This window comes from Pedobacter nyackensis, from assembly GCF_032678475.1.
Lineage (GTDB): Bacteria > Bacteroidota > Bacteroidia > Sphingobacteriales > Sphingobacteriaceae > Pedobacter > Pedobacter nyackensis_A.
Map to the genome: position 1 here is coordinate 115,344 of NZ_JAVTSF010000002.1, position 115,343 is coordinate 230,686.

Sequence of the window (115,343 nt, forward strand, 5' to 3'; positions counted from 1 at the left end):
ATTTAAATCAGTCATTTTATCTTCAGCAATTGACTTAACCTGATCCCAAGTCACCGAACCAACTTTCTTACGGTTGGGCTCAGCAGAACCACTCGTTAATTTAGTAGCATCCTTTAACTGGATAGCAACCGGAGGGGTTTTGATGATAAATTCGAAAGACTTGTCAGCATAAACAGTAATTACAACTGGTAGTACTTTACCGGGCTTATCTTGGGTACGAGCATTGAATTGCTTGCAAAATTCCATTATATTCACCCCCTTAGCACCTAACGCAGGTCCTACTGGTGGCGATGGATTTGCAGCTCCACCCTTGATCTGTAACTTAACAAGTGCACTGACTTCTTTTGCCATTTTCTGTTTTTGTTAATTTGTAATACTCAATGTTATAATGTTGGAAGCAAGTAACATTTAAGATCTTTATATAGTTCGAAGTTGCAAGTTTTGAGTTACAGCTCTGGACTGGTAACTCAAAACTCGTAACACTTAACTTTTTTATTCTTTTTCAACCTGCATATAGTTAAGCTCCAATGGAGTTTTTCTTCCGAAAATCTTAACCATAACTTTTAGTTTCTTTTTCTCTTCGTTAACCTCTTCAATAACGCCGGTGAAACCATTAAATGGTCCATCCATAACTTTAACGTTCTCGCCTACATAATAAGCTACGTTCATGGTTTCGCCTTGCTGGCTCATCTCATCAACTTTACCTAAAATACGATTAACCTCTGCCTGACGCATAGGTACTGGATTTCCGCCTTTATCTCCTAAAAAACCAATCACACTATTAATATTCTTAATAATGTGCTCTAATTCTCCATCTAAAGTCGCTTCGATCAAAACATAACCAGGATAATAATTGCGTTCTTTTGCAATCTTCTTACCATCCTTCATCTGATAGTATTTCTCCATTGGTATCAATACCTGAGGTACCAGATGAGAAAAACCTAAACGACTAATTTCTGAATCGATATACTGTTTTACCTTCTTTTCTTTACCGCTAACAGCTCTAACTACATACCATTTCAACTGACCGTCCATCTAGCTCTATTAATTAGAAAGTGATTTATAAAAAGTATCCAACACAAAAGTAGATCCCTTATCCATAGCAAATATTACACATGCAATGATTAATGAAGCTATCAAAACCAACACTGCCGAGTTTTGCAACTCGCCCCATGTAGGCCAGGTAACCTTATGGGTCATTTCCTCGTATGATTCTTTAATAAATTGAACTACTTTAGCCATAATTATCTTTTTGCACGGGAACAAGGATTCGAACCCTGATCAAAGGTTTTGGAGACCTCTATTCTACCGTTGAACTATTCCCGTGTATTTTTAATTCTTATCTAAGAATTGGCATCTTTTAGAACAAAGTACTCAGGCGGATAAAGCCTAAGTACTTTGCTTTATTTATCTATATTTCCCTAAGGAGATATTGACTATTTTACAATTTCAGTTACCTGACCAGCACCTACTGTTCTACCACCTTCACGGATAGCGAAACGTAGACCTTTTTCCATTGCGATTGCGTTGATCAATTTAACAGAGATCGTCACGTTATCACCTGGCATAACCATTTCAGTTCCTTCAGCTAGTGAGATCTCACCAGTTACGTCTGTGGTACGGAAATAGAATTGTGGACGGTATTTGTTAAAGAATGGAGTGTGACGTCCACCTTCAGCTTTTGACAATACATAGATCTCAGCTTTGAAATCAGTGTGAGGAGTTACAGAACCTGGTTTACAGATAACCATACCACGACGGATATCAGTTTTCTCAATACCACGTAACAATAAACCTACGTTATCACCAGCTTCACCATAATCAAGGATCTTACGGAACATCTCAACACCTGTTACAGTTGATTTAAGATTTTCTGCACCCATACCCAAGATCTCAACAGGATCACCTGAGTTGATTACACCACGCTCGATACGACCAGTTGCAACAGTACCACGACCAGTGATCGAGAATACGTCCTCAACAGGCATCAAGAATGGAAGGTCAGTTAAACGTGGAGGGATTGGTACGTAGTTATCTACAGCATCCATTAATTCCATGATTTTACCTACCCATTTCGGATCTCCGTTCAAACCACCAAGAGCTGAACCTTGAATAACAGGGATATCATCACCAGGGAATTCATAGAATGATAACAATTCACGAACTTCCATCTCTACTAATTCTAATAACTCAGGATCATCAACCATATCCACTTTATTCATGAATACAACCAATGAAGGTACACCTACCTGACGAGCCAATAGAATGTGCTCGCGAGTTTGTGGCATCGGACCATCTGTAGCAGCTACAACGATGATAGCTCCATCCATTTGTGCAGCACCAGTAACCATGTTCTTCACATAATCCGCGTGACCTGGACAGTCAACGTGTGCATAGTGACGGTTAGCTGTTGAATATTCAACGTGTGATGTATTGATAGTGATACCTCTTTCTTTTTCCTCTGGAGCAGAGTCAATAGAATCAAATGAACGCGCCTCAGATAAACCAGCATCAGATAACACTTTAGTGATAGCTGCTGTTAAGGTTGTTTTACCGTGGTCAACGTGACCGATTGTGCCGATGTTTAAGTGCGGCTTGCTGCGGTCAAACTTTTCTTTTGCCATGTTTTTATACTTATTAGTAGGTTAACTTTTTTATTTATTATTTGTTTTGATACTATTTCAACACGAAAAACCTTGCTCAACTGCTTTCTATCACAGATTCACAAAGCATCTCTTTTTTGAGCCAAAGATGGGACTTGAACCCACGACCTCTTCCTTACCAAGGAAGTGCTCTACCGCTGAGCTACTTCGGCTTTTAATCTTAGCCTGCTTTCTGTCTAACCAGTTACCTGGTTAATCTTAACTGCCTGCAGACTGCCCAGCTTCTTTTTTTTTCCAATTGAGCGGAAGACGAGGTTCGAACTCGCGACCTATAGCTTGGAAGGCTATCGCTCTACCAACTGAGCTACTTCCGCTTTTTTTTATTGTGGGGAGAGAAGGATTCGAACCTTCGAAGTCTTGCGACAACAGAGTTACAGTCTGTCCCATTTGGCCACTCTGGTATCTCCCCGCTTTTAATCAAGCATATCACTACACCATCTTAAAAGAGCCTCCTATCGGAATCGAACCAATGACCTACTGATTACAAGTCAGTTGCTCTACCAGCTGAGCTAAGGAGGCTTATATATCCCATTGCTTATATTTAAGCAATGTTTTCTACAATATTAATCTTTCACAGAACTTTCCTTTTTCTTACCGGGCCTACGCCCTCTCTGAATGGGAATGCAAATCTACAAGAATTTCTATACGAAGCAAAATTATTTTCAAAAAAAAATTGGCAGAAGTAAATCTGCCAATTTCATATTAAAAAGCTAAGAAATATATATCTAATAATCAGACACTTCATTCGCATTCAGTAAAACCTTGTGCTCACTTAACTTTGTTCTCGTCTTATCTTTATGTTTAGTAATTTGCTTTCTTAAGGATTCTATCGCCAAATCTGTCGCCTCTTCAAAGGATTTACATTGTTCTTTTGCAAACATTGTACCCCCGGGTACGATCAGTTTAACTTCACTGATCTTATTTGCCTCATCATCTACGTTTTCTAATTTAAGGTATACCTCGCCACTAATGATCTGATCAAAAAACTGATCCAGTTTATCCACTTTCCTCTGAATAAAATCTAACAACTTCTGGTCTGCATTGAAATGGATCGATTGAACTGTAATTTTCATATTTTCCTCCTTTTTTACGCCTTTGGATGGGCCTGTTTATATATTGTTTTTAATCTTTCAACTGAATTATGCGTGTAAACCTGGGTAGCAGCCAAACTTGCATGCCCCAATAACTCTTTAATAGCATTCAGATCTGCTCCCCTGTTCAACAAACTAGTAGCATATGAATGACGCAACACATGCGGACTCTTTTTATCTTGTGTTGAGATATATGTCAAATAATGTTGTACTATTCGTCTAATAAATTCCGGATAGGCTTCCGCTCCTTTATTAGTAACGATTAAGCCCTGCGTTTTGTTATCAAAATTTTGTAATGTTTTTAATGCAATATAAGCTTTCAGCTGATCACTTAATATTTTACCTATCGGAATAATGCGTTCTTTATTTCTTTTCCCCAATACACGTATTGTCGAATCATAGAAATTGACATCTGTATCTTTCAATGCTAACAATTCAGCTAAACGGATTCCAGTCCCGAACAAAGTCTCAATAATCAACCTATCCCGTACCGAAGGGAAACTACTGTCAAAAATCTCTTCAGAATCGAGTAAAAGATCAAGTTTGGCATCATCTACAAAAACAGGAAGTTTTTTAGGAACCCTGGGCGCTTTCACCAAACGCATAGGATTTACAAGCAACACATTTTCACGTAGCAGGAACTTATAAAAGCTACGCAAGGTAGATAACTTCCTTCCAACTGAACTCGCAGAAACTTCCTGGTCCATCAAATACACCATGAAATCTCTCACATGCACATACTTTACTTCCGTCAGGGGCAATTCAAATGTTTTTAACATAAAATCACCAAATTGAAGCAGATCTGTTCCGTAAGACTGAATGGTATGTGAAGAATATCTCTTCTCGTGTTGTAAATAGGTTAAAAATTGCTCAACCATCATAGGAATTAGTTGTATTGCTCGTTAAAGTGAATATACAAAACATTCCCGGCAATATTGTCTTTTTTAAGACAAAAAAAAACGCCACCGAATAATCGATGACGTTTTAATTTTATATTAAACTTTAAGAACTAGATTGTTCCTTCAAGTTGCATGTTCTGCTTATAAATAGCGTGTTTAACTTGTGTACGACGAGCTACAGATTTTTTCTCATAAGCTTGGCGGCTACGCAATTCTCTTAACACTCCAGTTTTTTCAAATTTCTTTTTGAAACGTTTTAACGCCTTATCTAATGATTCGCCGTCTTTAATATTAATGATAATCATAACGTAAAATACCTCCTCTCGTTGTTTTTAGGACTGCAAAGATAGGGCTTTCATTTGATAATCAAAAGAATATATTAAATTTAATTATTGGCCTACAATGCCTCCACATATTTAGCTATATTTAATGATCAATACCTTAACTATGAAATCTAAAAAAACACTTTTCATCAGCCTTGGAATCGTTATGCTTATTCTTGGGGGCTTTTTTTATTACCGTTATTATTTTGTATTTGGTGAGGGTGTTAAAGCAGGGCAACTTAACTATGTAGTTAAAAAAGGCTACCTGTTTAAAACCTATGAAGGCAAACTGATTCAGACAGGCTTCCGCACCGGACAGCCCGGAGCTATACAATCTAATGAATTTGAGTTCTCCGTAAGCGACAAAGACATTGCTGAGAAAATGATGGTTAATAGCGGAAAAACCTTTGAACTACATTATAAAGAGTATGTAAACAGCCTACCATGGCGGGGCTATAGTGCATTTGTTGTAGACAGCATTATATCTATAAAATAAGTCCGCCTTTACATAAAATAAATCCGGGTATTGCTCAATACGCCGGATTTACTAGTTTTAATATAGATATTTGGTTAGAATATTCGTCTTAACAAGAAGCACTAAGCTTTAAGCACTTCTCTTGCTATTACTATTTTTTGTATTTCTGATGTCCCCTCTCCTATTGTACACAATTTACTGTCGCGATAGAATTTCTCCACCGGAAAATCTTTGGTGTAGCCATAGCCACCAAAAATCTGTACAGCCTCAGTAGCACACTTTACAGAAACTTCTGAAGCAAAATACTTAGCCATGGCCGATTCTTTAGTCATAGGTAAGCCGCGGTTCTTCAAATCAGCCGCTTGTCTGATCAACAGTTCAGCCGCTTCAATCTCTGTGGCCATATCCGCTAGTTTAAAACTAATACCCTGAAAACTTGCGATAGGCTGTCCAAACTGATGGCGTTCTTTGGCGTAAGCTACAGACGCTTCGTAAGCACCTTTAGCAATTCCAAGCGCCAAAGCAGCAATTGAAATCCGTCCGCCATCCAGTACTTTCATTGCCTGTTTAAATCCTTCCCCCACTTTCCCTAAAAGGTTGGCTGCAGGAACACGACAATTGTCGAAGATCATTTCCGTTGTTTCCGAAGCCCTCATACCTAGTTTATTCTCTTTTTTACCTGCCGAAAAACCTGGAGTACCGCGTTCTACAACAATTGCAGAAATACCTTTTGCGTCACCTTTTTCGCCTGTACGAACCATCACAACGGCCACATCACCTGTTTTACCATGGGTAATCCAGTTTTTTGCTCCATTAATCACATATTCGTCTCCATCAAGAACAGCAGTTGTCATCATTCTTAAAGCATCTGATCCGGTATTGGCTTCAGTTAACCCCCAGGCACCTATCCATTCAGCTGTAGCTAACTTAGGCAACCATTTTTGCTTTTGCTCCTCATTACCAAAAGCAAGGATATGTCCTGTACACAAAGAATTATGTGCAGCTAATGATAAACCAATAGAACCACAAACTTTTGCTACCTCTACAATCACATCTACATATTCCTGGTAACCAAAACCGGAACCGCCATAGACTTCAGGAACCAATACGCCCATTAAGCCCAGTTCGCCCAATTGTTTAAAAACTTCAATCGGAAAATATTGTGCCTCGTCCCATTCCATCAAATTCGGCTTTATATTTTTCTCGGCAAAATCTTTTACCATTCTCCTGATCATCTCCTGATTTTCTGAAATACTAAAATTGTATCCTACAGAATTATCCATCGTTTCTAACATATTTTATTGTTTGAATTTGGGCAATGATAATCAAATAAAATCACAGCGCCCCAAGTTAAAAACCAGCAAAAAGATAGAACGAAACGGTATTTAGTTCATTAACCCTACCCTTTCATTTTAGGGAAAATAAAACAGGCTTAAAAGTTTTTTTATTTTTTTTCAAAAAAAATGGTGGAACGAGTTCAAAAACTAAAAAATAAGCGAACTGGACACGATTTAATAAGATGCCAGAGAAAATATTTTATTGCTATATGGTGCCAATCTTAACCGGCCGTTTAAAAAATCAAGACCAATAATGAAAGAATATCCTGCCACTTTTGCACCCAATTGCATAACCAGTTCAGAGGCCGCAACAACGGTCCCTCCGGTAGCTAATAAATCATCATGAATCAAAACCCTTTGTCCCGGACTCAGTGCATCCTCATGTACTTCTATCGTTGCTGATCCGTATTCGAGATCGTATGATTGTTTTACCGTTTTATAAGGCAGTTTCCCAGCTTTTCTAATCGGTACAAATGGAACATTCAACAACTCTGCTAACTGCGGGCCGAACAAAAATCCACGACTTTCAATTCCTGCTACTACATCAATATCCACCCCAATCAACTGTTCGGCAAGTGCTTTGGTTATTTGCACGCATAATGCAGGATCTTTTAATATCGGGGTAATGTCTTTAAAAACAATCCCCGGCTTCGGGAAATCATGTACGTCGCGTACAGTTAATTTTATTTTTGATTCAATCATGGTTAAAATTCAAGATAAGCCGCCAAACGGTTAATCGTTTCCTGGTCTAAAATAGCTACTTTATTTAAGTCTGCAATATTACCATAATTTCCATGCTGTTTTCTATAAGCGATCAATGCATTTACTTGTTTATATCTAATATAAGGATGATTTTTAAAGTCTTCAAAACGGGCTGTATTGACATTTATCCTTTTAAGCCTTGAGGCATCCACCAAAATCTGATCTTTAATTTCATTATACTTTACCGAATCAAGCCCAAATACTTCCATCAACTGTTCTTTTTTATAAAACCCTCCGATGCGGTCTCTGTATTTTACGATCCTGTTTGCGAAGGTCATTCCGATCCCCTTTATTTTATCCAGTTCTGTTGTATCTGCATTGTTAATTTCTATTTTAACTACTACCCTACTTTCATATTGTTGTTTGATATATACCTTTGGCTGAGACTCAGCGGTATTTATAGGTGCAATCTTAACATAAGGAACCAATCTGCGATATGTTGCTTCGCTTATAGTATACATTTTCTTCAAATCCTCTACTTTATTAAACCTACCGCCTCTGGCAGTATAGTTTAATATGGCCGATGCCTGTTTTACTGATAATCCAAGTTTTTCCCAATCCTCCTGGCGATTCGTATTCGGATCAAACATAAAAAGTTGCGTATTACGCTTATCACGATGTTTAAAATGTAGCTTATCCCTTCCTTTTAACAAAATTTTCTGCTGTTCCAATAACGCCAGCTTCAAAACAGCCTGTTGTTCGGCTTCGGTAACCGGTTCTTCTTCCTTAATTAAACTATATACATAAGGTAAGAGCATTGTCAGTCCAATGAGGGCAACTAAAGTCATCAAACCATTAAATTCCCTCTGGCTAAAGCCAAAATAGGTATCCAACCACTTCTTCATCAGCTAATTTAATCAGCAACTTTCAAATCATCCACAAAACATGGGGATTAACGCAGCGGTCAAGTAATATCTCGACAAGACACACAAGACACACACTTTGGAATATTTTATACAAGTTACTCATAAACGACTAATAAAATACAGGGTTGATCTACCGTTGACATACCCTTGACTTACCATTGCTTTACCCCTGGGGTAAAGCAATGGTAAGTCAACCCTAAGGGAAGGGTAAGGAAAAGCTATAGTTATCCAGTCTTTTATCCGTCATTTATCACAAGTTTTATAGTATTTATTCGACAGGGTGTCCTAAGCTGTTATAATATGAATGCTTACAGTGTCAGGTAAAAGTATGTTATATTTTAAGCATGTAACTAAATTAAAATAATAAGTCTTATTTTTGAAATTGCTTTACAATTCATAAAACAGATTTTAAATGAAGATCATAACTACCAAAGAGTTCGCGAAGGCTACTAAGATAGATAAGTTAGGTGTACCGGGGTTGGCAGCTTTGCTCATGGAGATGATGAAATTAAATGATATCAACAAAGTCTTTTCCCAGAATGAACATTTTAATGGATTAGAATTTGTTGACAAAATATTGGAAACTATAGGTGTAAGCATTGACTTTGACGAGGACGATCTTAAAAGTATCCCTAAAACCGGCGGCTTTATTGCCATAGCCAACCATCCATACGGAGGGGTTGAAGGTCTGGCACTGGTAAAACTACTATGTACAGTACGACCTGAAGCTAAAGTGATGGTAAATTTCATCCTTAAAAAGATTCCAAATCTCAGCGAATTCTTTGTAGCGGTAAACCCATTCGAAAATGTTCAGCATACCTCCAGTATCAGTGGTTTAAAAGCTACATTCGATCTTTTACAAAGTGGAACTCCTATTGGCATATTCCCTGCAGGTGAGGTTTCAACATTCAGCCTGGATAAACAGGAAATTACAGATAGGCTATGGCACCCGGTAGTAGGGAAGTTAATAGCCAGAGCCAAGCTTCCGGTTGTGCCTATATATTTCCATGGCAATAATGGTGTATTGTTTAATATTCTAAGTTTTATACATCCTACATTAAGAACAGCTAAGCTTCCTTCAGAGTTTTTAAATAAACAGGGACTTAAAATAAAAGTGAGAATTGGTAAACCGATCAATATTGAAGATATATCTTACCGGAATAACACCAATAAGTTGCTCGACTTTTTACGGGCACGTACTTACGCCCTGGGCACCGGACTTGAAGTTGAGAAAAAGATGTTTAACCCCATCAATCTTTTCAAGATTAAGAAAACACCGGAACCTGTTATTGAAGAGACCAGTCGCAATTTAATTGTGGATGAGATCGAAGAACTCGAAGGCTTCAGGGTATGGCAGGAAAAAAATTATGAGGTATATATTGCGCCAACGGTAGCAATTCCAAATATACTAAGAGAAATTGGCCGATTAAGGGAAATCACGTTCAGGGAAGTTGGCGAAGGAACCAATAAAAAGATTGACCTGGATAATTATGACATCTATTACAATCACTTATTTATATGGGACAAAGACCTTCAGAATATTGTAGGTGCATACCGCATAGGTAAAGGTGATGAGATTTTAAATACCATGGGGCGTAGAGGCTTTTATCTTTCTGAACTTTTCAAAATTAAAGAGCCGTTTTATCCTTTGCTTAGAAAAGGTATTGAGCTTGGCCGTTCATGGATACGCAAGGAATATCAGCAAAAACCACTGCCTTTATTTCTGCTATGGAAAGGCATTTTAAAATACCTGCTGGACAATCCACAATACAGATATATGTTTGGGCCGGTAAGTATTAGCAATAACTTCTCGAAATTCTCGAAATCGCTGATTGTAGACTATATTACTAAAAACCATTTCGACTATGAACTGGCGCACTATGTAAAGCCAAAGAACAAGTTTAAAGCAGATCTCTCGGCCATTGATAAAAATCTATTGATTGAAAGCAGTGAATCGTTAAAAGATCTTGACAGCCTGATCTCTGATATCGAAAATTCGCATATTAAAATTCCTGTTTTGCTTAGACAATACATGAACCTGAATGCTAAAATCATTTGCTTCAATATAGACCCTAAGTTTTCTGATTGTCTGGATGGATTTTTAGTAGTCGATATGCAGAATATCCCTTCGGAAATGCTCGAAAAGATTGGAAAGAATTTTTAAACCAAAAAGCCACGACATCCATCGTGGCTTTTTGTTATCAACTAAACCTAAACTTTATAAATACTAACCAAATATTTATGTCACAAAAGTAAGGTCATGATGTTAAGGGGTTGTTAATTATCGATTACTATAAAAGTTTTAAGACTGAAAACTTAATATACACCGTATGTTAATTATATGTATATTTAATATGAACATAACATTAACTAATCATGAACCGTTTGCTCAAAATATTCGGTACGTTTTGCCTTCTGCTGACCATAACTCAATCCTATGGCCAGGGCAAAGGATATAATGTCAGTTTTGAATTTTACAATGATACCTTCAATCTTGAAGTAGATTCCTCAATTATTGTAAATAACGACACCACTTTATCCAAGCAGCTTGTTATTGCTCACTATGACCGGGTAAATCAGGGTAAATACCAGATAATTCTGGACAAACTTTTAGCATATAAAAAAGAACAGCATCTAAATGACTGGTTGTATTATCAGCTGATCCGAAAAACTGCTCAGGCTATCAGTCCAAAAAAAGCAAACTATGAACGTTATACTTTCTATAAATGGTTTCTGTTAGGTAAATCGGGCTATGATGCAAGACTAACTATTGCCGACAACAGAATTATTTTTTATGTGTACAATGACGAAGACATTTCAGATATACCGTTCACAATATTCCAGCATAAAAAATACATGTGTTTAAACCGACATGACTATGCCTATGCCGACTTAAATAAAGTCCCTCCCTATGATATGATCAGTATGCCTGAAGCAAAAGGTGCATTTTCCTATAAGGTTACCAGAATGCCTGATTTCAAGCCAGAAGACTATTATGAAAAACAAGTTCAATTCAACTACAAGCACAAGACCTATCATTTTAACATCAAGCTCAATTCTGATGTAGAAACAATCTTTGCGAATTACCCGGTGGTTGATTTCGAATCTTATTTCAATATTCCGCTAAGCAAAGAAACTTACGGTTCTCTGATTCCTATACTTAGAAAGAATCTGGAGGGAATGAATCAAAAGAAAGGTATAGACTACCTGATGCGCTTTACCAGGTATGCTTTCTTGTATGAAGAAGATGATAAGAACTTTGGAAAAGAAAAACGGTTGTCGCCTGAAGAGACACTCTTTTCTAAATACAGTGATTGCGATGATAGAGCGGCCTTATTCTTTTACCTGGTTAAAGAGTTGTACGATTTACCGATGATTGCAATGTTGTATCCAACACACATTACCATGGCTGTACAGTTTGATAAACCTATTGGCCAGCCGATTGTTTACAAGGGGAAAACCTATTCTGTATGTGAACCTACCCCGCAAAAAGAAAACTTAAATATAGGCCAGATTTCTTCAAATCTTAAAAATGTGGCTTTTAAGATTGTTTATGCCTATGAACCTGGCAACAGATAACGTTCTATTTGGCTAAATTCTGACCTCAGTACTATGCCATGGCACAATCTTTAATCCGTTGCTAAGTCTATATGTAATTTAAGTATGTTTAATAATTATTGGCGGTATCTTTAATTCGACAAATTAACTTATGGTTGACCGTTGATTAATATTGCGGAAGTATTTTTAATCATGAAACTACTAAATTCCTATGCTCTCAAAATTGCAAAAGTTGCATTTTTAGGAGCTGCAACTTTTCTTTATAGTTGTAAAAAAGAAACTAGCCCTGTCTTAAAGCCTGTCAATCTAAAAATCCCTAATAAGATGGCAAGTATTACAACCCCCGTTTTTGACTGGGAAACTGCTGATTACATGCCGAGTCCTCCGGGTACAACTCCTATTTTGGTACCATGGGCGTCTGGAAGTAACCAGTTGTTTCCTGAAGAAATTGCTTTTGATTTCAAAAAGGTTGATGGTTGGAATATGGTGTACAATACTTTTAGTTCGGCACAATTAACTTCACCTAATTTTTTCGCACTGTACAATAAGTATAGGGGAATAATTCGCTTTTATTTATATATATCTCCAGGAAACCTCAATGCATCTTCATACTTCAGTGATGGACTAGGAATATCCGGACAATTTCCATCTTCGATAATGAATTTTTCCAAAGAAATTATCGATGTTGATAATGTTCAAAGATCCGTAACAAAGGTTCAAAGTTATCAGATACTCTCAACGGGTGCTTGGTACGCTTGTCAATATGAACTGGCATACGATCCCTATATAATATACGCAAATCATGAGAATTTAAACTTCGTTTGGAATGTGTCATCGACTAATCTATCACAAATCACATTAAATGGAGTATCCAATGGGACATTAACCGGAACTGTTGGAACAGCAAATTCAGGCGGTTTCAATCTTCCTAGTCTATTAGGGAATTTAAAGAATACGGCCTTGCATGTTGCCGGCTATAAAACAATAGGTGCAATAGGCCTGGGTAATTCAAAGGTATTTGGAAAAAATATCGAAGAATCTATAAAAGCTGGCGTTAAAGGAGGATTGACTGGTGCAGTCAAAGGCTTTTTCAGTGCGATATTGGGGGGAACTGCAACTAGCCCTCAAGTAGTAGATCTAAAGTTAAAAGTGGAAACCAATTTAACTGGTTCGATAACAAATAACAGTGGTATCGTAAGTACCACTTTAGCAATGCCCGGATCCGTGAATTCGAATTCAGTGGGGTATATCCCCAGTTACAACAAAATTCTGGGTGTTGTGACATTTCCAGCGTCTCCAACACTATACGTTGCAAATCAATGGGTATTGACTAATGAGTATGGATCTTCTCCAACAAACCCAAAATATATATACGATTATAGTGTAGCTTACCATCACGGTCAACTTAACGGATTTGCATTTCACATGACTAATCCAGAGGTTACAAGTGATGGTACAACAGTTAAAGTTACCAGGATTGATGTGCTTGTTCCCTACAAGCAAAGATATGAAAGCAACGGTCCTCCCTCTGAAAAAACAACAATAGAGAAATATTTGGATAGGAATGATCCGGATTATGCATTACCGGCAAGTTATGGCAAAGAAATCATAGGAGACGAAATCTATGCTTATGGCAGTAATACAAATGCAGGGACTAACAGTGTTATCCGTTTTAAGGTTCAGCATCGTCAGGATTATACCATGGGAACTGCCTACTATAATGCCACCGATCTTGATGGTATACGTATTCGTTATACAATTTTAGTAACGCCTAGTAATGGATCTCAACCAATTACCATCATAAAAACAGTTAAGCCGACATTGGAATTTATTTAACAGAAAAGCCCAATCCTAATGAATTGGGCTTTTCGCGTTTGGGTAGATGAAGACAGCGTGTCTGCTATATACCCCAGTTTTAAAGCAGCTCTGAAAAGGGCTGTTTTTTTTATGTCCTTTTTAGTGGGGCATTTCTGCCCAAGTTGGCGTTGATACTTGTTATTGGTTTAATTGGTTTGGGCTTGAATCTTGCATTCCACCCGTAGTTCTGTTGTAGGATAATTATCGTGTAACTGCATTTACCAACAACTCATATGGAACACTGTGTAGTGAGCCATGCATATTAACATAAGCCTGATTTAATTTGGATAGAGTGACAAGGTTGAATGTGTGTTGGGGCAGCAAACACCAACACGACATAAATCTATTTAAATCAGCAGTTCAATATTCCGCTAAGCAAAGAAACTTACGGTTCTCTGATTCCTATACTTAGAAAAAATCTGGAGGGGATGAATCAAAAGAAAGGTATAGACTACCTGATGCGCTTTACCAGGTATGCTTTCTTGTATGAAGAAGATGATAAGAACTTTGGAAAAGAAAAATGGTTGTCGCCTGAAGAGACACTCTTTTCTAAATACAGTGATTGCGATGATAGAGAGGCCTTATTCTTTTACCTGGTTAAAGAGTTGTACGATTTACCGATGATTGCAATGTTGTATCCAACACACATTACCATGGCTGTACAGTTTGATAAACCTATTGGCCAACCAATTGTTTATAAGGGGAAAACCTATTCTGTATGTGAACCTACCGCGCAAAAAGAGAACTTAAATATAGGCCAGATTTCTTCAAATCTTAAAAACGTAGCTTTTAAGGTTGCGTATGCTTATGAGCCGGGTTTAAAATAAAAAATCCGGCCATCCATTAAGGATAGCCGGATTCATAGTTGATTTCTAAAACTAGAAATCTTAATTTCTATAAGTTAGCTAATAAATTTACACCATCAACCGTAGCCCATTTACCAGCAGTAAGATTTGCACCTGTTGCGGTATTAGTTGGTCCCCAGTTTGTTCCTGGAAGGAAACTAGCTGCTGATAATACAAAACCCGCATTTCCTGAAACAAAAGTATTTGAAGAATTTGTGATTTTAATATTAGAAAATTTAATTTTACCGCCAGCGATCTGGTTGTTATAAGTATTTACATCTAAGACCTGAACAGCGCCGCCTGGAAAAGCATTAACAGTTACACCACCAATAGTACCTGCCACTTGACTTTTATAGCCATCGACAACAACATTGCTAAATTCACCGTTACCATTTGATTTAAACTGGAAAGCATCTAACTGAATTTCACCAGCCGGTGTTTCAGCGACAGCATCAGCAGCTCTTTTCAAAGTAATGTTACTCACTTTAGGCCAGAATGCATTATCATTACCTTTGGCTTCAACTTCCATACCATAGTTTGCTTTACCTGTCTGATAAGCGAACCAATTTGAGTTAAGTTCACCACTCCAGCTGTCTTGCCAGTCAAATGAATCATCAGAATTTCCATAAGAAATCAGGTTTTTAGCACTCACACTTCCACCATAGAATTCGAAACCATCATCACTACCTTTGTAAGATACCAGGTTTTCCAGAACTGTTCCAGCCCCTACCGAGTAAAATGAGAAGCCATTATGCTCCTTATTATTTGTAGTAATAACGAGTCCCGCATATTCAACACGTACATATTTTAATGAACCACTGCTGTGGTTTACTTTTGCACCACCGTAATTTAATTTTAAACCATCTTCAGATGTTGCACTTGTAACACCACCATTACCTTTGATTGGTGCATCTCCATACATAATGATACCAGCCCATGATCCTGCTACTTTTGATTGCTCCGTGAACACAATTGGTTCATCAGCCGTTCCATTAGCGATCAATATTCCGTCTTTCAACACAACAAGACCTGCTTCTCCATCACGTTTGTCAGCTGTAAATGTCGAGCCTTTTTCTATAGTTAAAGTAACTCCTGCATTGATTTTCACCATTCCTTTCAACTTATAATTTCCGTAAGGAAGGGTTTTATTTGCAGTGATTTCACCACTTAATTCTCCTTCAACAGGATTTTTTATTACTGGCTCATCGTCATCACTTGAACAACCTGTGAAGATTGTAGCTGCAATCGCAATTGCGTAAAATACTTTTTTCATCTTAAATAGATTTATTTATCCCTTTTATTTATTGTTTCAAATTTACCAGGCTAATATTGCCTGAACATTAATTTAGCTTTACCTTTACGTTACTGCCTTATTAACAAAATGTTAACGAAATCAGATTAAAAGGTGTATCCTAAGCCTAGAGATACTCCAACTCCACGCTTGTAATCCTTCACAGTTAAGTCGTCCTCAAGGATGTTCATTTTACTCTTACCACCCAATTCGATTTCATAAGTTGGATTTAAGATATTTTCAACACCCAATTTAACATCCCATTTATCAGAAATTTTATTGTTCCAAATCAGATCTAATTTTCCAAATGGTTTTTCATAGTAATTATCTAATCCATTTGTACCCACTGCAAAGATCCGCTCGCCATAGACATTATAAGCCAGCGTAAATGTATTTTTCCATTTCTTACCAAAATCAGTATCATACTTGATATCAGCATTGATCAGCCATGGTGATGCACCCTGAAGTCTTCTAGTGCTCTTATCGCCTAGCGTTGCCAATTCCGAACTATTCTTAACCCTATCTATAGTCGCTTCGGTAATCATTAATGAGGTATTGAATCCAATTGAGAATTTAGATAGTGATTCATCTATTCGACTCAGCTGCATTAATAATTCTAACTCAGCTCCGTAAAGGATGGCTTTTTTTGAGTTATCATAAGTAATCGTCTGACCACCACTACCAGCAGATTGTTCAAATAATCTTTCAATTGGGTTTTGTAAATACTTAGCAAAACCAGTAATTGAGATCATCTCTTTACTTGAAGGAAACCATTCGTATTTAACATCCAAGTTGTAATTTCTACTATTAACAACATTTGCGTTACCATTTTCTATTGTTCCGTCGGGGTTAACGAACTCCAAAGGAAACGCCTCCATTACAACAGGTTTAGTCAAAGTTTTTGACGCCGATACCCTAAAATTAGCTTGATCTGTTACTGCATACTTTAGGTTTGCTGCTGGTAATATATCAAAATTGTCTTTTGTTACTTTTAAAAAAGGGTTGCTGAAACTGCCGGATTCCCTGTACCGTGTAATCCTTTGCGATTGTTCAAACCTCGTGCCTACATTAAGGTTCAACTTATCGTTAAATCTTAAAGCCAAATCCAAATAGCCGGCATTCACACCTTCCTGCATTTTTGATTTGTAAGTTGAATTTGTTCCTTCGTGGTACTCGAAGTTACCTGATTTCAGTCCCTCATCTAAAACCCCATCAGGTTGGTTTGTCGGAAAGCTTACACCATTACTATTAAGAGCACGTGAGGTAATAAACCTAAAGTCAGATTCTATTTTGGAAAACGAAGCATTGTATCCTACCGAAAGCTTATGTGCTTTTGACAAATCCTCATTTCCAAACTTCCAGTTATACTCTAGCAGACCCGATGCGAAAAAGTCTCCATTGAAATCCATATACTGTCTGACAATTGTATTACCACTGTAACTAACTGAAGTAGTCTCTTCATCAATTTTTGTCCCTTTGTAAGATTTTCTATCCGGCAACTCATATTTAGTTTTTGAATAAGATACACCTGCTCTTACACTATGTGCATCATCAGCTGTTATTTTATAGTTCGCAAATAATTGACCAGTAAATAAATCTGTTTTTTGCAATTGATTCAGTCTGATAATTGTATTGTTATTAGTCGTCTGACTATTTACATATCCCAATTGATCCTGAATGGTATTTTCTGTCCCTTTAAGATAAAATGCATTGAAGTTCAAATTGAGACGGTTACTTACATAGTTTAGTGCACCTAGCACAGATGAGTTAGTAGAAAATCTGTAAGTGGTAGTGTATAAGTTATTGTCATAAATCCCTTGAGCTGTACTGAAGAAACGATCCACCCCTTCTCTAACCTGGAATCCATTATCGGTATTGATCGAAACCAAGTATTGAATAAAGCGATTGTCTTTTAATTCAATTTTATCGGCATGTAAAATCCCTATGTTACTATTCAGTGGAGCCTTGCCATTGTCAACATCAAAACCTGAACCAAATTGTGTTCTGGCTTCTTCTGCCGACAGCGTATAATTGGAAGGAACTTTACCCAATACTTTAGGCATTTCCCTACCATTACCAGTAAAACCAAAGTAGCTGCCAAACCCTGTTCCGTCTTCAGGTCTTAAAAACTTTTTGAATGTACTGTTTGATATGTAACTCGTACCGATATTAATTTTAGTGATACTTTTATCTGCTCTCGCAGTAACGATATTGAACGTTCCTCCAGCAAAATCACCGTATAAACTTGAATTAAAAGTTTTATAAGTTTCTAATGCACTTACAATGTCAGTTGGAAACAAATCTAAAGGAATAATCTTCTTAAAAGGGTTATTTGAAGGAACCGCAAGACCATTGATCAACAAGTTATTGTATCTGTCTTCCAGACCTCGTACAAATAGGCCCCGTCCGTCTACTTTTGTGATACCAGTGATTTTAGTTAATCCTTCTTCTACATCACTTACACCTTTCCTTGACAATTCCTGGATTCCAATACCCTGTTTAATTTCAGTTGCATTTTTTTGGCTCATCAGAATTGCAGTCTGGCTTTCCTTGCCTGCTACCCCCGTTACCACAACTTCATTAAGTTTTTGTGAATTGGACTCTTCCAGAATAAAATCTAAAGAAGTAGAACTTCCTTCTTTAACTTCTATATCCGCTATGCTTTTAGTTGTATAACCAATGTAAGAAGCCTCAATGGTATACTTACCGGCAGACAATGTGCCTAGCAAATATTTACCGTCTGCATCTGATGAAGCGCCTTTTGTTGTACCCTTAATCTTTACCGTTACACCGATCAGTGTTTCACCGGTTTTTTTATCAGATACTTTACCAGAAATTTTTCCCGTTTGCGCAAAAACTGTTGCGCCGATAATTACAAATAAGACCGTAATTAATGCTTTCTTGAGATTTAGTTGTGATTTCAATTTGCTGTATATTAATTTCCAGCAAAGCTATTACCACAATGTTAGCTATATGTTAGCGTCAAATTACCATTCGTTTATCTCCGTGTTAAGAAATCGTTAAATGGCTTTCAGGTCAATATTTTAGCCCTACTTTTTTGCAAATAAAGTGTAATAACCAAATCGGACCGATTAACAGAAACTTAACATCTTGTAAAAATGACGGCTTTTTTCCTTCAATTTTATGGCCTATAAACTGCCCTATCCAGGATACGACAAAAATCACTATACAAACCAACCAGAATGCAGGACCACCAGCTGCCTGCCAATATTCCAGCTGTACAATGAAGTAGCTCATCAAACTGATTACCCATAACATCAAAAACGACAAAACCGGTGACAACGTAAAATAATAGTATAAAGAAAAGGCAATAAGAAAGGATGCCCAGTTTAAGAAGCCATTAAACTTCCCTAAGAACTCAAGATGAGGAAACGGAATCGCCCATACCAATCCCAATAAGCTAAAAACAATTAATGGCACACAGATCCAATGAATAAGTTCATTCGTATGGTTTTGGTGACTTTCTGCATATTTATCAAAAAGTACATCAACCTCCTTTTTAGGCTCTGCCTTAATTACTTTACTTTGCTCCTTCTTCATGTCTTTATGGGTTATTATGTAATGTAAAAATAAAAAAAGCGATAGAATATTCTACCGCTTTCCATTTAATTATTTAACGTCTTTTAACGCGCTGGTGTTATTTTGCAAAAGCTACCGATCTTGTTTCTCTGATTACTGTAACTTTAATCTGACCAGGGTAGGTCATTTCTGTTTGTATCCTGTTAGATATGTCTGCAGCAAGTAATTCAGCCTGCTGGTCTGTTACTCTTTCACTTTCAACAACCACGCGTAATTCTCTACCTGCCTGTATCGCGAATGTTTTCTCTACACCAGGGTAAGACAATGCCAGTTCTTCCAGTTCTTTTAAACGCTTAATATAACTTTCAACAACCTCACGACGGGCACCTGGACGGGCACCTGAAATAGCATCACAAGCCTGGATAATTGGTGAAATCATTGAAGTCATCTCGATTTCATCATGGTGAGCACCAATAGCATTACAAATCTCAGGATGCTCCTTATATTTTTCCGCCAGCTGCATACCTAATATTGCGTGTGGCAATTCAGGGTTATCATCAGGCACTTTACCTATATCGTGTAATAATCCCGCACGTTTTGCCATTTTAGCATTTAAGCCTAACTCAGCAGCCATAGTCGCACAGAAATTAGCTACCTCACGAGAGTGATGTAATAAATTCTGTCCATAAGACGAACGGTAACGCATACGACCAACCATTCTGATCAACTCAGGGTGTAAACCATGAATCCCCAGATCAATTACGGTACGTTCACCTATTTCAACAATCTCGTCTTCAATTTGCTTCTTGGTTTTAGCAACGACCTCTTCAATACGTGCCGGGTGGATCCTGCCATCTGTTACCAAACGGTGTAAAGCTAAACGCGCAATTTCTCTTCTTACCGGATCAAAGCCTGATAAAATGATGGCTTCAGGCGTATCATCAACGATGATCTCAATACCAGTAGCTGCTTCCAGCGCACGGATATTACGTCCCTCTCTACCAATTACACGCCCTTTTATCTCATCACTTTCAATATGGAAAATTGAAACTGTATTCTCAATCGCCGCCTCTACTGCTGTACGCTGTATGGTTTGGATTACTACCTTTTTTGCTTCTTTAGTAGCAGTAAGTTTAGCTTCGTCTACTATATCCTTAACCTGGATCATCGCCTGTGTACGCGCTTCCTGCTTCATGCTTTCAACCAATTGGTTTTTTGCTTCATCAGCACTTAAGCCCGCAATAGTCTCCAATTGTTTAACATGCTGGTTCTTTAAAACATCAACTTCTTCCTGCTTTTTTACAGCCAGTTCAGTTTGTTTTTCCAGGTTCTTTCTATGGTTATCAAGTTCCTGTTCTTTCTTGTTGTAGTTCTCCAAACGCTGATTGATGCTCTGCTCTTTTTGCTTGATCGCATTTTCACGCTGGTTAATCTGGTTATTTTTGTTGTTTACTTCCTGCTCGTGTTCCGATTTCAGTTGTAAAAACTTTTCTTTTGCTTCCAGCAATCTGTCTTTCTTTAAGATCTCAGCTTTACTCTCTGCATCTTTAAGCATCTTTTTCACTTTAGTCTGGGCCGCAATCTCCTGCGTTTTCAGTAGGTTCCGCAGCAGGTATCTGCCCACCAGAACCCCGACAACGAGGCCGGCCAGTACATATCCTATTATTCCTAATATTTCCATTCTCTATTTGTATTTATTGTTTAATCAGATACAATTTTGATGATCTTATTCATCGAAAAGCGGTGCAAATCCTATCTGACTATTTATTTCTTCGTTTGTTTGTATATGGTTATTTCTGGTCAAAAAAAAACCGCAACTAATTTAATGAGCCTCAAGTTTTAAAAACCTCAACTAATTATAATTAGGATTTAAGTCATTTTCAGGTACATAAATGCAGATGAAATACACCCTCTTAATCCTATAAATATTGAAGTGTTAAGTTTTAAAAATAGTGAAACCCAAAAAAGTAGCTGCGGCTATATCTTTGTGCTAATCTTAACTTATATAAAGAACGTACTTATTTTGTAAAAAACCCGTTTAATAAACTATCCAATTCCTCCACCTTCTCGGCTACAGCACTATCTTCGTTCTGCACTTTGTTCTCTACCCTCAATACTGCTGTAGCATAATGCAGTACTGCCATAGAAAGCAAATCCTGTTTATCTCTAACCGCATAATTTTCCTGATAATCTTTTATGCGCTCATTAATAATCTTGGCTGCCCGCCTTACAATTTCTTCCTCTTCAGTATTTACCTTTAACGGGTAGATACGATCGGAAATAGTTATTTTTATCGAGATTTCTCCCATTTCTTAGCTTTGTTTCACTTTTCAGGTATTCCTTATTTCTTAAGCAATACAACACACTTATCTATTTCACGCACAAAATCGTTAATTTTTTGCTTTATATCAAGTGTCTTTTCATTTGTTCCCTCAATACTTTTCGCCAATTTTAAAACCCTTAGTTTTTCTTCAAGGTCGGAATTCTTGGTTTTTGACGTATCCAGTGCAACTTTTACTGATTCATTTTCCAGCTTAAGCAGCTCATTCTCTTCTTGTAATGCACTACAAAGCTCTATTAATCGAGCAGTTTTCTGCAATACGGAGGTTAATTGATCTGCAACTGATGACATGAATAAATATTTTTATTTTTTTACTTTCTAATTTCTGCTTTTACTGTTTGTGCTAAGTTATGAATAATCTTTTGCATAACGGCATCAATTTGCTTATCAGTTAGCGTTTGTTCTTCGTCCTGAATGGTAAAGTTCAGTGCGTATGACTTTTTACCCTCAGGCAATCTATCACCTACATACACATCAAATACCTGTACATTCTTAACCAACTTCTTATCTGTCTTAAATACAACTGCTTTTAAAGCATCAAAAGTCACATCTGTATCCACCAACATTGATAAATCCCTTCTTACAGCAGGATATTTAGGAACTTCCTTGTTTACAATTTTGTTCTTCCTCACCATGTCAAGCAACAATGCCCAATCAAAGTCAGCATAATAAACATCCTTATCCACATCGGCTTTTTTTCTGTCTGCCGCTGTTGCCGCACCAAAACTTACAATAACCTTATCTCCTCTAAAATACTTCAGTCCAAATGCAAAATTTTCATCTTGTAGTTCTTCCGACTGATAACTGCTAATTCCCAAACGTCCAACAATCGCATCAACTGCAGCTTTCAAATGGTAAAAACTAACAGCTGCGGGCTTTTGATTCCATTGTTCAGTCTGGCTATTTCCCGAAAGTAAGACCAGTAAACGCGGACGCTCCACATATTTATCATTGATTAAGTGATATGTTTTACCAAATTCATAAAACTTAATATCGGCAGTTTTTCTATTCTGATTGTAAGCAACACTTTCCAAAGCAGGCATTAACAACTGCTGACGCATAACATTAAGGTCAGAGCTTAATGGATTTAAAATTTGAACTGCTTCTTCCGGATTTTTTGAATAAACACCTTTTGTTAAAGAGTTACACCAGATCTCCAAAAAGCCATTAGCTGTTAGCATATCAGCAATTACATGCTGTGTTTGTTCCTTATCCGGCTTCGAAGTATAAGATAAAGAAGCATTGATTTTACTAGGGATTTCGATATTATTATAACCATAAATCCTCAATACCTCTTCCGTAATGTCACACTCACGCGTTACATCTACTTTAAAAGCAGGCACCTTCAAGCTTAATCCTTCAGCTGTTTCTGCAGATACAGTAATTCCTAAAGCAACGATAATCGCTTTAATCTCTTCTGCAGCAATATCAGCTCCAATTAGTTTAACAATATTTTGATAGTTCACCTCTACATCAAAAGGCTGCACAGGAGCAGGGTAAAGATCTGATACCAAAGAAGCTATTTGACCTCCTCCTAATTCCGCGATCAACAAAGCTGCACGCTTTAAAGCAACTACAGTCATTTCAGGATCTGTACCGCGTTCAAACCTGAACGAAGCATCAGTCTTCAAACCATGACGTTTCGAGGTCTTACGTACCGATACAGCATTAAAATAGGCACTCTCTAAGAATATATTGGTTGTACTTTCAGAAACTCCGGAGTTCTTACCACCAAAAACACCTGCGATACACATTGGACCTTCTGCATTGCAGATCATCAGGTCCTCTGATGAAAGTTTGCGTTCTACACCATCTAGCGTTACAAACGGTGTCCCTTCTGCACATTTCTTAACCCTTACTTTTCCACCTTTGATCTGATCCGCGTCAAAAGCATGCAAGGGAACGCCCAAATCATGCAATACATAATTGGTAATATCTACTATATTATTAATTGGCCTGATGCCAATCACTTTCAACTTATCTTGCAACCATTCTGGTGAAGCCTGAACTGTAATCCCACTGATTGTTACACTGCTATATCTTGGACAAGCAACTGCATCTTCCACAGCTACATCAATCAACAAGCTTTCGTTATCAGTTTTAAAACCAGAAATATCAGGCATTTGTATTGTAGTACGGAAATAAGCGGCCAAATCCCTGGCTACACCTAAATGCGATGCTGCATCTGCCCTATTTGGTGTAAGCCCGATTTCAAAAAGATAATCGTCTTCTAACTTAAAATAAGCTTTTGCGGTTGTACCCACTACAGTATCTTCAGGCAACACCATAATCCCGTCATGAGACACTCCTAAACCGATCTCATCTTCCGCACAGATCATCCCTTCAGATGCCTCTCCGCGTATTTTAGACGATTTGATTTTAAAGGGCTCACCTTCATTCGGATATACAGTAGTACCTACCGTCGCCACCACAACTTTTTGTCCCTGTGCTACATTAGGAGCTCCACAAACAATTTGTAAAGCTTCTGCTCCGCCAACATCTACTGTAGTTACACGTAAGCGATCTGCATTAGGGTGTTGAACACAACTCAATACATGACCAATGACTAAACCTTCCAGTCCGCCCACAACAGGCTGTACTGTTTCCAGGCTTTCCACCTCCAAACCAATATCGGTTAAGATCAATGATAACTCCTGTGGTGTTTTATCTGTTTGAATAAATTGTTTTAGCCAGTTGTATGATATCTTCATGTTGCGTATTCAAAATAAAACGCAAAGATATTATTTAATGCTGAAAGCAGAAAGGCAAGAAACAGGCTATATGGTTAATTTTATAAAATATCTGACTAAAAAAACAGCCTTGCTATAATCGGCAAGTGGTCAGAGGGATACTTTAAATCCTTACTATCTGTAAGCACACCGAATTTCTGGACTTTAAACCCTTTATTTACAAATATGTAATCTATCCTCCCCTTAAGCGGAGCATTAAATTTAAAAGCATTAAATGTTCCTTCAGGGCCATAAGCCGGCTCAATAGTAGCTTCTTTAGTATCAGCCAAAAACGACTTTATGGTAGCTATCGCTTCAGTTTCAGGTGTAACATTCAAATCTCCCGTCAAAATAACAGGCAAAGCAGGCGCAATTTCCTGAATCTTCTTTTTAATCAGTTTTGCAGATTCGATTCTGGCCTGAACACCTATGTGATCATAATGCGTGTTAAATACAACAAAGTCCTTTTTATTCCATTTATCATGAAGCTTTACCCAGGTACAAACCCTTACGATTGCAGCATCCCAACCTATGGAAGGCTTTTCCGGAGTTTCAGACAACCAAAATGTTCCCCCGTCTTTTTTAACAAACCTTGATTTATCAAAATATACCGCAGCAAATTCACCGTCACGTTTTCCATCTGTTCGTCCCACCCCAACCATTTCGAAATTTGTATTTTCTAACAACTGATCAACCTGCAAAGCCAAAGCCTCCTGTACGCATAAAATATCAGCATCGTGAAATCTCACTAAGGCTTTTACATTATCTTTCCTGTTCGGCCAGGCGTTCTCGCCATCCTGAGCATTGTTATAACGAATGTTATAACTCATTACATTCACATAATTTGCAGGTTTTCTTTGGGCATTTGCTGTTACGTTTAGCAACAACAATGCTGCGAATAACTTAATCATTGTTTTCATAGCACCAAGTTACAGCTTCATTGTTAAATTAAGCCCTCATCTCCAAAACTATAGAATAATTTATTCGTTACAATTAAGTGATCGAGCACATGTAAGTCAAGGATCCTTCCTGCTTCGACAAGTTTTTTGGTAATATATACGTCCTGCTGACTAGGTTTTAAATTCCCCGACGGGTGATTATGTGCCAGGATTACATAAGTCGCATTATGTTCAAGTGCGGTTTTGAAAATGATTTTGGGGTCCGCCATAGTACCCGACATCCCGCCACTACTTATTGCCTGTTTGCCAATCACATAATTGGCCTGATTGAGCATTAATATCCAAAACTCTTCATGATTCAGATCAGCAAACACAGGAAGCAACACATCAAATGCATCTTTTGCTGTTATTACTTTTACCACGTCGCTTCCAGCAGTATCTTTTCTTCTCCTGCCAATTTCTAAAGCAGCAACAATAGCAATAGCTTTGGCTTCACCAATCCCCTTAAATTTAGATAGATCTTTTACCGACACTTTACCAAGCGCATCCAGATCATTGTCATAAAAAGCCAATATCCGCCTGCTCAGATCTACTGCTGTTTCGTCTTTATTCCCTGAACCAATTAAAATAGCTATCAGTTCGGCATCCGTAAGATGACGTCTGCCATTTAGCAATAATTTTTCTCGTGGCCGGTCGGCTTCCGCCCAAAGTTTTATTCCTAGTTTTTCCTGATACGACTTCATAACTAAATTTCTTTGAACAAAAAAAAGGGATACACAGTGTGTATCCCTTTTCAATATTATTGTAAAGCTATGCTTATTTTAAAGCATTAACAAATTTAGTCAACTTAGATTTGTTGTTTGCTGCTTTGTTCTTATGGATAACATTCTTTTTGGCTAAGCGATCCAGCATAGAAACTACTTTAGGAAGTAATTCTAATCCTGTTTTTTTATCTTCTGCAGCACGCAATCTTTTGATAAACGTACGAGTTGTTTTTGCTTGATACCTGTTACGTAAACGTTTAGTTGCGTTTGCTCTAATTCTTTTTAATGAAGATTTATGATTTGCCATTTTTTGTTATTAATATTTTATTTTGGAGCTCACGCTCTTTATTATTCTATTTTTCGGACTGCAAATATAGAATTAATGTTTTTAAAATACAAAGGCATTATGCAAATATTTTTTTTTTCATATCCTATCACCTTCCTTAAACAAAAAATCACCTTCTCAGATTGAGCCTCAGCGTTCTTCGCTTCTTCAGCGGAGTAATGCAGCTCGTGAAGAGAATGGCTATTTTTTATATCTTGCAGCCACCACATCCCAGTCCACAACATTCCACCAACTGGAAATATAATCAGCCCGTTTATTCTGATATTTTAAATAGTAAGCATGCTCCCATACATCCAATCCTAACAAAGGCACTCCTTTTACCTCCGCATTATCAAACAAAGGGTTATCCTGATTTGGCGTTGAAGTAATTTTTAAAGTTCCTTTGTCATTCACCAGCCATGCCCATCCCGAACCAAAACGAGCAGCCGCAGCGGCAGAGAATTGCTCTTTAAATTTATCAAACGAACCAAATGTCTTAACAATGGCATCATTTAAACGACCCTGCGGACCGGCTGAAGTCCCCGCTTTTAAAGTATCAAAAAAGAAATTATGGTTCCATGCACCACCGCCATTATTACGGGCCTTAGCCGAAAGCTTTGACGCATTAGCAAAGAATGCTGCTTCAGTTTTATAAGGGATATGCTCTGCAGCAATGGCATCATTCACATTTTTAATGTAAGCCATATGATGTTTGGTATAATGAATCTCCATCGTTAGTGCATCGATATTCGGCTCAAGTGCATCATATGCATATTTTAAAGGGTGCTGACTGAACTTCAATGCAGCAGCACTATTATTCGTTTCATCAGTTAAACCGGCGGCCATTACAGCTCCCCCATCCAACAAAACAGGAGTTCCTATGGCAACAGCCAATGAAGCAGTTAAAGTATTTTTAATAAAATTTCTTCTGGTGTTTGTTTCCATGATTATTGATTTCTTATGGGTTTTAACAATTAATAATGGGAAAGTACGTATACCTTCGCATTAAATTAACCCATTTAACAGAAAATTGTTCTCTGACCATACTATTTTTACAAAGCATGAACAATTTCCATTGTATTGAAGTTTATTTTATCTTTGGTCACCGATAAAAGCCTCTATTTTTGCTTTATTGATAACAAACATCACCTTAATGACAACCTCATGAAGAAGCGCATTGCCATATTTGCCTCAGGATCAGGATCAAACGCTCAAAAAATAATGGAGCATTTTAAAAGAAGTACAGAAGTTGAAATTGCTTTGGTACTGACCAATAATCCTGATGCTTATGTATTACAACGGGCAGACAACTTTGAAATCCCTTCTCATGTGTTTGACAGGAACGAATTTTACCACACAGAAAACATCATAGACTTGTTAAAAAATCTGGAAATAGACCTGATTGTACTTGCAGGATTTTTATGGTTAATTCCCAAAAGACTAATAACTGAATACCCTGGTCGCATCATCAATATTCATCCGGCAATTTTACCAAAATTTGGGGGCAAAGGAATGTACGGCGATCATGTGCACAATGCAGTGTTAGCAGCAGGAGAACCTGAAGGTGGTATCACCATCCATTATGTAAACGAACATTACGATGAGGGTGAATATATTTACCAGGCTAAATACCGCATTGATAAAGGTGATAATTTAGAGATGGTTAAATTTAAGGGGCAGCAACTGGAACATCAGCACTACCCCCGTATTGTAGAAAGCATTATTAAGAAGATAAAGAAGTAAGTTACTTCGGCATATTGTTTATCCATTTACGAATTAACTCGACCCCCTCTTTGTGTGTTACTGTACGTGCAAGCTCAGGCATAGCTGTTCCCGGCTCTGTACTGTTCATTCTATAAAATAGGATAGAATGTATGGCATCCCCAGGTATGATGTCATAATCCAGTCCACCGGCCCCGCCACCAGCAGAAACCGGTGCCTTGTTTATGCCTAAATGACTCGGATTAGTTTGTTCATATTCTAAAAACAAACCTGTATTAAACGCATCTCCTCCTTTAGTATGGCAATGTGCGCAGTTCACATCAAGATAAGCTCTTGCACGTTGATTCAGACTAAAATGTTTTGGGTCTGCCCAGTTTGGCAATTGCGCCACAACACCAGTATCCGGTAATCCTTTTAACACACCTTTTGCTGCCCAAACTTTAAGCTGATTCTCTTTCTGACCAGCAACTGTAATGTTAAGGTTCCTGGCTTTTGGTCCTATTGGAATTAACGCTCCATCTTTAATATGACACCGCTTACAATCGTTCGTATTCGGCACCTGATAATTAGTCAGCAGCTTGTTACCATCATCATCCAATAGTGTTATAGGAATTTTAGCTCCTGTAATATGCCTAATAGCATCCGTTTGCTCTTTGTTCCATAAATAGTTCATCACTTTCCAGTCCTTATCACCAGGGTCCTTTACCAACAACCTTGTTTCAATCATTACCTTTTGATGATTTTCATTGGTATAAGCGAAATTCTTAACGATAATCGTTGAATCCGGAAAATCCAGGGCACCTTCAGTTGTATACTTCATAGCAGCGCCTTTTGGCAACACAATAAACCGATCTTTTATAGCATAGTCGGTAAACAATGCTGTACTGATATCATAGTGTAAAACGCCCTCATTGGGAACCAGATCAATTAATTTGCCTTTAAAAAATCCGTAATCGGATAATTTTTCTTTAAAAACAAAGCCATTATCCTGAACTGTTTGGCTGCCTTTGTTTTTACAACCTTGCCCGCTTAATAAAGATAAGGAACTGCTAAAAAGAAGGATAAATCCTAAAAAATAAGTCTTACGCATGGATACTAATTTTACTTGCAAATAAAAGGGCTCATATCTGTATTTGGTTTCCAGTTTTTCGGGTTACTGATGTTTAAAAAGTCGGCATTCACAAACAGGTTATCACCCGTCTGTTTGATACAAATATTATCAGGATTCACAGCAGTACCTTTTGTTAGTATATTACTCGAAATACCATCATACATAATTTGAGGAATACGTTTATTTTTCCGGTTAGGGTCGCTCGCATTCAATTGTTGCTCCACAGCAATCAATATCTTACCTATGCGATGTTCATAGGCTGGTTCCGGAAATGCCGCCCCCATCTCAATTTGATTATCATGAATGCTCACATTTTTTGAAATTGGAGAATAGTTGGCATTTATTTTCTCTGCCGCCTTATCATCAACAGCAAAGCCCGAAGCAATGGTTATCGACGAAGTATTATTATTGATGATTCTATTGTTATAAATTTCAATATCTGAGGCAGCGAGAATAATGATACCGCTTCCAGGTGAGGCGTTTCCTACACCCCATGAAGTACCGAAACTTCCAGCTTTGGCAAAATTCCTGAAATTATTATCATGGATGTAATTGTTATACACTTTAACATGTCCGCCTTTCTTAGAAAGATCCGGCAAATCAAATATCAGGAAGCCCGCCGTATTGTTATAAAACTCATTGTCATACACTTCGGCATTTGAGGTATTCTCAATCTCACACCCTGCCACATTTTTTGCGGCTTTACATTTCCTGACAATAGCACTATCTGTCTGACCTACATAGATACCTGCATCTGAAGAACCTTCCGTATAACAATTTTCTATCAGAACGTTCTGGCACATTACTGGATAAATGGCATAACCGCCACTTGTAGAATCAGCTTGACTCCATACGGCATGCAAGTTGGTAACTACCACATCACGACTTTTATTGATTTTCAGTAAATCTCCTTTTGAGTCTTTTATGGTCATCCCATCAATTGAAAAACCTTTTACATCAGTTACCCTGATGCCCTCTCCTCCGGAACTTTGTGTTTTAAAATCAAGTATGGTTTTATCAAAACCTTCCCCCCTGATTAAAATATGTTTTACCTGGGCAATACTTAGATTGTCGAACTGATAATTTCCCTTTGTCAGTACAATTTCGGTACTGTCTTTCAATGATAAAAAAGCTTCAGCAATTTTTTGTTCTTCACCAGGGTTAAAGGTTAAAGTTGTTTTATAATTTCCTGATTTCGCAGACGGATTACTGCAGGAAAACAAGCCTGCAACCAGTCCGATCGCAATGACAAATAAGTAGGTAGATTTCATGTTAAAAAATGTTATATGCATAAGTTACGTAGTATACGGCTCCAATATTTGGATTGGCAACTCCTGTTGAATAATATTTGTTGGTGATGTTTGTTGCACCAAGTCTGATACCTGAGCGTGCCTTAATCAGTTTATAACTCACTTGCGCATCAATCACCATAGAACTAGGCACTTGTCCCGACGCCAATCCCCCAGACACCACATAATGGTAACCTGGCTTATAACGCATCGATGTCCCGAACGACCATTCTTGTTTTTTACCAAATCCACTATTACCAAAATCGAAATTGATGTGGTAATTTGGCGTATTAAAGTTGTCGATCTGCTTGCTGTTTTTATTATCGATGTGATCAGAGAAGTAATTAACTTTGGCCATAAAATTATGCGTTAAATCTACACTAACACTTGCTGCATAACCATAAGTATTCACTGTTTGTCCACCATTAAAAGCAATATTATATTGATTATAGCCTGCATGATTCGGTTCCAGAAATTTATTAACATCATTCGAACCAGGTGTGTTGGCCACATTAGCATACCCAATAAAGTTCTTCCAGGTTGAGTAATACCCCAAAACATCAAACATCACTCTTTTAGCGATTAACGCAGCATAGCCCAACTCAAAAGCATTGACAGATTGCGGTTTTATGTCATTGTATTCAAAACGTTTTAAATCATCAGGGTTCTGGGATTCCTGAAATTTATGCACGCTTTCCAACTCATAAGGCGGATATTTATCGAACTCGTAAGTACCATTCAACAATAAAGAAGAACCTCCCGAAGAATAGCTATTGGTACCATTAAGGGTACTCTGCAAAGCCTGAATATTTGAAGGGAAGCTATAAGCATTCTGATAAGAGAACCTGATGAAATTTTCTTTTACTGGCTCATATACTGCAGAGGCTCTTGATGTCACTTTAGGCGAAGAAAACAAAGTGTTCTTATCGTACCTAAAAGATGTACTTAAGTTTAATCTATCCGCGGCCACCTTTTTTGCCATTTGAACATAAGCACTATATTCCTTTACATTAATAGGTTTCCCCTTATCAGGAAACAAAGTATTTTTACTATTTAGGTTATACAAACGCCAGTTTGCTCCAGCAATTACATTCATGAACTTGACGTGTTTCGTAAAATTGTATTGCGCTTCCGCATTATACAACTTACTTCTGTCCAGGAATAATGTTCCACCTTCAGAAATTGGGGTATTGCTAATTTTGTCTTTAAGTGCATTAAATTGCGGCGTGCCCAACTCAGGTCTTCCTTGATCTGCAAAAGCCCGTGCAGCTAAATGAGCGTCGTTAAGTGGAGTACCGCCAGCAAGCGCTTCTATTAATGCACTTGTATACTCTGGATACCAACCTCCCGTACCTCCATCATAACTCACTTTCCAACCTTCGTTGATCAATTGAGCCGTTGGGCCTGCAATAATTGTTCTTCCAGAATTTTCGGATGTAGTATAAGCCCTTACAAACCAGTTGTCGCTTCTCAGTTCAGCCCGGTATTGTCCAACTTTAAAATCCTTTAATTGGTAACGAGTATCGTTGGTATACACGATATTTCCAGTTCCATAAGTACCTGATACAATTGCTTCTAAATTAGAATTAATCTTATACTTCAATTCTGCATTCACTTTAAGCAATTGCGCTCTGTTATCCAAATATCCGTATTCAGGATACCCTGTTCTAGCTACATAATTAGGTTTTTGCAATAAAGGTCCAATAATCGGTTCTAATTCAGGCATCCCCCCCAAAGCTGCCTCTAGAAAAGGGTTGATATTTTCGCGGGTAGCACCTCCATAATAATTTACACCGACATAACCAGGGTCTGTTAACGCTGTACCTGGCCCGTATTTATTAGTAGCATCACTTGCCACCCAATCATTTGCACGGGTATATTGTCCATTTACTTTGAAAGCTAACTTCTCATTGATTTTCTTGGCATAACGTATGGTCCAGTCGTAATATGGCGACGGGCCAACAGGATCATAATCTTTACCATTTTTAATGTGATTTACGCCTTGTGTAACCAAAACACTTAAACCTTGATATTTAAAAGGATCTTTCCCCGTCATCACCATTGTTCCGTTCAGTCCCCTGGAACCATACAGCGCTGATGATGCCCCAGAAAGCATTTCAATGTTATCTACATCCAATTGTGTTAAACTGATGGCTGATCCGAGGGGAAAGTTTAATCCCGGAGCCTGATTATCCATCCCATCTACAATCTGTGTAAAATTGGTATTTCCGCTGGTGTTAAATCCTCTGGTTGATATACTGGTAAAACCAAGGCTCGAAACCGTAACATCAACACCTCTTAGCCCCTGGATCATATCCATATAATTCAACTGCGGGGCATTGGTGATGTCCTTACTACTAATCTGCTCAATGGTAACTGGAGAGGCCAATTTCTTCTGTGCCATACGGCTTGCTGAAACCACCACTTCCTGTCCTAATATGGAAGTTGGATTAAGGCTAATATCAAGTCCTGTAGTGCTACTTTCTACACTAACCTCCTTTGTCTCAAATCCAATAGAAGACAGGATTAATACAATAGGAAATTTCTTTTTAACCGTCAGTTGAAACCTTCCCCGATCATCTGAATACGTTCCTTCCGATGAATTTTTCACATGAATGGATACCGCTCCCACACCCTCCTGTGTGGCGCTGTTCTTAATTGTTCCTTTTATCACCTGGGCACTTAAACTGCCTAGGGATATCACAAAGGAAATCAACAAAAATAGTAGTTTTACTTTCATAGCGTTTTGGTTATAGATTTATAATTGGTTAATGCAATATAAATCACTAAACCCTGGTTACGCAATGATGAGCCGCTGTTTGGGGCGAAATCCGACTATAATGGGGTGAGTGGGATAGTGGTATTTGTTAAGGTTTGAGGAACATTTGCAAAGTATTGCTCAAATTGCTTTTGATGCGAAGCTGATACCGGGATCTGCATATCCGGCAGGGAATCAAAATGAAGTGCATACCCTTTAGCTGTTCTTTTTGAAGAAGAAACAGTTTTTATATTAATTGTGTAAGACCTATGGACCCTAACCAGGCCTGAGTAGCTGCAAGTAGACTCAATCTTCTTTAACGTAGTACGGATCAATTCCGTTTTCAGCACTCCTCCCAAAAGGTAATAGACATCAACGTAATTGTCTTCCGATTTAAAGAACAAGACGTTACTTGGGTGCAGAGTCAAAATTACCTTTCCATTCTCATCACAAATCAGCAGATTATCTGAAAGAGGCTTAGGCTCTGTTACCAGAATAGATAGGTTATGGGCAAGCTTATATTGTTCTGCGCCAAATAAAATCAGCAATGAAATCACATAAGGAGGAATGGCAGTCAGCAATGCGTAGCTAAAAGTATCCAGATAATTACTAAGGGAAAAAGATGGGTGATTGTCAATGATCCAATCACAAACCATAATACCGATTGTTAAAATCATTATTTCTCCAATAAAAAAGAAGAAATACTGTCCATAATTCAGGTACTTTAACCGAAGCCATTTCCGCAACCCGAATTGGGTAAACAAAAGCGTTAATGTTCCTGCAAATGAAAAGAGGCTGAAAAACTTTAACAGGGTAAAATTGCTAACATCAAACCACCTATTGATATTAAAAGGAACAAAAGTATACATGAAAAGCAGGCTTAAAATAGTAACCAGGCTAATAAATATAATTTTATTAACAGAAGTATTCAGTAAGGAAAAGCGGCTTTCCAGCACCGTTTTAAAGATAGAATTCGCCTTATAAGAAGTAGTTCCCGACATAGAGCATGATTAAATACTTTATTGAATTTAATCATTTTTTTAGATTATAGTGAAACAAAAATAATTTCAGGCAGTATGGTAAACAAGAATTAGTATTAATCCTTTTATACTGTACAGCCTGAAACCAGCTCTTTTAAATTATTGTTACAAAACACTCAGTTGTGTCCTGGCACCCTGATGATCTGCTTCCAACAACAATACCTTAGAAAATGCTTCTTGTGCTTCCTTTATTCTGTTTAATCCCTGTTTACCCAATCCTTCAATAAAATAACAGTGAACCATATTTCTGGTCTTCAATTCATCATCAAAAATGAGCAGATTTGGTAAGGATACAGCAAAATAGTCCATTTTAACTTCATCGTTTACATGGCTATTCGCATAATTAACCAAGCCATTAAAAACCTTTTCGGCATTTTCATTTTGCCCTAATTTCTTCCAGGCCAGACCTTGATAATATATCTGATCAGGCTGCTGGTCGTTATAGAACATGGCTGCCGATGGTTCAGCCAAACCAAGAGTGGCCTTTTTAAAATATCCGGTTGCAGTTTCATGGTCATTCAGTCCTTCGTATGCACAACCCAGCCAATAGAAAATATCGTTTTCCTGTGCTCCAAACAGTTTACCCTCTCCAAGGTGGTGCGGGTACGTTTGTGCGCTTTCCAATAAGACGATAGTTTGTTCAAAAGCTCCATGCGCCAAATGGCTTTTTGCAATTTGAATTAAGCTATATACATATTGCCCGGAAGCTTTTCCTTCTCCTCCCTCCCAGGGGTGAAATTTCCTGTTCATGATCAGATCATATGCTTTCTCAAATTCACCGTTAAAATTCAATATAGCAATCCACTCCAGATAAAGGTCATCTCTTTCGGCTACCACATCAATATGCTGTTCTAAAAATGCGGCCCGTTCCTGCGGGCTCCTGTTCAGGCGTTTGTACAGTTGATCCAATTCCATCAGTATCCTTGCATCGGTTTTATCCAGTTCAAAGGCCCTTTCAAAATACTTCAGTGCTTTAGCAGGATCTTTTACCTTGTTATAATAAGCAATACCAAGGTTCCTCAAAACCGTTGGAAATTTAGCATCCAGTTGCTCAGAAAGTTCCCAGTTATTAATTGCTTCTGTATATTGTCTCTTATCATAATACAGATTCCCGAGGTAATAAGGCGCCTTTGCGTCAACAGGATTAAGGCGAATGGCTAGTTTCAGAATATTAATATCTTCCAGGCGATTAGGAAAACACAGATAGGAGTCTGCAACAGCCGCTTTATTAAGCCAGACTTTTACCTCCTCTTCATTTCCTAAATAATAGCTAAATGAAGCCAGGGCATAAAATACCATCGGATTAGCCTTTGAAAAGGTCAGTGCATTTTTCAAAAAATTATATGCTTCCAGATACATACCTGCGGCAGCATAATCTAACGCATACTCAATAAAGTTCTGGCTCTCTCCCCTTGACAATTGCAAAAGTTGATTTAATACATGTTCTTCTCTATCCAATCGCTTTAGTATACTAAAACAAAGACATTGTTCGTACATCGCCCCCAGGTTAAAAGGGTCTTTTTGCAAAGCTAAGGCCGTCACTGATAAAGCCAGCTCGTATTGCCCGGTTTCTCTATAGGCTGCAGCCTGTAGCACATAAGCTTTACTATTGTTTGCATTATTTTCGATAGCGAGCTCTGTATGCTGCAACACCAGATCAAAGTGCTTATTGGCCATATCTATTTGCGCCACTGCAAAAAAACCACTGTCTTTCCATGCCTTCGACCATGTAGATTTATAGAAGGCCTTATAAGCATCAACCGGACGATCCAGAAATTTAAGGCACATACCAAGGTTATAGTAGGCTTCCGTATCATATGGATTTGGATTTCTTTGCGAAATTGTTGCAATCGCCTTATTAAAATAAGGTTCCGCTTTTTCAAACTGCCCCCTGCGTAAATACCATAAACCTAATGCATTGTTACACCTGGAATCGTGAGGATCGCGCTCCAGTGCCTTTTCATAATAAGGAACAGGGCTATAAGTTGCATGACGATACTGTTCAAGATGCTGACCTGTAAGAAATAATTGTTCATTGCTTTCCACCTCATCTGGCTCAACTGCCGGTTTTGCCGGCTTCGGAATATCATTTTTCCGATTTAATGCCGGTTCGTACCTAATCACTTCCTTACCATGAGCAAATACCTGCAGCAACAATTCTTCTTCTGGTATGCTATGGTCAATTTTAATCTCTTTATTGTAAATCGTACGAGGATCGATGGTAACCTCTTCCTTTAAAAATATAGTATCACCATGCGACAATTGAACAGTTAAGTCCTTTTGCAGGGAAGTCACGTAAATCTTTATGCCAACCTGGTCGCCCTTCTTATTAATGGCTAAAAGAATATCTTTAGTGGCATTTTTCACCACTCCGAGTTCAACATATGGAAGAAAATACTGTGTGAAGCTCTTTTCTTCATTTGGAAACAGCCAGGTAAAATCGGGCTGATTGTCTGTAAACACCCCCGTCATCAATTCAATATACGGTCCATCTTCATCTGTCAGGTTTCTATCCCAGGCCTGTCCAAAATCACTATGTCCCCATGTCCATTGTTTTTTGCCCGGCGAAACATGATGATTCGCAACATGTAATACACCTGCCTGTGTATCATGTTCATATCCGCCTACGAAATCATAATCGGAATTAATAGCCATATAAGAAGTTGGAACAGGTATATTCTTATACATAGAGATATCGGTACCCGGCGAATAATCTACCTTATAATAGGTACCCTTGGCTATTGGAAATTCAGAAACATCACGCTTACCATGATCAAAAACGGCATTTACATCTGATGGGAATACGGATTGATAATGATCATTCACCTTAACAGCAGGATTAGCCCACCATAAAAATGTTTGCGGTAAGGACGAACGATTTAATAGCTTGGCCTTGATTTCAATATATGCTTTATCAGGATACAAAGTAAAGCCGGCCATTCCCTTGGTATGGAACATCTGCTCAATTTCATTTACCCAAACGGTTTTACTACCATCGCTATGTTCTTCCAGCTTATAGTCAATGGCATCAAAAGTACTTGGACGATGATGTTGAGGCCAGTTAAACTCTATACCTCCTGATATCCACGGACCGGTCAACCCAACCAACGCAGGTTTTATCACCTGGTTATAATAGATAAAATGCCGTTCTTTTATCTTATCATAGGCCATATGAATTCTTCCCCCAAGTTCGGGAAGGATCATTATTTTCAGATAATCATTCTCTAAGAACAGCCCCCGATATTCTTTATTTTTCTTTTCATCATAAATTTTCTCAATTACCGGATTTGGATACACAACCCCACTACTTCCCTGATAAATACGTTTTTCAAAAAACATAGGGTTCTTTTCAGGCTTTCCGACACCGTAGGTAGGTATCATAACTTTCTCTTCCCAAACCTTTACAGTCGAGTTTTCCATTAGCAATTCTGTTTTGTATAAAAAATATTTGACGGGTTAGAATAAGCCTTAATGTCTTACTAAATTACCCTCCAGTTCTTCAAGTGTCTGACCTTTTGTTTCCTTTACCTTCCTCAGTACAAATAAAAATCCAAGGAAGCAGATTCCGGCATATAGATAAAACGGACCGTATGTCCCGAGTTTTTCGGCTAAAATTGGGAAAGTAAATACAAGGATAAAATAAGCTGCCCATAAGGATACGATCGCTACAGAAGAGGCGACACCTCTAATTCTATTGGGAAAGATCTCTGAGATCAATACCCAGGTTACCGGAGCGAGTGAAATAGCGTACATACTGATCGCCAGCAGGACAAAGATGGATACCATACCTGCTGGATAATGGTTCTGAAGCAGGAAAGCAAGGATAATGTAGACAACCGATAAGCCCAGCGAACCCAGTAACATGAGTGGTCTGCGACCAAGCTTATCAACCTGCCACATGGCCAGCAATGTAAAAACAAGGTTTACAATACCAATAGCGACTGTTTCAAACAACTGACGATCTAAATTCGCTCCTACGGATTCAAAGATGGTAGAGGTATAATTAAATACCACATTGATTCCACAGAACTGTTGAAATACTGCCAGCGTAACCCCGACAGCTACTGCCGGCCTCACGCTCTTATGAAACACGGCGCTATAGGATTGTTTTTTAGTTCCTTCCAAAGATTTTTGAATGGCACTGGCTGTGGTTTCTGCAAATGAAGCAGAACCAATTTTATTTAATACGATTTTCGCCTTTTCTTCCTGTCCATCTTTTAATAACCATCTCGGACTTTCAGGGAGCCATAAAACGCCTACCAGGAAAATAACTGAAGGTACTGTCCCCAAACCAAACATCCACCTCCAGGCATCAGGACCAGTCTCTGCTAGAAAATAATTTACCAGATTGGTCACCAATATACCTATCACTACGGTAAGTTGGTTGATAGCTACATTACGCCCTCTGACTTCTGCAGGAGAAACTTCAGCAATATACATCGGACATAACATCGAAGCCATTCCTACGCCTATTCCCGCAGCAAAGCGCATCACTACAAAATAAGTGAGCCCGGAAGAATAGGCAATTCCGATAGAAGACAGGGCAAAAATTAAAGCAGCCAGGATCAATCCTGGTTTCCTGCCGTACCGGTCAGCTATTTTCCCGGCAATTAAACAGCCCACAATACATCCCAGTGCGAGTGAACCTGTCAAAAAACCTTCCCACCAGGCATCGAGCATAAATTGCGTCCTTAAAAAAGGTAGTGCTCCCGATATGACTGCAAAATCAAAGCCGAAGAGATAACCTCCCAATGCAGATATAAAAGAGATGCCAACTATGTAGTGGTGATTAAAAGTATTTTTTTCAGATCTCATATAATGAATGTATGCGTATTTATGGTTTATTCAATCGATATCATTGATCAATTCAGTAATTTCAAAAGTCGCTATAATGCGTTTATATAAAATGGATTTTTCGATCTTAATAATGGATAATACGATCAACAGGTTCCTAAAATTTATCACGTATTTAATAAATTGTTTAGATTAGCATATCATACAAAGAACCTAACCATTTATCCAATAAAAAAACCAATGGGACATCCAGTCATTGAGCAAAAAAAATCTGTAAAAGAAGGGTTTATTGGACAGCGAATGATTGTGTTGCCTCCAAACATCAAGCGCAAAATCAGCAAGAACCCACTGACTAAAAATTTTTACTTAACTGCAATCGGCCATTACCCCAAGGCATTGAATCATGAGCGGGAAAGAAAAACAGGTAGTAATCAATACATTTTTATCTATTGCGTAGACGGAGCTGGCTGCATTTATATAGACGATCAGCGCCATGAACTTCATCCTAATACTTTTTTTATTATTCCAAAAAACATTTCTCACCGTTACCATAGCTCTGAAACGACCCCCTGGACGATCTACTGGGTACATTTTACGGGCTTACTGTCGGAAAATATTTATGAACGGTATTCGGAAGCCGGCAAACCGACTGCACAGACAATTCCTTATGATGAAAACAGGATTAAGTTTTTTGAAGAAATCTACTCCATCATGGAGCATAGCTTTAATGATAAGGAAATGGAAGCGGCTAATTTCAACCTGCTCCATTTTATCTCCTCTTTTATCTATTATAAAGAAAGTCACCCTGAAGTGTACAATACGGATTCCATCAGCAGCTCTATAACTTTTATGAAACAACACATTCATGAAACCCCGGGTATTGAGCAACTGGCGAAACAACAAAATGTATCAATTTCCCACTATTCACGTTCGTTCAAACAAAAAACAGGGTTATCCCCTATTAATTATTTCAATCAGCTAAAAATCCAAAAATCCTGCCAGTACCTTTATTTTACTGACAGGAGTATTAAGCAAATTGCTTTAGACCTTGGATTTGATGATCAGTATTATTTCTCCAGGTTATTTAAAAATGTAATTGGTGTATCCCCGGCCATATATAAAAAACAGCACAAAAAATAAGTTTCAATGATTTTATGATTCTAAATTCAATGGGATATACTCATTTTCAATTTTGCCGTCGGCATATAATTTCAAAATAGCATACCCTGGTGGACTTTCCTGATAAAAATACGGACGGGCAGATTTTTCGTCACCCTTACCCCACCAAAAACCACTCATTGAACCATTACAGTGATATTTAACCCCGTTATAAACAGCTTCATCAAGTAAATGCTGATGGCCACTTAAACACACTTTAATCTTATCACGGTGCTTATAAAACAGCTTTTTAAGTTCTTTATGATCACCATGCTGACCACCTTCCCAGGTATTTGTTACAGTAAGAATTGGATAATGGGACATAATCAGGACCGGCGTGTTGGGCTTAAGGTCTTCCAATTCTTTTTCCAGCCAGGCCATTTGATCCGGATCTAATTTTATACCACTATTATTCCCATCTAATATAATAAAGTGCCAGTTTTGTTTCCTAAAACTGTAATATCGATTCGGAATTTTAAGCCGTTTCACAACATAAGGCTTCCCATACATTTCATCTCGCTGATCTGGAGCTTTCCACCAGATATCATGGTTTCCAATGCAACTATATACACTGAGATCTGTTTTTCCAATGAACTTGTCCCACACTGCCCATTGTTCAGTTACCTGACTTCTCGGAACATTATCATAGGAGGCATCACCAATAGAATCACCACCATTGAGTATAAAATCAATTTTATGCTTAAGCACTTCCTTAAGACTCCTTTCTGCTCTTATCGGCACATCTCCACCAGCAGTAATATGAACGTCGGTAATATGGGCAATCGTTAAAACAGGTTTTTCTCCTGCTGGAACTGCCATAGCAGCTCCAACAGGAAGAACACCTGTTACACCCAATAAAGCCGAATTTCTAAGAAAATTTCTTCTTTTCATTTAGGGTTTAATGTTTATTGATCCCAACCAAATACTTGCTTAAGCTTATCATTCAGCAATATTTGTTGCCGTGGAATTGGACGATAGTAATATTTTGGTTCAATAAAAGTTCTAGGAAATTCACGATCTCTTGTGAACGAAATAAAACCTGAGTTACCTCCTGATAAGTAAAAAGTATTATCTCTTCCACCAGCATCTTTCAGGTAATATTTAGTCAATGCAGTTTTAACAGGTTCAGGCACGTTTGCAATAGGACTTTCATCATTAACTGAGGCAAGTATTGCAATATCCACTACACCATCACCAGTTACGTCGTAAGCACCTAAAGCCGGAACGTAAATACCTTGCTGACTATTCTGAATAAGCTTACCTGCTTTCCAGCGCATCAAGTCATCATATCTCAAACCTTCGCAAGCTAATTCCACCCTTCTCTCTCTTCTGATTTCCAGCAATACACTTAAATTATTTGCTGTCGCATTAGGATAAAGTGTAACAAGTGCAGGGTCTAAAGCTACGCCCATATTCATGTTCGGCATCCCAACTCTTTTTCTTAGCAAATTCACAGTCTTGTCTAAATCCAACTGATTGATTGTTCCCAATTCCGCTTTTGCTTCGGCATTGATTAACAACACTTCGGCTAAACGAAATACAGGAATGTCATTGTACTGTTTTTCGTAACCCTGATTTAAGTCTCCTCTGGATGGATAGAACTTAATCTGACCATATCCACCCATTGTTGGATTGATCCTGTTCAGAGCAGCCCCACCAAACTGCGCCCAACCCGGGTAGTTTATCGTAGCCATCATCCTTGGGTCACGATTATCAAACAAATGAGCAAAAGGTTTGGTAAAATCTGTAAATGGTGTTCCATCGGTATTCAAATATGAATCTGCTAAACTTCTGCTTAGTGCAAAATTAAAGTTCAATACCAGCGAAGCGCCATGACTTACATTTAAAGCTGGATCGAAATCTTTCCATAAAATGATTTCTTTGTTTCCTGATAAACTAGTAGCATTGAAAAGACTGGCATAATCCGCGGAACCATTACCAAAAATAATAAAACCACCTTCGGTCATAACTTTACTACTCGCGTCAACTGCAATATTCAAAAACCGGGTATAATCATTAGTTAAGTTAAGCTCACTATGATACTTTCTAAATGTACCTTCATGTAGCGCAAAGCGAGATAACAAGGTCAGCGCTGCCCATTTAGTAATTCTGGTATTTTTTTCGCTAGCCTTAATATGATCTGCAGCAAACTGTAGATCTTCTAAAACTTTATCCGCCACAAATGCTCTCGGATCCTGACCTTTATATAAGTCCGGATCTTTGTCTTCAAGTGCCGTAGTGTACCATGGAACATTGCTATACTTCTTAATTTTATCGAAATAAAACATGGCTCTGAAAAACCGCGCAATCCCTACATAATGATCAATCTCTGGCTGCGTACCGGCAACCTGATCCAGATTGCTAAGCATATAATTAATTGCTCTCAGCTTTTTCCAATCGTCATAATCCCAGCCTCCATAAGTATCCTGAGAAATCTGTCCACGAACCAACTGATCTGTTTCCACAGTTACATTATGTGTAGCTATGTTATCAGAGTTCATATCATTCAGAGGAGTTGGCAAATTTTCATAAAACCCGTTGGTATAGGTCTCTAAATCTGTCGTCGTAAGAAAAAACAGAGGTTTAGTAATGGAAGTTTGTGGGTCTCTCTGAAGAAAATCTTTCTTACAGCTGCTAACTGATACTCCAGATAAAACCAATGCTATATATATTAATCTATTAAATTTCATGATGCGATAAATTAAAGTGTTACATTAAGGCCAAATGAGAACGTTTTCTGGAATGGGTAGATGTTACCACTCATTGCTTCCGGATCCAGATTGAATTTTACGCCTGACTTATCGAAGAGATTCTCGCCACTAAAATAGATTCGCACCCTGCTTAACTGAAGTTTGTTTACAACAGTCTGAGGTATAGAATAACCTACAGTTAGATTTTTAAGTCTTATGTAAGAAAAATTCTGAAGATATTTGGTTTGAGGATAACCCAATTCTGACACATCTTCTGCGATATAAGATTTAAGACGAGGAAAATAAGCATTAGGAGTTGACGGAGACCACCTATCCATAGCTTGTACGGTAGGATTTGTCCATGGTTGAGCATAAACACTCCAGAAATAAACGTTATTATTTCTTGGATAAAAATCCCTCTTGCCTACCCCCATAAAGAATGCACGTACGTCAAACCCTTTCCAACCCACATTAAAATCACCACCAAAAGTATATCGTGGACTGGTATTCCCAATTCTGATCAAATCACCGTGGTCGTCAGCCGTATTTTTTCCTTTGGTGATAAAGCCATCGTTATTCTGATCTTTCCACTTCAAATCTCCAACACCAAAAGTACCCCCTGCATCATCAGAAACGAACATTTGTTGGTTAGCATGACTGGCAAGTTCTGCTTCGTTCTGGAAAAACCCTTCAGTTTCTAATCCCCACAATTCTCCGAGTTCCTGACCTACATAGTAATCAGTTATCATCTTCGAAGGATTATCAAATCTGGTAATATACGAACGGCTATCTGCTACATTCAGACTAAATCCGTAAGAGAATGGACTTTGTGCTACTGTGGCCACATCTTTCCAGCCAACACGTACTTCCCATCCCTTTGTTTTTAAGTCTGCAGCATTAAGAACAGGTGGCTTTGCACCAAAAACACCCGGCAAGGTTTTCCCTGGAATTAACATTCCATCTGTGTAACGGGTATACTTGTCGAAATTAACATTCAGTCTATTGTTAAACCAGCTCATATCTACCCCAAAATTGACGGTAGATACCTTTTCCCAGGTCTGACTGGCAGAAACCGGCTTAGGTTGGTAAACAGCTTGCGGTACACCACCATCTAATACCTGTTTAATTGGTTTAGACTCCATATTAGCTATATAAGAGTAGGCATCAACATTCTGATTACCCAATGAACCATACGATGCTCTGAATTTTAAAACATCCAGCTTTAAACTACTAGTAATAGGTTTCAGAAAACTTTCATTAGATGCTACCCATGCGACAGATGCTGATGGGAAGAAACCCCATCTGTCACCTTCTGGAAATTTAGATGTTCCATCATAACGTCCATTAAACTCCGCAATATATTTATCATTAAATATATAATTTAAACGGTAAAAAATTCCCCTTACCGCCCAATCATTGATACTCTCCTTCGTTTCAGATACACCTGTAGCTAAGGCTATACTAGGCAGGTTATTACTGATTAATCCTGTTTTTTTAACTTCAGACCACTGGTCGTATCGATACTCCTGATTATACCCTAGTAAAGCTTGAAAAAAGTGTTTACCTGCTGTTTTATGAAGGTCAGCATAAAGGTTAATAATGTTGTTATTAGTTTCAGCATTATTTATACCAACATATGACGTACCTGGTCCGGAATAACTAACCGGTGTATTTGGCCCGGAGCTATATGGTACTCTAAAGTCACCAAAATGACGGACACCAACATTACGTCTGAAGGTTACATCCCCTTTAATATCCAATAAATCTTTAACCACTGCTGCTGTAGCATTAAATGTGGTCAGGAAGTTATTGTATTTCTGAATGGTACGACCTCCTTTTTGAACCCTTCCCAGAGTGTTGGCTCCCGCAGCTGTATAAGTGCCATCAGGATTGAATACCGCATCTAATGAACTTTCACGGTTAATTCCCCAGAAATATTCAAAATTATCCATTGAAGCTGTAGGCGCATCATAATTAGATCTGGTAAAAGCCATGTTATTGCCTAAACTAAGCCATTTTGTGACCTTAACATCTACTTTACCTCTGATGTTATACCTATCATAAGCCTCATTTGCATCCTTAATTACCCCTTCATTTCTCAAGTACTCGGTTGAAAGCATGTAACCGAAATCTTCAGTTTTTTTAGACAGGTTAAGATTGACATTATAACTTGGAGATGATTTATTGAATGCCTCTTTAAACCAATCTGTTGATGCCACTGAAATCCATTGATTCGGATTGGCTGGATTTAAATAAACACTGGGCAGAGATGGATCTTCAGATCTTCTTTTCGCATATGCTCTAATCGCCTCATCATTGAATGCCTGAGGATAATATGGATATGCAGCTTCATGCTTAGTAGTATAAGAAATATAAGGATCAATAATCGTCTGAGGCAATTTACCTAAATCCTTATAGGCATAATAGGCATCAGCACTGATATTTAATTTCCCGTTTTTTGGGGTTTTAGTTGTAATTAACACCACACCAAAAGAAGCTCTGGCTCCATATATAGCGGCAGAAGCAGCATCCTTTAACACAGTAACACTTTCAATATCATTCGGGTTAAGCAGACTCAACTCCTCAGTAGTATAGGGAACATTATCTACCAGAATATAAGGACTGGTATACAAATTATCTTTTCCTTTACCATCAACTAATCCACCTAATGTAGTTACTCCCCTGATGTTAAAACCAGATGCATCATTTGCACGTCCGCTTCCATTGCTGATGTTTAAGTTTGGAATTAATCCTTGTAAACCAGCACCAATACTAGTGATTGGTCTGTTCTCTATTTCCTTGGCAGTTATTCCATCAACAGCACCACTTAAGTTGATTCTTTTTTGCTTACCATAACCTACTACCACAAAATCATCCAACGCTTTTACATCATCTTTCAATGTAATCGCAATCTGTTTGCGGTTTCCTACCGCCACTTCCTGGGTTTTTGAACCCACATAAGTGATGATCAGGATATCGTCAGGTTTTACATTGATCGTAAATGAACCATTAACGTCTGTAATGGCTGTAACAGCGGTACCTTTAATTTTAACACTGGCACCCTGTACAGGTTTACCACTTTCATCAAAGATTCGCCCATTAATATTTTCGAACATCGAGATAAAAGGACTCGTATCTTTTCTTTTAAGAACAATCGTTCGGTTAAAGATTTTATAAGTTAAAGGCTGATCCATCAGGCACAGTTCGAGTACCTTTTCTATTGAAGCACCCTCTACTTCTATCGATACCTTCCCGGATTTCAAAACCTCGGTTTTATCGTATAAAAAAACATAGTCACTTTGTTTCTCTATAGACTTCAACAAGAGGCTGATTGAAACATTTTTCTGTTTCAATGTTATTGATTGGCTAAAACCATTTGCGCTAACCTGGCACAGGCTTGCAATCAAAAGTAGTATTGTTAGCTTCATAACCAGTATAAATTGCTTTGGTTTGCGCTGTAACTTAAATACAGCACTAAAGAATGTAAAAAAATTCATAGTTTTGAATTTGGGGTTTAAACATAATAGCTTAGTTAAATTTGTTCCCTGACCAGGACATTGTCTGTCAGGGCAATAATCCCAAAATTTAAACGGGAAGTGGTCTCAACACTTCTCGTTTTTTTTGAAGATTCCTTTCTGAATATACTTTGTACTATTTCTCCATATACATTAATTTAAGGTGAGTTGCTTCGGTTTTTTATTTAGAATTCACTATTATTTTATTATTGCTTATTGTGCAATGAATACCGCTATAAGAAAGCATTTCGATTAGTTCTTTCACGCTCACCCCTCTTGGGATCTTCCCTGTATATTGTTTAGCAGGCAATTCCCCATTAAATTTAACATCAACATCATACCATCTTGAAATTTGTCGCATCAACGCAGTAACATCTGTGCCATCGAACTGAAAATATCCGTTTTTCCAGGCCACTATACCATCTGCATCCTCAACCTCAATAACATTAATACGGTTGGAGCTTTTCCTTACACCAGCCTGTTGTCCTGGTCTCAATAATGCCGTTTGATCATTTAGTTTCACTCTAACCGCCCCTTCTAATAAGGTGGTGGTCTCTATCTCCTCATCATCATATGCATTGATATTAAAATGAGTCCCTAATACGGTTACTTCAGATTGTCTGGCACGCACAATAAAAGGCTTCGATCTGTCTTTAGACACCTCAAAATATGCTTCGCCCGTTATCTCAACTTTTCTTTCACTACCTAAAAATGCAGCGGGGAAAGTAATCGATGAACCAGCATTGAGCCATACCTCAGTTTTATCTGCCAGGATCAAATGGTACTGTCCTCCGCGTGGTGTACTTACCGTATTTATCTGAGCAAGTTTTGTATTGGGCTGATCGATCATGCTGTAAACTAACTCTCCATCTTTTGTTTTCGTTACCTTGATGCCATGTTGATTTGAAATCTGTCCGTCGGATACACTATTGAGGACAACCTTAGTGCCATTAGCCAACTGTAAAATAGCGTTATCGCCCCCAGGTTGAATTCCCTGTGCAGCGATTACTGGAGGATTTACATCAGCCTTTGGTTTTATAAAAAACAAATATGCGACACCTAGAAGTAAACCAATGAAAACTGCGGCTCTAACAAACGTATTATGATGGATCTTAAACTTGTTATTTTTCTTCGCATCTCCAACCTTATGCCCGATATGCTTTTCGACGTGAGAGAAGATAGCTCCTTTTAGTTCTGCTAAATCTTCGACGCTAATTTTCGGTTCCTCTCCATTCACCCGTTCATACCAATCTTCCACTATCCTGATTTCTTCAGGAGATGCAGTTTGGTCATTATACTTTTTTAATAAAAATTTTAGTTTTTCAGTATCCAAAATAATTGCCTTTTCCTATATATCCGACACCAATGGAAAAAGTACTATACGCTAATTTTTTTTTTAAAAAAAAGTATCCTTTGCGCTTATTTTTCTATGTTATCCTCCAACTATTTTTTCAATCTATAATCCACCACTTTTTTTGCGATCTATTTGTTTTAAATAGTTGCAATGTGCATATTTACCCTACAGGACATTGGTGATACAGATTTTACCATCTACCCAATTAAGGAGGATAGGCTTTGATTTGCTGACTATTGAAGAAATCGGAAATGCCATATCCGCCGGTCATCATTTAGCGAACCAAATACGAATTGTAAAAAAGCTTAATAGATAGATACATTGCATTACAGGATCATGCGAGCCCAATCTGGCCCCGAAATATTAAGATAAAAATTATAATCAATCAATAATAAAATATGAACAAACGCGAATTCTTAAAAACGAGTGCTATAGGAGCCCTGGGGATCATACTAGCCCCTTCTCTGTTGAGAGCTTCCTTAAAGGGGGAGCGACTGCGAACCGCCCATATCGGTGTCGGAAACATGGGAGCCGCAGATCTACAGGCTATCTCATCCCATGCGAGTGTTGATGTGGTGGCCCTTTGCGACGTAGATGCCCGAAATTTATCCGCCGCACACCAACTTCACCCTAAGGCCCGCGTATTTTCTGATTATCGTGTGATGATGAAGGAACTAGGCCATGAAATAGACGCGGTCATCGTATCCACACCTGATCATACGCACGCCCCAGCTTCTATGTTAGCCATGCAGATGAACAAAGCCGTTTATTGCCAAAAGCCGCTTACCCACTATGTGTCTGAATCGCGGGAAATGAACAAACTCGCTACCGAAAAAGCATTGGTTACTCAGATGGGTATTCAGGTGCACTCTTTTTATGATTACAAACTGGCCACACTTTTAATCCAATCCGGCATTATTGGGAAGGTTCATACCGTACACGCCTGGTCGCCAAAGAACCATGGTTACGACGGTCCTCCTCCTCAAGGTGAGGATCCGATCCCAGCATATTTGGACTGGAACCTATGGGCTGGAACCTCCCAAAAGAGACCCTATAAAGAAGGGATGTATCACCCTGGAACCTGGAGGAAATTGATGGACTATGGCTGTGGTACCTTGGGCGATATGGGGGTGCATATTTTTGATACACCTTACAATGCCTTGCAACTGGATGTTCCGCGAACCATCACCAACGAATGCCGACCAGCCAACGGGTTCGGTTTTCCCGAACATAATAAGGTAACCTACGAGTTTCCTCGTACCAAATATACAGCCAAGACCTTAAAATGGATATGGTACGACGGCCAGGGTGCACCGGCATTGAACGAAGACCTTATGCTCCCAGGCATGGATACCCAAGCCAATAAAAAGCAACAGAACACAGCAGCAGATAGTGCAGGAAAAGTATCCCTTGATCCCATGATTGCAGGCGAACATGAGTTGCCAGAACAGGGAGCGATGTTTGTGGGTAGTAAGGGACGTTTGTTGTTGCCCCATTTTATGCAACTGCCAAAGAAAATTGTCAAGGGGAAGTATGTTGATATTTCGGAAGAAATTGCCAAACTGACCAAAGAGCACAATCTAGGTGAGCCCATCCGGGATTACGACACCGAAGGGGCTAAGCACTACCACGAATTTGTAGATGCTTGTTTGGGAAAAGCGAAATGTTCGGCGTCTTTTGATTATGCCTCACGGTTAACGGAAACGATCCTTCTGGGAACAATTGCAGGGCGCTTCCCAGGAGAAACCTTACATTGGGATGCCGAAAACGCCAAGTTCAAAGAAGAAAAAGCCAATAAATTTTTGACCGGCGATTATAGGGTATTTTGAAAGTAGGGCATTTATTAGCTCGATCATCTTCTGAAGTACAGACCCTCTTTACGTAAAGTAGAGAGGGTTTTTTATAGAAACAAAAAATGAACATAGTTCCTGGCTCTTACCCTTAAGCGTTGATAGGCCGTTTGCAATTGATTTTTAATAGTCTGTTCGGACAAAGAAAGATTGACGGCAATTTGTTTAATGGAGAGGTCATCGTCTTTCTTCTGCAAATAGATCTCACGCATGCGTGGTGGCATAGCCTCCACCTCCTTGTCTATAATAGCTTTCAATTCCTTTTCCAGGATAGCATCCTGCGCATAGGCATCAGACGGAACTTCTTTTGCGGTGATGTGAATCGCATGTCTGGCTCTCACCTCATTCTTTTCGTAGAGCTTAAGAATATTATTTCTAAGTATCGCATATAGATAAGCCAAAACACAACCTTCCGAATCCAGTACATCAATCTTATTCCAAAGTAACAAAAAGGCATCCTGAACCAAATCCTTCGCAGTATCATTACATTGAACCTTTTTATAGGCCTGCTTATAAAGTACATTCCAATAGGCATCAAATACAACTTGAAATGCCCGGTTTTTGTCGGATTTAACTAACAGAAAAAAGTTGCCGTCCAATTTGTTATGCATAATAGTTTTGACTCTTCATTTAATATAGTTGCAGCGGTAATTACAAAAATGATTCACAGTTCAAATTAAGCTACTCCTTGTTAATTTATCATAAACTTTAAAATAAGATCTCATTGTCCCTTGTTTCTTTACAGTATTTCTATCAATATTTTAAAATAGTTAGTTTTTTATCTCCTCACTTTATATATACCTAAGCTATTTATTATTACTTGATAAAACAAAATAAATAAGGCAAAAAAAGACAGATAAATGTTTGTATAATCCGAGCCTTTAAATTCATGTTAAAGGATCAATGAAACCTAGTTTACAATACCACAAATAATCATTTGACAATAAAAGAAAAACAGGTAACTTTGCGGCTCAAAATTTTTCTCCAATGAGTCAATCCATAAAGATCAAAAACGCTTTAATTTCAGTTTATTACAAAGATGGTTTAGAACCATTAGTTCGCTTACTTGCTCAGCAAGGTGTACAATTATTCTCTACCGGAGGTACCGAACAGTTCATTAAAGACCTGAATATCCCTGTTACTGCTGTTGAAGACCTTACGGGTTACCCTTCAATTTTAGGAGGAAGAGTAAAAACATTACACCCAAAAGTTTTTGGTGGTATTTTAAATCGCAGAGCACTTGGATCAGACCAGGAGCAAATTGCACAATATGAAATTCCGGAAATTGATCTGGTAATTGTTGACTTGTATCCTTTCGAAGAAACAGTTAAAGCTGGTGGTTCTGAATCAGACATCATCGAAAAAATAGATATCGGTGGTATATCATTAATCAGAGCAGCTGCGAAAAACTTCAATGACGTAGTGATCCTTGCCTCAAAAGATGATTATTCAACTTTACAAGAACAACTGGAAGCTCAAAACGGAGAAACTACATTAGCACAACGTAAAGCTTTTGCTAAAAAAGCATTCCATACTTCTTCTCATTACGATACGGCTATCTTCAACTATTTTAACAATGAAGAGCCGCTTAACGTATTTAAGCATAGCATAAACCAGGCACAAACTTTAAGATATGGTGAGAACCCACATCAGCAAGGTGTATTCTATGGTGATCTTGATGCTATGTTTACCAAATTAAACGGTAAAGAACTTTCTTATAACAACCTGGTTGATGTTGACGCAGCAGTTGCTTTAATTGATGAATTTGAAGCACCTACGTTTGCAATATTGAAACACACTAACGCTTGTGGTGTAGCTTCGAAACCAACTATCTTAGAAGCATGGAATGTAGCACTTGCATGCGATCCGGTTTCAGCATTTGGTGGTGTATTGATTGCCAACAGAGAAATTGACCTGGCTACAGCAACAGAAATCAACAAATTATTCTTTGAAGTACTCATTGCACCTTCTTATCAGCCTGAAGCAGTTGAGCTTTTCCGCGCTAAAAAGAACAGAGTGATTTTACAACGTAATGATGTTGAACTGAGCAAAAAACAGTTTAAGACATTATTAAACGGAGTAATTGAACAGGATAAAGATTTAGTTATTGAAGGTCCTGAACAAATGACTGCTGTAACCGAAAAAGTTGCTACAGAACAAGAATTAAAAGACCTTTATTTCGCCAATAAAATTGTAAAACATACCAAATCAAATACCATCGTTTTTGTTAAAAACGATCAGTTATTATCGAGCGGCGTGGGTCAGACTTCAAGAGTTGACGCTTTAAAACAGGCAATTGTTAAAGCTGAAGCTTTCAATTTCGATTTAAAAGGTTCTGTTATGGCTTCTGATGCATTTTTCCCTTTCCCTGATTGCGTAGAAATTGCAGCCGAAGCTGGTATTACTGCTGTATTACAACCAGGTGGTTCAATTAAAGATGCAGATTCTATAAACATGGCTAATGAAAAAGGAATTGCGATGGTTACTACAGGAGTACGCCATTTCAAACACTAATTTATTTGTCTGCTAATACAATAAAAAGCCGTAGTTTTACATTATATAGTACATAGAATTATTAATACTTAAATTATCACCTATAGATGGGTCTATTTAATTGGTTTACACAAGAGGTTGCTATCGATTTAGGCACGGCAAACACCTTGATTATACATAATGACAAAGTAGTAGTTGATGAACCTTCAATCGTTGCTTTTGACAGACAAACAAATAAAATTATTGCAATCGGGAGACAAGCCATGCAAATGGAAGGTAAGACCCATGATAATATCCGTACCGTTAGACCCCTTAAAGATGGTGTAATAGCAGATTTCAATGCTGCAGAAGCCATGATTAAAGGAATGATCCGTATGTTAAACGGTGGTAAAGGATGGATGTTCCCTTCTTTAAGAATGGTAATTTGTATCCCTTCAGGTATTACCGAAGTTGAAAAACGTGCGGTAAGAGATTCGGCAGAAATTGCTGGCGCCAAAGAGGTGTATCTGATCCACGAACCAATGGCTGCTGCCGTAGGTATTGGTATTGATGTAGAGGAACCGATGGGCAATATGATTATCGATATCGGTGGTGGTACTACTGAAATTGCGGTTATTGCTTTATCTGGTATTGTATGCGATCAATCTATCCGAGTTGCGGGAGATAACTTCGATTCTGATATTGTAAACTACATTCGTCGCCAGCACAACATCATGATTGGTGACCGTACTGCTGAAAAAATCAAAATTGAAGTAGGTGCGGCATTACCTGAACTTCAGGATCCACCTTCAGATTTCGCTGTACAGGGAAGAGATCTAATGACCGGTGTACCTAAGCAGATCACCGTATCTTATACAGAAATTGCACACTGTCTGGACAAATCTATTTCGAAAATCGAAGAAGCAATCCTTAAAGCATTGGAGATTACTCCTCCTGAGCTTTCAGCTGATATTTACCAGACTGGTATATATTTAACTGGTGGTGGTGCATTACTACGTGGCTTAGACAAACGTGTAGCGGCAAAAACAAAACTTCCGGTTCACGTAGCCGAAGATCCACTTCGTGCAGTTGTTCGCGGAACAGGAATCGCTCTGAAAAACATTGGCGGATTTAAATTTTTAATGCAGTAAAATGAGTTGCGTGTTGCGAGTTATAGGTTGTGAGCCAATTTATGCTCCTATTACCCTTAACCCGCAACACCCAACCTTATAACCCGTAACCGAAATGCGTAACCTTTGGATTTTCATAAACAGATATAACGCATTTTTCTTATTCATTATATTTTTTGCAATAGGTATTATTCTTACTGTAAAAAACAATGCCTACCAGCGCAGCGTAACCGTAAACTCTACCAATGAAGTAGTTGGCGAAGTTTACCAGAACCTGAATGTACTAAAGAAATACCTTAATCTGGGAACAGTAAACGACAGCCTTGCTGTTGAAAATGCCAGGCTGAAAACAGAACTGCTTGCATTAAAAAGTATTGATTCGGCAAAGAAAGTAGTGGTTAAGGACACCCTGAATAACCCACAGTATACTTATCTCTCCGCCCGGGTTATTAAAAACTCAATTACATTGCGTAACAATGTAATCACCATTAATAAAGGTCGTGCCGATGGCCTTGCGCCGGAAATGGCAGTGATTTCGCCTGGCAAAGGTGTTGTGGGCTTTGTAATGGATGTTTCAGAACATCTTGCTACCATCCGGTCGTTATTACATAAAGACAGTAAAATAAGCGTTAATCTCCAAAAAAGCAACGCGCTGGGTATATTGGTTTGGGGCGTGGGGAATGCAGATTTCACAAAAGCATATGTAAAAGAAATTCCAAATCACTTTAAGGTAAACCTTAAAGACACCATAGTCACTTCAGGCTTCTCACATTTCCCACCGGGAATTCCGGTTGGAACGGTAACCAATACCTCCGTTCCTACAGGTGACAACTTCATGTCTGTGGAAGTAAAACTTTTCAACGATTTCAGTACCTTACAGTACGTCTATGTTGTCCTTGATAAATACGCAGCCGAACAAAAAGAATTAGAAGCAAAGTTGCCCCATGAATAGCAAATTAGTATTGATAAATATCGTCAGGTGGTTTGTACTACTATTAATTCAAATCCTTTTGTTAAGGAGCTTGAGTTTTTACAACATGGCAACTCCATTTGTATATATTCTTTTCCTGTTGCTGATTCCTTTCGGCACACCGAACCTGTTGTTGTACTTAATTGCTTTTGTAACCGGACTAACACTGGATGCTTTTTACGACACCCTTGGTGTACATACGGCAGCTTGTGTTACCCTGGCTTTTGTCAGGATCCTGTTTATTTCGATAACCATGAACCGTGACGGTTTCGATGAACCCGAGCCTACCCTGGGTAATATGGGTTTTAAATGGTTCATCATCTACGCATTTTTATGCACCTTATCTCATCATCTTGTACTTTTCTTTTTAGAGACTTTCAACCTGGCAGAGTTCTCTTACACCTTGTTAAGATGTTTTTTTAGCATTATATTTACTTTGTTTACTGTTGTATTGATAGAATTCATATTCTATAATAGAAAAATGCGCTGATGGATAAACTGTTTAATCGAAAATATGTTATACAGGGTTTATTCATTGTTATTGCTTTAATTTTACTTGGAACACTCTTTTACATACAGGTAGCCACCGACAAATACTTTATTTCGGCAGAAAGTAATGTTTTGCGAAAAATCTATAGCTTTCCGGCACGTGGGGTTATTTTCGACCGACATGAAAAACCTTTGGCACAAAATGAAGCAGTTTATGACCTGATGGTGATTCCAAACCAGGTAGATACGCTTCTTGATACCATGGCGCTCTGTAAAATGATTGACATTGACATGAAACGCTTTGAACGTAACTTCAATAAAGCCAAAGCACAATCCAGGTATCAACCTAGTATTTTCGAACGACAGTTGTCAGTACATACCTATGCAACCTTATCTGAACAGCTTTCCCGGTTTCCGGGCTTTTTTGTACAAAGCAGAACCATAAGGCATTACCCTGATAGCGTTGCAGCTCATTTCCTGGGCTACATTAAAGAGGTAACACCAAAAGACATTAAAAACTCGGGGGGCTATTACCGCTCAGGGGATTACATCGGAAAATCGGGAGTTGAGAAATCCTATGAAACTTTATTAAGAGGAGAAAGAGGTGTGGTCCGCATGATGTACGATGTCAAAAATGTGCCTAAGGGAAGCTATGCAGAAGGAAGATTTGATACTGCTGCTGTTTCAGGAGACCGTCTGATTTCCTCTCTGGATCTTAAACTACAAAAACTAGGTGAAGAGCTTATGCACAATAAAGTAGGCAGTATTGTTGCGATAGAGCCTGCTTCGGGGGAAATTCTCGCCTTTGTAAGTAGCCCGAGTTATGACCCCAACCTCATGGTTGGACGGCAACAAGGCAACAACTATATGTCTTTACTAGTGGCTCCTAACCGCCCGTTAAACATCAGGCCTATACAAGGATATTATTCCCCCGGCTCATCCTTTAAACCTTTGGATGCATTAATTGGTCTCCAGGAGGGAGTGATTGACCCGAATACAACGTTCAACTGTCCGGGTTATTTCAGAGTAGGAAACCACACGGTGAAGTGTGAGCATGTTGACGGAAACATCGCTTTGCGAAAGGGACTTGCCCGGTCCTGTAACACCTATGCCTGCTATGTATTTCAGAAACTCCTTACACAACGTAAATATGCGAATCAAAGGGTTGCGTATGACGATTGGCAGAAGAAAGTGCGCAAGTTTGGTATAGGGGAAAAACTAGGAATTGACCTTCCATCTGAAAAGGCAGGAAGGTTATATGATGCGGCCTACTATTCGGGAAAATACAGCAAATACTGGAATCATGGAACCATTATATCCCTTGCAATCGGACAGGGCGAGATGGATGCGACTCCCTTACAAATGGCCAATATTATGGCGATCATCGCCAATCGCGGGTATTATATCAAACCCCACCTGGTAAAAGCGATTGGCAAGAATAGAGTAATCAAAAAAGAATACGTAAAAAAGAATTATGTAGACGTTGATGCCAGGCATTTCGATCCTGTAATTGATGGGATGCAAGATGCGGTAAACGCTCCCTGGGGAACGGCTATTCAGTCGCGTATTGAAGGGATCTTAATGTGTGGTAAAACAGGAACTGTACAAAATCCACGTGGTAAAAACCACTCGGTATTTATCGGTTTTGCACCTAGAGATAATCCTAAAATTGCTATTGCCGTAATTGTAGAAAATGCAGGTTATGGAAGTACATACGCTGCGCCAATGGCTAGTTATATTGCTGAACAATACCTTAAAGGTAGTTTACCTAAAAACAAACTGGCACAAGTAGAATGGATGAAAAAGCAGGTGATCCTGCCTGCCCCTCCAAAAGCAAAGTTTAAGCCTAAAGCAACACCAACAGATTCAGCTGCGACAAAACCAGCCACAACACCAGCAACGTTAACCCGCACTGAACATACTCAACCTTCAGCAACTCAAACGACTGTTAAACCCATTCAAAGGACACAATGAACAATCAGCAAAGCAGCAACAGGTTCTTCTTTAATGTAGACTGGATCACGATCCTGATCTATGTGGCGCTTTGTGCTATCGGTTATGTGAATATTTACGCATCAATCCCACATACTGAAGAGGAGTCTGCAGCCTTTAATTTCGCAACAAATTACGGCAAACAGCTTATTTTCATTATCACAGGATTGATATTAGGACTTTCTATCTTATTACTAGATGCCAAGTTTTTCAGCATCTTCGCTCCCATTATTTATGGAATCACCATTCTGCTGCTGCTCGCTGTACTGGTCATTGGACGTAATGTGGGTGGTAACCAAGCATGGATCCCCATTTATTCTTTTCGATTACAACCCTCAGAACTTGCAAAGTTTGGCACCGCATTGTTGCTGGCCAGGTACATTAGCTCTTTCAACCCCAAGCTTACTACCCTAAAACCTGTATTAATTGCGGCAGCTATTATTGTGCTGCCTATGTGCTTAATCATGCTGCAACCTGATGCTGGCTCTATGCTTGTATTTCTTTCCTTTATGTTTCCATTGTATCGGGAAGGCTTACCGGGCTATTGGCTAATTATTTTCTGGGGTATGGTATTGTTGTTCATCCTGAATCTTTATTTGACTTCCTGGCTGTTAATTTCCATAATTTTAGCACTGGGTGCATTGTTCATCTATTTCAATAAGAAAAAACAGCAGCGGATGATCATAATCGGAATCATCACACTTTCTGCCATCGGCTATTTGTTCATCGCTAAGCTTATGTTCGAAAATGTACTGCAACCACATCAACGTACACGTATTGAATTGATCCTAGGCCTTAAAACAGATCCTAAAGGCGCAGGATATAACGTTAACCAATCGAAAATAGCCATTGGCTCCGGCCAACTTACCGGCCGTGGTTTTGGCGAAGGAACACAAACCAAGTATGGCTATGTACCTGAACAAAGTACTGACTTTATCTTTTCTACAATTGGTGAAGAATGGGGATTTGTTGGCTGCTTCGTGGTAATTGCTTTATACATGTTTTTACTGCTCAGGGTTGTCAACCTTGCAGAACGACAACGCTCCACATTTTCCCGGGTCTATGGGTATTGTGTAGCCTGCATCATCTTCTTTCACGTGTTTATTAATATCGGAATGACCATAGGTATTGTCCCTGTAATCGGGATTCCCCTCCCATTCATCAGTTACGGAGGTTCCTCCCTATGGAGTTTCACAGTATTACTATTTATCTTCCTTAAACTGGATTCGAACAGAATGGGCTTTATTTAATCCCTGAAACGTTGATTTAGCAATTCATAAAACTTATCCACGGTACTTTGTTTGGCTGTCCAATTGTTTTTAACCGCATAATTACTTTGTAAAAAGTTATCCGCTGTTTTAAAATCAGGCATTTTATTAACCAATTCAATCGCTTCTGCATATGCAAGATTATAACCATTGAATAAATCTTTGATATAAAGCAATTTCTCGTTCAGATTGATAGCTTGTTTCAAATCAGTTATACTGGTCTTGTTATTATCTTCATTCACGCTATTTGAAAAATTGCTTTTTCCAGCCAGCAAATCATTTAATGTAGGTCTGCCCTGAATTACTTCCGGCTCCTTTGTTATCTTTTCTACTGGCGTATCGATTACAACTGCAGGCGATACAGGTGATTGCGGAATTTGCTCCTTCGGCTCTTCAGACACCAATTTTACAGGCTCAGGTTTAACTTCCTGCACCCTTGGGATCGGATCAGGTACAACAACTTCTTCAACTGTTTCAACTGACCGCATCTGGCTATCTCTTAACTTTTGTTTTTGAGCAATAATCTCTTCCTCTTCTCTGCTTAGTGGTCTGTCGAAAATGCGCTCAATAGATTGCTCTTCAAATTCGAACTTATCACTGGCAGGATCATCATTCAGTAAAAAGTCGAACTTAAACGGCTCAGGTTGTACTTCCTCTTTTTCGTCAAACTCCACAACCGAAGCTACAGGAGCAGGTTCTTTTTCAGTAAACTCCAACTCATTTGCAGCATACTCTGCTTCCAGTTCCTCCAATGTTTTTTCTTTCGACATATTTGTCTCCTTTACCAGCTCAACCTCTTTTACCGGCTCCGGTTCTGGCATAGGTTCAACGGCTACGACCGGTGTAACCAGGACAACAGGCGACTGATCTTCCGTATGTTCAGGGATTACTTTTACAGGTTTATGGCTGTTGATTTTCTTTACAATCTGAACATGATCTGATAAAAAGTTGGCATTTGCCAGAAACAACTCCAATTCTAACTCATTGAGTTGATTTGGATTTCGGGCCAAAAACTCATATTGGTCCTGAAGTTCATTTAAGATCTGTCCTACTTTTCTAAAAATATCCTCTTGGTTCATCATAGTTTTATAACGGAAAAATTGGTGTTTTATGTTGATAACTTGACCTTCAAAAGTACTACAAAATTCTGATATTAGCAGGCTCTAAAATCCTATTAAGCATGTTATTCAGCGAACAAAATTACAGACGAGGCGAGTATTGCGGAAGTATCGAGGTAATTTGCGGCTCTATGTTTTCTGGCAAAACAGAAGAATTACTGAGAAGATTGAAACGTGCAGAGATCGCTAAATTAAAGATAGAAATCTTCAAACCAAAAACCGATACCCGCTATGATGAAATGGCTGTGGTTTCCCATGATCTGAATTCAATTGAATCTACCCCTGTTGAAAGTTCGACGGCCATCCTGCTGTTAAAGGCCGACACCCAGGTCGTTGGTATTGATGAAGCTCAGTTTTTCGATGAAAACCTTCCAGAAGTTTGTAATAAACTTGCCCAAAAAGGAATAAGGGTAATTGTAGCTGGCCTGGATATGGATTTTATGGGCAAACCTTTTGGTCCTGTACCAGCACTAATGGCTATTGCTGAATTGGTAACCAAAGTCAATGCAGTATGTGTTCGCTGTGGAAGTCCGGCAGTTTATTCTTACCGAACTGTTGCCAACCCCAGCAGACTACTCTTAGGAGAAAAAGACAGTTATGAACCACGTTGCAGACATTGCTACCATTTGGGCGACATCGACTAAAAACAACCTCACACAAGACTTATCATAATCTTGCCATAGATCACCTTATATTGGCTTCTCAACGTAATATTTCCGTCCTTTGCAGGTTAAGCAAATGAGATGAATATTGTTATTGAGAAAAAAGACATCAAAGAAGTTTACGAAACAGCCATTATACAGCAAACAGCATTCTGGTCTGAAGTAAAAACCAGGCAAGGTCTGCAATCAGAAGCATTTAATTTTAAAGTTGAAGATGGAAACATTTACAATAATGCTTTAAAAAACACCTATACCAATGCGGATTTCCTGGTATTGCTGCAACCATTGGACAACGAACATTCCGTAGCGTATGTACCTTATGGCCCCGAAATAGAGCCCCACGAAGAGTATCAGGGGAAGTTCCTTGAAGAATTATCCGAATCATTACGAAGTTACTTACCATCCAGGTGTATTCTGATCCGATACGACCTGGCCTGGCAGTCCCACTGGGCCAAAGAAAGCGACAGCTTTGACGAACTGGGGAACTGGAATGGCCCTCCTGAAAAGAAATACCAGGAATTCCGCTTTAATTTTGACACCGTTAACTGGAACCTCAGGAAGGCAAATTCGGACATCCTTCCATCTAATACCATATTTCTGGACCTACAGCGTGATAACAGCCTCATATTGGACGCGATGAAACCGAAGACACGGTACAATATTAACCTCTCCTACAGAAAAGGGATCACCGTCAAAAAAGTAGGTATGGAAAACCTGCATGTATGGTATGCCTTATACAAGGAAACAGCACTCAGAAACAGGATTCACATCAATGACATCAGCTACTTTAAAACCGTATTAACAGCTCGGGCTGAAGATACGACCTCTCCTGCCGATGTAGAATTATTGCTTGCTGAACTGGATGGAACACCAATGGCTGCTATGTTCTTAGTAATATCCGGCAACCGCGGAACCTACCTGTATGGAGCTTCTTCGTCCACGAACCGAAATTACATGGCAACTTATGCCTTGCAATGGGAAGCCATGAAAATCGCAAAAGAACGTGGCTGTATAGAATATGATTTGTTTGGCGTTGCCCCAAGACCTGACCCTTCGCACCCACTTTACGGTTTGTACAAGTTCAAAACTGGTTTCGGAGGACAATTACACCATAGAATGGGTTGCTGGGACTACCCGCTCGACAACGAACAATACAACAGGTTCATTGCAACAGAAATGCACAGCCAGGGCTATCACATTTAACCCTAAAAAGTATAAAACCGTAAAAGATATACAAATCAACCATTAGGGCAGTTTTTACACCTTTTGCCTTCTTTATACTTCTCACAGCACTCTTTTTTCTTTTTATCCTTTTTCTTCTTTTTATCCTTTTTCTTCGACATGGCCTGAGGGGAATATTTTATAAACAAAAAAAGGCACCTACTGTTTTGCTTTTGCATAAGTAAGTGCCTTATCTATCCCGAAGTCCGGGATAATAACTATGTATTAAGCTTCGCTATAGCTGATCTGACCAACATGTTTGTCGATCTGCCATCTGCCAGTACCTTCTTCACCAATCACATCAAACAGTTCAACAGCTCTTCTTGCTTTATACTCTTCCTCTCTTTGTTCTTTAAAGAACCAGTTTAAGAATTCAATCGTTACAAAATCCTGCTCTTTATAGCAACGTGCTGCAATATTTTTAATAGACTGTGTAACGCTGATTTCCTGATCTAAAGCTTCCTCAAAAACCTCACGGAATGAATTGTATTCAGCTTTAACATGAGTAACTTCGGGTGAAACCGCATTACCGCCCATATCTAAAACGTATTTAAAGAATTTCAGTTGGTGCATTCTTTCTTCTTCTGCCTGTGCAAAGAAATAATCAGCAGAAAAGTCGTAGCCATTACGACTGCACCATGAAGCCATTGACAGGTAAATTGCTGATGAATGCGCTTCTTTTTTTATTTGCTGGTTTATAAGTGTCTCTACATCTGATGAGAGTAAACACTTAACACGCATAATGTCTTTCATATGATATATGTATTAAGTTCGTATTTTCTAATACAAAAATACAGCTAAGTAATCACAATACTTAAAATAAGAATAATATGGAAAGAATCTAATTCTAGCGTAATCAGATAATTAGACGGTGCAGACGGTCTTGAATGATATGGTTTAACTCCAACATTACAAAGGTACCTTGTAGCAATTCCTTTAACGCAATGATCTCCAATAAGGACAAAACATAGCAATGATCGCAGGCACAGATAAATAGAATCTCCACATCAGGAGACTTTGCATTGTTCAATAACAAATCTTCAATATCAATATTGTAAACCGCTTTTTTCAACTTCAGAATATTTCTGTAGTCAAAACGGGCCAGTTTACCTGCAAAATCTATGTACCAGCAATTTTCAGCATCGGATTGATAAATAGCCCCCGCTTTAGTACTAAACACTTCAAGAAAATCGACTGTTGACTGAATGGTTAAATTTTGCATTTATTAAATTGAATTAATACAAAGGTGATTATTATTTAGATTTATTCCAAATCAAACTGAAAGATTTTTAAACTCTTCACATTTAATTGATCCTGTACTTCCCTTAAGCCTTATTTGCTTTCACAAGCAAAATATCCCGGTCCACTAGTTCCCCTGTATAACTGGTCGTCAGGTCTTTCTGCGCAATAACCTCAACAGTAGAAAAACCGGCTTTTCTCAACAACTCTTCTACCGCAACTGCATCATATAGTTTAAAATTATATTTGGTAAAAGGAAGTTGTTCCATAAATGCTTTCGTAGCAATAGCCAGGCATAAAAGACCATCTGGCTTTAGTACCCGAAGTATTTCTCTTGCATAGGCTTCCGGATCCCGCCAAAAGTAAAGCGTATTTACCGTAAATATTTTATCAAAAAAATCAGCTTTAAAATTCAAACGGTCTGCCGCAGTAAGCTCAAATGAAACTTTTCCACTTTTTACTATGGCCTCATTTACTTTATTAGCCTCAAGAACCATGGTTTCAGAAATGTCTACACCATAATAACGTATATCAGATGCAATCTGCATCAAATCTTTTAAATGGGTACCGTTTCCAGGGCCTATCTCAAGTACTATATCTCCTTCAGCAAGCGCCAGCAAGGCAACAGCACTTTTTGTCATATTGTTATTCGTGTGCGCCATGCGCTCAGCGGTTAAAATCCCATCTGCTCCTTCCGGCCGACCAAGCTGACTGGCAATGTGTTTTAACTGCGTTTCATCTAATTTATTCATCATATTTCTTTAAATAGCGCTTACCTCTATTACAAATCTATCATTTTATAATCATTCTAAATAAAAGAAAAGCGTCTGCTGATTTATAAAATTACATTGAATTTATAATGCAAGAACTAACTTTACAAAATTATGGCTCAAGGTTTGATAGTATCATTTTATAACGAGAAAACCTTGTGCATTTATAAGACCTCTACAAAGATAATTATGATATTAAGCCTTATTCATGGAGAACAAAGCTGAAAATCCATCCATACCCGAAGAAGAAGTTAAGGGCCCGGGTAAACTGGCCCGCATGTTTTTAACGTTATACGATGTTTACAAGTTCATAGCGCGCTTTTTCAAAGAAGGATTTCTTCCTCCATATGAAGTTAAAGAGCTTTTCAGACAGTGTTATGAAATTGGTTACCGCTCAGCCCTACTCATTTCTACAACAGGATTTATTACCGGTATTGTATTTACAAAACAATCACGTCCATCCTTATCAGAATTTGGCGCAACTTCATGGTTGCCCTCATTGGTAGGTATTGCCTTACTCAGAACACTCGCGCCGTTACTTACAGGCCTGATCGCTGCAGGAAAAGTAGGTTCAAGTATCGGTGCTGAATTAGGGTCCATGCGCGTAACAGAACAGATTGATGCAATGGAAGTATCTGCAACCAACCCCTTTAAATTTTTGGTTACCACCCGTGTACTCGCCGCTACCATTACCATTCCTATTCTTACATTTTATACTGCTATGGTAGGAATGCTGGGCGCATTACTCAATGTTTCTTTAAGCGAAGGCACCAGTGCAAAAGCATTTTTTCAATCCTCATTAGAACAAATCACCTTCCTTGACATTACAGCTTCAACAATAAAAGCAGTACTGTTTGGATTTACAATAGGCATGGTAGGTTGCTACCAGGGCTATAATTCATCAAAAGGAACAGAAGGCGTAGGTAAAGCAGCTAACTCGGCCGTAGTAATTGCAATGTTTCTTATTTTCATTGAAGAAGTAGTTTCAGTTCAATTTTTTGGTTTATTCAGGAGCTAATCATCATGATGGAAGTAAAACCACTAACTAAAAACACAGCCAAAGTAATTGAGATCAATGGCCTTAATAAGTCATTTGGTAATTACCATGTGCTCAAAGGAGTTGACCTGGATTTATATAAAGGTGAAAACCTTGTTGTACTTGGAAAATCGGGAACGGGAAAATCAGTACTCATAAAAATTGTTGTAGGCCTGCTTACACCTGATGCAGGTGTAGTAAAAGTACTAAACCAATACGTTGATCAGATAACCTATAAAGAGTTACTGGCACTCAGACTAAAAGTTGGCTTCTCCTTTCAAAACAGTGCTTTGTACGACAGTATGACGGTACGACAAAACCTGGAATTCCCACTGGTAAGAAACCAAAGAAACCTCAGCAAAGCTGAAGTTAACCTCGCTATTGAGGAAATGCTGGATGCGGTGGGTTTGCTACAAACCATTAATCAAATGCCTTCCGAACTTTCCGGAGGACAGAGAAAAAGAATTGGTATTGCCCGCACACTGATCCTACGGCCGGAGATTATGTTGTATGATGAGCCCACAGCAGGACTAGACCCCATCACCTGTTTGGAAATCAATAGCCTGATCAACGAAGTTCAGGAACGTTTCCATACCAGTTCTATTGTAATTACCCACGACCTTACCTGTGCCAAAGCTGTTGGCAATAGGGTCGCCATGCTGCTAGATGGACAATTCCAGCGCATCGGCACATTTGAAGAAGTTTTTAACACAAGCGACGAAAGGGTGAAACCTTTTTACGACTATAATTTTATTAAGTAATCATATGCAAGCAACAGACAACCGTAAACAAATAACAGTAGGTGTATTTATACTTCTGGGCCTTGTTATATTCGTTTTAGGGGTATTTACCCTCGGAAGCCAGAGAAAAGCTTTTGTAAAAAGTTTTACTGTGAATGCAGTCTTTAATGATATTCAAGGCTTAAAGGCCGGAAACAATGTATGGTTTTCAGGCGTTAAAATTGGTACCATCAAAAAGATACAATTCTATGGCATCTCTCAAGTACAGGTTTTCATGAATATTGAAGAGGATGCTCATAAATATATTCATAAGAATGCCGCAGCCAGTATCAGTTCCGACGGATTAATTGGAAATAAAATTGTAGTTATAACAGGTGGAACGCCAAAATCTCCTTTTGTAGAAGATGGCGACCAGCTACAGGTTGCAAATACACTTTCGACAGACGATATTATGAAAACCTTCCAGGTGAACAACAAAAACCTGGTTGATGTAACTTCAGACTTTAAAGTATTAGCCAAGAACCTGGTTGATGGTAAAGGAGCTGCAGGTGCTTTACTTGCGGATGAAGAAATCGCTAAGAACTTTAAAGCCATTGTAGAAAATCTGAAAACGACAACTGAATCGGCCAACAAAATGGCTGTCGAGATGAATACCTTTACAAAAACTTTAAATACTAAAGGAGGGCTTGCTGATAAATTAATGACCGACACTGCTGTGTTTGCGAAACTTCAGCAATCAGTAACTGAGTTACAGAAAACGGCGGCATCAGCTTCTGCTATGACCGAAAATCTGAACAAAGCGACAGCTAAGTTTAATCAGACAGATAACGCCGTAGGATTGTTAATCAATGACCAGAAAACCGCTGATCATATAAAAGGGATTATGCAAAACCTGGAAACCAGTAGTAAGAAACTGGATGAAAATATGGAGGCGCTTCAACACAACTTTTTATTGAGAGGGTTCTTTAAAAAGAAAGCTAAAGCTGAAGCGGCGGCAGCAAATCCACAAAAATAATGTTCAAAATATTAACGGACAAAAATAACCGTTCTCTTCATCGCGGGAACCTTTTGTCCTGAAGAAGGACAAATTGCGAAGCAATCTTGAAGGCAAAGAAAATAGAAGCTACTGAAAAAATTTTCCAATGCTCTTCAGAGAAGGTAATTTTTGTATTTAAGCAAGAAGGAAATACATACGGGGTAAACGTAATTGTGTAGGACCAGGCATGTTGGTTTATAACTACGTATGAATCTTTATTGGATTACGGTAAATTCCTTTTTAAGTTTGATATCTTCTGAGGAATTACCGATCATAACCTGAAATTTTCCAGGTTCAACAGTCCAGTTCATATTTTTGTCGAGGATAGCAAGGTCGTCAGGGTGCAGGCTAAACTTTACGGTCTTAGTTTCACCCGGCAACAGACTTACCCGTTCAAATCCTCTTAATACCGATTCGTAGGTAGTTACACTGCTTACTAAATCTTTCAGGTATAATTGTACGACTTCATCGCCCTTAACACTACCCATGTTTTTCACATCAACACTAATTTGAATATCTGCCTGCTGAAGGATTTCCGTTGCGCTTAACTGTAAGTTACTGAATTCAAAATTTGTATAGCTTAATCCATATCCAAAAGGATACAGCGCACCTAAAACTCTTGTCCTCCCATTTCCATTCGGATCATCATTCTTACCTTGTCCCGCTTGCGAGCCCGGTTTAAAAGGAAAGTTAAGCTCAATCTGGCCAATTGATTTTGGATAAGTCATGGTTAATTTACCGCCTGGATTGTTTTCACCAAATAAGGTTTCCGCAACAACTCTTCCTGCCGAAGGCCCTGGAAACCCTGCCTGAAGAATGGCTGGTAAATAACGGTTCTCCCAGTTGATGGTTAACGGACGTCCGTTTACCATGACCATCACTACTGGCTTCCCTGTAGCATGTAAAGCCTGTAACAATAAGAGTTGCCGACCAGGCAGGTTTAGCCCTGTTCTTGATTTACTTTCTCCCACCTCGTTATCAGTTTCTCCAACTACAGCAATCACGACGTCTGCGGCTTTTGCTGCTGCCACAGCAGCATTAATCTGTTGCTGCTCGCCTGCTGTTAATTCTACAGGGATAATCTCACTCTCCGGCCACTTTGCATCAATCACATCGCAGCCTTTTATATAGTTCACTTTTGACGTCTTGCCGGCAAAAGCTTTAATACCATCTAAAATGGAGACAACCGGATTATTTGAAGGTCCATATCTACTGGTCGTATAATTCACCTCTGTTGCCAACGGACCCGCAACCAATATATTTTTGTATTTATTGATGTCTAATGGCAACAGGTTCTTTTCATTTTTAAGCAGCACCATTGACTCCCGATTCAATTGAACAGCGATCTCTTCGTCTGCTTTAGTATGTACTTTTTGATTTGCTGAAGCAGGATCTTTTACATAAGGGTCATCAAATAATCCCAATCTGAACTTCACCCTTAACACATCTCCAACCCGCTCATCAAGAGTTTTCATGGATATAGCCCCTTCTTTCACCAGTTCTCTTAAAGGTAAGATGAAATTTTCGGGCATGGTAAAATGCGTACGCACATTCAATCCTGCCTGGATAGATTGTCTTACTGCCTCTTTATAATCTCCTGCCACATGATGTTTCCCCGACAGGAATTCAACAGCCTCGCTATCGGAAACTACATAACCATCAAATCCATACTGTTTACGCAAAAGTTCCGTTAAAAAATAATAGCTACCAGTTACAGGTTCACCGTTCCAGTCATTATAACTGCTCATGATACCCATAGGTTTAGCTTCCTGGATCACACGTTTAAAAGGATACAGAAACATTTCGTGCATTTCCCTTGGTGCAACATGCGGATCTGTCCGGGCCTCCCCGTCTCTTCCACCTTTAGGCACGCTATACACCGCATAGTGTTTTAGTGTAGCCGCCACTCCCTGTCCCTGTATACCGAGGGTCATCTGTTTACCCAGTTCAGCAATCAGATAAGGATCTTCGGAATAGCACTCCACTACCCTCCCCCAACGCTGGTCTCTCGCTACATCCAAAATTGGAGCATAAACATTCGTGTAACCAAGTGCTTTTGCTTCACGACCAACAATACTTCCAGCCTGGTACACCAGGTTTTTATTCCATGTACTACCAATATTTACAGGAGCGGGAAATGGTGTCGCCCGGTCATGACACAACCCATGAATGCCTTCGTTACTAAAATCTACGGGAATACCTAAACGGGTTTCTTCAACAAACCATTTCTGTACAGTGTTAATTGCATTAGCATGTTTGCTAAAAGGGAAAGAATACTCAGTTAACGCCTTTTTGTTGTAAGGTAAACTGTTCAATTCCTCATCTATATTAGCGATACCATCTTTCCAGATCTTAGTCTTCCATTCTGCGGTCGGCATTTCATCTTTGAGCACCCTGCCATAACCATATAGCGTTGCCGTTTGACAAGTCTTTTCATCCAGGTTCATTTGGCTAAGTAAATCCTTCACCCTTGCGTCAATCGTTTTGGATGGATCTTCAAAAATGTCCTTTTTACCATTTTTGTTAAAATCAACCCAGCCTTTATGGTAGATATTCTTCTGTTGTGCATAAGTGACCCCACCTAGAAAAACCAGGGATGCCAGCGCAAATAGCTTGTATTTTATCATCAGTTAGAAATACTTAAATAATTAGGAGCTCCTAATTTAACTGTTTAGGTTAAATAAAAATTGGCTATTGCTTAAACTATTTTAGCCCTCTTCACATGCTCTACACAGTTCCTTCACACCAAATCCACAAACAGGTACCTTTTTGTGAAGAATGTGTGAACTATGTGTGGGGGCACTCAGCATATTATTATATCAGTTTTTATTCTGAAGCCAGGAGACTGGGCTCAACAAATGAGTATATAGGTATAGTGAAAGAGTTTAAAAAGACATTTTAACCCTCAAAAAAACATCCGAAAAAAAGAAGCGGCACTAGTCATCTGACCAGTACCGCTTTAAATTAACGCTCTCACCACAATGATAGGAATTTATTTTTATTCCCACAAATTATTTTTATTTTTTTTCTCCAATCACCTGAATTTGATGATTAGAGCGTAATATCATTATCAACTGCGACTGATAGTCCCTTACTCAACCGGGCCGGTTTTAAGTATTCTTACAGCACTATCTGATGCACAAAGTAATCCCCCTGCCATCATAATCACATCCTTGATCACCAAACGACCGGCTGCCGACAAATAGGGAAATCCATGTTCAGGACCACCCAAATCAGGCACCCATGTTTCCGGTGTCGTAATCAGAAAACTAAGTGTAACCAGCGACATGCCAAAAGTGAGAAGAGCACCTAAGAGCCCCATGCGATCATTAAAAATACCAAAGAGCGTTAGCAAACCAATAATTACGATTACTGTACCCAGAGCATAAGAAAATACATAAGTACCATTCTTTTTATGCCATTCAATATTTTTCTCTACCACTTCGCCTTCTTTATTTTTATACTTTTTATACGCTGGCGACTTTTCATGTAAAAAGAAACTCATTACCGGGCTATTCGCTACAAATGGGATAATACCATCAGCTTCATATTGAAAAGCTTTTAACCCGCCTATCCAGGCCATTACAATAAAAATGGCGATCCGCATAAAATTAAAAAATTGCCGCTGCAACTGTGCTAAAAAAGTTAACATATACATTCAAATTGTTTAATTACAAAAATGAATGAACAGACTCTGTTTTACAATGGACAGATATGGATATTATCTGGACAAATCTGCCACCACAGATATACCAACGTTTTCACGAAATGTAGTTGGTGTAATTCCAGTGTGCTTTTTAAAATAGCGGCTAAAGTAATTCTCGTCGTCAAAATTAAGTTCCGCTGCAATCTCTTTCATACTTTTATAAGTAAGATGAATTAACTTTTTCGCTTCCAGAATTACCCTGTCCTGTATAATTTGCGACGGAGAACGTAAAAAGTAAGTCCTACACTGTTTCGAAAATGTATTTGACGCAATCCCCAGTTGCTCTGCATAAAAAGATGGTGAACGTTCCTTTTTAAAATATACGTCCAACAATGTTTTAAACTGATTGATAGGGTGCTGTAAAAATTCCTCTCCGGGAACAATCTTATCCCCTATTTTAACTTTACTGCTTAAAGCAAGCATCAACTGCAAATAAGCCCTGACCACAGCTACAGAATAAGTATCTTCAAAGCTCAATTCCGCAGCAAGCTTATCAAAAAGCACATGCATCTCTGTGTATTCATCATCATTCAAAACTATAAATGGACGGGAATAAATGTTATTAAATAGAAGTCCATTACAGGCTACCTCCTTTTTATGATATTCTATACAGTAAAAATCGCCATGAAACAGTAATGTCCGTATTTTTAAGTCTTGCTCAACCTCAAAACGAATATTCTGATATGGCGTTGTAAATAACACAATGTTACCATCAAAGTCAAAATCTACCAGATCGACATTTACGTTTCCATTCCCCTTAAACAAATGAATGTGATAAAACTGATCAGGCGGCATACGATTGATGACCTCAACGCTGTTTTCCAATACGGAACAATCCTTATAAACATCCGGGCTTTTAATCATCATTAAAATCTATACGAAACCTAACCTCTTCTAATCAATTTAATGGCTACAATATACCAATTAAATATAGGTAAGACGCTTGAAGTTTGCGTCTCAACTAAAATCACTGTTTTAGTCTGTAAGCAAAGATGATAAACCATGTCTTTCCAAGACGAAATAAAAAACAATCCGGAACGAAGAGCTCGTTCCGGATTGTTTACATGGATGATTTGAGAAAAAAAATTACCTTCTCTGAAGCGAACTCAGGCGCTTTTTCCCTTCAGAAAAAGATGCCAGTCGCAGAAGAGAACGGTTATTTTTTATTTTTTAATCTTCTGATACCTCAACAAAGCCTCCAAAAAGTAATAATCTGCATAAACCAAAGGCACGTCGATTTCAGATTTATGAGGAAGACTCCCTACTGAATGTTTTAAAATAAACCCGCCATTTGTTCCTGGTTTAGCTAAATATTTATCACCAGAGAGTGATTTCAACATCAGCTCCGCTTGTTTAAAATACTTACTTCCATCTTTAACCAAAGTGCTTAATTCTAATAAGCCAGAAGCTGTTAGTGACCCCGCAGAAGCGTCACGAGGGATGTATGATATCTTGTTGGCATTATAGTCGAAATCAGGTGTATAACCTTTTTGCTCTGCATTGAAATCCCAAAAAGGTATTTTATCCTTGGGCAAATTAGGGTGATTGATATAAAAGTCTGCCGCCTTTTGGGCAGCCTCTAAAAAACGTGCGTCTTTAGTTTCACGATACATCATGGTAAACCCATAAATAGCCCATCCCTGCCCTCTGGCCCAGGTAGAATTATCCGAATACCCCTGGTTTGTTTGTTGATGAAGTACTTTACCATCAGGTGCATAATCCACCACATGGTAGGTACTAAAATCAGGCCTGAAGTGGTTCTTCATCGTATTCAAAGCATGGCTTACGGCTACGTCCTTGTATTTAGGATTACCTGTAAGTTTCGATACATAACAAAGCATCTCCAGATTCATCATGTTATCAATAATTACCGGGAATTGCCAAACTGTTTTTTTATCCCATGAAGCTTTTTTATTCCATGATTTGATCAAGCCTACTTTAGGATCAAAACGAGTTAGCGCTGACTCGGCCGACTGGATCAATATTTTGTGATATTGTTCTATCTTTTTTGGATCTTTTTCAAATCTGATGGCATTACCGTAAGAGCAGTACATCACAAAACCTACATCGTGGTGTTGCGTTAAAAACTGGGCCTGTTCTAAAGCTTCTGTCCATTTTGTAGCTGCAGCTTTCCACTCAGGTTTACCAGTATATTCATAAATATACCATAGCCCCCCGGCAAAAAATCCCTGAGTCCAATCCCAGATATCAGTACTCCTTACAGAGCCGTCCGCATTAGTAGTGCGGGGAAACTGGGTGAGATCTGTCGAAGTTTTTAACAGCTGACTATATTGCTTTTCTGCAACTGCAAAATCTTTCTTAAGCAACTCTGATTTGGGCGCAAGCCATAAGTAAGAAGATGTAGAAACAGTAACCACCAGCGCTGCTATCATCAGCAGATATTGTCTTGTCTTCTTGGGATTCTTTAATTCCATTTGTGTTATTTTGATGTAATAAATATTATAATTATAAACTAGGGTTTGGTAATCTTAACTGGCAATTGCTTCACTGCAACAGAAGTACCCTTCACAGTAGTATTTGACGCCACAAAAGTCGCGGTATACTCACCTTCTTTGTAAGTAGGCAAAACTGAATAACTTTCCAGGATTTTATTGATGTCTTTAATTGGCGAACCTGCATCCGGACTAACCTTACGCAAATCTATAGGTCCCATTATAGCCCAAGCCTCCGCAGCATCTGTGGCGGCCGGTGCATTTGCAGCCCCGGTAATAACCAGTGAACCTCCTGTTCCAATAGCAGCAGTGTATACCCATCTGTATTTCTTCACATTATTATCCGGATCAAATGTACTCAACCAACCTAAGCCAGGTATGTTTACACCATAGTTCGTAATGTTTTGGTTAGCGGCAGCAAAATTTGCCTGCGTATACACGCTATTGTCTGGCAGATAATTGTTTAACGAAAGTGTCGAAATTGTCCACTTATCCTGAGCTGTACCGGCAGCAACTTTATATTTAAAAGCGATAAATACCGGCTTACCCTGGTCTGCAAAATCTGACAAGTCAATATCACCGGAATTTAATACCGCAGTATTTGTTGGCCAGGCGGCGCGATCGGTAATATCTTTCCAGTTAGCTTTTAATATATTAGCCATCGTACCGGCGGTATCCTGAGTTACCACACCCTTAGATGTTTTAGACTTTGCCACTACCCCTTGGAAATCAGACGATATCAACAGTTTTAAAGCGTTTGCCTGAGCTCCATTTGCTCTTTGTGAATTGAACTTTAGTTTTGGAGTTCCTTTTGCAGACGTACGATCTTTAAATTCATACCTTTTACCGGGCTCTCCTGAGTAATAAGTAATCACCTCGTGCAGCCCGCTAAATTTGTAAACAATCGTATCGTTCTCGGTAAAAGAACTACTTGTTTGTCCTTTTACATTTGTACTGATCACATCAAGTGTTACCTGTTTCTCTTCAAGTGTTTTGTCGCAGGCTGTCAACACTAACATGCCCGCCAATATGCCTATATTTAAAAATTTCATGATTTCTATATTAAAATATTACCAACCTGAATTTTGAACTGCTTTTTTATTCACTGTAATTTCTGCGGCTGGAATCGGGAGTAATACGTGCTTAGCCTGTACGTTTGAACCACCTAATCCACCATACGAAAAACCACCACCATTTTCTCTGATTTCAACACCTACAGTATTCATTGTAGTCACAAACTTACCCCAGCGAATTAGATCGGGCCTTCTTAGTGATTCGAAACAAAGCTCCATGGAACGTTCGTCCTCGATTGCCTGCTGGAAAGTTGACTTCGTCAAACCACTCAAATCGACAACAGAATGTGCTATGGTCGCAGTAGCTTTGGCCGGTGCACCCACACGCGTAAATACAGCACCTGTACTGGCGGCTGATGAAGCACCGCTTGAATGAGTAGGTGCAGTATTGGTAGAAGTTCCTTTAGTGGTAACGGTATACAAGTTATTTCCAAAAAACACCTGTGCATTTTCCTGATACTCCACACCTGCTTCCCAGGCGGTACCAATTGTAATCGCAGGAACAGAAGTATATCCGGTACCCGCATTCAAAACAGCAATAGCGGTTACCTTTCCATCTCTCACACTAACTGTTGCTTCTGCTGTAGCACCCGTGCCGCCCCCACCAGTTATGGTTACAGGGATGTTATTTAAGGTATTAAGATAGCCTGTATTACCTGATGGATCCACGTTGATGTTGTTTACTACAGAAACCGACATCCCTGAGGCATTTGTAGCGAATCCGTATGCTCTTCTTCTCACCTGATTAATTGCATCGTAAGCCAAATCGGTAGGCCCGTTCAAATAATTCTCTGCTTCTGCAAACATCAGTAACACGTCTGAATACCTCAAAACAGGGTAATTAATAGGGGTAGTATTCTGGTTTTTGTTATCCAAAACATAGGCTTCCCTTCTAAACTTCCCTGCATCACGGTTATATATTTGTGCCGGTGTATAATAGTTATAATAATACCTATCCGTGTAACTAGTGATATATCCAAAAGGAGCTAAATTCCAGTCCCTTCTCAAGTCGCCCGGCTGAAACAAGTTAAACAATCGCTCTGTTACATGTAAAAACCCATAAGAATATCCAATTTTGAGTCCCACATCTGTTGCTTTCTGCATCTGAATTCCACCTGTATTTCCTAACCTTCCATTCGAACCTCTTCCATCGGCACCATTTCCTTTAAACTCTATCTCCCACATGCTGTCTTTAATATCATAAAGGTCATTGTGCATATTGATAAACAACTGTCTGTAACTGGGGTTCAGTCTGTGCTCGCCAGATTTCATTACTTCCAAAGCCCATTTTCTTGCATCATTGTACCTTGCTACCTCCTTTAAAGGCTCACCTGCCATTGTTAAGCATACCCTGGCCAAAATTCCCTGAACGGCAGTTTTGGAAACACGGCCACTGAACCCCAGATCTGATATCTTGCTGGTAAGTCCTTCTGCCGTTTCCATATCTTTTAAAATCTGGGCATAAACTTCTCTCATAGGCGTCCTCACTACCTGTACATCCTCAGCTGAGGGAGATTTTGTAGCTTCAGTTTTGAGTGGTACATCACCAAAATTACTTACCAGTATGAAGTAATAATAACCGCGCAAAAATAGTGCTTCGCCTAAAATCGGTTTGCGTCTTTCTTCATCCATCACTGCAACATCGATATTGGCAATAAGTTGATTAGCCCTTTCTATACCGATATAACATTGTTTCCAAAGATTACCAATCTGTGTATCAGCATAATCAAAATTATAAACCCCCAAACCAGTAGTTTGTGTATTTCTTTGATAAAAAGCCTCATCTGATATATTATAGGTAGAGTTTAAAAAATCACCATACATAACACCTTCTTCCAAAGGGAAGTACAGACCGGCCAAAGCCCCCATTAGCTTGCTTTCTGAATCATAATAGTCTTTTGTGAGCAGCTGATCAGTAGGTACAGTGTCTAAAAACTTCTTGCAAGAGCTTAAGCCGAGACTTAGTAATATAATAGAGAATAATAACTTTTTCATTTGAATTCGTTTTTTCTGTGAATGTTTAAATTTCATATAGCCAAACACTTAAAAAGTAATATTTGCGCCAAATGCCAGGGTCCTGGCTCTTGGATAAGCACTATAGTCAAAACCACCGGTAAGTACAGAATTGTACGTACTAACCTCTGGGTCAAGACCAGAGTAATTGGTCCAGGTATACAGATTTTGAGCTGATACAAAAAGACGTACAGCATTAATCTTAATATTTTTCAATAAATCCTTAGGCATGTTGTATCCCAGAGATACCGTTTTCAAACGTAAAAACGAACCATCTTCTATCGTTCTTGAAGAATAACCTGCGCTTGAAAAACCACCGGCACGATGATTCAAAGAGCCCTGATTATCTGGTGTCCAGCGATCGCTATAGCTGTCAAATTGTTGCAGGAAACTTCCCGCTCTCGATCCTTCGAACACCAGTCGGTTTGTATTTTGAATATCATTCCCGTACGACCATTGAAAAAACACATTCAGATCGAAGTTTTTGTAAGTAAAATTATTCGAAAAACCACCGGTATGTACCGGTAAACTTTTTCCTATAACTGCATAATCTGCTGAAGTGATATTTCCATCTCCATTGATATCTTTATATTTAATATCACCTGGCTGAATAACTGACCGGGCGTTTCCGTTAGCTGTCACATCATCTCTTAAAAGATATTCCCCTGTAGATGTCTTGGTGAAGTCGCTATACTGATAATTACCCTCCCATATAAAACCATACATCAAGCCTAATGGTTCACCTATTTTAGCGATGTAAGAAGGTATGTTTGCATATCCGTTGTCCCAGCTTGTTGTAGAAGGTAAGGTTAGCTGATCTTCTGTAAGTGCCAACACCTTATTCCTGTTGAACGAGATGTTAAAGCTACTCGTCCACTGAAAATCTTTTTTACTGATATTCACCGTATTCAGGCTAAACTCGATCCCTTTGTTAGACACTGCCCCTATATTTTTAAATGCAGTAGTATAACCGGAAGATGTTGGCAGTGTAGCTCTCAATAGCAAATCCTTTGTATTCTTTTTATATACATCAGCAGTAAATGAAATTCTGTTTTTCAGGAAGGCAACATCTAATCCTGCATCGTACTGATCAGTTGTTTCCCACTTAACTTTCGAATTCCCTAAACTAGAGGGATAGATACTGGTCACATATTCGTTGTTCCAGGGATAGGAAGTTCCACTATTGATCCTGTTAGTAGACAGATACGCAAAATCACTTACCCTGTTGTTACCTGTTTTACCGTAACTTATTCTTAGCTTTCCATCAGACAATATTTTACTGTCTTTAAAGAAGCTTTCCTTAAAGAATCTCCATGAAGCACCTACCGAAGGGAAGTAGCTCCATTTGTTATTCGGAGCAAATTTAGAAGAACCATCAGCACGGTAAGATGCCTCTAAATAATAAATAGACTTATAATTATATTTTACTCTTCCAAAAAATGAAGCAAGGTTCCATAAAGAACTACCCGATGTCGGATTCGGCTGAACTAAACCTTCACTTAGACCACTAAGACCAAGCTTTTCGTTGGGTAATAAAGTTGCCCCAAAACCGAATTCGTTACTTTTATTTCCCTGTGCAGAAAAACCGCCCAAAACGTTGACGTTATGATCTTTGGCATAGGTTTTTGTCCAGGTCAGCGTATTTTCGTTCGACCAGTTATTATTATTCGCTTCTCTTATAGATCCATTTACACCACTGGATCTACCCGGAGTAGTAAGCGGACTTCCCAAATATGTTTTAGAATTATTAAAAGTTTCAGTAATTACGCTGGAATTATTAATACCTCCCGTAACCCTCAATTTTAATTCTTTAGTGATAGCATAATCAAGGTAACCGTTAACATTCAAATTAAAGGTTTTGTTATTTCTCAACATGTTCAACTGATTCATAATCGGGTTGAACTTATAATCTGTTCCACTAGCCGTAGTTTCATCAATAGCATCTTCTATGGTATAATCAGATAGCGGCGAATAGCCCCATACACTGTATAGAATCAGCGTTGTACCACTTCCACCGGTACCTTGCGAAGCAGAGTTTCCACCACGTAATAAATAACTATAATTTGCATTTATACCCACCTTGAGTTTATCATTTACAGTTTGATCCAATGTCACTCTTCCCTGATACCTTTTGTATTTAGTATTGATAATGGTTCCTTTTTGGTCGTTTATATTTCCTGAAACGGAATAAACGGTTTTACCTGTTCCACCGCGTAAAGCAAGAGAATAGTCTTGTCTTACTCCAGTTTGAAAAAAGGGCGACTGCCAGTCCGTCGCCGGAACATTCCTGTAGTCTTCAAGTGTCATATTCGGACGTGTCAGCAACCTGTAAATTGGTGTTGGATCAGAAGCAGAACCCTTTGCATCCGGAAACAACTCCAATTGCAATTTTGCAAACTCGTAAGGGCTCATCAACTTCATCGTCTTGATGTTGTTATCGACACTTACCGTTGGATCGAAAGTAATTGCCGGTTCTCCAATTTTACCTTTTTTCGTGGTAATCATAATTACGCCATTAGCTCCCCTCGCACCATATATTGCAGTGGCAGAAGCATCTTTTAGCACGTCGATAGACTCCACATCTTTAGGATCAAACGTATTGAGATTAAATCCCTCCATAGGAAAACCATCGACCACATATAATGGACTATTGCTTTGGGTAATGGAGTTTGCTCCCCTTATTACTATGTTTACAGCAGAACCTGGCTGACCATCTGAGGAGTTCACCTGTACACCGGCAACACGACCAGCAAGCGCTTCATCAATAGAACGTACCGGTGCTTTTACCATGTCCTTCATGTCTACCTGCGCAACAGAACTCACCAGATCACCTTTCTTACTGGTACCATATCCGATTACAACAACATCGTTCAAGGATTTACTGTCTTCCGTAAGTACCACATTCAGCACTCCCTTATCTCCAACATTAACCTCTCTTTTCAGATAACCAATATAGGTAAACACAAGCGTGCTGTTGCCTGTAGATGGGACCTGGATCTTATAACGACCATCTTTGTCTGTGGTAGCACCAGTTTTGGTCCCTTTAACCAACACACTTACACCAGCCAAAGGTGTATTTGGTCCCTGCTCTGTAACTACCCCTGCAACCTGCCTCGTTTGCTGGCCAAAAGTTAAGGCCGAATAGAGCATACACATTAAAAAAATGTAAATTTTTCTCATACTTAAAAAGTTTAAATTTGGTTGTTCGTAATAACCTACGAGATGATTATTAGCAAATCTAATTAGGAACATTTCACTGAAAGCGGTAAAAACAGGTCTATTTTAGGGGGGTTTTTAGTCATTCCCCCATTATTTTCAATTCAATTTTATCCAGGAACAGGCCTGGATTCCACTTCCTGGCATTGATTTCAAAGTTTTTTAAACGCAAGGTATAGATACCTGCGCGTGGTAAATTAATCTGACCAATATGACTTTGTATCTCCTTGTAAAAAAATAAAGTGGCATTAATTTTCTCTTCATCTCTATTTAATTTCACCGGAATGGTTTGCTCTGCGACTTCTAAAGCTCCCTGCTGGTCCGCTCCTGTCCACTCAGGTTTTGAATGGCTGCCTTTTTCATTAGAAGTTATAGTTACCCTGTACCGTCCTGGAGTATGAACTTTAAATGTCCAGGCAGATAGTTTTTTTGAAGCATCATAATGACCATCGATGCGATAAAGAGCAATATTTTTATCCTCCCCCTGTTCTGCCAATGGAGTGGTTGAGATCTTATCGCTTTCAAATGTTGCCACAATAGTTGTAGCCAGTTCAACTTTTGAAATACCTGAAAGCGGTATACTTAATGAGCTCCCTTTATGTTCGAAAGGGAGCGCTTTATCATCCCCCAGAAGCGTTATCTTCACAGGCTTTGAAAGTAGCCCTTTAACATACAGCCTATTGTTTTCCGGCCATTGAGTGATGTTCAAATACAACTTTCCAGGCTTTTGGGTAACGTATCCCCAGGTTTCATCCCATGCAAAAGGAGAACCTTTTGTATAATACAAGGCTTCTCCATTTCTTTCAAGCCAGTTGCCAACCTTCAAAATACTTTCAGTTGCTTCAGGAGGCATCAGTCCATTTGGCATAGGCCCCATATTTAACATATAGTTCCCGTTGCGACTTGCGCAGGCCAATAAAGAACTGAGTATCATTTTTGGTGTTCTCCAATGCGTATCATCTTTCCTGTACCCCCAGGATCCATTGGTTGTTCCCACCATTTCCCATGCCATAGGCAGGTCATCGCCTGTAAAAAAGTTATCATCAGGTGTGTAAAAATCAAATAACATATCCCGGTGCGCTTCCTTTTCGGCCACTTCAGCTCCCACACGTGAACTGATCAGGATTTCTGGCTGCAGGTCTTTACAGATCTTTACAAAACTCCGTACCTCATCACTGTTTAAACCTGTTCCCATATCAAACCATAATATGTCGATTTTACCATAATTGGTTAAAAGCTCTTTAAGTTGCGGATAAGCCTTTTCTTTTAAATAAAGGTCTTTATTCATCTCTTCAGGCTTAAAATCAGTCAGGTTATTCCAGTTCCTCTTACCGCCATTTCGAATGGCATTTTGAGGGTGTTCCCAATCAATATTATGCGAGTAATACAGGCCAAACTTTAGCCCTTGTTTATGGCATGCTTCTTTCAGGGCTTTCACGACATCCTTTTTATAAGGTGTGCCCGCAATGTCATAGGTCGTAACTTTTGAATCAAAAAGTGCAAAACCATCATGGTGTTTGGCAGTTAGCACCACGTACTTCATGCCCGCAGCCTTCGCCAGCCGGGCCCAGTCATCAGCATTAAACTTAACCGGGTTAAACTGTGAAACCAGCTTCTTGTATTCTTCCAATGGGATATGAAGTGTATTCTGAATCCATTCAGGAATTGAAGGGGTTCGTACGCCATTATAGTATCCGGATAAAACTGCATACAATCCCCAATGAATAAACATGCCGTATTTTTCATCTTTCCACCATTTCATGCGCTGCTGGTACTGTTCTTCTGTTTCTACCGGAAGCTGTATGGCTGATGTTGTGTTTCCATAGAAATAAGCATCTACATTAGATCTGGTACCTGGTATGCTATTTCGATTTCCAGATACATTTTCAGGTTTGCCGTCCAATTCCTGTGCAAAGCAATTTGAGCTTAGCAATATTCCTGCAAATGCAGCAATTAAACTTTTATATGGTATTTTCATTTTCAAATAACTTATTTCTGTTCAAGTTCCAGGAATTGAGAAAAACCGTGCTGGCATTCAACCTGAACTATGGTTTGTTGGTTCGAGTAAGTGGTTAGTATTTTTACACCTGGTGCATTTATTGTCCAAAGCCCATTGAGACTTAAGCTCAGCGTCAAAGGCTGACTATTTTTTTCAAAGTCGTTCTTGTTCTTTTTATCTACAGCGAAATTCAGATCTGGCTGTGCCACACTAAGTTTAACACGTCTTCTTTCCTTTTGTTGAACCATCACCATGCAGGGTGCAGAAACTTTGGACAATACATCTTTGCCAGAAAACCCTTTTTCACTAAATAACACATAAGCTGTTATTTTTTCAGGTTTATAAGCTACGATATGAGCGCTGCTGTCGGCTTGCAAAATCCGATATGAATCATCATTTTTTATTTTTTTTGCAAAAGATTCGCCTGCCCGGTCATTCATAAACGGATAAACCACGTACTGATATGCGGCATTTTCAGGTGTGGTACCATGATTAATCCAGGCCGATGCAAAATCACCATAGGTATAAGGTAAATTCTCTTGTTTCAGTCCTGCTTTTAAAGCTTTGTTTATAGAATATTCCCCTTTAAAAGAACGTTGCCTGCTTTGTTGCCAATCTACATCCCCGGCTAAAATATGGTAACCTGTACCCTGCTGGTCAATCAACCAGGTTCCAGCCTTTCCCTGGTAGGGTAAACTTTTAACCATTCCCGATTGCTGGGTATATACCTGATTTTTCGAAAGCGACAACTGAAACAAGTTTGTCTGGACCGGATAATCCGGATCAACCGCAGATATATCAGTCCCTATACAAATCAGCTTTTCTCCGAAAGAGAATACAGACTTTTTCGCTTTTAATTGCCCGGAGAAGCCGCCATTTACTTTTCCTTCGTCCAGCTGCATTGCAAAAACACCATAACCATTCAGACTTACGGCGCCGGTAAAGGTCTGAGTTGAGCTGAACTTCAAAAGCGGATACGGGCTTTCCAGCTTTTCAAATGGTAAATGAATTACAGTTGCACCCGGGTAACGGTTCCAATCCCATCCATCCTCAGAAAAACCACTAGCCTCCTCTCCTTCTTCTTTTAACAATTGCACCGTTCCGTTTGCAGGATAACGCCCATAACGATTGTTAGCAGCATATATCTCAGATGCCCAGAGGTATTTACTATAACCTTTAACAATTGCTGCCCATTTATCTTTTCTATGTACAGCTGTGGCCCCATAAGGAAATACGGTATAGGATTCAGGCTGCTGTGCCGTAATACCTGCCTGTTTAAAGATGTTTGTATTAACCTGATCTTCTTCCCCCCAAAGTCTGATATAAGCACCTGCTACCTCAGGATCAATTTTAGATGTTGCCTCCGGATTTCCGCTCATTGCCAGCGCCAGGCAGGAATTTTTTAATCCTTTAATGGAATTTTCATGAAGTGGGTGCCGCCCCGCATTACCGAATCCCCAACTGTATAAATTGCTGTAGGCAACGGCAGCCAAAAAAGCCTTTTTAAAATGACGATGGCCAGCTTCACTAATTCTGAAACTCGTGCCAGATAAGGCAGACAATATCCGTGGAACAGAAGAAAATGATCCGTAAGCATAAGCAGGGTAATGGCCACGATGGTGCCAGGCTGTTCCATCTATTTTATAACCTTCAGGCTTATCTTGCTGACCTAAAACCACACTCATATAATTGGAGTAAGCTTGAAGCCAGGTCTTCCGTACAGATTTATCATCAGATAGCAGGCCAACCAACAGGCAGCCATAAGACTGGGTATTCAGAAAGTCAAGATCTACACTGAAACTTTGATCAGGCCCAAGCATTTTCCCCAGGTTATTGAGCCATTGCAAACTCCCTCCAATTTCATTAAGTAAACCAGCCTTAGTCAAAGGTGCTTTCATCATATAAAATGCCTCTGTCAACTCTCTAATGGAATAACCGATCAAACTCCGGCTCCCGCCTGAAGCCCCTTCCTGCCACCCCTGGTCTAAAAAATATCTGGTTGCCAAAACAAACATCTTTTCTAACTCCACCTTTTCTTTCCCCTGAACATTTGCTTTGACATAGGCTCCGGCAATTGAGCGCAAAACCTGTCCAAGCGACCGGGCTGAATTTTGAACCTGCGGCCCCTGTTGCGTAGGGTCATGATAAAAGAAGTCATCTCTATGTGTCAAAGGTGGGCCCAGCACCACACCTGTTTCAGTACCATACCGAATACCCAGTTTTTTGAAATCGGCAACAATAACTTCATAATTGTACTCCGCACCTGCACTTTGCAGCATTTTCGAGATGCGCAGTTCCACTTCCGAAAGCTCTTTTTCCTCCAGGGTGGTGATGGGCAGAACCTTCATCCGCTTTGATAAGGTATCAAAATACAGACTAGGCATAAAATGGTCAGCCCCTGCTGGCACTTCCCGTTTAATGAATGGCACCATATAATCCGGACTTTGCATCCTGTCATCTACATATTGAGAAAACACAACATCATCAAAATAAAGTGTACCGGCCAGGGTATTGGCCGTAATTTTAAAGGAATCAAAATCAACAGGTTTTGTAAGCAATGGGATATTTCCCTGCATTTCATAAAAAGGCACCATTAAAGTGCGCCATCCATAAAAATTAAGAGGAAAACTGAACCAAACTGAATCTTTTCCCTGTTTGCTAAAACTTATGGAAGCAGTCCCCTTTTGCGGCGATTCACTATAGACAGAAAAGACAAAAGTAGGACTGGTTGGAAAATTATAATCAAACTTTTGCATCCCCTTTTGTAAAAGACTAAAATAAGAAGTCGTAATAGCTGCATCTTTTCCTTTCCAGCTCCATTTCAATGCCTGCTTTCCATAACGATAATGTTTTGTACTGGTAGAAATGGAACTCTTCCCTGAAAGCAAATAGTTTTTCAGGACATTATCCTGCTCGAAAGATTCTACAAAAGGCCCTTTTTGCGAAAAAGCATTTGATGCAGAAAAACAAGATATTAAGAATAGATATAATAGACAGGCAAAACGCCTTGCTAACTGAATTTCCATCATTTTTACTTATTGGTTTACATTTGGTTTATACACCAAATGTATCAAGCATCCCTTTGGAACAAGGGTGGCTGACTGTTCTTTTTAGAGGGAGTTTATGTTAGTTTAATTAAAAAATCGATTTTGACACGCTGCAAAATTTACTTTCTATACTCAGATGGCAACTGATTAAAAAATGCTTTAAACGATTGGCGAAAATGCTTCTGATCATTAAAGTTCAAAGCAAACGCTATTTCCGAAACTGACATATTGGTGGTGGTTAATAAATGTGCTGCTTTTTTAAGCTTGATGGTCTTGATCAATTCCGCTATCGACTGTCCGGTTAATGCCTTTAACTTACGGTACAAAACAGACCTGCTCATCCCTATCTTTTTTACGAGTTCATCAATTGTAAAATCGGGTTCCATCAGATATTCATCAACAATACTGGTAAAATCCCTTAAAAACTGCTCGTCCGGAGAAGGATTATCTCCTAATGTGTTGGCATTCGTTGTCTGCAGAATAAATTCCCGATGATATTTTTCCACCAGTTTTTTTCTTGATTCCAGCAGGTGGTGTATCCTGATACTCAATACCTCCGGATCAAAAGGCTTCGTGATGTAGGCATCTGCCCCCATTTCATAACCTGATTTTTCTGATTCAAATGTTGTTTTTGCAGTGATCAGTAATATTGGTATATGACTGGTTTGTATATTCGATTTCATCCTTTTACAAAACTCCATTCCATCCATTTCAGGCATCATGACATCACTTACCACAACATCTATAGTTTTCTGACCAGCTATTTTTATCGCTTCATTACCGTTTTCAGCAGTGTAAACATTGTATGAAGTACTAAACAGTCCTGAAATAAAGCGTCTCAGGTCATCATTATCGTCTACTACCAAAATGGAAGCGCGTTTTTCATCATAGCTAAAAGGAGTTTCAGGAAATACCGGTAACTCATATTTCCAGGACATATCCGGTTGATCTACCTGTGTATCATTGTGATCATCAAAATGGGTATAACCAACCGGTCTAAGTTTGTCTACGGGAAGAACAACCTTAAAACAGCTACCTTGATTTTCTACACTTTGCACCTCTACATTTCCCTGGTGCATCGTAACGATATTTTTAACAACAGCCAATCCAATACCAGTTCCGTAGCCCTGCTTAACCTGGTAAAACTGATCGAAAATCATTTTTGTATGCGCATCGGGGATACCTGAACCAGTATCAATCACCTCAACAACGATAGAGTCCGCCTTACCTGTTTCCTTATCATTGTTCTTTACCCTTAGGATAATTGTGCCATCAGCCGGTGTAAACTTGAATGCATTAGATAAAAGATTGTAAATCACCTTCTGAAATTCCAATCCGTCAAACCATACCATGATTACAGGAGCTGAACTTTCAAAAATATAATGGATCTTCTTTTCCCGCGCGTACTCATCGAAATAAGATTTGATCTCTTTCAGATAAGGTACTATATTCTGATGGGCAACCTGAAGCATTGCATTAGCACTCTCGCTCTTTTTAAGATCCAGCAACTGATTGATCAGCAACATCAATGCCCGCGCATTTTTATACATCACCTGATGTTGCTGCTGCACATATTGATCCCCTTTGTTCAACTGAATCATTTGCTGCAAAGGACTCATAATTAAAGTAAGCGGCGTCCGGAAGTCATGCGAAATGTTGGTAAACAACTGGTTCAGGTATTTCATCTTTTCTTTCTCCTGTCGCTCTACCACCAGTTCATTGCGTACTTTAAGCCGCTGCAACGTTTGGCGTCTCATCAAAAATAACACTGAGCCTATACACATAAGGTATAACGAATATGCCCACCAGGTTTTCCAGGGCGCCGTTGCTATGTGAATCTTAATGCTGGTCCCATTATCATTCCATATCCCATCATTATTAGATGCTTTAACTTTAAAAGTATAGGTACCTGCATCCAGATTAGTGTAAGTAGAAGAATTGGTATTCCCCAGGTCGACCCAGTTCTTATCAAAACCCTCCAATTGAACTGCATATTGATTTTTTTGAGGCTGCGAATAATTAAGCGCCACAAATGTGAAGTTCAACATATTGTGATCATGTGGAAGTTCAATTTCCTGACTTTTGTCCCAGACATTGATCAACTGGTTATTTACTTTTATAGCCGTTATATAAACCGGAGGAACATACGTATTGGCCTTAATTTGTGCCGGATTAAAAAAACAGAAGCCATTGGTGCCACCAAAGTAAAGGAAGCCCATTTTGTTACGCATACTTGCTCCATAATTAAATTCTTTTGATGGCAATCCATCTGACTCATCGAAAGTCTTTATTTTATCTGTTTGTACATCAAGTTGAGTAAGACCGCTATTAGTACTTAACCATAAATTATTCTTCGTGTCGGGTAGAATTCCGTAAATCACATCATTGGGCAAGCCCTCGGCAATTCCATAATGCTTGCTTTTTTTTGTAAGAAGGTTATACCTGTATAGACCATCCCCCTCAGTACCAACCCATAGTTCCCCTCCAGGTTTAGTATAAATAGACAATACAGAAACTGATACATTACCTGTGGCATTGTTATTAAATACTATCGGACGGCTTTGAAAAGAACTGATATCCAGTTCGGCCAAACCGGCATCGCTGCCTATTAAAATTCTGGAATTATTTTGAGAAGCGGATATCGTGTAAATGATATCTCCTATCCCCTTCACGTTTTGGGTAATGCGATTTATTTTCCCTGTAGCAGGATTAAGCCTGTTTAATCCACCCCTCGAAGTCCCAATCCAGATGTAACCGTTTTTGTCCTGCAAGAGTGATACTACCCTATTGCTGCTAAGCGTCTCCACGTCTGGACCACTGATGAATTTCTTAAATCTATAAGGGTAGCTTTTTGTATTGAGGTAATTAAGCCCCCCGTCATGCAAACCAACCCACAAGCCCCCTGATTTATCCATGAGCATTGTCTTTACATTATCAGCTGTAATACTATTTGGATCTTTCTCGGAGTGCGTATAGTAGCTAAACAGTCCTGTTTTCTTATTATAAAAGTTTATACCACCCCCTTCTGTACCCACCCAAAGATTATTGTTATCATCTTCTATGATGGAACTCACCACCTTGTAATTTAGTTTACGGTTATTATTACCGGCAGACACATGTTTAAACCTATTGTAACTGCTGCTATAGTAATTTATTCCACCAAAATATGTCCCGACCCACATATCTCCCATTTTATCTTTACAGATACTGTAAACGGAATTCTGACTCAGGCTACTGTTGTTATTTTCATCATGCTGATAGTGTCTGATACTTTTATCAGCTACATTTAATATATATAACCCGTTATAAGTTCCCACCCATAAGTTACTTTGTCCATCTTCCTGTATAGATCTGACAGGATCGGGTATAGATTGTTTTCCGGTATGATAACGTTCAAAACTTCCATTTTTTTTGTTAAATAAGGCAAGCCCCCCTTTATATCCCATCCACAGATTTTGCTCTTTATCGCAATACAGGGAAGCAATAAAGGTTGCATTAGATTCTGCACCGTCCGGAAGTTGATAATGGACAAATTGATCTGAACCTGGCTGATACTGATCAATACCTTTCGAAGTACTGACCCATATTTTTCCATCGGGTGTTTTTAAAAGTGCCTGTATATTACTGGAAGATAAACTATTCCTGTTTTTTTCACTATGTTGATAAACAACTGTCTTGCCTGTTTTTATATCAATTTTGAATAGACCTTCCGTAGTCCCTACCCACAGGTTACCCTTGCCATCCGAACTAAAACAGGAAATTGCCTTTTGTTTATTGTTATCGGCTTGCAACAATTTGTAACGAACAAAGTTATCCGATTTTTCATTATACCTATTCAGGCCATTGGTTGTCCCAATCCATAAATTCCCAAATTCATCCTCAAACGTTGCCATAACAACATTATGGCTAAGGCTGTTTGTATCCCTGGAATTGTACCGGTATTTTACAAACTTCACCCCATCATACTTGTTGAGACCATCCCTGGTTCCGGCCCACATATAACCTTTATGATCCTCAATAAGACTTAGTACAGAGCTTTGGGTGAGTCCTTCTTTTAAGGATATATTGATAAATTTAATATCCTCATATTTTGCAGTAACCTGCGCAGATACATTTAAACAGGAAGAAAGAAATACCAGTACAATGAATATGATAAATTTTCTGAAAACCATTTCTCTGCCGTTCCTATTTTAAAAGGCCCAAAGTAATCAAAAAATCCTGTTGCACATATTTAAATTCTGTACAAAAGTTCAAACCATCTGTTTTAATTTTTGTGTACAAAACACTTCCTACTTTTTAAATGTCAGCGTTACCGGTCTTCCGCCATACTCTTGTACAGGCATATCTACCTCAACAGATTTGGAATTTAAGGTTAGTTTTATTTTTCTTAGCGCTGGGTTCATAAGCGGGTCATTCACCGTAACCTGATAAATATGACCTTTATCTTCAATCATTACCACAGCACAAGCTGAAACAGACAGGTCTAAACCTTTTGCTTTTAATAATCCCGGAGTATAGAAAACGGCCTCAACCACTTTCTTATCTACACTTTGTATCGCCTGAACAGTGGTATCATTGCGTAATACGTGAAAAGGTAATTTACCTGCCGGCATTTTATCGCCTGCAAAAACTACATAACCATAGACATCATTAAGCGGGGATTTTCCATGATCAATCCAAAGCCGTAATATGTTAGTGGTTGCGGGCAGTTTGGAAATATTGGCCTGATTTGATTGATTCCGTTTTATCCATTCATTTTTAACATCTTTTTCGTAGGTAAAATATGCGTTTTTAACATACTCGGGGAGGACGGTGTATGCGAAACCACTTTTTTGTTGCATCCATACCGTTTTATCTTTGGCAAAAAAAGATAGAGGCCCATTTTTTAAGTCCATAGACTGGCTTTTACCATCTTTTACAACCATCAGATTAGCCTCGTTATCTACGGAGGTCTGATCAATGGTTGTATGTATATCCCCATTTAAGGAAGGATTAAGATTGCTTACACCTGCACCAAGTGCTACCATATAGTCTCCATACATAAAATAAGACTTAAATGCTTTAACGCCATAAATCGTTTCGTTTTTTACCTGTTTCTGATTTCCCTTATCATTAACCCCCTCCTTATCGGAAGCATTCATTTTCTCGAATATAAATCCGGCAACTGCATTTTCTCCTCCATTGGTTGCTGCTCCTGCAAAATTATGTTTACTGCAATAGCCCCTCCAGTTCGTAAGCGGGGTAATGGCATCCATTCCCCTTCTTGAGGTTACCCCTGGTGATGCAGTAATGTCCCATGCTCCAATGATTTTATGATATTCATCTCCTTTCTTCATAAAAAAACTGAGCCCATCTGCATTGAAAAAATTATACTCATCTGCAAAATTAACGGCACCTTCCAATCCGTCACAACGATTGGAAGCCATATTGATATTTATGTAATAGTTCTTATTCCTCTTTATCAGATCGTCATTATTGAAAAACCAACGTGTTCCAGAGTACTGCCCGGACGGATAGCCCTCCATATTAATATCATTGCCTGTAAGTTCTGCTTTTAGCTTTAATAATTCTTTCTGGTCAGCAGCTGAAAAGGAATCCATCCAGTCACTGGCAATCTGATTGATTAAAGAACTATACTTTATTTTTTTCCTTTCCTGGTTATAATAAACCGCTGTATACCGGTCCGTACATAAGGGAATATATCCCTTATAATAATACCAGTTCCCTCCGCGAAAAAAATTCATCAGCGAAGCTGCATTTTCGGCGCTTAACTTTCTAGCCCATGGCGAGCCTTTCAGATTACTAAGCATACTCAATGCACTGTTCATCCCATCTATAGGATAACCCCAAACCAGGCTCTGTTTACCATGTCCCCATCCCGCTCCGTCAACAGTAAAACCTTCATTCCAAAATGCCTGATCATAGGTATTTTGTGAAACAGCACTAATACTTTTCTGACTCACTTCACTTAGTACATCAATCATCGGTATTGATTTATACATTACTGCGGTTGGCAATAACGGGCGATAAGCCAAAGCATTACCTCCTACCCACCAGACATGTTTTCTAAACCGTTCTATCTGCACCACATTATCGTCCGTACTGTCCTGTCTCAGTGGTTGTGTCCAGCTCTGCAGCGCAAGCGCCTTAAGCATTTCAGCAACATCTTTTAGCTGCTTGTTATGATGAACACCTGTTTCTACATCATTTATCTGAGGTAAAAAGACAAAATAAATATTAACAGCGGCTGTCGGTATGGCAAAGCAGGAGGCATGAAAACGACTGCTGTTGTTCATTCGACCGACTTCAAGCCCACCATAATGTAAAATTGCCTTGCAGTATTTATCAGATAATGCTTCGGATGCTGTCAATCCCTTAGAACGAACGGCATCAGCAATACGCCATATACGTTGTGATGCTTCTGTCAGGAATACCCCAATCTCCTGCTGTGTTTCATGATTTCCTTTTGCAAAAGCATCTTTAGCCAGATATTCCTCCTCTTTGCGAATTAAATCACTAAACTGTCCATCCTCATTCAGACCGTTTAAACAATCCTGCCAGGTTAATTTTGTTCTGAGGTGATCTCGTCGATATCCGTTTCTTGTGTATTCCTGCCTATATTTCTCTATTGCAGCTTCTTTCGTAGCGTCCTTAACCTTCAATGCACGGCTTTGATACTTATTGTAGTTTTCAAAAGCAAGGCCTCTCTCTGACCGCTGTGCATAAGAAGCATAGGAAATCGTTGCAATACCAAACGCCAGTATGATGTGTTTACTTATGATGTTCATATATGTTGTAGCTATTTAAAGGGGATTACCATATTCCAGGATTTAGTAGCATTTTCAAAGCCTCCCGGGCCATCCATGGTTGCAAAGAAAATGTATGCCGGCTTCCCATTTTCAAAAAAGATGAAAGGCCGTTCCAGCTGTCCTTGCAATTCAGTTTTCCCATCCTCATAAGCAACCGTTTTGGAATAGGTCTTTGGATCTTTGTCCATCACCCACTTAATCCCATCTTTGGAATGTGCCATAACTCCGCCGCCGCGTTCCCCCGTAAATTTCGCAACATGATCTTTAAAAATAGCATGATATCCTCTATTATCAGCCCACAAAAATGGATCTTCAGCCTCTCCCTGTTCTTCCACGCTAAAAATAGGCTGATCATTATTTATTACCTTAAAAGGGCTGTTAATATCTGGAGCATAAGCCATTCCCAGTGCCATCTTCGAGTATTTTCCATTTTCCGTATGTGCGCGCCCTTTAAAGATCATCATTACAGAACCATCCTTTTGCAGAAAGGGAGAAGGATTAGAAGTCAGGAAGCTATAAAAAGTATTCGGTTTAGTCTTCAAAACAGGTTCATCCAGCCTTTTCCATGGGCCATATGGACTATCAGCTACCGCTAATCCTATTCTTTTATTTGATCTGCCAACTATACACCATTTGCTATCCAGTGTCAGCTCGTTAAACTTAGGCTCTTCAAAAGGATGTGTAGAACCCATATAAATCAGGTAATACTTGTCTTTAAAAAACAGGATCCGGGGATTGTGTGTAGAACGGCCATCCCAATACTGGGCACCGCGGGCAGGGAGTGCAACATCAGAAAAAGTATAGGGTCCCTGCGGCACATCAGCTGTGCCGTGTATAATTTCAGATGCCACCATCCAACCGGGATGAAAAGGTAAACTCTTCGGAAATCTGGAGGCATAGATATGATATTTCCCGGCTTTATCTCTAACGACAGAACTTCCCCAAACCCAATAATCTTTCATGGCCATAGATGGAGCCCGGTAAGCCTTTCCTAAATTCCGGAAAATCTCATTACCGGAATTAAGCTTGAGTTCTTCCAGGTTTTCTATCATCTGGCTTTTAACTGTTACAGAAAGAAGGATTCCAAAGCAAAGCAGCAAAGCGCGCATATAAACTCTTTTCATATTAAATTAATTTAGCTTACTGACCGTAGAACCTGCTAATTCCCCCTGAGGTAAATCAATGGTAAACACTGCTGCATAGCCAGTTTTTGTGTCTTTTATCTGAATGGTTACCACTTTCTCTTTTTGAAGTGGATCTGCCACGGAGATTACCTGCTTTCCGTTTATATTTCTAACCATTAATATACAAGCTTTATCTGTTTCAACTTCCATCGTTGGGAGTACCAGCGTTCCTGGCCGATAAAAAACCGCCTGGATAATGTTTAAAGACTGATGAACCACCGCCTGAACTTTATCTGTATTAGAGACGATTTTTATAGGATTATGTTCATACTTTTTCAGCCCGGCTTTTTTATTTATACCGGGCAACACGATATAAGCATAACGCTCCGCTACTGGTTTAGTCCCGTGATTTATCCATAATTTGAAGACATCTCCGGCTACTTCCTCCTTGGAGTAGGAGTTATTAATCTGGTACCAATTCCCTTTTTGAACCTGCGTGCTCATACTGATATTTCCTCCTTCAGGGAAATAATAGCCCAATCCATCGTGAATCAGCCAGCTCTTACCTTTCCCATCTGTTTGAAGCAGCTTACCTTTTCCAATTTCGGCCTCATTTTCAGATCTTAAAACTTTACCGTTCAACCAGCTTTGATTAACAGTAGTAGTGACCGACTCCGCAGCATTGCTTTGGATGCCTGCGCCAAGGCATACAATTTCATCATCAAAAAAGAACCATGATTTCTTTGCTTCCAGGCTATCGTAGTCTAACTTATAAGCACTGGCACCATATACGCCATCTGATACCCCACCTGCGAAATCATTGCTCCCGTCTTCGCCCCAAAATTTCTCTATTGGCCTGTCCGGTTTATAATCACGACTTGTTACCCCCGGGATCTTATCCCATTCCCATACCGGCATAATGTTATCATACTCCGGTCCACGCAACTGTATGTTGGTTGCGCCGTCAGACAGGTATCTTCCTAACAAATTTTCTTTGTTGCCCGCTTCACTTCTTTTGGTCCTTGTACTCACAGTACGTACATTAAAGGAATATTTAGGACGTATATGAAGCGTATAATCAGCTGTCCAATATTGTTTATGATAAGGTGAAATTTTGAAATCCGGCCCTCGTGTACTATCCGTCCGCGCTATGGCAGCATCCCAATCATCAGCATACGCAGGATTTATCATTTTAACAATTTCAAGCTGTCTCTTTTCCTTTTTTTTGTTTAAAATATCAGGTCTGCTTATTCCCCTTCCCTCAACATTAAAGTCCATGTAACTCCCTCTTATCGCTTTCAGATAGCTTTCTCTATAGTATTTTGAGAAGATCTCTACTTTTTGCTGGTTCATTGCATAAGGCGTGTTGCGCACATAGTTGGCCAATTTTAATACGCCTGCAATAAACACCGCCCCATAGCTGGAAATCTGTAACTGTGGGCCATGCTGTAAATATGCATAATCGTATTGCAGTCCTTCTTTTTGATATACGAGCTGTACCGGGTAAAAAAGCTCTTTCACCGACTGATCCATGAGTATTTTATCGTTTGTTAACAACGCGCGATAAAAATAATGCAAAGCGATATCCGTTTTATTTGCTCCGGTTTTAGCCTCTACATCTCCCCTCTTCATTCTTTTTATTAAACCAGACTGAAGTTCCACATCCAGTTTCCGTTTACCATAGTGCATCATGATTAACAGTTCACCCAAAGACTGGGGCGTTGCAATTTCATTGTGCCACCAATTGCTACTTTGAGGATCTTTTTCATACCAGAATCTGAATGCACTGGCAATGCCATTGAACATTTTTTCATCGCCGTAGTAACGGCTTTTCTTTTCTATATAGGCCTGGATCAATTGCTGCATCCTTAACAAATGCTCCGCCGGCTTCCATTTGGTAATCGTTTTATCCGTATAATCTATATCCTCCCAACTCCCATTATCCTGCAACTTCAGAAATTCCTTTTCTGCAGCGGCATCTACCTGTCGTAGCGGCTTTTTAAAATCAGCCACAATTCTACCCATGATCACTTCATTCGTATTCATTTGTTGAGACATTGCCGACTGGCACAGCGCTAAAACGAAGAACAGCAAATAAGTTACGGTTAACCTTTTCATTAGAATATAAATTTGTTTGATTTTTAAGGGTACATTCTCTCCATCTCACGTCCCGTCGTTTCCATACGGTGTTTCATGATCTGATTTTTATCACCATAAGCACTCGTCCAATGTGGTTTATCAAGTCCTTTTTCCCATTTTGCAAGCTTACTCAGCATTTCCTTTTTCCTTTCTGGATATTTTGCCGAAAGATCTGTGCTTTCTGATAAGTCTGTGGAAAGGTCAAATAATAAAACATTTTCCTTAACCCGGATCAACTTCCAGTTCTTTTCCCTTATGGCTGCAGCTACGCCTCTACGCCAGTAAAGGGCTTCGTGTGGGGCCTTTTTATTTTGCCCGTTCACATAAGGAATCAGATTTACTCCATCCAACTTCTTTGTTCCTTTTTGTTTTCCCTTGCCTGCAGCAATTGACGTTGGCAGTATATCTAATGAACTTACTTTTTGGCTATAAGTCTTGTTCGCCACAATATGTCCCGGCCAGCGCATCATCATCGCTACTCTTATACCACCCTCCCACTTGGAACCTTTCATCCCGCGAAGCGGGCCATTGTCTGAGGAGTTTACAGTAGCTCCGCCGTTGTCATTGACAAAAATAATGAGGGTATTTTCATCCAGTTTTTGTTGTTTCAATGTTTCCATTACACGTCCCAGCCCATCATCCAAAGAAGTCATCATTGCTGCATAGGCACGCCTGCCTGGGTCGATGATACTCGCAAAACGATCCATTAAATCTTTTTTCGCATTCATCGGAGTATGTACTGCATTATAAGATAAATACATAAAGAAAGGCTTATTGCTGTTCTCCCTGATGAAATCCGTTGCCCGATCAGTTAACATATCTGTCAGATAAGTAACCTTACTTTCTGGAATAATTTCATTGTTGTTATACAGCTCAAGTTCATGGGATGGCTTATCCTTATAAGCAAAGAAATCCCTGTGGCCACCGATAAAACCATAAAACTCATCAAATCCCCGGTTTAAGGGAAAGTGTTTCTTTTCCTCACCCTGGTGCCATTTGCCAATCGCTATGGTTTTATAGCCATTGGCCTGCATCTCATTGCCAATGGTTTGCTCTGATGGATCCATACCTACATCAGTTAGTTTATATCCCGGAGCAACCAGACTGGAAGTGTTATGTTCAAACCCAAATCTTTGCTGGTACCTTCCGGTTAACAAACCTGCCCTCGAAGGTGCGCATACAGAAGCTGACACATACGCATCGGTAAAACGCACCCCTTCTTTTGCAATAGCATCTATATTCGGTGTGGGAATTTCTTTGCCGCCATAGCAACCAAAATCAATATATCCTGCATCATCACTAACGACAACAATTACATTGGGTTTATCCGGTCTTGTGTGTTGTGCAAAAAGTGGATCTGCGATGCAGATTGTAAATAGCATGGCTATTAAAAACTTCTTCATTTTATATACTCTTTTATTTTCGTTCAAGCAGTTCAATTTTTGAGGTTAAGCCATCCGCGCAATGCACAGTGATAAGCGTATTTCCTCCAGGTTGTAATTCTGCTTTTATTTCCTCGTTTTCATTACCCGGCGTCCAGTTTCCTTTTATCAATAGCTTCACCACAGAAGGTTTTGACGGACTTCTGTACCAGTTGCGCGAATAAATGCTCACCTCTTTCCGCTTACCGTCTACCGTTAAAGGGCTATCGTCTGGCCCCTCATAAAAAGCAAGGTCCGGATCTGTTACCGATAATTTAAGCGTTTTTTCCTCTTTTTTATACATCAGCAAACAAGGCTTGTTATTATCCATTAACAGGGAATCTGTGGTTTTAACATGGCTACCGAAAACCGCCAGGGCTGTAAGCTGCTCTGCTCCATACCATACAATATGCGCTGTAGCATCCTTTTGCAAGACCTTATACAAAGGTTGCTTACTTTTCATTGCTGTTGCAACTTTTTCTATACCTTTCTGATCTGTTTTTATCAGCATCGCATATTCATAACTTTCGTTTGTCGGTGCCTTGCCATGCTGAAACACCAGTTTAGCAAAATTACCCGTGGTGTTTCGTGAGTCTTTCTGATCACGGGATACTTGAGTTGATTTAGTAAACGACACCTTTTCCCCATCAGGAATGTAATATCCGATATTACGGTTATCAATAACGGTTAAAGGCTTCCCTGGTATTCCATTGGTGCTAAAAGGGAACTGCTTTGAGACCTGTCCGTTTATACTAAACACATCTGCAGGCGTTTTAAGATAATTTTGAAAAAGCGTCGTTTCTGTTGGGTATTCATTTAAGTTGTTTTTGATATCTGATCCCAGGCATACGATCAGACTATCGAACATGAACCAGGACTTTGTAGCTCTAAAACTTCCCATATCATATTTATCATGTCCATGTAGCTTCATAGCAAACATACCTTGCTGTGCTAATGTAGTACCTCCAGCATAAGGTTCATCCGTAATCAACATTTCTTCACTTCCGCTAAAGTCATCAGGATTGACAATCTCAGCTCTTAATTTATTCAAAGGCAAATGAATGGTCGTGGTACCTGGAATATTGTTCCAGTCCCAGCCTTCGTCTTTGAAGTTGCTGCCATCGTCTGTTGTTGTTTCAGGGAAAAGTACCTCCAGGTGACCATAAGAAAGATAACGCCCGTACATATTTGCACCGGGATACGACTCGTGGCTAATGAAATAGCGGTTATGGCCACGTACGGTCAGCAACCAGTCTTGCCGGCGGTGAATATCTAACAATCCATAGTTCATATTCCAATGTCCATTTGTATACCCAGCAGGTTTAATCCCCATGTTTTTAAATAGGTTAATCCATTTATTTTTCTTGTCCTCATTCAGCTTTAAATAAATACCTGCCATAGTTGTATCTATTTTTGAAATCCCATCTGGAGACCCTGCCATTGCCATATACGCAAATGGAACATCAGCAATACGCCAGGTCCCTGTAGGGTGACGTCCGGCAACACTAATTGGCCACTTATAGGGATTGGTGTAATAGTGCATCATGACCAAGCTATTTTTGAAGCTTTCGTGAGCAGCTTGCTCAACCTTAAATCCTGTCCCGCTTAGCACATAAAGGATGGGTGCTACCCCATTAAAACCTCCAATACCGTAGGCTGGATAAATATTTGCATGATGAAATACTGCACCGTCGGGTTTAAATGCGCCCTCTATCGTGTGGTCCGCAGCAATATTTTTAGACAGCCATTTGGAATAGCTTTGCAGGTAACGAAGTTTTTCCGGTGTATCATCCATAATCAATATCGCAGAAAGCATACTTCCCAGCAGCGTATTAAACACATCTATATTGGAGGAGGGCAACCGCTGTGGCAACTGAAGTGTTCTGCCCAAACCACTAAACCAGCTCATACTTTTAAAAGTTCTTTCCAACTTTCCGTGTCTTTTTATGGCATCTCTCATTATCAAACACGACGTATAATAACCTTGCAGATTATAGCCATGATGATGTAAGGCCCCCATGCCACTACCATAAGACCAACCCTGATCTTCGAAATGGTCAAGCAGGTCTATAAACATTGTTTCAAACGTTGATCTGACAAGCTGGTCGGACGAGGAATGAAAGACCTGCGCCACCTGTAGCATCAGTTGGGTATATCGCTTTACACCAGAAAGTTGATTCCGGTCTTTCAGACCTTCTGTCGGTGTTAAAGTCACCAGTTCCGTATCATTGATCGAATAAACAGGCCTTCCCGTAATCTGATTTGCTTTTCTAGCAATATTCCAGGAGGTAAACTCCATTTTAATGTCTTTTAATTTCTCCGCTGATATTTCTTTCTTTACTGCAAAAGCCACATCCTCATACCGCATATTGATCTTAGAAATATCTGCCAGATCAGATGCCTTCAATTGCATCCGAAGCTGCAGAAAATGTGGGGTACGGTTAAAAGCGTATAAGGAATTCCAATGTGCGTTTGCGGCCTTGTCTGCTTCCGGGTTTACAAAAGGCACCTGCTCATCACGCATTGGTGAACGTGGATTGATCGTCACATCATACATCAGCTGATCAATAAAAAGCGTTCCCTTTTTTACTGATGCCGGAGCTTGTACCTGCATGATCTTCATTTCCTTTGTTGGTTTGCCCGCCATATCCCGATGATACATAACCCAGGCAGTTCTCCAGCCTTTAAAGTTTAAATTAAATTCAAAATTACAGGCGTTCTGCTTTCCATCGCCAAATGTGAATTTCAACTTATCATTAACTGGCACCTCATTATATATCCATACGACAAAAGTGCTTCTTGGATTTGATGCGACAGTTTTAAAAGCATTATTTTCGACCTTAATTAAACTTTTATTTCCCGCTGTCCAATTCCACTTTACAGCTTGTTTACCTAATTTAAAATGTGTGCCGGTAAGACTCAGTTTTCCGTTAACAGCGTTCCAATCATTCGGGACATCATTCTCGCAAATATCGGTCTGCATTTGTGCAAAACTGACATTAGACTGCACGCAGATCAATAAAATAAGGTAAAGCAAACGGCTCATATTTGGTTTTGTTTTGAATTTCTATTCTTACAGGATTCAAATATTGCATTTAATCTACAGATAAGAGGGGGGGAATCCGTTCAAATAAGGGGGAATAGTTATCCTTTAGCCTATAAACCAGGTGATCTATTCATTCCGGTTAAGTGTTTAAGCTTACTTTAAGTGTGATATTCCCATTCGGAATGCGTAATTTCAACTTTAGTTAATTCCATTAGATGAAGCCAAACTATTCTGATCATATTGCCTCAAATAAAGAAAAACAAGCTCATCCTGAGCTTGAGCCATCTGTTGACAATATACTAGAGGGTTTATCCGTAGCAGTTTACACCTGCGATAGTACAGGATATATTAACTCTTATAACCAGGAGGCAGTGAGGCTATGGGGCAAAGCACCAGAAATAGGAAAAGACTTATGGTGTGGATTCCCAAAAATATTTTGGGCAGATGGCAGTCCTATGGCCCCCGAAGAATGCCCGATGTCACGCGCATTAAAGAAAGGCCTTCCTATTATTGATGAAGAAATTATAATTCAGTCTTTAGATGGGGTAAAAAAAAACATCAGACCCAATCCTGTCCCTCTTCTAAATAATAAAGGAGAAATTATCGGGGCTGTAAGTACTTTAATAGACATTACGGAACAAAAACAAGCAGAACAAAAACAGGCCATGCTGGCCGCAATTATTGAATCCTCTGATGATGCCATAATCAGCAAAACCTTAGATGGCAACATCACCAGCTGGAATAAAGCGGCAGAAAGATTATTCGGATATACCGAAAATGAGGTCCTTGGTAAACACATCTCCTTATTAATACCAAAAGAGCGTTTAAATGAAGAAAATCTGATTATAGATAAAATCCGCAGCAATAAAAATGTAAGTCACTTTGAAACTTTTCGTGTAGCAAAGGATGGCCATCAAATTCCAATTTCCCTTACAATCTCTCCAATCAGGAACAGCAAAGGAAATGTTATTGGAGCTTCAAAAATCGCCCGTGATATCAGTGCTCAAAAAAATGCTGAGGCTGAGCTTCAAAAACTGTATGAAGATATTAAGACATTAAATACTAAAAAAGACGAATTTATCGGGCTCGCCAGTCATGAATTAAAAACCCCTATAACAAGTATCAATGCATTTCTGCAGTTGATTGAAAGATCTTTGGCCTTGCCTGACCCGAACAAGGTACTCATTTCTAAAGCGCGGAACCAGCTAAGTAAACTGACATCATTAATAGCCGATCTTTTGGATGTATCTAAAATACAAACAGGCAAGCTTCCATTTCAATTTAGCCGCTTTGACTTTACGCAAATTATCGTTGAAGTAATTGAAATTATGCAGCAAACAAACCCTTCCCATCAATTGAAGCTTTTATCGGAAATAAATGAATGTATCATTGAGGCCGATCAGCAAAGGATAGAACAGGTGTTGATTAATCTGATTTCTAACGCGATTAAATACGCTCCAGATTCAAAAGATGTTATCATAAAGGTTAACAGAACCTCCGACAATATCCGCGTATCTGTTCAGGATTTCGGAATGGGTATAGACCCAATTGATCAACAGCAAATTTTTGCAAGATTTTACAGGGTTGAAAAACTTGCCACACATGTTCCCGGATTAGGCATCGGACTTTACATAAGTCATGAGATTATTACCAGGCATCGGGGGAAAATCTGGGTGGAAAGTGGAACAGAAAAGGGTTCAACATTTATATTTGAAATCCCTTTTTTGTCAGATTGTCCCCCATTGATGCACTAACCTATTTTCCGCTTACTAATTGAAGGTACAATTTCTTTACCAACCGATAATCCTGTCGCATCAACATAGTTTAATTGTCTTGGAGACTGGCCTACCCATTTACTTTTTCGACCTTCAATATGTACCGTACCTGATGAAGGGTCAATTGTCAGGGTTGTAAATAAAGCATCTTGATAGGGGCATGTGTAAGCTATCCATGGATGAGATTGATGAATTTCTTCAGTGTAGCTATTGTGTTTGTATTTATCCCCCATCCAAAAATAAGATGCAGAATTGATGTGAACATAATGTACGTTCTTAACAAAAAGCTGGCAATCAATGTGTGTATGACCATTTATAGCCAATAATATCTTATCTGAAGCTGAGCTCAGGATGTCTTGTATTTCTGCAGCATTATCCACAGCAAGCGCTCCAGCCAAAGGTTGGTGACTAACAATAACTATAGGTTTATTGACTTGCTTTAATTGTTCTTGTAACCAGTTTTTTTGTTCGTCGTTAATATAAGCCGGATACCCGCCCTTACGTGTCGGCGACCCTTTATCATTTCCATCTAAAACAATAAAACATATCCCACCTATTTCTTTGGTATAATACCTTGCAGGCATTTTCCAGTAGCGAAGACATTGCTCTTTGGTATGGCCTGAATCGGTATCATGATTACCGATCACATGTAATGCAACCGGATTCGCATTATTGAATTGATCAATGAGTTCCTTATTTTTATCATTAGGATAAGCAAAGTCGCCCAATTGCATGATGAAATCAGGCTTGATTTTTTTCATGTGACCTAAAAATTCCTGCAATCTTTCGGTACCATTATGGATCACATCCTGATGCAAATCGGTAATCAGCCCGGCTTTTACCACTTTTGCTTTTGGGGGAAACATGGCCATTGCAGCACTTGGAATTTGCAAAACAATACCTGTGGCAAGCATTCCACTTATAAACTCTCTTCTATTCAGTTTCTTCATTATTTATTAATATTTAAAAATCTCCTGGGAAAAACAGATAAAAATAACACTATAAGAGGATAATCACAGCTAATGAAACCCTCTTATAGTGTATGCCATTTTTTTGCAATACAAACAGTTAGGGTGCTACTGAAATATAAATAGTCCAGTCACGTTCTGTTCCATCAGCTGAATACAACCGATATACAAATGGGCCTTTCGAAAAATCAGCAACTATACCAGCGGCAGGTGCGCCATTCTGGGGCACTATCTTTTTCGCATAGTGAGAAAACCGGATGCCAATTTTTGTAAGGTCTGTTCCCTTTGCCGTTACAATCCTTATCGTAGCCTGATCTTTATCCACAACGTTTGAACTTGTGGATATATTTACATTTTGATAACCTGTTACGACTTCATTATAGCCCAGCTGATTTTTGACTTCGTCATATCTAAATAATACCGCAGTTGTAATAAATGCATTATCACCCCACATGGTATCGTCTAATTCTACCCGGGGTTTCATGCAGGATGAAAAAGCCAATAGAAGAATTAAAGTTAGAAAGTACAATCTATTTTTAAGTTTCATTTTCTTATAGTTTTTATGGATACATATAAAAGGAATTAATTCCATCCGGGATTTTGGCTAAGCGTTGCATTATTTGCCTGATAAAGCTTGATTTGCTGTAATGGAATAGAACTTAAATAATCTCTGGCCGGATCAATATAGAGTCCTCTGCCACCTGCCCTGAAATCGGCAATTTTAAACCATGGGTTCATTCTTCCGTTATCGAAGCGGCCAACATTATTGTCATTCACCAGGTTAAACTGATTGAGAACATAGCCATCTTTTCTGATTTGACTATATAGTGTTGGGTCGGATCCCTGGTCAATTAAGACTTGCGCAGGCGTGCGGTTGTAATAATCAAGAAACTCCTGCAATAATGCCCCTTTTGGCTGGTAACCGTTGATTACTTTTTCATATACTGCCCACCTTTTTAAATCGTCCAAACGAAAGCCTTCCAACGCAAACTCTACAGTACGCTCTCTTCTTATTTCATTGAGGATAGGTGTTGAAGCAGGATCAAATCCAAGATCCTCCCTATATGTTCCGGCCGGAATCGCATTCATATTCAATGGGGCCATCCCTACCCGGCTCCTGATTAAATTTACCGTTTTGTCAATATCGCCCTGGGTAATTGTCCCTAATATTGCTTTAGCCTCTGCTAAGGTCAACAGGCTTTCTTCGTAGCGCATCAATACATCGTCGGTTTCTCCTTTTGTTGCTTCCTGTGCCAATACAGCTCCTTTAAAATTCCGGTACCCGGTAGAAGTAAAACCAATACTCGTATATGGGGCCTGAGAGGCAATGATTGGATATCTGAACGGATCCCCATCACCACCGCGACCTTGCAATTGATTAAGCGGACCTCTATCCGGCGTCCATACAGTTTGTCTGAATCTTGGATCCAGCGTAGCACCAAGCTGATTCAGGGTACTTGTATAATTCGCAGAGATTACCTGTTGAGTTCCATCTTTATTTAAATAGGTATCAACCAGGTGGTCGGTAATAGAGGGGCCTGAATCCAATATTTTGAAAAAGAAGTTATGGCTCAGGGCCAGCAATGCAGCATCGTAAACTTTATAAAGGAATACCCCATCGATGTTTGCTGCATTCTTTTGGGCAAATAATTGATTATAGGCAGTTGTTTTGTCGCCCGCTGCGGTAAATATTTTTGTTCCGTGCCTGTTTATAATCTGCAATACTGTAGGCTCAATCATTTCCAGAAACTCAACGCCATTTTTTCCAGTCATGGCAAATGGGCTTCCTTTTTTACTATGATAATATTCCCAGGTACCTTCATACAATGCAACTCTTGCTTTTAATGTTAAGGCAGCTTCCTTATTGATCCTACCGGAAATAGCAGCCGGTCCCTCGCCCTTCCAACTCAATTTGGCAATCGCCAGATCCAGATCTGCTATAATTTGTTTGGCAACTTCATATCTCGACGCTCTGGGTACATACAGTTTTTCCAGGTCGGCGTCAGTAAGCAGCTCCGTAATTATTGGCACACCACCGAAATTTTTTAACAACCTGAAATAGTCCCAGGCCCTGAAGAAATATCCCTCGCCAATATAATGAGCGGCGGCATCTGTTTTTTCGGCATTTAGGTTCGCACGCTGAAGAAAATAGTTATCCGACCGGATACTGGCATACCCTCCCGACCAACTGCCATTTGAGTCGTCAGCAACTGAGGATGCACTCCATCGGTTTAAACTACCTGTCACACTTGTCTGAACAATCATCATATCCGTATTGGCATCCAATGCCAGGTTACTATTTCCTCCGGACGTAGTTCCGGTACCACCCTGTGTGTTATACTGAGGAGCCAACCGGCTATAGAATCCATTGACAAAAATTTGAAGATCGGATGCGGTTTTAAAGAAATTATTTGGACTTACAGCGTCCAAGGGACTTTTGTCCAAAAAATCTTTGGAGCAGGCTGCAAGGTTCATTAACACAAAAAGTGCGAATACAATCTTACAGTGTTTACTGATATAAGCTTTCATCTTGTTTATATTTATGTACAAAGTGATAGATTAGTTTATAAGGTTAGGTTCAATCCAAAAGAATAGTAGCGTAATGGCGGATAACCGTTTACACCATTCCGCAAAAGTTCAGGATCATACTTTATAAAAGATTTCGAATAGATGAACCCTAAGTTTTCTCCGCTAAAATATATATTAGCCCTTTTCAACTTGATTTTGTCCAGCCAGGTTTTAGGCAATTCATAACCTACCGTAATGTTCCGAACCCTGAGGTTTGCCAGATTTAAGGAATACTTGTTAGTTGCAGTTCCCATCCCCGTATTAAAAGCAGGGAAAAAAGCATCTTTTTTATCGGGACTCCAATAGCCTAAGCGCGTACTTTCTTCAAATGCAGGTGTATAGAAATAAGCCAGATCGCTGCCTGCTTTAGTTCCCCATACCCACTCCGAACTGTTATAAACACGCCAGTGCATTACACCTTCCAGAACTGCCGAAAAAGAAAAGTTGTTCCAGGAAACTGATGGCAGGATGGAATAAGACTTACGGGGATAGTTAAAGCCGTTTGTAACCAGATCACCTCTGCTATACCAAAAACCCCCATTTCCTGAGTTGATGTAACCATCACCATTCTTATCGTTGTACATGATATACCCAGGATAGTTATACGTTCCGGACAATGTCCCCTTAGATAGATCCGCAGTATTTTGAGCGACGCCTCTTGTGTCGTATACATAATTCTGACCAAATAGTTCACCCTTTGTCCAGATGTCGGCCACTACGCCTGTTTTATTTGCATAATATTCAGTAACGTATCCAATGTAATCGCTAATGTTGAATTTCAATGAATAATTCAGTGGTTTCTGTGCCACCTGTACCTGATCGTTCCAGCCGATAGAAAACTCCCAGCCACGGGTTTCAGAAACAGAATTGTTTAAATCAGGTGCTGCAGTACCTAATACTTGCGGAAGTGGATTTGGAGGACCAATCTGATCCTTTACTGTACGTTGGTACCACTCATAGGTGAGGTTTAGCCTTCTGTTAAATGCCGAAACATCCAAACCAAAATTCAGTACAGTAGGTTTTGCCCAGGTCAATGTTGAGCTAAGAAGCCTTGGAGCAGTAGCCACATTGGAATATCCTCCTCCTAAAAGCGTATTTTTATTAACCGACATACCGAGAGTAGGTAAGTAAGTATAGTAGTTAGGAGAACCATCCGGGTTCAAATAGGTTTGATCTCCTGATGTAGACCAGGACACACGAGGTTTGAATTCTGTTATTACATCCTTCAATGGCCAAAAGCTTTCTTTTGCAGCATTCCAGGCTCCGGATACTGAAGGAAAGAAGCTCCAGCGAGAGTCCGCAGAAAAGCGAGAACTCGCATCTCTTCGTCCGGCGAACTTGATCATATATTTTTCCATATAATCATAAGTGATTACACCATAGAATCCCAGATTGCTCCATGAGTATAGGGCATCATCCGCAAGCGGATTGTTTGCTGAAGCCTTAAGCGATTCTATCACATCCTGAGCAAACAAATCTGTTTTGCTGCCCGTTAAGGACCTGAAATCAGTTTCCTCGGCCTGCATTCCGAACTGGGCGAGTAAATTATGTTTCTGGGCAAACGACCGGTTATACTGTGCACTTAATTTCGCCAGCTGATACTCTGTTATACCATTTGTTTTTGTAATGCTGCTTGAATTGGCTGATCGGTTGTTCTGAATTTTTGTACCATCTGGTAATTCTGTATACACAATCTTGCTGACTTTTGAGTACTCAGAATAACTTTGTCTTCTCGAGTAATCTGCATTCAGTTCAAAATATTTGAAAGGCTTTACAGTTGCTCCACCACTAAGCACAATTTCATTCCTGCTGTTACGAATAAGTCCACCTTCTCCAAGGATACCTGCGGCACCCAATATCCAGGAATACTGATTTCCTGACGGTACTTTCAGTGGAGTTGCAAAGTACTGCATCATGCTGCCAAAGATGGCATCATAATTAGCGATTCCCCCTCCGTTACCCGAATAATTTGGCCCCTGGTTCCCCCATCGTACGTAGTTTACATCAGTCCTTAAATCCAACCAATCCGCAGCCTTGTAATTGAGCTTTGTTTGAAAATTATATCTTCTGTTATAATTTAAATCGCCTTTAAGTAAACCTTTGGTATTGTTATAGCCAAAACTGGAGAAATAACGGATCTTTTCAGCTCCCCCACTAAAATTCAAGTTATGTTGCTGACTAATGTCATGATCATTGAAATATGCATCATAAAGCTTAGTCGTAGCAAAAGACTGCTCCCTGGTCCAGCCTTTAAAGCCGGCGTTACCACTTGGGAACTGCCCGTTTTCAATATATTGCTGTGCTTTATCCCCAAATTGCGTTCTCAACGCATCAAATGAAGGGTCATTCCAGTCTTTTCTTAACCAGGCTTCCATCCTGGCTATTGTAACAGCATCTACACCATCAGTGCCTGTTCCATTTGGCTGTCCATTCCTTTGCGCAATATTGATATAGCGCGCCCATTCCGGTGAGCTCGGTTGAGTAGGAGCAAGCACCAGCTGACCAATTTTTGTATTCCCTGAATAACTGACTGAGACTTTACCTTCTTTACCACTTTTAGTCGTAACGAGGATTACCCCATATGGCGCACGTGAACCATAGATCGCCGTTGACGCCCCATCCTTTAACAAGGAAATGCTCTCGACATCATTAGGGTTAACATCCTGGAGTGGCCGCTCTATCCCGTCTACCAATATGAGCGGCGCAGCGCTGCTGTTGATGGAAGTAAAACCCCGGATGTTGATCGAAGGGGCAGTCTCAGGAGCACCGCTGACCATTCTGATATTCAACCCCGGAGCCAATCCAATCAATCCATCTGTGATGGTCCGGATCGGTCTGTTTTCCAATGTTTCTCCACCGATGGTTTGCACAGCATCGGTAAGACTACTTTTTTTAACTTTACCGTATGCCGTCACTACCACTTCATTCATGGATATGTCCGATACACTCAAAGAAACATTAATCGTAGTCTCTCCCGTATAGGCCACTTCTTTATGCGCATAGCCTATATAGCTAAATACCAGGACATCTCCTTTTTTGGCCGTTATCTGGTATTTCCCATCCTTATCAGTTATCGCTACACCTGTACTTTTTTTGATTTTCACACTTACACCGGGCATTGGTAAGCCCTGTTCGTCGCTTACCTTTCCTGTTACCCGGTCATAGGTCGCAAAAACCGAATTGATCAGTGATTCCTCCTTGTGTTTCAGGATAACGAACTGGTCTAAAATGGAAAAGGTAAGTGACTTCCCCTTTAGGACCTGCATAAGTGCTTCTTCCAATGTGGCCCCTTTCAGGGAAACGGTGACTTTACCGGCTGGTTTTACCAACTTATTATCATAAAAAAAGTTGTAACCACTTTGTTTCTCAATAGATTTGATCACTGATGATAGTGATACATTGGTTTCATTTAGATTTATTCGCTGCGAAAAAACTTTAGCAGATAAATGTAAACAGCCTACAGTTAATAAGAAAATGGTGAGTTTCATAACCCTGATAGTTTGTTTCCATGGCAAACTTCCCATAGCGGGAATTTTACCACATAGGTTTATTTTCATACTTTTGTACAGTTAAGGTTAAAAGGTTAAATTTCTGTCAACAAGATTTTTAGGTTAGCCCTGACATTTTCAGACCCCGACGCCATCGGGGTTTGTTTTTATCATATGGTCTGCCACTGGCAAACATGGGAATAACCTGCAGAGGTTAAGTAGTTATTCTTTCATAATTACGTTTCATTTAGAGGTTTATATTGGATTTATTTTACAATTAGCGTTCTGCCTTTTAATTCAAACCTTATACCACTGAGTTCCAGTATCTTTAAGACCTTCGCAAGACTATTGCTTCTCCTAATGTCTCCGACAAACTCGTATTTCTTGTCTTTGTTTTCAAAAACTACATCCACATCATACCAGCGCGACAACTGACGCATTACGTCAGGAAGATCAGCGTTATTAAACATAAAATATCCGTTTTTCCATGCCAAAGCTGATTTCAGATCGGCCTCAGTCACCTCAAATGAGCCTGCAGAAGTGGCCCGGCCTTGCTGTCCCGGTTTCAGTAAAGTAGTAACTGTACCATTATTAAGTGCCACAGAGCCTTCTACCAATGTGGTTTTGACACCTCCTTCCCCGCTATATGCGGCCACATTAAAATGCGTCCCCAATACAACAACCTTAATTCCGTTTGCAACTACGTTGAACGGCATGTTTTTATTTTTACTGATTTCAAAATAAGCTTCACCAATAAGCTCTACATTACGGACATCCCCTTTAAATTTAGTCGGGAATTTCAACGAGGATGCTGAATTGAGCCATACTTTTGATCCATCAGACAATAAGAGCTGATACTGCCCTCCTTTTGGTGTCGAAATCGTATTAAAATCGGCTTCAGCATTCCCGCCCGATTCTCCATTTACCTGATATGTAAGCTGCCCGTCGGCCGTTTTAGTTACTGTTATACCAGATTCTTTCAGTAAATCACCGTTTTTTGCGTCTGTAAGAGAGACCAGCGTACCATTGGAAAGTGTTAACGTTGCCTTGTTACCTCCGGCCGGCACATCCTTTACAGTATTTAATGAACTCATTTGTTCAACAGGTACCGGTTGTTTTTTAAAATTAAAAAAGTAAACAGCCATGGCAACAGATATTACTGCAACAGCCGCAGCAGCATACTTTATGAAATACCGGAAATCAATAATTTTGCCTGGCTTAGAAATGGCTTTAGAGATCTGCTCATGCATTAGCCTTCCCAGCTCCTGCTGATCTCCCATTTCCGAAGAATTCCAATCTTGTTCCGTTTGGAAATAATTGTAAAAACGGTTGTATGCTGATATTTCTTCCAATGAAGCAGTACCTGATTCTACCTTTTCCAATAATTTAAGAAATTCTTCCTTAGTCATATAAATTACCCTATTTATAAGTAAGGCGCTTAAGAAGGGCTTAGCCCCCAAAGGAATTTCAAAAATATTTTAAAACAGGAAGAACCAGCAGCTCATGTGACTTAAAGCCCCTCTTAAGCGCCTCAAGGCTATCGTAATTTGGTTTTCTACAGTTTTTTCAGAAAGCCCCAATCTTACAGCAATTTCTTTATTGCTCAATTGTTCATTTCGGCTCATTTTGAAGATCTCTCTGCACTTCTCAGGTAGCCTGTCTGTAATCTGTCCGATTATATGCTGCAGTTCCTTTACTTCTAGGTTTTCTTCAATCGTATAACTATCCGGCAGTTCTTTAATTTTTGTGAACACACTTTCTTTTACCTTTCCTTTCCGAATGTAACTGATAAACTTATATTTGGCAGCAGCAAATAAATACCCCTTTATAGAACTAATGACATTGACAGCATTTCGGTGTTCCCATAACCAGATGAAAACTTCCTGGCAAACGTCCACACTGGTTTCTCTGTCTCTGCAAACATTAAATATACTTTGGTAAAGCTTAGGCCAATGCCTGGTATAAATTTCATCAAAAGCAACGCGGTTGTCCATGCGTAGCATATCCAAAAGTTGTTGGTCTGACTGTAATTTATAATCTGTCATGGTTAGAATTCCAATGCAAAATACATTTTTTAATGTAAAAAACTTTTATCTTTTTTAGCATTACTATACCCCATCATATTGAAGCAGTGAAAAGACAAACACAAAGTAAAGATAGCAAAATGATTTTTCTGTTATTACATCATTAAGTTTCCATTCCAATTTCCGAAAAAAAGTTAATAAATGATAAACAAAACACTCTTGATAAAATCAGCTGTACTGTTGATGTAGGAAAATTGCCAAAGCCGGCAATTTTTAATATAAACAAAAAAGCTCCAGATTTCTCTGAAGCTTTCTGCAGTGGTATGGGCCGGGATCGAACCGGCGACACATGGATTTTCAGTCCATTGCTCTACCGACTGAGCTACCGTACCATCTTATTTAAACATGATTTTATTAATCATGCTTCCCCTCGGTTGGGACTGCAAGTTTAGTGTCTTTTTTCGAACATAAAAATCTTTTTTTAAAATAAATTAACTTGGCGGCCTAACATCGACGACTCGGACCATCTATAAACCTATTTTATAGGGTCTTAACTTTAAAATACACGTGACGATGATTTTTGTTTTATCTTCATCTTTAAATGGGGAATGACAACATCTGTATTGTTTAATCGGATTATCCATTAAAATAGAAATATTGTTCATTGTTTTGAAATACACATATATTTATTTTTAGCTTGGAGATGAAATAGTATTTAATCTAAGCATTACCTCCACATAGTGCCATGATTATTGAAAGCAGACTGGTTAAAAACTAAAATTTTAAGGTAAAGCTCATGATGTTAATTAAACAATTTTTTCTAAAAACAAGTATTAGACTATTCCTTGCTTTTCAGCTGTGCATCATCAACAGCCATTTACATGCACAAAATGTTGTTCCAAACAAGGACCAGATTGAATGGGCAAATGCCGAAATAGGTGCTATATTTCATCTGGACGTAGTTAATTATGTACCTGATTACGACTGGCGCAAGTGGGGCACTCATCCCCCTGCTACTGTTTTTAATCCTTCAAAGCTAAATACAGATCAATGGGTTCTTTCCGCAAAAGCTGCAGGCGCAAAATATGCAGTATTGGTAGCCAAACATTGCTCAGGTTTTAGTTTATGGCCGACAAAAGCCCATGATTACAGTGTCAAAAACTCACCCTGGAAAAATGGCGACGGAGATGTTGTAAAAGATTTTATAGCCTCTTGTGAGAAATATGGTATCAAACCGGGCATTTATGCCAGTGCTTCTGCTAACGGTTATTTATATGCAGACAATCCTGGGAAAGTGGTCGCAGGATCTCCTTATACTCAGGCTTATTATAACAACGTTGTCGAAACCCAGTTAAAAGAGCTGTGGTCAAACTACGGTAAACTATTCGAGATATGGTTTGACGGAGGTGTCATGCCCCACGAGAATGGAGGCCCGGATATTGTTCCCCTGTTAAAAAAACTACAGCCAGATGCCATTGTTTTTCAGGGACCAGTGCAAGCCAAAAACCTGATTCGCTGGATAGGCAATGAAGAAGGCTTTGCTCCTTATCCAAACTGGAGCCGGGCAGACAGCACCAGTTCAGCTACAGGCACCATTAAGATAAACGATATGAGTGGAAACGCCGATGGAGAGATCTGGTGTCCCGGAGAAGCCGATTTCCCATTACGCCTTGGATGGCAAGGGGGTTGGTTCTGGAAGGAAAACCAGAAAATGTTATCCCTTGAACAACTGCTCAAGAATTATGAAATGACTGTTGGGCGCAATGCAAACATGCTTATTGGCATAGTTGTGGATACCAGCGGATTGGTACCGCAGGAAGATCTGTCTCGCCTGACAGAATTCGGGCAAGCTGTAAAAAGCCATTATTCAACACCTTTGACAAAAGTCAGCTCCAAAGAATTGAGTAAATCTGTTTCTCTGAAAAAAAAGATGACAATTAACCGAATCGTTATTGAAGAAGATATTCGTCAGGGAGAATGTATCAGAGAATATGTTTTGGAAACACAGGTAAACAACAAATGGATAAAAATTGCAGAAGGTTCATCCGTTGGACACAAACGAATACAGTCATTTAATCCCATACAGGTAGACAACATACGTGTACGAATAACTAAAGCCTCAGGACGGGTTTCTTTTAATTTTAGTCTTTTCAATATCTAATAACCAAAAAAACCTGCAACGTCCCCCTATGCATCAAAAACCACCTAAAACAAAAAAGCTTCAGATTTCTCTGAAGCTTTTTGCAGTGGTATGGGCCGGGATCGAACCGGCGACACATGGATTTTCAGTCCATTGCTCTACCGACTGAGCTACCGTACCATCTTATTTAAACATGTTTCTTAATCATGTCCCCCTCGGTTGGGAGTGCAAATGTAGTGTTTGTTTTTGAAGAACAAAATCTTTTTTGAAAATATTTTACAATAATGCCTTTTTATTTAAATCTCATCTAAATTTTCGAACTTTATGCTTGCATAGTAAACGCTTTTAAGCGAAATACTTTACCTTAGCAGAACGATAAGATAGATATTCAAATGGTGTCACAAATCCTATTCATAGCCATCACAGTGGCTTCAATAGCCCTTTTTAGCTATAACTTAAAAAAAGTTATCCGTAACATCCGCTTCGGAAAAGCAACAAACCGGTCAGACCAGCCTAAAAAAAGGCTGATGATGATGCTGAAAGTCGCTTTCGGACAAACAAAAATGTTTTTCCGCCCTATTCCAGCTATACTTCACCTGGTGGTATATGCCGGTTTTGTCATCATTAACCTCGAAGTACTCGAAATCATGATCGATGGAATCTTCGGTACACACCGCGTATTTGGTGGCCTGGGTATATTTTATGACGCACTGATTGGCTCCTTCGAATTTCTTGCACTTGGTGTATGGCTGGCCTGCGTTATATTCTTAATCAGAAGAAACATCATCAAACTGAAAAGATTCAGTGGAGTGGAAATGAAAAACTGGCCAACGTCAGATGCCAACTATATTCTTATTACAGAGATCTTATTGATGACTGCCTTCCTGCTGATGAATGCGGCAGACGGAAAACTGCAGGCCATGGGCGCAGCCCATTACAGTGCTGCCGGGGCTTTCCCGGTTAGTCAGTTCCTTCAAAACTTATTACCAAACACTGAAGCAGGATTAATAGCAATTGAAAGAGGCTGCTGGTGGTTCCACATTATCGGCATATTCGCCTTTTTAAACTACCTGCCTTATTCAAAACACTTTCACATCATGTTTGCCTTCCCTAATACTTACTTCTCTAACCTGGAGCCTAAAGGGGAATTCACAAACATGCAAAGTGTAACCAATGAAGTAAAAGCTATGCTCGATCCTTCATTTACTCCACCAGAAGGAGAAGTTGGACGTTTTGGGGCAAAAGATGTAAATGACCTGACCTGGGTTAACCTGATGAATGCCTATACCTGCACAGAGTGCGGAAGGTGTACTTCGGTTTGTCCGGCAAACATTACCGGAAAACTACTCTCTCCACGCAAAATCATGATGGATACCCGCGACAGAATGGAAGAAGTAGGACGAAACCTGGATAAAGCTGCCAAAAGCGGAACAGATATAGGAAACGGATTTGACGATGGAAAATCTTTAATCGACACTTACATCAGCAGAGAAGAGATATGGGCATGTACCAGCTGTAATGCCTGTACACAGGCCTGCCCAATTAACATTGATCCACTATCTATCATCACCGAACTGAGAAGATATGCTGTAATGGAAGAATCACAATCACCAGCCAGCATCAATGCGATGTTAGGAAATATTGAAAACAATGGCGCTCCATGGAAGTATTCACCTGCCGACAGGTTCAACTGGGCAAAGCAGGATTAAAGGATAAAAGATTAAGGAGCAAGGATTAAAAATCCGAAAACAAAGATTTAAAGATAAAAGCTGAAAGATCAAAAATGAGCGAGCAACTAAACTTTGAAGTGCCAACAATGGCAGAAATGATAGCTAAAGGCGAAGAACCAGAAATCTTATTCTGGGTAGGCTGCGCCGGAAGTTATGATGAAAGAGCGCAAAAAACCACACGTGATATTTGTAAGATATTACACCATGTGGGTATGAAATACGCAGTTCTTGGCACTGAAGAAAGCTGCACCGGTGACCCGGCAAAGCGTGCAGGAAACGAATTCCTGTTCCAGATGCAGGCCATGACCAATATAGAAGTGCTTAACGGCTATAACATCAAAAAAATAGTTACCGGCTGTCCACACTGTTTCAACACCATAAAAAATGAATATCCGGGACTGGGAGGCAACTACGACGTTATCCACCATACCCAGTTGATACAACAACTGATTGACGAAGGCAAGCTTAAAGCAGAAGGTGGAGAAAGTTTTAAAGGCAAAAAGATCACTTATCATGACCCATGTTATTTAGGTCGCGGAAACGACGTGTATGAAGCCCCAAGAAAAGCCCTGGAAGCTTTAGACGCTCAGCTGGTTGAAATGAAACGTTGTAAAACCAACGGTTTATGTTGTGGCGCTGGTGGTGCACAAATGTTTAAAGAGCCGGAAAAAGGGAATAAAGACATCAATATCGAAAGAATTGAGGAAGCCCTTGAAACACAACCGCAAATCATTGCGGCTTCTTGTCCGTTCTGTATGACCATGCTTAGCGACGGGGTGAAGATGAAAGATCAGGACCAAAATGTAAAAGTATTAGACATCGCAGAAATCACCGCAAAGGCAAATGGATTGTAACCATCTTTTCATCGCCTCTTTAAATTCCGGCAGTAACGGGAATTGCTACTATGTGGGTAACCATGAAGAAGCAATACTGGTTGATGCCGGAATATCATGCAGAGAGACAGAAAAAAGAATGTTACGATTAGGTCTTTCTATGCAGAAAGTAAAGGCTATTTTTATCTCGCACGAGCATACGGATCACATTAAAGGCTTGTGTACCCTGTCTGCAAAATACAACTTACCAGTTTACATTAATCAGGGAACATTGGCCGGCTGTCGCTTTAACCTGAGAGCAGACCTGATCAGGGATTTACAAAATGACCAGCATATACAAATAGGCCGCCTCTTAGTGAACAGCTTCTTGAAACTGCACGATGCTTCAGACCCCTGCAGTTTTGTGGTCACTTGCGGAGAAACAAAAGTTGGTGTATTTACCGATATAGGAGCTGCTTGTGCGCAACTTACGCATCATTTCAAACAATGCCATGCCGCATTTCTTGAAACCAATTATGATGATGAGCTGCTACAAAAAAGTGCATACCCATATTTTTTAAAAAAACGCATTAGCGGAGGGAAAGGACACTTATCAAACCAACAGGCACTGGATCTTTTTACCGCACACAAGCCATCATTCATGACCCATTTATTGCTGTCTCACCTGTCGAAAGACAACAATTGCCCTGAGCTGGTATCAAAACTCTTTACAGAACACGCCAACGGTACGGAGATTATTGTAGCTTCCAGATATGAAGAAACTCAGGTTTACACTATTTTTGAACCAGTAGCTGCGCATTCATTTTAAGCAGCCGATCTGTTAGATCAGTAAGATCCTGAGGTTCGATATTTTTTAACGGAATAACCATATAGGTTGCCATACTATCCACATCCCCCCCCTTCTTGTCATTGTAAGTCTGCACGATTACATCCTCCCCTTTTGTACGCAGGTATAATTTGCCGTTTTTATCTGTACCATAGTAGTCCAGATCTTTAAACTTCACCAGGTTAAAAGAGAAATACTCTACCTTCCCACTCACAAAATAACGGCGGTACCTGCAAAAACCAGTGTTGGTAACATTTAACTGATAGCGCTTAATCTGCGCCTCTTCATGCTCATTATCATGATGCTCCAGAAGCTTATTCTGAATATAAGTGAATTGTTCGTCTAATAACGCAGGTGTACTGAAAGCCATTAATATCAGGCAGAACAGCACAGAGAGCGACATTCTTAAGCTTAATGTAAACTTATTCATCACGTCAATAATTTAGCTGAATCAAATTAAATATTTTATTAAATTTGAACTATGAGTTTTTCTCCACAATCTAAAGTTTGGATCTACCAAAGCAACCGTCCACTAAATAGTGACGAAGTTCAGGTTATACAACAAAAGCTGGATGACTTTACATCTCAGTGGAAGGCACATGGACATCAGTTAAAAGCGAAAGCCGAGATTGTACATGATTTCTTTATCATCTTTACCGTTGATGAAGCGACTGCAGGTGTTACAGGATGCTCAATTGATGCTTCAGTTCGTATCGTTAAAGAAATCGAACAAGCGTACAATATTGATTTGTTTGACCGCTTTAACATTGCCTACAAGATAGACGATAAAGTTATTGTAACGAATAAAGAAGATTTTGAAACTTTAGTAAATATCAAAACTGTTACCCCCCAGACCATTGTTTTCAATAACCTGGTGCAAACACTTCAGGAATTTGAAACCAAATGGGAAATACCGTTTGAGCAAAGCTGGCACAGCAAAGTATTCGCGCATTTAT

Annotated in this window: 83 protein-coding genes and 7 tRNA genes (2 of these 90 cut by a window edge); 25 read left to right on the forward strand and 65 right to left on the reverse strand. The window is 39.3% G+C overall.

Annotated features, from left to right (window positions below; translation table 11 throughout):
- The 12 genes from rplK to rpsU form a co-directional block, all read right to left on the reverse strand.
- Positions 1-351, reverse strand: partial view of a 50S ribosomal protein L11 gene (rplK, locus tag R2Q84_RS08085; RefSeq protein ID WP_073232496.1) — the 5' portion only. 93 nt of this gene lie to the left of the window's left edge; the window shows 351 of its 444 coding nt (coding positions 1-351); the start codon lies at positions 349-351; its stop codon lies beyond the left edge, outside the window.
- Positions 352-492: 141 nt separating this feature from the next.
- Positions 493-1,035, reverse strand: a complete 543-nt coding sequence (nusG, locus tag R2Q84_RS08090) for a transcription termination/antitermination protein NusG (protein WP_316816041.1) — start codon at positions 1,033-1,035, stop codon at positions 493-495.
- A gap of 9 nt (positions 1,036-1,044) precedes the next feature.
- Positions 1,045-1,242, reverse strand: a complete 198-nt coding sequence (secE, locus tag R2Q84_RS08095) for a preprotein translocase subunit SecE (protein WP_316816042.1) — start codon at positions 1,240-1,242, stop codon at positions 1,045-1,047.
- A 13-nt stretch (positions 1,243-1,255) separates the two neighbouring features.
- Positions 1,256-1,326: transfer RNA gene (locus R2Q84_RS08100), tRNA-Trp, on the reverse strand.
- Between the two features lie 110 nt (positions 1,327-1,436).
- The gene (gene tuf / locus R2Q84_RS08105) at positions 1,437-2,624 is read right to left on the reverse strand and encodes an elongation factor Tu (protein ID WP_316816043.1); all 1,188 of its coding nucleotides are present in this window, start codon (positions 2,622-2,624) and stop codon (positions 1,437-1,439) included.
- A gap of 119 nt (positions 2,625-2,743) precedes the next feature.
- Positions 2,744-2,815 (reverse strand) — tRNA-Thr (locus R2Q84_RS08110).
- A gap of 89 nt (positions 2,816-2,904) precedes the next feature.
- Positions 2,905-2,977: transfer RNA gene (locus tag R2Q84_RS08115), tRNA-Gly, on the reverse strand.
- Positions 2,978-2,989: 12 nt separating this feature from the next.
- Positions 2,990-3,072, reverse strand: a tRNA-Tyr gene (locus tag R2Q84_RS08120).
- Between the two features lie 37 nt (positions 3,073-3,109).
- Positions 3,110-3,182 (reverse strand) — tRNA-Thr (locus R2Q84_RS08125).
- Positions 3,183-3,388: 206 nt separating this feature from the next.
- Positions 3,389-3,736, reverse strand: coding sequence for a ribosome hibernation-promoting factor, HPF/YfiA family (gene hpf / locus R2Q84_RS08130; RefSeq protein WP_316816044.1), 348 nt, complete (start codon positions 3,734-3,736; stop codon positions 3,389-3,391).
- A 14-nt stretch (positions 3,737-3,750) separates the two neighbouring features.
- Positions 3,751-4,635 carry a tyrosine-type recombinase/integrase gene (locus tag R2Q84_RS08135; RefSeq protein ID WP_316816045.1) on the reverse strand — a complete coding sequence of 295 codons (885 nt, stop codon included), beginning with the start codon at positions 4,633-4,635 and terminating at the stop codon, positions 3,751-3,753.
- A gap of 128 nt (positions 4,636-4,763) precedes the next feature.
- Positions 4,764-4,958 carry a 30S ribosomal protein S21 gene (gene rpsU / locus R2Q84_RS08140; protein WP_012781007.1) on the reverse strand — a complete coding sequence of 65 codons (195 nt, stop codon included), beginning with the start codon at positions 4,956-4,958 and terminating at the stop codon, positions 4,764-4,766.
- Between the two features lie 142 nt (positions 4,959-5,100).
- Between rpsU and R2Q84_RS08145 the strand changes: the two genes are divergently transcribed.
- The gene (locus R2Q84_RS08145; protein ID WP_316816046.1) at positions 5,101-5,472 is read left to right on the forward strand and encodes a hypothetical protein; all 372 of its coding nucleotides are present in this window, start codon (positions 5,101-5,103) and stop codon (positions 5,470-5,472) included.
- A 101-nt stretch (positions 5,473-5,573) separates the two neighbouring features.
- On the opposite strand, the gene R2Q84_RS08150 is transcribed toward R2Q84_RS08145, so the two are convergent.
- The 3 genes from R2Q84_RS08150 to R2Q84_RS08160 form a co-directional block, all read right to left on the reverse strand.
- Positions 5,574-6,746 (reverse strand): acyl-CoA dehydrogenase, encoded by a 1,173-nt coding sequence (locus R2Q84_RS08150; RefSeq protein WP_316816047.1) that lies wholly within the window; start codon positions 6,744-6,746, stop codon positions 5,574-5,576.
- Positions 6,747-6,962: 216 nt separating this feature from the next.
- Positions 6,963-7,490 (reverse strand): adenine phosphoribosyltransferase, encoded by a 528-nt coding sequence (locus R2Q84_RS08155; protein ID WP_316816048.1) that lies wholly within the window; start codon positions 7,488-7,490, stop codon positions 6,963-6,965.
- 2 nt (positions 7,491-7,492) lie between these two features.
- Positions 7,493-8,395 carry a ComEA family DNA-binding protein gene (locus R2Q84_RS08160; protein WP_316816049.1) on the reverse strand — a complete coding sequence of 301 codons (903 nt, stop codon included), beginning with the start codon at positions 8,393-8,395 and terminating at the stop codon, positions 7,493-7,495.
- A gap of 433 nt (positions 8,396-8,828) precedes the next feature.
- Here R2Q84_RS08160 and R2Q84_RS08165 point away from each other — a divergent pair, with 433 nt between their 5' ends.
- The 4 genes from R2Q84_RS08165 to R2Q84_RS08180 all read left to right on the forward strand — a co-directional run bounded on the left by R2Q84_RS08165 (position 8,829) and on the right by R2Q84_RS08180 (position 14,658).
- Entirely contained in the window at positions 8,829-10,580 is a 1,752-nt protein-coding gene (locus tag R2Q84_RS08165; RefSeq protein WP_316816050.1) for a lysophospholipid acyltransferase family protein, read from the forward strand.
- A 212-nt stretch (positions 10,581-10,792) separates the two neighbouring features.
- The gene (locus R2Q84_RS08170; protein ID WP_316816051.1) at positions 10,793-11,995 is read left to right on the forward strand and encodes a hypothetical protein; all 1,203 of its coding nucleotides are present in this window, start codon (positions 10,793-10,795) and stop codon (positions 11,993-11,995) included.
- Between the two features lie 303 nt (positions 11,996-12,298).
- On the forward strand, positions 12,299-13,810 hold the full coding sequence (locus R2Q84_RS08175; RefSeq protein ID WP_316816052.1) for a hypothetical protein: 1,512 nt from the start codon (positions 12,299-12,301) through the stop codon (positions 13,808-13,810).
- Positions 13,811-14,259: 449 nt separating this feature from the next.
- Positions 14,260-14,658, forward strand: coding sequence for a hypothetical protein (locus R2Q84_RS08180; RefSeq protein WP_316816053.1), 399 nt, complete (start codon positions 14,260-14,262; stop codon positions 14,656-14,658).
- A 67-nt stretch (positions 14,659-14,725) separates the two neighbouring features.
- Here the strand turns inward: R2Q84_RS08180 and R2Q84_RS08185 are convergent, their stop codons facing one another.
- From R2Q84_RS08185 to R2Q84_RS08235, 11 genes are all read right to left on the reverse strand, one after another.
- Positions 14,726-15,949 carry a hypothetical protein gene (locus R2Q84_RS08185; RefSeq protein WP_316816054.1) on the reverse strand — a complete coding sequence of 408 codons (1,224 nt, stop codon included), beginning with the start codon at positions 15,947-15,949 and terminating at the stop codon, positions 14,726-14,728.
- 125 nt (positions 15,950-16,074) lie between these two features.
- On the reverse strand, positions 16,075-18,891 hold the full coding sequence (locus R2Q84_RS08190; RefSeq protein WP_316816055.1) for a TonB-dependent receptor: 2,817 nt from the start codon (positions 18,889-18,891) through the stop codon (positions 16,075-16,077).
- Between the two features lie 112 nt (positions 18,892-19,003).
- Positions 19,004-19,528, reverse strand: a complete 525-nt coding sequence (locus tag R2Q84_RS08195; RefSeq protein ID WP_316816056.1) for a DUF962 domain-containing protein — start codon at positions 19,526-19,528, stop codon at positions 19,004-19,006.
- Between the two features lie 97 nt (positions 19,529-19,625).
- Entirely contained in the window at positions 19,626-21,188 is a 1,563-nt protein-coding gene (rny, locus tag R2Q84_RS08200) for a ribonuclease Y (protein WP_316816057.1), read from the reverse strand.
- A 337-nt stretch (positions 21,189-21,525) separates the two neighbouring features.
- The gene (locus R2Q84_RS08205) at positions 21,526-21,816 is read right to left on the reverse strand and encodes a cell division protein ZapA (RefSeq protein WP_316816058.1); all 291 of its coding nucleotides are present in this window, start codon (positions 21,814-21,816) and stop codon (positions 21,526-21,528) included.
- Positions 21,817-21,848: 32 nt separating this feature from the next.
- Entirely contained in the window at positions 21,849-22,139 is a 291-nt protein-coding gene (locus tag R2Q84_RS08210) for a hypothetical protein (RefSeq protein ID WP_316816059.1), read from the reverse strand.
- 20 nt (positions 22,140-22,159) lie between these two features.
- The gene (pheT, locus tag R2Q84_RS08215; RefSeq protein ID WP_316816060.1) at positions 22,160-24,559 is read right to left on the reverse strand and encodes a phenylalanine--tRNA ligase subunit beta; all 2,400 of its coding nucleotides are present in this window, start codon (positions 24,557-24,559) and stop codon (positions 22,160-22,162) included.
- A 95-nt stretch (positions 24,560-24,654) separates the two neighbouring features.
- A complete protein-coding gene (locus R2Q84_RS08220; protein WP_316816061.1) occupies positions 24,655-25,488 on the reverse strand; it encodes an endonuclease/exonuclease/phosphatase family protein in 834 nt (277 codons plus the stop codon).
- A 32-nt stretch (positions 25,489-25,520) separates the two neighbouring features.
- Positions 25,521-26,219, reverse strand: a complete 699-nt coding sequence (gene radC / locus R2Q84_RS08225) for a RadC family protein (RefSeq protein ID WP_316816062.1) — start codon at positions 26,217-26,219, stop codon at positions 25,521-25,523.
- Between the two features lie 73 nt (positions 26,220-26,292).
- A complete protein-coding gene (gene rpsT, locus R2Q84_RS08230) occupies positions 26,293-26,547 on the reverse strand; it encodes a 30S ribosomal protein S20 (RefSeq protein ID WP_316816063.1) in 255 nt (84 codons plus the stop codon).
- A 219-nt stretch (positions 26,548-26,766) separates the two neighbouring features.
- Positions 26,767-27,510 (reverse strand): superoxide dismutase, encoded by a 744-nt coding sequence (locus R2Q84_RS08235; RefSeq protein WP_316816064.1) that lies wholly within the window; start codon positions 27,508-27,510, stop codon positions 26,767-26,769.
- A gap of 219 nt (positions 27,511-27,729) precedes the next feature.
- Here R2Q84_RS08235 and purN point away from each other — a divergent pair, with 219 nt between their 5' ends.
- Positions 27,730-28,308, forward strand: a complete 579-nt coding sequence (purN, locus tag R2Q84_RS08240; protein ID WP_316816065.1) for a phosphoribosylglycinamide formyltransferase — start codon at positions 27,730-27,732, stop codon at positions 28,306-28,308.
- 1 nt (position 28,309) lies between these two features.
- On the opposite strand, the gene R2Q84_RS08245 is transcribed toward purN, so the two are convergent.
- The 6 genes from R2Q84_RS08245 to R2Q84_RS08270 all read right to left on the reverse strand — a co-directional run bounded on the left by R2Q84_RS08245 (position 28,310) and on the right by R2Q84_RS08270 (position 39,300).
- Complete coding sequence (locus tag R2Q84_RS08245) at positions 28,310-29,377, reverse strand: SO2930 family diheme c-type cytochrome (protein WP_316816066.1); 1,068 nt, start codon at positions 29,375-29,377, stop codon at positions 28,310-28,312.
- Between the two features lie 11 nt (positions 29,378-29,388).
- On the reverse strand, positions 29,389-30,669 hold the full coding sequence (locus tag R2Q84_RS08250; RefSeq protein ID WP_316816067.1) for a parallel beta-helix domain-containing protein: 1,281 nt from the start codon (positions 30,667-30,669) through the stop codon (positions 29,389-29,391).
- 1 nt (position 30,670) lies between these two features.
- Positions 30,671-33,427: a TonB-dependent receptor gene (locus R2Q84_RS08255; RefSeq protein WP_316816068.1), complete on the reverse strand. Its 2,757-nt coding sequence runs from the start codon at positions 33,425-33,427 to the stop codon at positions 30,671-30,673.
- Between the two features lie 95 nt (positions 33,428-33,522).
- Entirely contained in the window at positions 33,523-34,446 is a 924-nt protein-coding gene (locus tag R2Q84_RS08260; protein WP_316816069.1) for a LytTR family DNA-binding domain-containing protein, read from the reverse strand.
- Between the two features lie 144 nt (positions 34,447-34,590).
- Complete coding sequence (locus R2Q84_RS08265) at positions 34,591-37,905, reverse strand: DUF5107 domain-containing protein (protein ID WP_316816070.1); 3,315 nt, start codon at positions 37,903-37,905, stop codon at positions 34,591-34,593.
- A 48-nt stretch (positions 37,906-37,953) separates the two neighbouring features.
- Positions 37,954-39,300: a sugar porter family MFS transporter gene (locus R2Q84_RS08270; RefSeq protein ID WP_316816071.1), complete on the reverse strand. Its 1,347-nt coding sequence runs from the start codon at positions 39,298-39,300 to the stop codon at positions 37,954-37,956.
- 219 nt (positions 39,301-39,519) lie between these two features.
- Here R2Q84_RS08270 and R2Q84_RS08275 point away from each other — a divergent pair, with 219 nt between their 5' ends.
- Entirely contained in the window at positions 39,520-40,419 is a 900-nt protein-coding gene (locus R2Q84_RS08275) for an AraC family transcriptional regulator (RefSeq protein WP_316816072.1), read from the forward strand.
- Between the two features lie 12 nt (positions 40,420-40,431).
- Here the strand turns inward: R2Q84_RS08275 and R2Q84_RS08280 are convergent, their stop codons facing one another.
- The 4 genes from R2Q84_RS08280 to R2Q84_RS08295 form a co-directional block, all read right to left on the reverse strand.
- A complete protein-coding gene (locus R2Q84_RS08280) occupies positions 40,432-41,328 on the reverse strand; it encodes a metallophosphoesterase family protein (protein ID WP_316816073.1) in 897 nt (298 codons plus the stop codon).
- 14 nt (positions 41,329-41,342) lie between these two features.
- A complete protein-coding gene (locus tag R2Q84_RS08285; RefSeq protein WP_316816074.1) occupies positions 41,343-43,127 on the reverse strand; it encodes a RagB/SusD family nutrient uptake outer membrane protein in 1,785 nt (594 codons plus the stop codon).
- Between the two features lie 11 nt (positions 43,128-43,138).
- Complete coding sequence (locus R2Q84_RS08290; RefSeq protein WP_316816075.1) at positions 43,139-46,624, reverse strand: TonB-dependent receptor; 3,486 nt, start codon at positions 46,622-46,624, stop codon at positions 43,139-43,141.
- A 199-nt stretch (positions 46,625-46,823) separates the two neighbouring features.
- Positions 46,824-47,975 (reverse strand): FecR family protein, encoded by a 1,152-nt coding sequence (locus tag R2Q84_RS08295; protein ID WP_316816076.1) that lies wholly within the window; start codon positions 47,973-47,975, stop codon positions 46,824-46,826.
- 419 nt (positions 47,976-48,394) lie between these two features.
- Between R2Q84_RS08295 and R2Q84_RS08300 the strand changes: the two genes are divergently transcribed.
- Positions 48,395-49,825, forward strand: a complete 1,431-nt coding sequence (locus tag R2Q84_RS08300; protein ID WP_316816077.1) for a Gfo/Idh/MocA family oxidoreductase — start codon at positions 48,395-48,397, stop codon at positions 49,823-49,825.
- Positions 49,826-49,896: 71 nt separating this feature from the next.
- Here R2Q84_RS08300 and R2Q84_RS08305 read toward each other — a convergent pair whose 3' ends face one another.
- A complete protein-coding gene (locus R2Q84_RS08305; RefSeq protein WP_316816078.1) occupies positions 49,897-50,457 on the reverse strand; it encodes an RNA polymerase sigma factor in 561 nt (186 codons plus the stop codon).
- A 376-nt stretch (positions 50,458-50,833) separates the two neighbouring features.
- On the opposite strand from R2Q84_RS08305, the gene purH reads away from it, so the two are divergent.
- The 6 genes from purH to rodA all read left to right on the forward strand — a co-directional run bounded on the left by purH (position 50,834) and on the right by rodA (position 58,149).
- A complete protein-coding gene (gene purH / locus R2Q84_RS08310; protein WP_316816079.1) occupies positions 50,834-52,360 on the forward strand; it encodes a bifunctional phosphoribosylaminoimidazolecarboxamide formyltransferase/IMP cyclohydrolase in 1,527 nt (508 codons plus the stop codon).
- A gap of 86 nt (positions 52,361-52,446) precedes the next feature.
- The gene (locus R2Q84_RS08315) at positions 52,447-53,469 is read left to right on the forward strand and encodes a rod shape-determining protein (RefSeq protein WP_084291510.1); all 1,023 of its coding nucleotides are present in this window, start codon (positions 52,447-52,449) and stop codon (positions 53,467-53,469) included.
- 94 nt (positions 53,470-53,563) lie between these two features.
- Positions 53,564-54,400, forward strand: a complete 837-nt coding sequence (mreC, locus tag R2Q84_RS08320; RefSeq protein ID WP_316816080.1) for a rod shape-determining protein MreC — start codon at positions 53,564-53,566, stop codon at positions 54,398-54,400.
- Positions 54,393-54,908, forward strand: a complete 516-nt coding sequence (gene mreD, locus R2Q84_RS08325; RefSeq protein WP_316816081.1) for a rod shape-determining protein MreD — start codon at positions 54,393-54,395, stop codon at positions 54,906-54,908. The genes mreC and mreD overlap by 8 nt, the downstream gene beginning before the upstream one ends.
- Complete coding sequence (gene mrdA, locus R2Q84_RS08330) at positions 54,908-56,881, forward strand: penicillin-binding protein 2 (RefSeq protein WP_316816082.1); 1,974 nt, start codon at positions 54,908-54,910, stop codon at positions 56,879-56,881. The genes mreD and mrdA overlap by 1 nt, the downstream gene beginning before the upstream one ends.
- Complete coding sequence (gene rodA, locus R2Q84_RS08335; RefSeq protein WP_316816083.1) at positions 56,878-58,149, forward strand: rod shape-determining protein RodA; 1,272 nt, start codon at positions 56,878-56,880, stop codon at positions 58,147-58,149. Before mrdA ends, rodA begins: the two co-directional genes overlap by 4 nt.
- Here the strand turns inward: rodA and R2Q84_RS08340 are convergent.
- Positions 58,146-59,249: a hypothetical protein gene (locus tag R2Q84_RS08340; RefSeq protein ID WP_316816084.1), complete on the reverse strand. Its 1,104-nt coding sequence runs from the start codon at positions 59,247-59,249 to the stop codon at positions 58,146-58,148. The two genes, rodA and R2Q84_RS08340, sit on opposite strands and share 4 nt — an antisense overlap.
- 98 nt (positions 59,250-59,347) lie before the next feature.
- On the opposite strand from R2Q84_RS08340, the gene R2Q84_RS08345 reads away from it, so the two are divergent.
- Positions 59,348-59,929: a thymidine kinase gene (locus R2Q84_RS08345; protein ID WP_316816085.1), complete on the forward strand. Its 582-nt coding sequence runs from the start codon at positions 59,348-59,350 to the stop codon at positions 59,927-59,929.
- Between the two features lie 99 nt (positions 59,930-60,028).
- Positions 60,029-61,150, forward strand: coding sequence for a lipid II:glycine glycyltransferase FemX (locus R2Q84_RS08350; RefSeq protein ID WP_316816086.1), 1,122 nt, complete (start codon positions 60,029-60,031; stop codon positions 61,148-61,150).
- A gap of 243 nt (positions 61,151-61,393) precedes the next feature.
- Here R2Q84_RS08350 and R2Q84_RS08355 read toward each other — a convergent pair whose 3' ends face one another.
- The 3 genes from R2Q84_RS08355 to R2Q84_RS08365 all read right to left on the reverse strand — a co-directional run bounded on the left by R2Q84_RS08355 (position 61,394) and on the right by R2Q84_RS08365 (position 63,162).
- On the reverse strand, positions 61,394-61,921 hold the full coding sequence (locus R2Q84_RS08355; protein WP_316816087.1) for a ferritin: 528 nt from the start codon (positions 61,919-61,921) through the stop codon (positions 61,394-61,396).
- A gap of 103 nt (positions 61,922-62,024) precedes the next feature.
- A complete protein-coding gene (locus R2Q84_RS08360; protein WP_316816088.1) occupies positions 62,025-62,390 on the reverse strand; it encodes a hypothetical protein in 366 nt (121 codons plus the stop codon).
- A 103-nt stretch (positions 62,391-62,493) separates the two neighbouring features.
- A complete protein-coding gene (locus R2Q84_RS08365; protein ID WP_316816089.1) occupies positions 62,494-63,162 on the reverse strand; it encodes a class I SAM-dependent methyltransferase in 669 nt (222 codons plus the stop codon).
- A 223-nt stretch (positions 63,163-63,385) separates the two neighbouring features.
- Here R2Q84_RS08365 and R2Q84_RS08370 point away from each other — a divergent pair, with 223 nt between their 5' ends.
- Genes R2Q84_RS08370 through R2Q84_RS08380 form a run of 3 tightly spaced genes read left to right on the forward strand, consistent with a single transcriptional unit; the run spans position 63,386 to position 65,968 of the window.
- Positions 63,386-64,195 (forward strand): ABC transporter permease, encoded by an 810-nt coding sequence (locus R2Q84_RS08370; RefSeq protein WP_316816090.1) that lies wholly within the window; start codon positions 63,386-63,388, stop codon positions 64,193-64,195.
- Between the two features lie 8 nt (positions 64,196-64,203).
- On the forward strand, positions 64,204-64,974 hold the full coding sequence (locus R2Q84_RS08375; protein WP_410478418.1) for an ABC transporter ATP-binding protein: 771 nt from the start codon (positions 64,204-64,206) through the stop codon (positions 64,972-64,974).
- A 4-nt stretch (positions 64,975-64,978) separates the two neighbouring features.
- Complete coding sequence (locus tag R2Q84_RS08380) at positions 64,979-65,968, forward strand: MlaD family protein (protein WP_316816092.1); 990 nt, start codon at positions 64,979-64,981, stop codon at positions 65,966-65,968.
- 236 nt (positions 65,969-66,204) lie between these two features.
- Here the strand turns inward: R2Q84_RS08380 and R2Q84_RS08385 are convergent, their stop codons facing one another.
- From R2Q84_RS08385 to R2Q84_RS08455, 15 genes are all read right to left on the reverse strand, one after another.
- Positions 66,205-68,616 (reverse strand): glycoside hydrolase family 3 N-terminal domain-containing protein, encoded by a 2,412-nt coding sequence (locus R2Q84_RS08385; RefSeq protein WP_316816093.1) that lies wholly within the window; start codon positions 68,614-68,616, stop codon positions 66,205-66,207.
- A 464-nt stretch (positions 68,617-69,080) separates the two neighbouring features.
- Complete coding sequence (locus R2Q84_RS08390; protein ID WP_316816094.1) at positions 69,081-69,641, reverse strand: DUF417 family protein; 561 nt, start codon at positions 69,639-69,641, stop codon at positions 69,081-69,083.
- 69 nt (positions 69,642-69,710) lie between these two features.
- The gene (locus R2Q84_RS08395) at positions 69,711-70,562 is read right to left on the reverse strand and encodes a helix-turn-helix domain-containing protein (protein WP_316816095.1); all 852 of its coding nucleotides are present in this window, start codon (positions 70,560-70,562) and stop codon (positions 69,711-69,713) included.
- Positions 70,563-70,858: 296 nt separating this feature from the next.
- Positions 70,859-72,130 carry a glycoside hydrolase family 88 protein gene (locus R2Q84_RS08400; RefSeq protein WP_316816096.1) on the reverse strand — a complete coding sequence of 424 codons (1,272 nt, stop codon included), beginning with the start codon at positions 72,128-72,130 and terminating at the stop codon, positions 70,859-70,861.
- Positions 72,131-72,168: 38 nt separating this feature from the next.
- Positions 72,169-73,200: a DUF5017 domain-containing protein gene (locus R2Q84_RS08405; protein WP_316816097.1), complete on the reverse strand. Its 1,032-nt coding sequence runs from the start codon at positions 73,198-73,200 to the stop codon at positions 72,169-72,171.
- 18 nt (positions 73,201-73,218) lie between these two features.
- Positions 73,219-75,216 carry a RagB/SusD family nutrient uptake outer membrane protein gene (locus R2Q84_RS08410; protein ID WP_316816098.1) on the reverse strand — a complete coding sequence of 666 codons (1,998 nt, stop codon included), beginning with the start codon at positions 75,214-75,216 and terminating at the stop codon, positions 73,219-73,221.
- Positions 75,217-75,264: 48 nt separating this feature from the next.
- The gene (locus R2Q84_RS08415) at positions 75,265-78,414 is read right to left on the reverse strand and encodes a TonB-dependent receptor (RefSeq protein ID WP_316816099.1); all 3,150 of its coding nucleotides are present in this window, start codon (positions 78,412-78,414) and stop codon (positions 75,265-75,267) included.
- Between the two features lie 118 nt (positions 78,415-78,532).
- On the reverse strand, positions 78,533-80,428 hold the full coding sequence (locus R2Q84_RS08420) for an alpha-L-fucosidase (RefSeq protein ID WP_316816100.1): 1,896 nt from the start codon (positions 80,426-80,428) through the stop codon (positions 78,533-78,535).
- 11 nt (positions 80,429-80,439) lie between these two features.
- Positions 80,440-83,478, reverse strand: a complete 3,039-nt coding sequence (locus tag R2Q84_RS08425; RefSeq protein ID WP_316816101.1) for a chondroitinase family polysaccharide lyase — start codon at positions 83,476-83,478, stop codon at positions 80,440-80,442.
- 137 nt (positions 83,479-83,615) lie between these two features.
- Complete coding sequence (locus R2Q84_RS08430; protein WP_316816102.1) at positions 83,616-87,668, reverse strand: two-component regulator propeller domain-containing protein; 4,053 nt, start codon at positions 87,666-87,668, stop codon at positions 83,616-83,618.
- Between the two features lie 117 nt (positions 87,669-87,785).
- On the reverse strand, positions 87,786-90,284 hold the full coding sequence (locus tag R2Q84_RS08435) for a polysaccharide lyase family 8 super-sandwich domain-containing protein (RefSeq protein ID WP_316816103.1): 2,499 nt from the start codon (positions 90,282-90,284) through the stop codon (positions 87,786-87,788).
- Between the two features lie 11 nt (positions 90,285-90,295).
- Positions 90,296-91,429, reverse strand: coding sequence for a glycoside hydrolase family protein (locus tag R2Q84_RS08440; RefSeq protein ID WP_316816104.1), 1,134 nt, complete (start codon positions 91,427-91,429; stop codon positions 90,296-90,298).
- Between the two features lie 6 nt (positions 91,430-91,435).
- On the reverse strand, positions 91,436-93,547 hold the full coding sequence (gene cslA / locus R2Q84_RS08445) for a chondroitinase-AC (protein ID WP_316816105.1): 2,112 nt from the start codon (positions 93,545-93,547) through the stop codon (positions 91,436-91,438).
- A 23-nt stretch (positions 93,548-93,570) separates the two neighbouring features.
- The gene (locus tag R2Q84_RS08450) at positions 93,571-94,971 is read right to left on the reverse strand and encodes a sulfatase (RefSeq protein WP_316816106.1); all 1,401 of its coding nucleotides are present in this window, start codon (positions 94,969-94,971) and stop codon (positions 93,571-93,573) included.
- A gap of 13 nt (positions 94,972-94,984) precedes the next feature.
- Positions 94,985-98,035 (reverse strand): chondroitinase family polysaccharide lyase, encoded by a 3,051-nt coding sequence (locus R2Q84_RS08455; protein WP_316816107.1) that lies wholly within the window; start codon positions 98,033-98,035, stop codon positions 94,985-94,987.
- Between the two features lie 215 nt (positions 98,036-98,250).
- Here R2Q84_RS08455 and R2Q84_RS08460 point away from each other — a divergent pair, with 215 nt between their 5' ends.
- Positions 98,251-99,789 carry a PAS domain S-box protein gene (locus R2Q84_RS08460; RefSeq protein ID WP_316816108.1) on the forward strand — a complete coding sequence of 513 codons (1,539 nt, stop codon included), beginning with the start codon at positions 98,251-98,253 and terminating at the stop codon, positions 99,787-99,789.
- Here R2Q84_RS08460 and R2Q84_RS08465 read toward each other — a convergent pair.
- The 7 genes from R2Q84_RS08465 to R2Q84_RS08495 form a co-directional block, all read right to left on the reverse strand.
- Positions 99,786-100,760, reverse strand: a complete 975-nt coding sequence (locus tag R2Q84_RS08465) for a metallophosphoesterase family protein (RefSeq protein WP_316816109.1) — start codon at positions 100,758-100,760, stop codon at positions 99,786-99,788. The two genes, R2Q84_RS08460 and R2Q84_RS08465, sit on opposite strands and share 4 nt — an antisense overlap.
- Before the next feature lie 118 nt (positions 100,761-100,878).
- Positions 100,879-101,325 (reverse strand): DUF5018-related domain-containing protein, encoded by a 447-nt coding sequence (locus R2Q84_RS08470; protein ID WP_316816110.1) that lies wholly within the window; start codon positions 101,323-101,325, stop codon positions 100,879-100,881.
- A 35-nt stretch (positions 101,326-101,360) separates the two neighbouring features.
- Positions 101,361-103,307 carry a RagB/SusD family nutrient uptake outer membrane protein gene (locus R2Q84_RS08475; RefSeq protein ID WP_316816111.1) on the reverse strand — a complete coding sequence of 649 codons (1,947 nt, stop codon included), beginning with the start codon at positions 103,305-103,307 and terminating at the stop codon, positions 101,361-101,363.
- Between the two features lie 35 nt (positions 103,308-103,342).
- Positions 103,343-106,903, reverse strand: a complete 3,561-nt coding sequence (locus R2Q84_RS08480; protein WP_316816112.1) for a SusC/RagA family TonB-linked outer membrane protein — start codon at positions 106,901-106,903, stop codon at positions 103,343-103,345.
- Positions 106,904-107,100: 197 nt separating this feature from the next.
- The gene (locus tag R2Q84_RS08485) at positions 107,101-108,243 is read right to left on the reverse strand and encodes a FecR family protein (RefSeq protein ID WP_316816113.1); all 1,143 of its coding nucleotides are present in this window, start codon (positions 108,241-108,243) and stop codon (positions 107,101-107,103) included.
- A 69-nt stretch (positions 108,244-108,312) separates the two neighbouring features.
- Positions 108,313-108,879 (reverse strand): RNA polymerase sigma-70 factor, encoded by a 567-nt coding sequence (locus R2Q84_RS08490; RefSeq protein WP_316816114.1) that lies wholly within the window; start codon positions 108,877-108,879, stop codon positions 108,313-108,315.
- Positions 108,880-109,177: 298 nt separating this feature from the next.
- Positions 109,178-109,250: transfer RNA gene (locus R2Q84_RS08495), tRNA-Phe, on the reverse strand.
- Between the two features lie 404 nt (positions 109,251-109,654).
- Between R2Q84_RS08495 and R2Q84_RS08500 the strand changes: the two genes are divergently transcribed.
- Complete coding sequence (locus R2Q84_RS08500; RefSeq protein WP_316816115.1) at positions 109,655-111,019, forward strand: alpha-L-fucosidase; 1,365 nt, start codon at positions 109,655-109,657, stop codon at positions 111,017-111,019.
- Between the two features lie 86 nt (positions 111,020-111,105).
- Here R2Q84_RS08500 and R2Q84_RS08505 read toward each other — a convergent pair.
- A tRNA-Phe gene (locus R2Q84_RS08505) sits at positions 111,106-111,178 on the reverse strand.
- Between the two features lie 212 nt (positions 111,179-111,390).
- Here R2Q84_RS08505 and R2Q84_RS08510 point away from each other — a divergent pair.
- The 3 genes from R2Q84_RS08510 (at position 111,391) to R2Q84_RS08520 (ending at position 114,369) form a co-directional block, all read left to right on the forward strand.
- A complete protein-coding gene (locus tag R2Q84_RS08510) occupies positions 111,391-112,707 on the forward strand; it encodes a 4Fe-4S dicluster domain-containing protein (protein ID WP_316816116.1) in 1,317 nt (438 codons plus the stop codon).
- Between the two features lie 74 nt (positions 112,708-112,781).
- Complete coding sequence (locus R2Q84_RS08515; RefSeq protein WP_316816117.1) at positions 112,782-113,582, forward strand: (Fe-S)-binding protein; 801 nt, start codon at positions 112,782-112,784, stop codon at positions 113,580-113,582.
- Entirely contained in the window at positions 113,572-114,369 is a 798-nt protein-coding gene (locus R2Q84_RS08520; RefSeq protein WP_316816118.1) for an MBL fold metallo-hydrolase, read from the forward strand. Before R2Q84_RS08515 ends, R2Q84_RS08520 begins: the two co-directional genes overlap by 11 nt.
- Here the strand turns inward: R2Q84_RS08520 and R2Q84_RS08525 are convergent.
- Positions 114,335-114,817, reverse strand: a complete 483-nt coding sequence (locus tag R2Q84_RS08525) for a hypothetical protein (protein WP_316816119.1) — start codon at positions 114,815-114,817, stop codon at positions 114,335-114,337. The genes R2Q84_RS08520 and R2Q84_RS08525 overlap by 35 nt on opposite strands.
- A 51-nt stretch (positions 114,818-114,868) precedes the next feature.
- On the opposite strand from R2Q84_RS08525, the gene R2Q84_RS08530 reads away from it, so the two are divergent.
- Positions 114,869-115,343: the 5' portion of an ABC transporter ATPase gene (locus R2Q84_RS08530; protein ID WP_316816120.1), read on the forward strand. It continues 5 nt past the right edge of the window; only the first 475 of its 480 coding nucleotides appear in the window; the start codon lies at positions 114,869-114,871; the stop codon falls past the right edge of the window.

Bases quoted from the DNA above. Each gene is read 5' to 3' on its own strand.
- R2Q84_RS08180 (WP_316816053.1), top strand. From the start codon at position 14,260: ATGAATCAAAAGAAAGGTATAGACTACCTGATGCGCTTTACCAGGTAT.
- R2Q84_RS08410 (WP_316816098.1), bottom strand. From the start codon at position 75,216: ATGAAAAAGTTATTATTCTCTATTATATTACTAAGTCTCGGCTTAAGC.
- purH (WP_316816079.1), top strand. From the start codon at position 50,834: ATGAGTCAATCCATAAAGATCAAAAACGCTTTAATTTCAGTTTATTAC.
- mreC (WP_316816080.1), top strand. From the start codon at position 53,564: ATGCGTAACCTTTGGATTTTCATAAACAGATATAACGCATTTTTCTTA.
- R2Q84_RS08145 (WP_316816046.1), top strand. From the start codon at position 5,101: ATGAAATCTAAAAAAACACTTTTCATCAGCCTTGGAATCGTTATGCTT.
- R2Q84_RS08370 (WP_316816090.1), top strand. From the start codon at position 63,386: ATGGAGAACAAAGCTGAAAATCCATCCATACCCGAAGAAGAAGTTAAG.
- R2Q84_RS08185 (WP_316816054.1), bottom strand. From the start codon at position 15,949: ATGAAAAAAGTATTTTACGCAATTGCGATTGCAGCTACAATCTTCACA.
- rpsU (WP_012781007.1), bottom strand. From the start codon at position 4,958: ATGATTATCATTAATATTAAAGACGGCGAATCATTAGATAAGGCGTTA.
- R2Q84_RS08205 (WP_316816058.1), bottom strand. From the start codon at position 21,816: ATGGGAGAAATCTCGATAAAAATAACTATTTCCGATCGTATCTACCCG.
- R2Q84_RS08405 (WP_316816097.1), bottom strand. From the start codon at position 73,200: ATGAAATTTTTAAATATAGGCATATTGGCGGGCATGTTAGTGTTGACA.
- rodA (WP_316816083.1), top strand. From the start codon at position 56,878: ATGAACAATCAGCAAAGCAGCAACAGGTTCTTCTTTAATGTAGACTGG.
- rny (WP_316816057.1), bottom strand. From the start codon at position 21,188: ATGGAAATATTAGGAATAATAGGATATGTACTGGCCGGCCTCGTTGTC.
- R2Q84_RS08515 (WP_316816117.1), top strand. From the start codon at position 112,782: ATGAGCGAGCAACTAAACTTTGAAGTGCCAACAATGGCAGAAATGATA.
- R2Q84_RS08175 (WP_316816052.1), top strand. From the start codon at position 12,299: ATGGCAAGTATTACAACCCCCGTTTTTGACTGGGAAACTGCTGATTAC.
- R2Q84_RS08150 (WP_316816047.1), bottom strand. From the start codon at position 6,746: ATGTTAGAAACGATGGATAATTCTGTAGGATACAATTTTAGTATTTCA.
- R2Q84_RS08345 (WP_316816085.1), top strand. From the start codon at position 59,348: ATGTTATTCAGCGAACAAAATTACAGACGAGGCGAGTATTGCGGAAGT.
- rpsT (WP_316816063.1), bottom strand. From the start codon at position 26,547: ATGGCAAATCATAAATCTTCATTAAAAAGAATTAGAGCAAACGCAACT.
- radC (WP_316816062.1), bottom strand. From the start codon at position 26,219: ATGAAGTCGTATCAGGAAAAACTAGGAATAAAACTTTGGGCGGAAGCC.
- R2Q84_RS08300 (WP_316816077.1), top strand. From the start codon at position 48,395: ATGAACAAACGCGAATTCTTAAAAACGAGTGCTATAGGAGCCCTGGGG.
- R2Q84_RS08455 (WP_316816107.1), bottom strand. From the start codon at position 98,035: ATGAGCCGTTTGCTTTACCTTATTTTATTGATCTGCGTGCAGTCTAAT.
- R2Q84_RS08270 (WP_316816071.1), bottom strand. From the start codon at position 39,300: ATGAGATCTGAAAAAAATACTTTTAATCACCACTACATAGTTGGCATC.
- R2Q84_RS08470 (WP_316816110.1), bottom strand. From the start codon at position 101,325: ATGAAACTTAAAAATAGATTGTACTTTCTAACTTTAATTCTTCTATTG.
- R2Q84_RS08250 (WP_316816067.1), bottom strand. From the start codon at position 30,669: ATGAAATCTACCTACTTATTTGTCATTGCGATCGGACTGGTTGCAGGC.
- R2Q84_RS08160 (WP_316816049.1), bottom strand. From the start codon at position 8,395: ATGAAGAAGTGGTTGGATACCTATTTTGGCTTTAGCCAGAGGGAATTT.
- R2Q84_RS08285 (WP_316816074.1), bottom strand. From the start codon at position 43,127: ATGAAATTTAATAGATTAATATATATAGCATTGGTTTTATCTGGAGTA.
- R2Q84_RS08265 (WP_316816070.1), bottom strand. From the start codon at position 37,905: ATGGAAAACTCGACTGTAAAGGTTTGGGAAGAGAAAGTTATGATACCT.
- mrdA (WP_316816082.1), top strand. From the start codon at position 54,908: ATGGATAAACTGTTTAATCGAAAATATGTTATACAGGGTTTATTCATT.
- R2Q84_RS08155 (WP_316816048.1), bottom strand. From the start codon at position 7,490: ATGATTGAATCAAAAATAAAATTAACTGTACGCGACGTACATGATTTC.
- R2Q84_RS08365 (WP_316816089.1), bottom strand. From the start codon at position 63,162: ATGATGAATAAATTAGATGAAACGCAGTTAAAACACATTGCCAGTCAG.
- R2Q84_RS08385 (WP_316816093.1), bottom strand. From the start codon at position 68,616: ATGATAAAATACAAGCTATTTGCGCTGGCATCCCTGGTTTTTCTAGGT.
- R2Q84_RS08255 (WP_316816068.1), bottom strand. From the start codon at position 33,427: ATGAAAGTAAAACTACTATTTTTGTTGATTTCCTTTGTGATATCCCTA.
- R2Q84_RS08170 (WP_316816051.1), top strand. From the start codon at position 10,793: ATGAACCGTTTGCTCAAAATATTCGGTACGTTTTGCCTTCTGCTGACC.
- mreD (WP_316816081.1), top strand. From the start codon at position 54,393: ATGAATAGCAAATTAGTATTGATAAATATCGTCAGGTGGTTTGTACTA.
- R2Q84_RS08460 (WP_316816108.1), top strand. From the start codon at position 98,251: ATGAAGCCAAACTATTCTGATCATATTGCCTCAAATAAAGAAAAACAA.
- R2Q84_RS08260 (WP_316816069.1), bottom strand. From the start codon at position 34,446: ATGTCGGGAACTACTTCTTATAAGGCGAATTCTATCTTTAAAACGGTG.
- R2Q84_RS08350 (WP_316816086.1), top strand. From the start codon at position 60,029: ATGAATATTGTTATTGAGAAAAAAGACATCAAAGAAGTTTACGAAACA.
- R2Q84_RS08380 (WP_316816092.1), top strand. From the start codon at position 64,979: ATGCAAGCAACAGACAACCGTAAACAAATAACAGTAGGTGTATTTATA.
- R2Q84_RS08485 (WP_316816113.1), bottom strand. From the start codon at position 108,243: ATGACTAAGGAAGAATTTCTTAAATTATTGGAAAAGGTAGAATCAGGT.
- R2Q84_RS08475 (WP_316816111.1), bottom strand. From the start codon at position 103,307: ATGAAAGCTTATATCAGTAAACACTGTAAGATTGTATTCGCACTTTTT.
- R2Q84_RS08440 (WP_316816104.1), bottom strand. From the start codon at position 91,429: ATGAAAAGAGTTTATATGCGCGCTTTGCTGCTTTGCTTTGGAATCCTT.
- R2Q84_RS08315 (WP_084291510.1), top strand. From the start codon at position 52,447: ATGGGTCTATTTAATTGGTTTACACAAGAGGTTGCTATCGATTTAGGC.
- R2Q84_RS08430 (WP_316816102.1), bottom strand. From the start codon at position 87,668: ATGGTTTTCAGAAAATTTATCATATTCATTGTACTGGTATTTCTTTCT.
- R2Q84_RS08435 (WP_316816103.1), bottom strand. From the start codon at position 90,284: ATGAACATCATAAGTAAACACATCATACTGGCGTTTGGTATTGCAACG.
- pheT (WP_316816060.1), bottom strand. From the start codon at position 24,559: ATGAAGATATCATACAACTGGCTAAAACAATTTATTCAAACAGATAAA.
- secE (WP_316816042.1), bottom strand. From the start codon at position 1,242: ATGGCTAAAGTAGTTCAATTTATTAAAGAATCATACGAGGAAATGACC.
- R2Q84_RS08525 (WP_316816119.1), bottom strand. From the start codon at position 114,817: ATGAATAAGTTTACATTAAGCTTAAGAATGTCGCTCTCTGTGCTGTTC.
- R2Q84_RS08340 (WP_316816084.1), bottom strand. From the start codon at position 59,249: ATGATGAACCAAGAGGATATTTTTAGAAAAGTAGGACAGATCTTAAAT.
- R2Q84_RS08290 (WP_316816075.1), bottom strand. From the start codon at position 46,624: ATGAATTTTTTTACATTCTTTAGTGCTGTATTTAAGTTACAGCGCAAA.
- nusG (WP_316816041.1), bottom strand. From the start codon at position 1,035: ATGGACGGTCAGTTGAAATGGTATGTAGTTAGAGCTGTTAGCGGTAAA.
- purN (WP_316816065.1), top strand. From the start codon at position 27,730: ATGAAGAAGCGCATTGCCATATTTGCCTCAGGATCAGGATCAAACGCT.
- cslA (WP_316816105.1), bottom strand. From the start codon at position 93,547: ATGAAAAGGTTAACCGTAACTTATTTGCTGTTCTTCGTTTTAGCGCTG.
- R2Q84_RS08395 (WP_316816095.1), bottom strand. From the start codon at position 70,562: ATGATGATTAAAAGCCCGGATGTTTATAAGGATTGTTCCGTATTGGAA.
- R2Q84_RS08425 (WP_316816101.1), bottom strand. From the start codon at position 83,478: ATGATGGAAATTCAGTTAGCAAGGCGTTTTGCCTGTCTATTATATCTA.
- R2Q84_RS08355 (WP_316816087.1), bottom strand. From the start codon at position 61,921: ATGAAAGACATTATGCGTGTTAAGTGTTTACTCTCATCAGATGTAGAG.
- R2Q84_RS08465 (WP_316816109.1), bottom strand. From the start codon at position 100,760: ATGAAGAAACTGAATAGAAGAGAGTTTATAAGTGGAATGCTTGCCACA.
- R2Q84_RS08510 (WP_316816116.1), top strand. From the start codon at position 111,391: ATGGTGTCACAAATCCTATTCATAGCCATCACAGTGGCTTCAATAGCC.
- tuf (WP_316816043.1), bottom strand. From the start codon at position 2,624: ATGGCAAAAGAAAAGTTTGACCGCAGCAAGCCGCACTTAAACATCGGC.
- R2Q84_RS08375 (WP_410478418.1), top strand. From the start codon at position 64,204: ATGGAAGTAAAACCACTAACTAAAAACACAGCCAAAGTAATTGAGATC.
- R2Q84_RS08490 (WP_316816114.1), bottom strand. From the start codon at position 108,879: ATGACAGATTATAAATTACAGTCAGACCAACAACTTTTGGATATGCTA.
- R2Q84_RS08275 (WP_316816072.1), top strand. From the start codon at position 39,520: ATGGGACATCCAGTCATTGAGCAAAAAAAATCTGTAAAAGAAGGGTTT.
- R2Q84_RS08165 (WP_316816050.1), top strand. From the start codon at position 8,829: ATGAAGATCATAACTACCAAAGAGTTCGCGAAGGCTACTAAGATAGAT.
- R2Q84_RS08450 (WP_316816106.1), bottom strand. From the start codon at position 94,971: ATGAAGAAGTTTTTAATAGCCATGCTATTTACAATCTGCATCGCAGAT.
- R2Q84_RS08245 (WP_316816066.1), bottom strand. From the start codon at position 29,377: ATGCGTAAGACTTATTTTTTAGGATTTATCCTTCTTTTTAGCAGTTCC.
- R2Q84_RS08305 (WP_316816078.1), bottom strand. From the start codon at position 50,457: ATGCATAACAAATTGGACGGCAACTTTTTTCTGTTAGTTAAATCCGAC.
- hpf (WP_316816044.1), bottom strand. From the start codon at position 3,736: ATGAAAATTACAGTTCAATCGATCCATTTCAATGCAGACCAGAAGTTG.
- R2Q84_RS08280 (WP_316816073.1), bottom strand. From the start codon at position 41,328: ATGAAAAGAAGAAATTTTCTTAGAAATTCGGCTTTATTGGGTGTAACA.
- R2Q84_RS08420 (WP_316816100.1), bottom strand. From the start codon at position 80,428: ATGAAAATACCATATAAAAGTTTAATTGCTGCATTTGCAGGAATATTG.
- R2Q84_RS08360 (WP_316816088.1), bottom strand. From the start codon at position 62,390: ATGCAAAATTTAACCATTCAGTCAACAGTCGATTTTCTTGAAGTGTTT.
- R2Q84_RS08415 (WP_316816099.1), bottom strand. From the start codon at position 78,414: ATGAGAAAAATTTACATTTTTTTAATGTGTATGCTCTATTCGGCCTTA.
- R2Q84_RS08235 (WP_316816064.1), bottom strand. From the start codon at position 27,510: ATGGAAACAAACACCAGAAGAAATTTTATTAAAAATACTTTAACTGCT.
- R2Q84_RS08135 (WP_316816045.1), bottom strand. From the start codon at position 4,635: ATGATGGTTGAGCAATTTTTAACCTATTTACAACACGAGAAGAGATAT.
- R2Q84_RS08195 (WP_316816056.1), bottom strand. From the start codon at position 19,528: ATGAAGAAGGAGCAAAGTAAAGTAATTAAGGCAGAGCCTAAAAAGGAG.
- R2Q84_RS08210 (WP_316816059.1), bottom strand. From the start codon at position 22,139: ATGTCATCAGTTGCAGATCAATTAACCTCCGTATTGCAGAAAACTGCT.
- R2Q84_RS08390 (WP_316816094.1), bottom strand. From the start codon at position 69,641: ATGTTAACTTTTTTAGCACAGTTGCAGCGGCAATTTTTTAATTTTATG.
- R2Q84_RS08500 (WP_316816115.1), top strand. From the start codon at position 109,655: ATGATGTTAATTAAACAATTTTTTCTAAAAACAAGTATTAGACTATTC.
- R2Q84_RS08520 (WP_316816118.1), top strand. From the start codon at position 113,572: ATGGATTGTAACCATCTTTTCATCGCCTCTTTAAATTCCGGCAGTAAC.
- R2Q84_RS08220 (WP_316816061.1), bottom strand. From the start codon at position 25,488: ATGATTAAGTTATTCGCAGCATTGTTGTTGCTAAACGTAACAGCAAAT.
- R2Q84_RS08480 (WP_316816112.1), bottom strand. From the start codon at position 106,903: ATGAAAATAAACCTATGTGGTAAAATTCCCGCTATGGGAAGTTTGCCA.
- R2Q84_RS08400 (WP_316816096.1), bottom strand. From the start codon at position 72,130: ATGGAATTAAAGAATCCCAAGAAGACAAGACAATATCTGCTGATGATA.